The organism is Sphingomonas oligophenolica (genome assembly GCF_039522915.1).
Lineage (GTDB): Bacteria > Pseudomonadota > Alphaproteobacteria > Sphingomonadales > Sphingomonadaceae > Sphingomonas > Sphingomonas oligophenolica.
The window spans coordinates 1-115,343 of record NZ_BAAAEH010000002.1 but is presented as its reverse complement, the minus strand read 5'-3'; the positions used below and the strand labels follow the sequence as shown (position 1 = coordinate 115,343).

Genomic DNA, 115,343 nt, shown 5'->3' with positions numbered 1-115,343 from the left:
CGTGGCATGCGTCGAGCCAGGCGGCGTGATCGTCCGGATAGACGCCGGCCATGCCCATCCGCGCATTCCAGCGGTTCGCGATTCCCGCGAGCCGTGGATAGAGCGCGGTCCGCAGGCCCTGGACCAGGGGCGGCAGCGGATAGCTGTAATAGCGATATTCGCCCCGCCCGAAGCCGTGCCGCGCCATCACCACATGGCTGCGGAACTGCGCGCCAGGGCCATAGCCGGCGGCAAACGCATCGCACTCTGCATCGGCAAGCAGCCCCGGCAACAGCGCGAACCCCGCCGCATCGAGATCGCCACGAACCCGCTCCCAGTCGATCGTCGAAACGCGCGTGAGGGCGGGTTCCGGCCGGCCGGCGTACCGGGTCGTCGCGTCAGCTTCCTGAGTCATGGTCATCGTGTCGGCCTTTGATCGTTCACAGGCGCATCATGGCGGAGCGTGGCAGGCGATTCACCCCACGCCTTGTGGTCAAAAAATCCGGGATGCCGCAAAGACGCGCGCAGCCGATGCTGTCGCGCGCGGCCAGTCCTGCTATTTCGAGCCCGAGGAGGGTCTCCCCGCAGCATGCGCAAGCCACGCACGACCATGGACGGCCCGATCGAGCCGGCACCGCTCGAGCCGGCAGCGCCCGACAGCGCGATCGCCGATGGGGCGCGTGTCCGCGCCATCCTCGTCGCCTCGGCAAGGGCGGGCGAACCGATCAGCTATTCGCACCTGCTCGCCCAGCTCGGCCACCGCTTCACCCGGCCGAAGATGCGCGCGGTGTGCAAGACGCTCGATGCGATCGATTCGGCCGGCGCCGCGGCGGGCGAGCCCGAGCTGGCGGTGCTGCTCGTCCGCGAATCCGACGGATTGCCCGGTCAAGGCTGGTGGGTCGGGGAGCGGGTGATGCGGCTCGGTTATGACGGCCCCTGGACAGGCGCGCCGGCGCTGGCGTTCGTGCGGGCGCTGCAGGAGGAAACCTTCGCCTGGTGGCGGGAGCGCGGCTAGCCGGTATCCGGCTTTGCCCCGGGCTCGCTTCCTAATCCCCCGCGTACAGCGCCCAGGCGCTCGCCAGATCCTGCACGACATGGCCGAGCGATTTATACGCCGTGATCTGCTCGGCCGACTGCCTTCCCGGAATCGTCCCCGCCAGCACCTCACCGATTTCGCCGACGATATGCGTGTCTGCGATCAGGCCGGCTGCCCGCGCGCGCAGGAACTCGGCACCCTGGGCGAGCACGCCTTCGCGGCCGTCGGCAATGAAGCGCGAGCGGACGACCAGATCATTGTCAACCTCGACCGGCCCGGCATGGCTCGATCCGACCAGGTTGAGATGCGTGCCGGGGCGAACCCAGGCGCCCTTCAATATCGGTTCGGCCGCACTGCTCACGGTGCAGATGATATCCGCGCGCGCCACTGCGTCTGGAACCTCGGCCGCCGCCACCGCCGGGATGCCAAGCTCGGTGTTCATCTCGGCGGCAAGCGCCGTCGCCTGTTCGATCCTCCGCCCCCAGATGCTGATCGACCGCAGCCGCCGCACCGTCGCGATCGCCCGGATATGGCTCACCGCCTGCTCGCCGGTGCCGAGGATCGCCAGATCTCCTGCGTCGGGCCGCGCCAGCGCATCGGTCGCGACAGCGCTCGCCGCCGCCGTGCGGATCGCGGTGATCTCGCCGGCATCGACAAGGCAGACCGGCGCACCCGTCTCCGGATCGAACAGCACGACCAGCCCCTGATGCGATGGCCGCCCTTTCGCGGCATTGCCGGCAAAGATGCTGATCAGCTTGGCGCCGAACGGCCCGTCGCTCGCCATCGCCCCCGGCATGATGCCGAACAGCCGCCCCTCGGCGAGGGGGATGATCGACCGCAGATGCTGGAGCGTCTCGCCGCGCGAAAAGGCGATCATCGCCTCGCGGACGATCGGGATGCACTTCTCATAGGTCAGCCGCCGCGCGACTTCGTCCCGATCGATGAACCGCATGATGCCTCCGGCCGGTCAGGCTGCTGGGTTGAAAGGAGGACGGCGAGCACCGCGCGCCGCCACCCCGCCTGCCGGCTACTGCGCCGGCACCACCGGCAGCAGTACCGCGCTCGGCGCGCTGCCGCCACGCTCGATCGAGACGGTCGCCTTCCGGTAGTCGCCGGGCTTGGCCAGGAAGATGTTCGGCACGAAGGTCTGCGGGTTGCGGTCATAGAGCGGGAACAGCGACGACTGCACCTGAACCATGATGCGATGCCCCGGCAGGAATTCATGGTTCACCGCCGGCAGCCTGAACTTGTATTCCTGCACCTTGCCCGCCGGAATCGCGGTCGGGTTCGCAAAGCTGTTGCGATAGCGCCCGCGGAAGATGTCGAGGCTGATCGCCAGCTGATAGCCGCCCATCTTTGGGTTGCTCGCGACCTCGTCCGGGTAAACGTCGATCAGCTTGACGACGAAATCGCCGTCGGTCCCCGTCGTCTTGGCGAAGATATCGGCCATCGGCACGCCCGACACCTTGACCGTCTTCGTCAGCACCGGTGTCTCATAGCTCATCACATCGGTCCGCCCGTCGACCGAGCGCTGGTCCTGCACCAGCCAGTCGCCCCAGCGGCCATCGTCGAAATTCACCGGGCGCGGCAGATGCGGCACCGGGTTGGCGGGATCCGCGACATAGCTGTCGTCACCGCTGGCGGCCTTCCCGAAGCCAAGGCCCTTGTCCGCCTGCAGATAGATCGGCGTCAGCGGCGTGGCGCAGCCGCTCTCGCAGGCGAGCGGCCAGCTGCTGAAATGGTCCCAGTGATTTTCGGCGGTGTTATAGATCGCCGCCGCCGGCAAGGTCACCGCCGGGCCGTCCTTCAGATACTGGTTGAAGAAGGGAAGCACCATGTCCTCGCGATATTGCTGGGCGGTGTCGCCATTCCAGTTGAACGGGCCGAGGCTGCGGCCTTCGCGGTTGATCTGGCTGTGCCGCCACGGTCCCATGACGATGAAATTGTTCGAGGCATGGCCCGCCTTGACCAGCGCCTCATAGCTGTGGATCGCGCCCCACATATCCTCCTGGTCCCACAGCCCCTGCTCCCAGAGCGTCGGCACGTCGGAAGGGCTGGCGGCGAGCTGGGCATCAAGCGCCTGGCCCGACCAGAAACCGTCATAGGCCGGGTGCTGCACCATGCGATTCCAATAGGGAAGCTGGTCGTAGCCGGACTTCTTGGCCCAGTCGCCTGCAGAGATTTTACGGAAATTGTCATAGTCGTCATAGCCGCCCGAAGGCGGCGCCTTGCCGTCGCCCTTGTAGCCGGTCTGGCTGCCGAGCCAGCCGATATTGGTCAGGCGGAACGCGCCGTAATGGAACCAGTCGTCGCCCATCCAGCCATCGACCATCGGGCTTTGCGGCGCCGCCACCTTCAGGGCCGGGTGCGGGTGAAGCAGCGCCATCACCACGGTGAAGCCCTCATAGGAGGAGCCGATCATGCCCACCTTGCCGTTCGACTGGGGCAGGTTCGCCTTGTTCACCAGCCAGTCGATCGTGTCATACGCATCAGTGGTGTGATCGACATTGGTCTGGTTGAGCGGGCCGATCACCGGCCGGGTGACGACATAATCGCCTTCCGAGCCATATTTGCCGCGGATATCCTGATAGACCCGGATATAGCCCGCCTTGACGAACATCTCGTCGCTGAGCGGCAGGGTCGACAGCTCGCTCGAACTGTCCATGCGGTTGGCGCGGCCCTTGGCGTTGTAGGGCGTGCGCGTCAGCACGATCGGCGCGTTGGTCAGCCCCTTGGCATAGACGATGACGGTGTAGAGCTTGGTCCCGTCGCGCATCGGGATCATCACCTCGCGCTTCACATAATCCTGCTCGGCGGTCGGCGGCGTGAACTTGGCCGGGATATCGCCCGCCGGCATTGCCGCCGGCGCCGGTGTTGCGGTGGGTGTCGGCGTCACCTGGGCGAAGGCGACGGTCGACAGAAACGATGCAGCGATGAGCGCGAACCGGAGCCGCATGCGGCAATCCCCTATGTGCTGTCATGCCCCGGACGGGGCGTGAGGTGGAAAAGCGCGCCGGCCGGCGCGCAGCTGAGGGGAGATTAGGCGCGGGTTTTCGCTATCGCAATGAGGCGATCAAGCGCGCGCCGGGCCGGCGCGGCCGGTCAGAAGGGCGTCACCCCGATAAATTTGAGCAAGCCGAGCACCGCCAGCAACAGGGCGATGGCGGCGATGATATTGGCGACATTGATGCTGCTGCGTTCGACCACGACTTTCTCGTCGCTGTTGATGTCGGCCATGATTCAGATCCTTGATGTTCCGTAATGCCAGCCCAACGCGCGGTGGCTTCCGCTGTTCCTGCCCTCCCCCGGGCCCTCGGCTCCGCGCGTGGCAAAGACATCGTCGACGGCGCCGATCGCGTCGTAGTGCAGGTCAGATCCGGTTCAGGGCTGCCGCGTCACGGCAAAGCCAACCCGGGATCGTGGGTCCGCTACCTTCCCGTCGGCGAAGGTAGACTTCTGACAGAAACAAACCCGGGTTACGGGGAGCCGGCGACGGCACCCGTAACCGGGCCAGGCGTTGGCGAATTTTCGAGATGCGTAGTGAGGGAAACCTCATACTGCGTTGATATCTAGCCGATTCCCTCGATGGATATCAGCGCAGGTGCGCTAACCTGGTGCCCGGCCCTTCAACGGTGCCGGGCACCTTTTTTATGGGCCGCGCTGCCGAGGCGCCGCCGCTTCAGTGAAGCGACCGGCTCAACCGGAAGACCACCCAGCCGAAAACGGCGAGCGCCACCAGCATGCCAAGCAGCTTCACCCAGACCATCAGCGCCTCGCGCCCCGGGCCCGACACGGGCGGTTCGGTCGACGGGATCGGATCGTCTGACATCAGCCAGCCTTCGCCGTGCGGCATGGGGTCGGAAAATCGAACATGGTTTCTCCCGGAAAAATCGGCCCGGGGATCGTGGCACGGCCGCGTGGCTTTGGGGAGTCCCGCGATCGCGCGGGCGAACCTTGCGCCACGTCATTGCCTTGCTAAGCTTGGCCAGGGAGGTTCGACATGGCCGACACGTCACCGCCGCTTGCGAGCGCGACCGAGCTCGCTGCGAAAAGCATCTATCGCTTTCCCAATGAGAGCGCCGATTATCGCCGCGCGCGCACTGCCCTGCTCGCCGAGGAGATCGCGCTCAGGCGCCAGATCGAGCGCGTCGCCGAGCATCGCCGCGCCCTGCCGCCGGGCGGCGAAGTGACGAAGGACTATCTGTTCGAGGGCGAGCAGGGCGAGGTCCATTTCGCCGACCTGTTCGGGTCGCATGATACCCTGGTCATCTACAGCTATATGTTCGGGCCGGAGCGCGAGCGTCCCTGCCCCATGTGCACTGCGTTCCTCGGCCCGCTCGACGCCAACGGCGCCGACATCCAGCAGCGCGTCGCGCTCGCGGTGGTGGCGCGCGCGCCGATCGAGCGCCTGCTCGCCTTCAAGCGCGAGCGCGGCTGGCGGCACCTCCCGCTCTATCAGGACAAGACCGGGCAATATGGCCGCGACTATCTCGCCTGGACCGACCAGGGCGACAATCCGGGCTATAATGTCTTCACGAAACGCGACGGCACCATCCGCCATTTCTGGGGCGGCGAAATGAGCGGCCCGACCGCCGACCCCGGCCAGGATCCACGCGGCGCGCCCGAGATGATGCCGTTGTGGAACGTGCTCGACACGACTCCCGCCGGGCGCGACCCGCATTGGTATCCGAGCCTGGATTATGATTGACGATTGAAGGAGCCCTGGTTCCGGACCGCCATCTGCCTGAGCAAACGATCGGCGCATGGGAGCATGTCAGCTGACTCGGCCATTTTGGATGAAGATTTGAATCTTGGCCCCGGACATCCGGCCCCGCGAGAGCGCGGCGTCGATCGGGGAGGCACCGCCCTGCGCATCTCAGCACTACTCATCGAATACAGCCACGATTGTCCTCCAGGGCGAGCCCCGAGATTAATCCATTTCCGACGCAACTCCCGCGAGCGCCCAATTGACCGGCTTCGACGGCCGCGTAACACTTAAGACACGAAGATTAGGCCTTTTTTACGAGTCGGACTCGTTGAAAGCGGGGGGCGAAGCTGCACGTGCAAGCATTGGTCAATTGTGTCCTGCGCACCGCTTGACGTCGGAATCCGGCAGCGGGCCACTTCTGGCCGGGCTGTCCGTGCTGGCCGGAGTCGGCGGCACCGGACGCGCCCATCGGCGATGCGGACGAAAGTGGATCCTAGCGGCGGTGCGGCTTCCTGTTGCCCTTATTGGCAGGAACAAGTGATGTTGGCGTTGAGGGTTGTATGACAGCTGCAGGTGCGACGCTCTTTCGCCAGGAGGCGATTGATTTCAAGGTCGACCGACTTCAGGGCAATGTAAGCCTTGCGACCCCCTTGTCTTGGCAAGTGATCAGCATGTTACTGCTGGGCGCATTGGTTGCCGCGATCGGGTTTCTCGCGATCGGATCCTATGCGCGGGTCGAAACCGCCTCCGGGGTGGTGGCACTCGATACAGGCGTCGCCTCGATCGTGCCGTCCCGCGCCGGCGTCGTACGTTCGCTCACGGTTTCGGAAGGCCAGCACGTCCGGGCAGGTGACGTCCTGATGCGAATCCGCTCAGAGGAAGACATGATCGGCGGTAGCACAGCGCCGGATCGGGTCCGCGACGCGCTTCGCGAGCAGGATACGCGTCTGGCCGCTCAGAATATGCTGACGCTTCGCGCCGCGGCAGCTGATCGGGAGCGGTTGAACGCACTTATCCGCGGGGCGCGGAGTGAAATCGTCAGCCTGGAATCGCAGTGCGAGGACCAGAAGCGTCTCGTCGCCGCGGCGGAAAGCGAGTTCTCTCGCGTGCAGCGCGTGGCCGCCAGCGGCTTTATCAGCCGACGAGACATGGACACGCTCGAGGCGACGGTGCTGGCGCGGCGCCAGCAGTTGGCGCAGCTCGAACAGCTCAAATCGGCAAAATGGGCCGAGCTGATGGAAGCACAACGCTCCATCGCTCAATCGGACGCGACCGCGCAGTCGCAGGTCGCCAACACCCAGTCGAGCCGGGCTGCGCTCGTCCAGCAGATCGCCCAGGCGGATCTCGCCCGGGGCTATAGCCTCACTGCGCCGGTCGACGGCACCGTCACCGCGCTCACCGCGCGAATCGGCCAGCCGGCCAGCGCCGATCAACCGATGCTGATGATCGTTCCGGCCAGGGCACGGTCTCGCGCGGAGCTGTATGTGCCCACCTCGGCAGCTGGCTTTCTCGCACCAGGCCAGCCAGTCCGTATTGCTGTCGATGCCTTTCCCTACGACCGCTTCGGCACGATCCAGGGACGGGTGCACTCAATCTCGAGCGCCGCAGTAACCAAAGCGAGTAGCGGCGGTCCGATCCCTGTGTATCTCGTAACGGCGGATCTTCCGGACCCGTCAGTGACAGCGTTCGGCCGCAAGCAGCCGCTCCTGCCCGGCATGACGCTTACGGCCAGGATCGTCACTGAAAAGCGCAGCCTTCTCGAATGGCTGTTCGAACCGATTTTTGCGGTCCGCAACCGGTGAGTGGCGAGCTTCAGCTCGGCCTGCTGAGCCGCCAGCGCGTTCGCCTCGTTCGACAGACCGAACTGGCCGAATGCGGCCTTGCCTCGCTTGCGATGGTCGCGAATTTCCACGGCATGGATGTAGATCTCGGCACGCTCCGCCGCCGCTTCCGTCCTTCTTTGCGCGGCGCCGCCTTGAAATCACTTATCGCCACCGCCGACCAGATGGGGCTGACGCCGCGTGCGGTGAAGCTGCCGCTCGACCAGTTGCGCAACCTCAACCTGCCGGCGGTGCTCCACTGGGACATGAATCATTATGTCGTGCTGGAAACGGTGCGCGGTGAGAAGGCTCTGGTGCACAACCCGGATGGGCGTTCGCAATGGCTTCGTCTGTCCGAGGTTTCGAATCATTTCACCGGCGTCGCACTCGAATTGCGTCCGGCCGCGGACTTCGAGGCCGAACGCAAGCGGGAGCGGCTGAAGCTGTCCCAGCTCTGGCGACGTATGACCGGTTTGAAACGGGCGTTGGTCCAGACACTCGTTCTCAGCATCGTGCTGCAGGCATTTATCCTGACCTCGCCTTATTACATGCAGGTCGCCGTCGATAGCGCGTTGCCGGCGCTCGATCGCGATTTGATGACCGTGCTCGCCCTCGGCTTCGGGTTGTTCACCTTCATCAACGCGGGCGCTGCGCTATTGCGATCCTTCGTGCTTCTCTCGGCCGGCACTTCGCTGGGCTATGGCATCGCCACGAACCTGGCACGCCGCCTCTTCAGGCTTCCGGTCGCATGGTTCGAGAAACGCCATGTCGGCGACGTGCTGTCCCGCTTCCAGTCGATCGGACCGATCCGGCAGTTCTTGACTGAGGGCGCGGTGGGCTCTGTGCTCGACGGCAGCCTGGCGGTCTTCACCCTCGCGATCATGCTCTTCTACAGCATCCCGCTTACCCTAATCGCGTTGGTCGCATTCGCTGCCTACGCCGTCGTCAGGCTGATTTCCTTCTCGGCGCAACGAGCCGCGCAGGAGGACGTGATCATGGCGTCGGGCAAGGAGCAATCGGTCATGATCGAGTCGCTGCGTGGCATAGTGACGCTGCGGCTGTTCAGCCGTGAATCGGCTCGCCATGCCTTCTGGCAAACGCGATTGACCGATTCGATGAATGCCCAGGTCAACCTTGCACGGATCGGCGCCTGGCAGAATGCCGCAAATACGCTGATCCTCGGCCTGGAAACGATCTTCTCTATCTGGTTTGCGATCCGGCTGGTCATCGCCGGCGGCTTCAGCATCGGGATGGTCTTCGCTTTCATCGCTTACAAAACCCAGTTCCTCCAAAAGGCCGCGTCGTTGATCGACCAGTCGATCGCGTTCCGGATGCTCGGGCTGCATCTCGAGCGGCTCGCGGATATCGCTTTGTCCGATCAGGACGTCAGTTTCACGAACCCGGCGCCCACCGCGGCGAGGACGCTGGCGGGCGCCATCGAGCTTCGCAACATCAGCTTTCGGTACAGCCCGACTGATCCGCTGGTTCTGAAGGGTGCCGATCTGGTCGTAGATCCAGGCGACCATATCGCCATTACGGGGGCAAGTGGCGGTGGAAAGTCCACCCTGATCAAGATCATGCTTGGTATCCTGGAGCCTGACAGCGGTGAGGTCCTGGTTGACGGAAACCCATTGGGCGAATTCGGGCACAAGCAGTTTCACGAACAGGTCGGTGCCGTTCTTCAGGATGACAGCCTCTTCTCCGGTACACTCGCCGACAACATTGCGCTTTTCGATGACGCTCCGGACATGCCGGCGATCATCGAGGCCGCTACGGTATCCGCATTGCACGGCGATATCGCCATGATGCCAATGGGTTACGACACGTTGGTCGGGGACATGGGCTCAACTCTTTCCGGAGGGCAAAAGCAGCGCCTGTTGCTTGCGCGCGCTCTATACCGAAAGCCGAAGATTCTGATCATGGATGAAGGCACCGCCCATCTCGATATGGCGTGTGAACAAGCCATCAATGAAATGATCGCCAAGATGGGCATCACGCGCATCGTCGTGGCTCATCGCCTTGAGACAATCATCTCCGCAAAGAAGGTCTTTGTGATAGAGAAAGGGCAATTGGTTGATATAACCAAAAGTCTGACTGACATTCGCGGCAAAATATCGACTTTATAACCAATTTGGACGAGATAAATTATTGCGTAACCTCATACTATTCGTATTATTTATTTACGACGATTCGCTTTGATTCGTCGTAAATCGCTGAGGTAGTGATATGTACGCACCAACAGTTTTGGATATAAATTTTTCCAACAGTCACGTTATTTCAAACGGCGACGTTAATTTGATTGCGGACCTGACATTCGACGAAATTGACTTTGTCGATGGCGGCATGTCGAACGAGATGAAGCAGGGTCTGGAAATTCTTGGCCTCGGCATTTTGGTGGGAGCCGCGGTCGGACTGGGCGTTGGCGCGGTCTTCGTGGCTGTCGCTCTGGCGGCAAGCTCTTAACTCACAGCATCAAGAGAATAGGAGGTTTACATCATGCAGGACTTGACTTTCGATGAAATCGACAGCGTCAATGGCGGTCTCACCACAGCCGAGAAGATCACCATCTTCGCTGCCGGCGTGGCGATCGGCGTGACCCTTGGTCTTGGCGGCGTTGCGCTTGGCGTCGCGGTTATCGCAAGCCTGGAAGCGGAAAGCTGATAGAAACGAACGAACATTGGACTCGCCCATGGTGCCGCCCAATGTTCGTTCACGCCAGTAAAAATCTGTGGAGTACACATCATGTCAAATCATCATCATTTTGACATCACCTTGCTGCCAATCCTGCTTGTCGCACTCTGCTCTCTCTTGTTTGCATTCAATGCCTTCATTCTGATGCCGATGCTCAACCGGCATGTGAGCAATCGCGAAAAGGCATCCGCACATGGCATCAGAATGAGCTCAGCGACCTATAAGAAATTTACGAACTCCGTCGTAGCGGCCCATCTATTGATAACGATAGTGCTTGTTGGTGTGGTCCTTTATTGGACTCATTGAACCGGAAGTTACAGCGACGCGCTGGTGACGTCATCATTGACGATTGAAGGAGCACTGGTTCCCCGTGGTCATCGCGCCCTGCGCGGGGCAGCCGCCGGCCTGGTCGGCTCGCCAACCGGGGCGTTCCTCGCGATTGAATCGCACCCCGCTCATATCCCGTTCAGCCGGAGCGTGGTACGGACACGCTTCACTCGACCCGGGAGGTTTCGTCATGCGTCGCTTTTCCACGCTCCTCATCGCCGCCACCCTGCTCGGCACCAGCGCCGCGGCCATCGCCGCCACGCCGGACAATAGCAAGAACGAGGCGAAGCTCGCCGCTGCCCTTGCCGGCCGGGTCGCGGGCAAGCCGGTCAATTGCATCAGCCTGAGCACTATCCGCTCGAGCCAGATCATTGACCACACAGCGATCATTTATGAGAGCGGCAGCCAATTGTACGTCAACCGGCCGCGCATCGGCGCCGATTCGCTCGACAGCGACGATATCCTCGTCAGCAAGACCTATGGCTCGGAACTGTGCAGCCTCGACACCATCAACCTGGTCGATCGCGCCTCGCACTTCTCGCACGGCTTTGTCGGCCTTGGCGAGTTCGTGCCCTATACCAAGCCCGCCAAGCACTGATCGTCGCGGCCCCTGTCGCCGGGCTTGATGATCTCGAGGAACTGACGCGCGGCGAGCGCCTCGCCCTCAGCCGCGCTCAGTATCCACATCGAGGACAAGGCCTTTTTCCCTCGTAACGGACGATAGGTCAGCCGCGCCGGCTGGAGCGCGCAGAGCGATTCAGCCAGCACGGTGATGCCGAGCCCGGCCGCCACCAGCCCGAACAGGGTCGAGATCTCGCGGACATCCTGGACGATCACCGGCTCGACCCCGGTTTCGCGCAGCATGTCGAGCAATTGCGTGGCGAAGCTGTTCCGCTGGTCGCGCGCGTAGAAAATCATCCCCTCGCGGTGAAGATCGCTGAACGACAAGCTCTGCTTGCGCGCCAGATGATGGTCGCTGCGCATCGCGACGATCAGCCGCTCGTCGAGGATCCGGGTCGCGGCGATGCCAGGCGGCAGGATCGGCTGGGTCGGGCTGCGCAGGAAGCTGATGTCGAGCTCGCCCGCCGCCAGCGCAGCCACCTGGGCGCCCGCTGACAGTTCGAGCAACTCGATCTTCACCTCGGGATAAAGCTGGCGGAAATCGAAGATCGCCTTCGCCACCTCGGGCACGAACGGCGCCGAGGGGTTGAAGCCGATCGCCAGCTTGCCGAAGTCCCCGCGCGCCGCGCGCTTCGCCACATCGACCGCGCGGTCAGCCTGCGCCAGCGTCGCCCGCGCTTCCTCCAGGAACAGCTTGCCCGGTTCGGTCAGCGCAACCTTGCGGCTGCTGCGCTCGAACAATCGGACTCCAAGCTCCTCCTCGAGCGCGCGGATCTGCTGGCTGAGCGGCGGCTGCGACACGCCGAGGCGGAGCGCAGCGCGGCCGAAATGCAGATCCTCGGCGACGGCGGCGAAATAGCGAAGATGCCTGAGCTCCATGATTGATATGTATTTCGACTTGATCCGGGGTCAAATCATATTGGACGCAGGTGCAGCAAAAGCCCATCTGCCGGCCGACATCCTCTACCGGGGGCACCGGAGACTCAGCCGTGATTGGCATCGTAAAGGTCGCGCTCGCGCGGCCGCTCACCTTCATCGTCATGGCGATCCTCATCGCCGTGGTGGGTGTGCTCGCAGCGGTGCGGACGCCGGTCGACATCTTCCCCGAGATTCGCGTGCCGGTGATCGCCACTGCCTGGCAATATGCCGGCCTGTCGCCCGACGACATGTCCGGCCGGATCATCACCCCCTATGAGCGCGTGCTGACAACGACGGTCAACGATATCGACCATGTCGAAAGCCAGTCGATGCCCGGCATCGGCGTGGTGAAGATCTATTTCCACCCAGGCGCCGATATCCGCACCGCAACCGCCCAGGTCACTTCGATCTCGCAGACGGTGCTGCGCCAGCTTCCCCCGGGCACCACGCCGCCGCTGATCCTCAACTACAACGCCTCGACCGTGCCGATCCTCCAGCTCGCTTTGTCGGGCAAGGGGCTCTCCGAGGGCAAGATGTTCGATTACGCGTCGAACGGCGTACGCCCGACTCTCGTTACCGTGCCCGGCGCCGCGGTCCCCTATCCGTCCGGCGGCCGCCAGCGCCAGATCCAGGTCGACCTCGATCCCCAGGCGCTCCAGTCGAAGGGGCTGTCGGCACAGGATGTCGGCAACGCGATCGCGGCGCAGAACCAGATCAATCCGGCCGGCTTCGCCAAGATCGGCGGCTATCAATATAATGTCCGCCTCAACAATGCGCCCGGCTCGGTCGAGGAACTCAACAATCTGCCGGTCAAGGTGGTGAACGGCGCCACCATCTATATGCGCGACGTCGCCCATGTCCGCGACGGCACCGCGCCGCAGACCAATGTCGTGCATGTCGACGGCTCCCGTTCTGTGGTGATGACCATCCTGAAGAACGGCGCGACCTCGACGCTGGCGATCGTCCAGGGAATCAAGGATGCGCTCCCCATCGCCCAGGCGAGCCTGCCCGACGCGCTGAAGATCGTCCCGATCGGCGATCAGTCGCTGTTCGTGAAGGCCGCGATCGGCGGCGTGGTCAGGGAAGGCGCGATCGCGGCGGCGCTGACCAGCCTGATGATCCTGCTGTTCCTCGGCTCCTGGCGCTCGACCGTGATCATCGCCATCTCGATCCCGCTTGCCATCCTCGCCGCGATCATCGGCCTCGCGGCAACCGGCCAGACGCTCAACATCATGACGCTGGGCGGCCTCAGCCTCGCTGTCGGCATCCTGGTCGACGACGCGACCGTCACGATCGAGAACATCAACTGGCACCTCGAACAGGGCAAGACCGTCATCCAGGCGATCCTCGACGGCGCGGCGCAGATCGTCGCCCCGGCGTTCGTCTCGCTGCTCTGCATCTGCATCGTCTTCGTGCCGATGTTCTTCCTGCCCGGCGTCGCCGGCTTCCTGTTCGTGCCGCTCGCCATCGCCGTCGTGTTCGCGATGATCGCCTCGTTCATCCTCTCGCGCACGCTGGTGCCGACCATGGCGATGTACCTGCTGAAGCCGCATGCGCCGGGCCACCTCCACGAGGCGGGCAATCCCGGCTCGCGCAACCCGCTCGTCATCTTCCAGCGCGGTTTCGAGGCGCGCTTCGAGCGCTTCCGTGGCGGCTATGGCGCGCTGCTCGAACGCGCGCTCGGCGCCGGCCGGCCGTTCGTGATCGGCTTTCTCGGCGTGATGCTCCTCTCGTTGCTGCTGGTGCCGTTCCTCGGCGAGAATTTCTTCCCCTCGGTCGATGCCGGGCAGATCACGCTTCACGTCCGCGCGCCGGTCGGTTCGCGGATCGAGGAAACTTCGGCTCAGTTCGACCGGATCGAGCGCCGCATCCGCCGGATCATCCCGGCGAACGAGCTTGTCTCGGTGGTCGACAATATCGGCCTGCCCGTCAGCTCGATCAACACGACCTACAATAATTCGGGCACGGTCGGCCCGCAGGACGGCGACATCCTGATCCAGCTCACCAAGGATCACGCCCCCACCGCCGACTATGTCCGCAAGATGCGCGAGACCTTGCCCGGCGCCTTTCCCGGCACCAATTTCGCCTTCCTCCCCGCCGACATCACCAGCCAGATCCTGAACTTCGGCGCTCCCGCCCCGATCGATATCCAGATCACCGGCCATGATCAGGCCGCCGACACAGCCTATGCCCAGAAGATCCTGCGCCGCCTCGGCGCCATCCCCGGCGTCGCCGATGCGCGCATCCAGCAATCGGCCCGTTATCCCGAGATGCGCGTTGCGGTCGACCGCAGCCGTCTCGGCCAGCTCGGCCTGACTGAGCGCGACGTGACCAACGGCCTTGCCGGCTCGCTCGCCGGCTCGTCGCAGACCTCGCCGGTCTTCTATCTCAACCCCGAGAACGGCGTCTCCTACGCGGTCGTCGCCCAGACGCCGGAATACAAGGTCGGGTCGATCAGCGATCTGCGGAACATCCCGATCACCGGCACCGGCCAGAATGCGTCGCAGGTGCTCGGCGGCATCGGCACGGTCGTCCGCGGCAATGCGGCGGCGGTGGTGTCGCACTATAATATCCAGCCCGCGGTCGATATCTACGCGACCCCCAATGGCCGCGATCTCGGCGCGGTTGCCGGCGACATCAAGCACGTGCTGGCCGGGCTGAAGGACCAGGCGCCCAAGGGCGTCACGGTTACGCTGCGCGGCCAATATGCGACGATGAACACTGCCTTTTCCGGCCTGTTCTTCGGCCTGATCGGTGCGATCGCGCTGATCTACCTGCTGATCGTCGTCAATTTCCAGAGCTGGCTCGATCCCTTCGTGATCATCACCGCATTGCCCGGCGCGATTGCCGGGATCATCTGGATGCTGTTCGTCACCGGCACGACCCTGTCCGTCCCGGCGCTGACCGGCGCGATCATGTGCATGGGCGTCGCCACCGCCAACTCGATCCTGGTCGTCAGCTTCGCCCGCGAGCGCCTCGCCGAGCATGGCGACGCCATGAAGTCAGCGCTCGAGGCGGGCATGACCCGCTTCCGCCCGGTGCTGATGACAGCGCTCGCCATGATCATCGGCATGCTGCCGATGGCACTCGGCCTCGGCGAAGGCGGCGAGCAGAACGCCCCGCTCGGCCGCGCCGTGATCGGCGGGCTGATCGTCGCCACCATTGCAACCCTGATGTTCGTGCCGGTGATCTTCAGCATCGTCCACCGTCGCGATGCCGGGAAACGCGCGCGCGCCACCGATGGCGCCCCGCTGGAGGAAGCTTATGCTTGAGCCCCGCACCGAGAGTTTCGACGACACGGCACCGCGCTCGTCCAGTCTCAGGACGATCGGCATCGTCGCTGCGGTGATCGCTCTCCTCGTCGTCGCCGGCGGGATCTTCGCGCGCGGCCGCAACGAACGCCAGCTCGCCAGCTGGACCGACGCCCAGGCGACTCCGGTCGTGAATATCATCCACCCGACTGCCGCCGGCGCGAGCGCTGCGCTGACGCTTCCCGGCAATGTCCAGGCCTATAACAGCGCGGCGATCTATGCGCGGACAACGGGCTATATCCGCCGCTGGTTCGTCGATATCGGCGATCCGGTCCGTGCCGGCCAGTTGCTCGCCGTGCTCGACGCGCCCGATGTCGACCAGCAGGTCGCCGCCGCCCGGGCCAATCTCCAGACCGCTCGCGCCAACCGGGCGCTGGCGCAGTCGACGGCGAACCGCTGGACCAATCTCCTTTCCAAGGACGCCGTCTCGAAGCAGGAGACTGACGAGAAGACCGGCGACCTCGCCGCCAAGACCGCCATCGCCAACGCAGCCGAGGCCGATGTCCGCCGGCTCGGCGCGCTGCAGGGCTTCACCAGGCTGATCGCGCCCTTTTCGGGCGTGGTCACCAGCCGCTCGACCCAGATCGGCGCGCTCGTCACCGCGGGCACCACAACCTCAACCCCGCTCTTCACTGTCGCCGATGTCAGCCGGATGCGAGTCTATGTCCGTGTGCCCCAGGCCTATTCGGCTGCCTTTCATACCGGCCTCCACGCGACGCTGACCGTTCCCGAATATCCGGGCCGCAGCTTCGATATCGAGCTTGCCCGCAGCGCCGGCGCGGTCGATCCGCAATCGGGCACCGTGCTGGTCGAGTTCCAGGCGGCCAATGGGGACCGCGCGCTGAAACCCGGCGCCTATGCCCAGGTCAAGCTGCCGCTCGACGGCAACGGCGTTGGGGGCGGCGTCCGCGTGCCGCCGAGCGCGCTGATCGTCGGCTCGAAGGGCACCCAGGTCGCGGTGCTCGGCCCGAACGGCAAGGCGCTGCTCAGGACGGTCACGATCGGCCGCGACGACGGCGACAGCGTCGAGATCAGCGCCGGCCTCGGCCTCGCCGATCGCGTGATCGACAGCCCGCCCGATTCGCTCCAGACCGGCGACCCGGTGCGGGCCGTCAAGCAAGGGGCTGGGCATGCGGCGCGCTAAGGCCGCATTGCTGGCGGCGGTCGCAAGCCTCTCCGCCTGCTCCCTCGCCCCACCCGACACCCTCCCCACAAGCCCGGCCGCGCCCGCCTATAAGGAGCTGGGCAGCTGGCAGCCGGCGCCAACCGCCCCGCAGGCCCCGGGCAAATGGTGGGAACTCTTCCCCGATCCGACGCTTGCCGGCCTCGAAGACAGGATCGAAGCCGGCAACCCGGATCTGGCCGCCGCGGTCGCCCGCTACGACCAGGCTCGCGCCGCGCTCAGCGAGGCAGGCGCTCAGGCGCTCCCCAGCGTCGATGTCGGCGCCAATGCCGAGCGCGCCCGGGTCTCCGCCGGCCGCCCGCTTTCGCCGGGCACGCCCGCCCGGTACACGGACCTGCGGATCGGCGCATCGCTTGCCTATGAGATCGATCTGTTCGGCCGCGTCCGCAATTCGATCCGTGCCAGCGCAGCCGATGCCAAGGCAAGCGCGCAGGATCTCGCCGCCGTGCGCCTCGGCCTCCAGTCGACGCTCGCGAACGACTATTTCCAGATGCGCGGCCTCGATGCCCGCATCACCCTGCTCCGCCAGACGGTCGATGCATATCAGCGCGCCTATGACCTGACCGACACCCGCCACAGCGGCGGCATCGCCTCGGGCATCGATGTCAGCCGCGCCTCGGCCCAACTGTCGAGCGCCAAAGCCGAATTGTCATCGGTCGCCGCCGATCGCGCCGGCTTCGAACACGCTGTCGCCATCCTGGTTGGCGAATCACCCTCCAGTTTCTCGCTTCCGGTCGCCGACAGCCAGATCGCCCCGCCCGCCATTCCCGTCGGCGTGCCGTCGGCGCTGCTCGAACGCCGCCCGGACATCATTGCCTCGGCGAGCCGCGTCGCCGCCGCCAATGCCCGGATCGGCGTCGCCCGCGCCGCCCAATATCCGTCGCTGACGCTCGGGGGCGCGGGCGGTTTCGAAGCCGGCAACAGCTCGATTCTGAGCGCTTCGAACGGCTTCTGGGCGCTCGGGCCCCTGTCAGCCGCGCTCAATATCTTCGACGGCGGCGCGCGGCGCGCCAGGGTCCGCATCAGCCGTGCCCAATATGACGAAGCAGCAGCCACCTACCGCTCGATCGTCCTCACCGCCTTCCGCGAAGTCGAGGACGATCTCGCCCGTGCCCGCTGGCTCGCCATCCAGGAGGCCGACCAGCAGGCAGCCACTACCGCGGCCGAGCGCACCCGCGACCTCGCCCTGATCCGCTACCGTGACGGCGCCTCGGACTATCTCGAGGTGGTAACCGCGCAGACAGCGGCGCTCGATGCCCAGCGCGCGCTGCTCCAGGTGCATACCAGCCGGCTGCAGACCGCGGTGGCGACGGTGCAGGCGATCGGCGGGATTTACTAAGGGCCCGCTGCGATCAAAATCATCGCTGGCGCCAAGGCCTATGGCCCGGCGCTTCGTGAAATTGCGCGACGGGCATTGGACGCCGCAGCCCGTATCCCGCCGGCCGTTCGGCTGAAGATCCAGCGCATAGCTGCCGCCCTGCGCCGGCCGCGCGATCAGCCGGCCGAAATATGGCCTCGGCGTTAACCGTTCGCAGAGGCCCCGCTGCTAAGGGCAGGCGATGTCATCCGGGGCCCTTGCCGTTGAATCGGCACCGTCACAGGCGCGCGAGGGGCGCAACACGGGCATCGACGTGTTCCGCGGCATGCTCGTTCTCCTGGTCATCCTCGGCCATTTCTCCGAGCTCACCCAGCGTCAGAGCTTCGTGACATGGCTTGGCTTCGGCTTCCGCATGCCGCTCTTCATCGGCCTGACCGGCTATCTGTTCAATCTCGAGCAGGCCCGCTCGGCCTCCCTCCCTGCGCTGTTCCGCAAATATTATGGGCGGCTGATCCTGCCCTGGCTGGTCGCCTGCGCCGTCCATCTCACGATCGTCGGGGCGGTCACCTGGCGCACCCCGTTCGACATCCTCTTCAGGCCGCCCTTCCATCTCTGGTTCGTACCGGTGATGATGGCCTTCATCATCACGGCGCGCGGCTGCCGCCTCAGCCCGGGCGAGATGCTCGCGATCACCATTCCGACGAGCATCGCCGCCATGTATTTCTTCGGCGTCGGCTATAATATCGAGCAATATCAGGCCTGGGTGCCTGATCGTCGCTATCTCGTCTACCCGATCTATTTTGCCTTCGGGATGTGGATTGCGCGCCGGAAGTTCGATCCCTCGATGCTTCATGTGCCCCTGCTGCTCGCGCTGATCGGGCTGTTCTGGTGGTGCCGGCTTTACGGTCACCCCTCTCGGGACTCTGAAGTGGCGGCCGAGTTGATCCTGTGCATGCCGCTGATCGCGTTGCTGCCCCGGGTCAGGCGGCGGTTCGTAAACCTTCCGCTGATCGCGAGCATCGGCCGCGACAGCCTGTTCTTCTACCTCTGGCATCCGATCATGTTCGGCCTCTGGGCGAGCGCCGGCTTTTCCGGCCTTAGGCTGCTTGCCCTGGCGATGCTGTCGATCCTCCTGACCGCTGCGATCATCGCCAGGATACCGCGCCTGCGCGACATATTCGGGCTTCGTGCGCCCGATCCGTTCGGCGGCCCGGCACTGGTCAAGCCGCGCTTAGCGCCCGGGGTTGAGCGGGCCGGATGACGAGCACGCTGTCTCAATTGCTCCGCACCACGGCGCTGACCATCGCCTGGCTGATGGTGGCACCGTGCCTTGTCCTTCTGCTCTCGGCGATCGTGCCGGTCATTCCCTGGCTGCGCATCTATGCATCGAGCGTTGTGCCCAATCACACCTCGTGGTTCTTCCTGTGGGCGAATGCGGCGCTGATCGTCGGCCTGCTCGCCAACTCGCTTCAACGGACCCGGATTGCCATTTCCCTGGCCGCGACCTCGGCGATCACCGTGCTGGTGACGGCAGCGGTGATGCTCAACCTTCTCTATGTCGCCGAGAGCAATGGCGCGCAGATCGACCTTGTCCGTGCCTTGTCGTTGCGCGAACTCGACGAGGGCGCCGCGCCCGATGAAAGCCGGGTCTATGCGCGCCCGCAGGGCGAAGCGCTCACGCTCGACATCTACCATCCGCGCAACACCCGGCCCGATACGCTCAGCCCGGTCATGCTCATCGTCCATGGCGGTGGCTTCATCGAAGGCAGCCGCGCTTTCGGCGCGGCCAATCTTCGCTGGTATGCCGATCGGGGATGGACGGTCATCAGCATCGATTATCGGCTGGCGCGGCCGGGCCGCCCGACCTGGAACCTGGCCACGCGCGACGTTCAGTGCGCGCTTGCCTGGACTGCCGCCAACGCAGGCTCGCTCGGCATCGACATCAACCGGCTGACGCTGGGCGGCTCATCCGCGGGCGGCACGCTCGCCATGGCCGCGGCCTATTCGACCGACGCGAGTCCACCCGACCCGAGCTGCGGGCCCCGTCTGCCCCGCGTCACCGCCGTCGTCGTGAAGGTGCCGCTGATCGACGTTGCCGGCTCCTGGCACGAGGGCGGAGAGCTGGGCAACCTGCAGCGTACCTATCTCACCAGCTATCTCGGCGGATCGCCCGAACAATATCCGGATCGCTATGCAGCCGCCGATCTCAGCCGCGCCGTGCGGCCTGGCAACCCCCCGACGCTCATCCTCGGCGGCGCTTCCGATCCGATCGTGGCGCCACAGGGCGCGATCGAGTTCACCCGCCGGGCAAAAGCGGCCGGGCTCGAGGTCAGGCATATCCTGTTTCCCTATTCGGGGCATGATTTCAACACGAGCTTTGACGGCATCACCAACCAGGCACTGCTCCAGATCATCGCTCAATTCGCGAGCGATCACGACGGCGGGCAGATGGCATCGCGAAACGCGGAGACACCTCGGGTCGCAAGCGGCCTTTCCCGGGCGCGGGGCAGCTGATCGCGCGGCTGCGGGTCAGGCAATCTCGTAGACGCCGCCCGCCACCCCAGCCACGAACGCAGCCGGGTCTACCCCCGCCGCCGCCAGGGCAGCGGCCAGCGCGACACGCGGTTCCTCCCGTCCCTCGTCGGTCAGCTGGAAGGTGCCCCAGTGGATCCCGATCGCCCGCTTCGTCCCCGTATCGAGCATGATCCGGACCGCCTCTTCGGGGTTAACATGCTGCGCCGCCATGAACCAGCGCGGCTCATAGGCGCCGATCGGGATCAGCGAGATATCCGGCTCTCCATGGCGCGTGCGAAGATCGCTGAAGATCGCGCCGTCGCCATAACCGGTATCTCCCGCGAACCAGATCATGCCCACGCCCGTGCGGACGACATAGCCGCACCAGAGCACCATCCGCCTGTCTCGCACCCCGCGCGAGGACCAGTGATTGGCGGGCACGAAATGCGCCTCCGCGCCCCGTCCCAGGTCGACGGCGTCGCCCCAGTCCCCGGTTACGATCCGCGCTCCGGGCACCGCTGCCCGCACGATCGCATCATTGCCCAGCGGCATCACGAACAACGGCCGGTGCGCTGCCTGAAGCCGCTTCAGCGTCGCCAGGTCGAGATGGTCGTAATGATTGTGCGACAGCAGCACGACATGGATCGGCGGCAGTGCGCCAAAGACAATGCCCGGCGCCGTCACACGCCTGGGCCCCGCGAAACGCGTCGGGCTCGCCCGGTCCGACCAGACGGGATCAGTCAGCATGTTGAGCCCCGCTGCCTGGATGAGCAGCGTGGCGTGCCCTACCATCGTGATCCGCATTCCATCCACCCGCGCGTCCGGCAAGGCGGCCGTCACCGGCACTGATGGGGGCCAGACCGCCGGCCGCGACCCACGCTTCCAGCGCAGTACCTCGGCCAACGAGCGATCAGTCGCCGGCTGGCCCGGATTGAAGAAGCGCGTTCCGTCGAAATGGTCGCTCGGCGGGCCCTGATAATAGGGATTGATGGTCTTTTTCATGAGTCGAGATCGCCTGGATTGGATCGCGTGTAGAGCGTCCCGGCCGGCCCGGCGTCGGAGTCGATACTGGGCCGCGCCGGGCGGTCATTGCGCGGGCCGACTTCGCCGAGGGTGGTGGTTCCTGCGTTTCGCTCGATCGCCTCGTCACCGAAAAGATCCGGGCGATGCAATTCGAGCTGACCCTCGAAGACTGCGAAGCCGCGATACAGATAGCTCCAGTAGACGCGCCGGCGATCGGCGGTTTCCACGAAGGAATAGCCAGTCAGCGTGGTGCCTGTCCGCGCGATTTCGCCCCAGCGAAGTCGCGTCCGCGCGCGGCCGAGGGTCAGGCCGAACATGCGCGAGGGGCCCTCGATCGTCGCCTCTGTCCACACCACGTCGTGCCAGTGGGTCAGCGACGGCGCCATGAACAAGGCAAGTGCCCCACCGACCGCGAACAGGAGCGATCCGATGGCCACATCGCCAAACCAGATCCCCGTGCACCCGGCAGCCGAGAACAGCACTCCCGAAGCCGTCACGACAGCGGCCGACGCCTTGCCGGGAGTGATCCTGCCGCGGCCGTCACCCTGCTCAGCCGGCTTGCTGCGCCGGCTGAGCCAGCGCGGAATGGTGACGAATGTGACAATGGTGACAATGACCACTGCACTATGCGCAAGGCTCTGCACTGATCTTCCCCATAAGACGGCCCAGCCCACTCCTGCCCTGCCGATCGGAGATGCAGGGGTCAACATTCCATAATTCGCGGCGGGCTGACGCTATTGCCATGACACCCTGCTGAATGGCGGCCCGGACGGCCGATCAGCGGGCCGGGCCTTCGGGTTATCGAAAGCGATACGCGTTCGCCGCCGCTCCGGCTTGAGCGCCGAGCGAGCGATTCAAAATGGCGCCGAACCATGCCATCACGCCGCGCATGACAGCTTCCACCGACATTGCCTCGGGCGCAGCCCTGTCGAAAGTGCCCATCTGCGCCGGCGCCGGGCCTCGCCGTCACGCGTCCCGGCCCTCCCTGTTCTCTCCAACCGCCTCCCTGTTCCTGAATAGCAGGGAGAATGCCAATTATCTATTTGATATAAAGCAAGAATATTTCTATCAAAATAGCCCGGAACGACCGAAAAAAGAAAATCCTCCCTGTTCCTTCCCTGTTATTGCCCGGTAACAGGGAGAGAACGTGGCCGGTGACCATGCGCCTGGGTGCCTATACTGGGGCAATCCTTGGGAAATGCCGCGTTAATCATATGGACATTTCAGCCGTCACCCCACAGGAAAGGGCAGCGGCGAGCCGGAGGGGGCCGTCGCACCGGAAGGGGGGATATGATCATGATGAATTCGCGCTGCCTGCTCGTTCTTACGCTTGGGATGGTCGCGGCCCCGGTGGCTGCCTCCAACTATGTCGTCGTCCGCCGCGAGATCCTGGTCGAGCGCCCCGCCGAGAGCGTGTGGCAGCGGATCGGCAGCTATTGTGCGATCGGCGAGTGGCTCAAGGTCAAATGTACGATCGTTGCCGGCAATGGCGGCGTCGGCACGGTTCGCCAGCTCAACGGCGTCACCATCGAGCCGATGGTCGGCAGCACTGCGCTATCCTATACCTATGCCCAGACCGCGGGGACGATGGCGGCGCTCAATTATCACGGCACGCTCGCCGTCGAGCCGGTCGGCGCACGGCGATCGCGGATCGTCTACACGTTGGTCTACGACGCAGCGTCAATGACCACCGAGCAGCTCCGCAAGGCCCAGTTCGATCGAATCAGCGCCCGCTTCCAGGGCGCGATCGAGACGATGAAGGAACTCGCCGAGGCGCAGAAATAGCGGCAAGCCTCCCTCGCCTCCTGTTCAAAGCGATTTGACCATCGGGGTGCAGCCGACCCCGAGCTTGCGGCATGGCTCTCCGGTCCCTGCATAACCGAGAGCGCGGTAGAAATCGCGGGCGGTCGCCGTGCTGTCCAGCGTGCAGCGCGCATTGCCCTGGAGCCGCGCCACCTCCTCGAGCGCCTGCATCAGCGCCTTGCTCGCGCCCCTGAAGCGGGCGGCCGGCGCCACATAGTTGAGCAGGATCTCGCCGCCGCGCGTAATGCAGGCGGCCGCGACGACCGCGCCGGCATCGACCGCGACGAAGACCGCATTGTCGGGATTGGCGATCCACCGCGCGACATTTTCAGGCGTCTTGTTGGCCAGCCAGGACGCAAGAACCACTGGATCGCCGTGATGATCCGCACCGCACAGCGTGGTGATCGAGTCCCGCACGACGGCGCAGATCGCCGCCGCATCCTGCGGCGCCGCGCGGCGTATTGCGAGGGGAGCGGTTGCTGACCTGGTCGCCATGTCACGGGTCTATCCGCAGCCGGTCAGGTCGTAAACGGGAGCGAATGCTCCCGGACAAGCGAAGGGCGCCGTTCCCGGCGCCCTTCGTCGGAATTACTTCTTCTTCTCGGCCTTGGCGTCCATCGCATCGGCCTTGTTCTCGCCGGCAGCGCGGACTGCATCGGCCTTGTTCTCGACTGCATCCGCCTTGTTGTCGATCTTCGCCTCGACGGCAGCGCCGGCATTGTCCGCCATGTCGTGCATGTTGGCGGCATTGGCATCCATCGCGTCGGCCGTGTTGTCGGCTGCTGCGGCGACGTTTTCCGCGGCCGGTGTTTCGTGCTTGTTGCACGCCGAAAGCGCGAGAACGCCGACACCGGCGAGGAGCAGAAGTTTCTTGGTCATAAGCATCGTCCCCTTGTGCGGAACCCTCGACATCGACAGCACGATCCGAGGCCCGTTTGTGCGAAACCGCCGACCCGTCTGGAAAGATCCATGCGGCCCGCGACCGGCAGCGGTTTCAGGTTACCGGTCACGGGCGACTTTATTCAGCCAAACCGCGGGTTCGGCAAGCCCGAAACACAGCCGCCGGAATCGGGTCGGCCCGTCCCGATAAGCGTCCGCCTATTGAAGATCGCCTGTCGGCACGAGCCCTCTGGGCAATGGCGCCGCTCTCTGATAGCCAGTCGTTCCCTCTTCGTTCCTTGGATTCGTCATCAATGGCCAGACGAGGCGGCAGCGCCGATCTACCCCTTCATGGCGGCCGCGTGCCGCCCTGGCTGGGCGAGCGCATGGCCCGGCTCGGCGCCGTCATGGCCGAGGCGATCGTCCATCATTATGGCCGCGACGAGCTGCTGCGCCGCCTCGCCCACCCCTTCTGGTTCCAGTCGTTCGGCGCTGTGATGGGCATGGACTGGCATTCGTCGGGGATCACGACCAGCGTGATCGGCGCGCTCAAGCGGGGCCTCGCGCCCCTGTCGGGAGAACTCGGCATCCATGTCTGCGGGGGGCGCGGCAGGCAATCGCGCAAGACGCCGGGCGAGCTGGCCGCGATCGGCGACCGCACCGGCCTCGACGGCGCAGGCCTTGCGCGCACCAGCCGCCTCGTCGCCAAGGTCGACAGCGCCGCGGTGCAGGATGGGTTCGGCCTTTATCTCCACGGCTTCATCGTCACCGATGACGGCAATTGGGTCGTCGTCCAGCAAGGCATGAACGAGGCGCTGAAACAGGCGCGCCGCTATCACTGGTCGTCGGAGGGGCTCACCAGCTTCGTCGACGCGCCGCACGCGGCGATCGAGGGGCGCGGCGCGGGCGAGATCGTCAACCTCGCCGATACCCGCGCCGCCGCGTCGCGCGACCGCCAGCTCGACCTGCTGCGCGATCTCGGGCCCGACCGGATCGTCCGCGAGCTCGCCGTGATCGAGGCAAGGCCGGCGGCGGCGCAACCGATGCTGCCGCACCTCGTCCTGCCCGGCCATCACGACGTCCGCCCCGGCGACGTCATGATCCGCCGCCTCCACGGCACGCTCGCCGCCGCGGCCGAGCTGGGGCCGGTCGATTTCCCCGAATTGCTGCTGGTGCCGGGTGTGGGCGCGCGCACCGCCCGCTCGCTGGCGATGGTGGCTGAGGTGATCCATGGGGCGCCCTGCCGCTTCGCCGACCCGGCGCGCTTCTCGCTCGCGCATGGCGGCAAGGATCGTCATCCCTATCCCGTGCCGACCAAAGTCTATGACCGGACAATCGCGGTGATGAAGGCGGCGGTGTCGAGCGCGAAGCTCGGCAACGAGGAGAAGCTCGGCGCGATCCGCCGGCTCGATGCCGAGTCGCGCCGGCTGGAGCGCGAGGCCACCGGCCCGTCGCTCCCCGCCTTCGTCGCCGAGGAGCGGCAGCGCTCGCATGACTATCGCGGCCGGAGCGTGCTCGGCTGGGAGCCGCCGCCCGGAGTCGCAAAAGCCGGCTAGGAAAGCGCGTCAGGCCGGGTGAAGGCACGCCGCGATCGCCTCGATCACGCGCTTGGTTTCTTCGACATCGCGGACCTTCACGCTGTCCACGCCCGCCGCCTTGACCGGATAGTCGTTGCCGCCCGGGAAGATCGCATCGCCGAGGAACAGCATGTCGCCGAGGCCGAGCCCGGTCGCCTCGGCAAGCCGGTGGACGGCATAGCCCTTGTCGACCCCCTTGCGGGTGATGTCGACCGACGAGGAGCCGCCGATGTTGATCGCAAAGCCGGGCAGCGCGGGATCGAGGATCGCCTTCAGCGCCTTGCGCTTGGCCGCGTCCGGGTCCCAATTGCCCTTCACCGACAAGGGCGCCTCCTGGCCGAGCGCCGAGAAGGTGATCTGGCTGCCGCGATCCTCGATCTGCTCACCATAGGTCTTCTCGATCTTGAGGCCGGACTGTTTCACCGCGGCCTGCAGGCTGGCGAGGATCGTCGCCCGCTCCTCGTTCGAGAAGAGATCGGCATAGATCCGCTTCCACGCGCCATCCTCATAGCGGTAGAGCTTGGTGCCGGTGGTCGGCATCACCAGGAAGTTCTCGAGCACCGCCCCCACGGGCAACTGCCCGACGAGCTGCTTCTCGAACTGCGGCCAGTCGCCGCCCGATATCACCGTGACCAGCGCGACCTGAGTCAGCCGGGCGAGCAGACTGCCCATCTCGGCATCGATCGCCTGTTTGCTTTCGGCAAGCGTGCCATCGAGATCGAACGCGATCAGCTTCTTCATGCAAGTCTCCGTTGGGATGCGGTTTCATGGGTCACTTGAAAAACAGGCGCAACCGGCGTAGCGGCCGCGCTCGCCGATTGTTCCAACGACTGACCCGGAAAGGAGTGTTCCCATGCGCATTGCACCCGCAACCAGCCAGACCATTTCCCTATTCCGTCCTGTTCAGGAACAAATTGCATGGGCAAGTCCTGCAAGGGCGAGTTCGCTCGCCTGACCCTCTGCCGCAGCCGAGTGGCTGCGGTCTCACCTGCTTTCCTCGCTCGAGCCGCGTCATCCTCTCGATGGCCTGTACCCAGCGCACTTCCCCTCGTTTCCGGGGAGGTTCGTCATGCGTATTGAAGACGCTCCCATTCGCATCATTGCGTCGGATGCGAGCTGGATCGATCCGGTCGCGGTCGAGCAGCTTCGCCAGACGGCCGCGCTCGAGGGGATCGACGCGATCGTCGGGCTGCCCGACCTCCATGCCGGCCGCGGCATTGCCGTCGGCGCTGCCTTCTGGTCGCGGTCGCATGTCCACCCACATCTCGTCGGCAGCGACATCGGTTGCGGCATGGCCTTGTGGGAGACCGAGACGCCGCTCCGCAAGTTCAGGCTCGACGCCGCCGACCGCAAGCTGCGCGGGCTCGAAGAGCCGTGGGAAGGCGACCACGCCGCGTGCCTGGCCAAAGCCGGCCTGCCTGCGTCGCTGATGGGCGATGCGCTCGGCAGCATCGGCGGCGGCAACCACTTCGCCGAGATGCTCTGCATCGACAGCGTGTGCGACGACGAGGCGTTCGCATCGCTGGGCCTCGATACGGCGCGCGTCCATCTCATGATCCATAGCGGCTCGCGCGGCCTCGGCGCCGCGATCCTCGACGAACAGCTTGCCCGGCGGAATGTGAGCCCGCTGAAGGCAGGCGACGATGCCTGCGCCGCCTATCTTGCCAGGCATGACGAAGCGATCGGCTGGGCAGTGCTGAACCGCGAGATCATCGCGCGGCGCTTCTTCGAGCGGCTGGGGATGAAGGGCCGACGGCTGCTCGACATCTGCCACAACAGCGTGACCGCGGATCGCGGCGGCTGGCTGCATCGCAAGGGCGCAGCGCCCGCCGATCACGGCCCGATCGTCATTCCCGGCTCGCGCGGCGACCTCACCTATCTCGTCCGGCCGAGGCCTGAGCATGCTGAGGAGGCGCTGCAGTCGCTGGCGCATGGCGCAGGCCGAAAATGGAGCCGGAGCGAGGCGCGCGACAAATTGCGGCGTCGCTTCACGGTCGCCGAGCTCGAACGGACCAGGCTCGGCAGCCGCGTGATCTGCGAGGATCGCGAACTGATCTACGAGGAGGCGCCGCAGGCGTACAAGGACATCCGCCAGGTGGTCGCCGATCTCGACCGTGCCGGCCTGATCACGATCGTCGCGGCGCTCCGGCCGCTGATCACCTACAAGACGAGACGGGCATGAGCGAGATCATCCTCCACATCTCCTCCGGCCAGGGACCGGAAGAATGCGCATGGGTCGTCGCCCAGCTCGCCGGCGTCTTCGCCGCGGAAGCAGCGGCCCAGGGGCTGATGTGCGAGCCGGTCGAGCCGGTCACCGGCCCTTGCGCCTCGGCCCTGTTGCGCTTGAGCGGCGACGACGTCCATGCCTTCGTCCAGGCGCGAACGGGCACGATCCGCTGGATCGGCACCAGCCCCTTCCGCCCCTTGCACAGGCGCCGCAACTGGTTCGTGGCGGTGAAGCCGGCCCCCACCGCCGAGGACGCCCTCGACTTCAGCGATGCCGATGTCCGCTATGAAACCCTGCGCGCTTCGGGCCCGGGCGGGCAGCATGTCAACAAGACCGACAGCGCCGTCCGGGCGACTCATGTGCCGACCGGGCTTGCCGCCTTCTCGCAGGACCAGCGCTCGCAATTCGCCAACAAGAAGATCGCCCGGCTGAAGCTCGCGATGCTCTTCGACGAGCGCCGCCACCGGGGCGCGGAAGACGCCAAGCGGGCGCTGTGGAGCCAGAACCACGCGCTCGAACGCGGCAAGGCGGTGCTGACTTACGAGGGAGTGGCGTTCAGAAGCCGGTGACCTGTTGCCGCCTCACGGCACCCGGCGCGCCGTGAGGATGCGGATCGGCGGCGCAAGCATCTGGCCTTTCATCGCTGCCTCCCCCGCGGTGGGCGACGTCGGCGACTCCTCGATCCGCCGCACCACGTCCATGCCGTCGACGACATGGCCGAACGCCGCGAAACCGAGATTGTCGCCGGGCTGGCCGGGCTGCGCGTCGAGCGACGAGAGGTCGCCGATCGCGATGAAGAAATCAGCGGTCGCCGTGCCGGGCTTGTCACGCGCCATCGCGATCGCGCCGTCCGTGTTGCTGAGATGAGTCTGGGTGGTCGGCTCATGGACGACCGGCGGAAACAGGCGTTTGGGATCGTTGCTCAGCCCGCCCTGGATGAGACCGAAGCCCGGCGCGAGCTTCATTGCGCGGTAGAAGACGGTGTTGTCGAAGCGCTTCGCATCGACATAGCGCAGGAAATTGGCGGTCGTGGCCGGCGCCCGCTCCTTTTCGAGCTCGAGGGTGATCGGCCCCTCGCTCGTGGTGAGCACGACGCGCACCGTCGCCGGTTTTGGCGCCTGAATCGCGGGCGCGGGAGGCGGCGGCGCCACAGTCTGCGCCGCGGCGGCGCCAAGACAGGAAAAGAACAGCGCGAGCGGGGCGAATCGTCTGAACATGATGCAAGTCCTAATCGCTCGACTCGCCCGCCGCTATCCCGCACGCCCTTGCCAAGCGAACGCCAGTAAATCCGTCCTGTTTGTCAGTAGGTTGGGGGAGAGCGCCAAGGGCTGCTCGATCCCCCATATTGCTACCGTGCCGTTGCCGGTTTGCTCCGGCATGCTCCACTCCACGAACTATTATTATGTCAGCGCGGGTTGCAACGCACGGTTCATAACCCAAAACGCGGGCAAAAAAAAGGGCCGGCCCACAAGGGACCGGCCTGGAAAGTTTTAGGAGAGGATGCCTGAAAGGCCTGTTCCTTGTGCAGTGCAGCATCTTTTGCTGCAAGTGCGAAATGCGTCATCTGGATTGCGTGTTCTGCAATCGTAACGCCCTCTCGATTGTTGACGCCACGGAAACCGCGCCGTCTCGAGAATCGAGGAGGAAGCCATCATCGCCTGCGCGTCGCCACCCGATTGATATCCTCATTGCCGAGCACCGGTTTCGCATAGCCGTTCAGCGCCACCGCGATCATCGCGCGACCGACATTCTCGGTCGTCGTCACCGCCGCCGGCGCGATCCGTCCAAGCAAACCCGAAATCGGCGCGGTGATCGCATAGGCAGCGCGGTACCAGGCGGTCTTCGACACAATCCCGTTAAGCGGCTGGATGAAGCCGGGACGGAACATGAAGGTCGCGCGAAACGGCATTGCGCTGAGGGCATTCTCGGTCCGTCCCTTCACCCGCGCCCACATGAAACGGCCCCGTTCGCTGGTGTCGGTACCGGCGCCGGTGACATAGACGAAGGTCATGCCGGGGTTCAGCCGCACCAGCAACGCGGCGATGGTTACCGTCAGGTCGTGGGTGATGCGGGTATAGTCCGCCTCGCTCATCCCCACCGCCGACACACCGAGACAGAAGAAGCAGGCGTCGAAACCGCGAAGCCGGTCCTGGACTGCCTGGACGGCGAACAGGTCCGCGAGCACGATCTCCTCGAGCTTCGGATCTTTCCGGCCGGTCGCCGTGCGACCCACGGTGACGACGCGCTCCACCGCGGCATCGCGCAGGCATTCACGCAACACTCCCTGCCCGACCATGCCGGTCGCGCCGAATATCAGCACTTTCATGCGCAGGGAGTAGCAGGGCAGGCACCCCCGCGATAGCGTCGGTCCGACCGAACCGGCTTGACCCGCCGCGTTCCATGAATGACCAGCAACGCCATGAACCAGGGACGATCATTCGGGCCGCTGCAGCTGCGCGACAGGAGCGTCGCGGCCCTGCTCGCGCTCGGCATGCTGCTCGCCGCAGCGTGCACGGCAATCGCTTATTGGCCCGGGCTGATGACCTGGGATGCGGCGCGCCAATATGGCCAGGCGATCGACGGCGATTTCGACGATTGGCATCCGCCGGCGATGGAATGGCTGTGGCGGCAGCTGATCCCGATCCATGACGGCCTGCAGCCGATGCTGATCCTCCAGCTCGCACTTTACTGGGGCGGATTCGCGTTGCTTGCGGGCTGGGCCCTGCGCGAAGGAAGGCGCGGGTTGGCGGCAGCGATCGCCGCCGGTGGGCTGATGCCGCTCGCAATGGCACTGATGGGGGCGGTGCTGAAGGACTGCCTGATGGCTGGCGCGCTGCTGTCGGCGGCCGGCCTGCTGTTCTGGTGCGATGGTGAGGGCCGATGGCAAGCCTGGCTGCTCCGCACGCTCGGAATCGCGCTGCTGCTGTTCGCCGCGACCTTGCGCTTCAATGCCTTCCTTGCCGCCGTTCCCCTGTTCGTCGCATTGCTGCCGGTGGCGTGGCGCAGCAGCTGGAGGCGGATGACAGTCGCCGCCATTGTAGCGACCGCGTTGCTGATGCTCGCGCTGCCGCTCGCCAACCGGGCGATCGGGGCCAAATCGAGCGGGGTCGAGCTGTCGCTGATCATCTTCGATCTCGGCGGCATCACTGAGCAAAGCGGCGTCAACGCCTTCCCGCCGATGGGCGTCGCCGATCCGGTCAAGGCCAACCATGCCTGTTATTCGCCGGTCAAATGGGATCCGTACAGCTTCTGGGTCGATCCGGTCTGCCCGCTCGGCTTCGATCCGATGAAGGCGGCGGTGGAGACGCAGAAGATCAAGCCCTACCGCTTCTGGCTCGGCGCAATCGTCGCGCACCCGATCGCCTATGCAGAACACCGGCTGCGCCATTTCAACATCAACACCCGCTTCCTCGTGCATGACGAAATCGAGCGCCCGGTCCAGGCCGAGTCCGCGCCCAATGACTGGAATTACAAGGTCGCGCCCAACCCGTTGCTCTCGGCGATCGACTGGCTTGCGCTGGCAAGCGCAAAGACTCCGCTCGGCTGGCCGATCGCCTGGATCGCGCTTGCCTCCGGGCTGCTGATGCTGAGCCCTGCCCTGCCCTCGCGCCGCCTGATCGTGCCGATGGCGCTATCGGCGCTGCTCTACGGGCTCGGCTACGGGGTGTTCAGTGTTGCGGCCGAGCTGCGCTATCATCTGTGGACGATGATCGCGGCGCTGATCGCGGCGGTGCTGGCGGCGGGCGATCTGTATGCGATGCCGGCGGTGCCGTGGCGAAAGACCGGCTGGGCGGGCACGCCCCTGATTGCCGTGCTGGTGCTTGCGACCGCGTGGCGGGCCCTGCCGCTCGGCTGAAGAGCGGCGCCGCCGACCCCCTGATACAAGGCGCCCCGTCGGTCATTCATCGAGCGCTGCCATCAGCGGCCAGGACAGCCTTCAGGATGCTTTCCGACCGGCGCTGACCATAGCCATGGCCATAGGCGCTGGAGGTTATCGCGATCACGAGCCGCCGGCTCGGAACGACGTAAATCTTGTTGCCGCCATTGCCCGAGGCGAACGAGACCGGAATCTGTCGGTCGCCCACCGGCTGAACCTTCGCGTACCAGAAATAGCCATAGCCATCGGCATAGGGATCAGTGGCCGATATGTTCACCTTCGGCGCGAGCGCCCGGTGGAGCCAGGCCGCACTGACCAGCTGCCGTCCGTGATGGCGGCCATCGTTGCGGACCAGCTCTCCGATCGCGGCAAGCCCGCGCGCCGTGATCGAGAGATTGCCCTGGCCCTTGGTGTAACCGGCCGAGTCCGATGCCCATTGCCATCGGGTAATGCCGAGAGGGGCAAACAGGGCTGACCGCGCAAAGCTCGCCATCTTCTGGTGAGTTGCCTTGGCTATCACGACCCCCGCTGTGTAGGCAGTGACTGAATTGTAGCGATAGACCGAGCCCGGCGGATCAGCGGCGGGCACCGCCAGCACGAAGGACAAGGGATCGGGCGCTGCGTCCATCTTGTCCTCGTTGCCGGGTGAGGCGGGATCCTCGTCATATGCCGCCAGCCCGGAGCGCATCGTCAGAACATCGTCGAGGGGAACGCTGCCGATCGCGCTGTGCTTCGCCTCGGGCCAATAGGCAGCGACCGGGTCAGTCACGCTCTTGATCGCGCCGCGATCAATCGCGATGCCGAGCAGCAACGAGGTGATGCTCTTTCCGGCCGAGCGTATGTCATGGAGCGAGCGGGCGGTTTCGCCATTATAATATCGTTCGGCGACGATCTTCCCCGCCCGCAGGATCACGACGCCCTTGAGGTCCGGGTGTTCGTCATGATCGCGTTCGACCAGAACGGCTTGCAGCTTCGGGTCAGTGCGGGCCTCGGACGCAGCTGCCGGCAATAGGACGGCCATGGCGGCCAGGCAGAAACGTTCAAACACCATGTCGGTCGATCCTGTGGCGGAGGGCGGAAGCGGGAGCCGTAACTGAATTGATCGATGGACGCACTCGCAAGCTTGGACGGGCAGCGGCCGGATTATGGACCAGTACAATCAATGCCATGATGACCCGCCGCCTCCCTCCCAGCCGCAATGGCTCGTACGAACCTGAGCGACGACACGACCGCACCCCGGTGCGACGCCTTCATTCAGCCTTGACTTTTGCTACGATAATCGTACTATCCATCCGATGTCAACCGCATTGTCACACCAGCACATCGTAATCGAACTCGTCCGCGATGCGGCGTTTTCGACGCATCTGGCCGGGAAGATAGCGGACGCGGTCATCGCGGCCCGTTGGGGCCGTCGGCCACGACGCTATGCCGACTATCTCGCCACCGCCCGGATCAGGCAATCCGGCGCCGGTTTCGCGAGTCCGTTACTGGCCGTCACTGACGAGCAGCTTGCGCGAGCCGATGCAGACATCGGCTGGCGCCTCGATCCCGCCGGTCGCGCGGCGGCAAAAGCGGCGCGTGATGCTGAATTCGGCGCGGCGCCTTTCCGGCTGACCGCCTATGGGATCGAACGCTTTTGTCGGGAAAGTTGACCGGTTCGACAGGACCATATCGTCAACGCATCGAAATTCGGCGGGTCGAGGCCTGACATCTCCCATGCCGCTCCCCATGTGCCGCGCTTCTGGCAAGGAGAAAGAATATGGCGAGCAAGGTCTGGTTTATCACAGGCACCTCCAAGGGTTTCGGGCGGATCTGGGCTGAAGCGGCCCTGGCGCGAGGCGACAAGGTCGCGGCGACGGCCCGGGATATCAAAACCCTCCAGCCGCTTGTCGATCACTATGGCGAGAACGTGCTGCCGCTGACCCTCAACGTCGACGACAAGGCCGCCGTCGACGCCGCGGTCGCGCAGACCATCGCCCGGTTCGGCCGAATCGACGTGGCGATCAACAATGCCGGCTACGGCCTGTTCGGGACGATCGAGGAGGTCAGCGAAGCCGAGGCCAGGGCGCAAATGGAAACCAACTTCTTCGGTGCATTATGGGTCACCAAGGCAGTCCTGCCGCAGATGCGCGCTCAGGGCTCCGGGCGGATCATCCAGGTTTCCTCGATCGGCGGGGTCAACGCCTTCGCGACGATCGGCCTCTACCACGCCTCCAAATGGGCGCTCGAGGGGTTCAGCCAGTCGCTCGCCGCCGAGGTCGCGCCCTTCGGTATCAAGGTCACGCTGGTCGAACCGGCCGGCTATGCGACTGACTGGAGCGGCCCGTCGGCCAAGCAGGCCAGGCCGATCGAAGCCTATAGCGAGGCCCGCGCGGCGCGCGCTGCCTTCCGTAGTGCCGCAATCCCCGGCGACCCAGAGGCCAGCGGCCCCGCGATCCTGAAGGTCGTGGATGCGGAAGAGCCGCCGCTGCGGATTTTCTTCGGCACAGCCGGCCTGCCGATGACCAAGGCGGAATATGCAAGCCGGATCGAAACCTGGGAGAAGTGGAATGACATATCGGTCGAAGCCCAGGGCAATCTTGCGGCCGCGTCCACGGGCTGAGGGTCACGCGGGGGCTTTTCAAGAGCAAGGCCCGGGGCGAATTGAAGAAAGGTCGGCGGGCCCGGCACCTGCTGAAATGAAGAATCCCTGGCTGGCGGATGCGTCGGCCACGGATGCCGGTGTGGTGTCTGTCCAGTCGCACTATCCGACTGGACCGCTTGGTGAATGGCATCGGCGTCGCGCCGATCAGGCATTGGCCGGAACCTGAAACTGATCGAGGCGCCAATAGGCGCCGCGGCGCGCCATCAGCGCGTCATGGCTGCCCTGCTCGATCACGTTGCCATTCTCCATATAGACGATGAGATCGGCATCGCGGATCGTCGAGAGCCGGTGGGCGATCACGAAGCTGGTCCGCCCGGATCGCAGCAGCGCCATCGCGCGCTGCACCAGGATTTCAGTACGGGTGTCGACCGAGCTCGTCGCCTCGTCGAGGATGAGCACCACCGGCCTCGCAATGAAGGCACGGGCGATGGTCAGCAACTGGCGCTGGCCGAGGCTGAGGCCGCTGCCATTCTCGTCGAGCACCGTGTCATAGCCTTGCGGCAATACGTGCACGAAATCGTCGACATGGCAGGCGCGCGCCGCCTCGAGGATTTCCGCTTCGGTCGCGTCCGCCTTGCCATAGGCGATGTTGTCGCGGATCGTCCCGCCGAACAGCCAGGCATCCTGCAGCACCATGCCGAAATGGCGGCGCAATCCCTCGCGCGCCATTGTCCGCGTGTCGATGCCGTCGAAGCGGATCGTCCCGCCGTCGATCTCGTAGAAGCGCATCAGCAGGTTGACGAGCGTCGTCTTGCCCGCACCGGTGGGGCCGACGATCGCGACCGTCTGGCCGGGCAGCGCCTCGAGGCTGACGTCCTCGAACAATGGCCGCGCAGGATCATAGCGGAAACGGACATGCTCGAAGGCGACATGGCCCAGCGGCTTCGCTGCATCGACAGGCTGTCGGGGTTCGGGGCTCATTTCCGGCGCATCGAGTAGTTCGAAGATGCGCTCGGCCGACGCCGCCGCCGACTGCACGATCGCCGCCATGCCGGAGATCTGCGACACCGGCTGGTTCAGCTGGCGCACATATTGGATGAAGGCCTGGAGCGCGCCCATCGTCATCGCACCGCTGGCGACGCGCAGCGCGCCACCGATCACCACCGCGATATAGGCGAGATTGCCGATACACAGGATCGCCGGCTGGATCACGCCGGAGAGGAACTGGGCGCCTAACGCATTGTCGCTCAACCCGCGATTGCTCTTCTCGAACGCGTCGCGGGCGCGCTGCCGATGGCCGAACACCTTCACTAGGCTGTGGCCGGTATAATTCTCCTCGACTTCGCCGTTGAGCACGCCGGTCCAGCGCCATTGTTCGACGAAAAGCGGCTGCGAGCGCATCGCGAGCAGTCGCGCCAATCCATAGGAAAGGCTGAGGCTGACGACCGCGGCGAGCGCCAACAGCGGCGACAGCAAAAGCATCATCGCGATCACGCCGATCAGGTGAAGCAGCGACAGCAACAGCTGGCTCAGCAGCTGCTGCAGGCTCTGGGTCACATTGTCGATATCGTTGGTGACCCGGCTCAGCACTTCACCGTGCGGCTGGCGATCGAACCAGGGAAGCGGAAGCCGGGCAAGCTTGTCCTCCGCCTGGCGCCGCATCTCGCGGCTGAGATTCTGGACGAGCCCGTTGATCAGCCAGGCCTGCATCCAGTTGAGCACCGCCGCCACCGCCTGGAGCGCGCCGACCAGCAGCAGGAGTTGCCCGAGCGCGCCGAAGTCGATTGCGCGCGACGCGCTCACCGCCCCGATCACCAGGTCGGTCGCACGCCCGAGCAGCCAGGGTCCGAGCGTGCTCAGCGTGACGCTGCCGAGGGTGAACGAGAGCGCGAGCACGATCTGCAGCCGGTTCGCGCTGAGCATGGCACCGAGGCGCCGGAGCGTGGCGCCGGCATTGCGCGGCTTGCCGACAGCGATCGGCATCGGCCCGCCGCGCCCGGGCGGCGTCATGCGCGGGCCGGTGACGGGCGCCGGGCCCTGTGCGCGGGAGAGATCGGCGGCGCTCACGCCGCGACCTCGCTGCCGCGCTGCGATTCGACGATCTCGCGATATTCGGCCGATGTCTCCAGCAGCTGGTCGTGCGTCCCCGAGCCGACGATCTCGCCCTTGTCGAGGACGAGGATCCGGTTCGCGTGGCGGAGCGCATTGACGCGCTGGCCGACGATCAGCACGGCGGCGCCGGGGCCAAGGTCGCTGGCCAGCGCGGCCCGCAGGTGTGCGTCGGTTGCGTAATCGAGCGCCGAGCTGCTGTCATCGAACAGGTAGATTGCCGGGCGACGGACGATCGCGCGCGCGATGGTGAGCCGCTGGCGCTGGCCGCCCGAGAAATTGTCGCCACCCTGCGCCACCGGTGCAGCAAGGCCGAGCGACAATTCGGCGACGAAATCCTTCGCCTGCGCGACCTCGAGCGCATGCCAGAGCTGCTCGTCGCTTGCATCGGGCTGGCCGTAGCGCAGATTGTCGGCGATCGTGCCCGAGAACAGGAACGGCTCCTGCGGGACCAGGCCGATCAGGCTCCACAAACTGTCGAGCGGCAGCGCGCACACATCCACCCCCGCCACCAGCACGCTTCCCGATGTCGCGTCGAACAGGCGGGGGATGAGGTTGACCAACGTGCTCTTGCCCGAGCCGGTGCCGCCGATCACCGCCACTGTCTCGCCGGGTGCGATGTTGAAGCTGACATTACGTACGACCGGCTGGGTGGCGCCGGGATAGGAGAAGTAAACGTCGCGGAACTCGACCTCGCCGCGCGTGTGGGCCGTGGCTGGAAGGGCGACCGGCTGTTCCGGCTCGGCGACCGACGATGTGGTCGCCAGCACCTCGGCGATCCGCCGCCCGCTCACCAGCGCACGCGGCGCGATCGCGAACAGCAACGACGCGATCATCACCGAGATGAGGATCTGGATGATATAGGTGAGGAAAGCGACGAGCGAGCCCACCTGCATCTCGCCCAGCGCGATACGGTGGGCGGCAAACCAGACCATCGCGACGCTCGAAAGCTGCATCACCATGCTCGCGGCGGGGAGCTGGAGCGCCATCAGCCGGCCGACACGCAGGGTCGTGTCGGTCAGCCCGTCTTTGGCTTCGGCGAACCGCGCGCGCTCGCGCGTATCCCGCACGAAGGCGCGGATGACGCGCAGCCCGGTGATCTGCTCGCGCAATATCTGGTTGAGGCGGTCGATCTGGCCCTGCATGCGCGAGAATAAGGGAATGGTCAGCGCAGTGATGATGCCGATGATCAGCGCAAGCAGCGGCACGCTGACGAGCAGCAGGAGCGAGAGCTGGGCATCCTGCCGCACCGCCATCACGATCCCGCCGATCGCCATGATCGGCGCGGTCATCACGATCGTCAGGATCATCACCAGCACGGCCTGGAGTTGCTGGACGTCGTTGGTCGTGCGCGTGATCAGCGTCGAGGTGCCGAAGCGGCGCATCTCCTTCAGCGAAAAGAGCTGCACGCGCGCGTAAACGGCCGAGCGCAGGTCGCGCCCGATCCCGATCGCGATCCGCGCGCCAAGCCAGGCCGTGCCGATCGAAAACAGGATCTGGCAGACCGCGACGACCAGCATGATCAGGATCATGTGTAAGATGTGCTGGATATCGTTCCGAAGGACCCCCCGGTCGATCACGTCAGCGCTCAGGGTCGGCAGCGTGAGCGCCGCGATCGCCTGGCCCGCCTGGCAGGCCAGCAGGAGAAAAAGTGCCGGCAGATGCGGGGCCAGAAGCGTGCGCCAGAGGGGCCGCCCCGAAATATCGGGCTTATCCATGCCGAAAGAAAACGGGCAGCATCAGTCGGTTTGTCACATCAGTTTCGCCGCCACCCTTCGGTGCCGGCCGGGTGGTGCTATCAGGTGACCCATAGCCCGACCAGCCTCGATTGGCCCATCCGTAGCATTCCCAATGCCTGGCCCTGTTGGACCGCGGTAGCGACCTTCGGATCGCGGCTTTTCGAGGAGCATGACAATGGCATCCACACCCAATGCTCACCGGGTGGCCCTGGTAACCGGCGGCACGACCGGCATCGGCGCCGCCATCTGCCGCGCCTTCCATCAGGCCGGCTACGCCGTCGCGGCGACCTATACGCATGACGACGCGCGCGCCGACGCCTTTTCGAAGGCGAGCGGCATCGCGGCCTTCAAATGGTCGGTCGCCGACTATCAGGCTTGTGTCGACGGTATCGCCCGGGTGACGGCCGCGCTCGGCCCGGTCGACATTCTCGCCAACAATGCCGGCATCACCCGCGATGCGAGTCTGGCAAAGATGCAGCCGGAGCAATGGCGCGAGGTGATCGACGTCAATCTGAGCGGGTGCTTCAACATGGCGCATGCCGTGTTCGCCGGCATGCGCGCGCGCAAATGGGGGCGGATCGTCAATATCAGCTCGATCAACGGCCAGGCTGGCCAGTTCGGCCAGACCAACTATTCAGCGGCGAAGGCCGGCATCCTGGGCTTCACCAAGGCGCTCGCGCTCGAGGGCGCGCGTGATGGGGTGACGGTCAACGCCGTCGCGCCCGGTTATACCGACACCGACATGGTTCGCGCGGTACCCGCCGATGTCCTGGCCAAAATCGTTGCCCGCATTCCCGTGGGCCGGCTCGCTCGGCCTGAGGAAATCGCGCGCTGCGTCGCCTTTCTCTGCGCCGAGGAGGCCAGCTACATCACAGGCGCGACGCTCTCGGTGAACGGGGGCCAATATATGGCCTGACGGCCCTCACCGTTCAGGCCTGAAGGACATAGCTTCCCGGTGCCGGTTCGATCACCGGATAACCCTTGTCAGGTGCCGCGACCGGCGGCGGCGCGACCGGTTCGCCCGACCGTGCCGCCAGCCACGCGCCCCATTCGAGCCACCAGCTGCCCTCCCGGCGCGCGGCTTGCTGTTCCCAGCGCACCGGATCGAGATAAGGGCCGTCGGCCTCGCGCGTCAGCACGCGATAGCTGCGATGCGGATGGCCGGGCGGGGACACGACCCCAGCATTATGTCCGCCCGAGGTCAGTACGGAGGTGATCTCGCTGTCGGTCAAGAGGTGGAGCTTGTGCACTGAATGCCAGGGCGCGACATGATCGGTCTCGGTGCCGAGCGCGAAGATCGGCAGATGCAGGTCCGACAGGGTCACCGGCCGCCCGTCCACCGGGAAGCGGCCCTCGGCGAGATCGTCGTTCAGGAACAGGCGGCGCAGATATTCACTGTGCATCGCATAGGGCATGCGCGTCCCGTCGGCGTTCCATGCCATCAGGTCGTTCATCGGCGGGCGCCTGCCCATCAGATACTCGCCGATCAGCCGCGACCAGATCAGGTCGTTGGAGCGGAGCAACTCGAACGTGCCGGCCATCTGCCAGGTGTCGAGATAGCCGCGCGTCCACATCATGTCCTCGAGGAACTCGACCTGCGAGGGATCGACGAACAGGCCGAGTTCCCCGGGCTCGCTGAACTCGGTCTGCGCCGCGAAGAGGCTGAGGCTGGCGAGCCGCGCATCGCCGTCGCGCGCCATCGCCGCCGCCGCGATCGCGAGCAACGTGCCGCCCAGGCAATAGCCGACGCCGTGCACCCTGGCCGCGCCGGTGATTGCCTGTACCGCGTCGAGCGCGGCCATCGGGCCCAGCCGGCGATAGGCATCCATGCCCATGTCGCGCAGCGATCCGTCCGGATTGCGCCATGAGATCATGAAAACATCATAGCCCTGGCTGACGAGCCATTTGACCAGCGAGTTCTCGGGTGACAGATCGAGGATATAATATTTCATGATCCAGGCCGGTACGATCAGGATCGGCTCGGGCCGCACCTTTTCCGTCGTCGGTGCATAATGGATCAGTTCGATCAGCTCGTTGCGCAACACGACCTGGCCCGGCGTGACCGCCACCTGTTCGCCCGGCCGGAACGCCTCGGCGCCGACGGGAGGATTGTGGCGAAGGGCCCGTTCGAGATCCTCGCGCAGCAGCTGCGCGCCTTCGACGAGGCAGGCGCCGCCAGTCTCCACGATCCGCCGCTGGATCACCGGATTGGTCAGGATCGCGTTGGAGGGGGCGAGCATGTCGAGGATCTGGCGTCCGACGAAATTGACCACCCGTTCGTGATGCGGATCGATACCCGGCACATCGCGCGTCGCTGCGTCCCACCATTGCTGGCAGAGCAGGAAGCCCTGCTGCCACAGCGCATAGGGCAGGTCGCGCCAGGCAGGGTCGTCCCAGCGATGGTCCTGCGGCAGCGGCGCGATGACCGGATCGGCGGGCGACCAGGGCCGGCTGCCGGCAGCGAACCGGGCCAGGCGCATCTCCTTGCGGCCCGCCTTCATCGCCAGGTGCGCCTGCTTGCCGGGTGCGAAGGCGAGATGGCTCACCCAGTCGAACCAGGCCGATGCCAGTGCCGTCGGGGAAACACCCCGGGTCAATTGCGCCACCATCGCAACAGCGAGGCGATCGGCCAGCGTGGCTGTTTCCTCGAAGGGGTCAGGTGCTTCCGAAATGGCAGATGGGAGTGGTTCCATGAATCGTTCTCGTCCGGGAAAGGCCTGCCGCGTTGCGCCTACCTGCCGGTCTGAAAGAGCGCACCCAATTCGCAAAGCTACGTAGGCGTGCCAGCTGAGCGGGCTGGCGGATTGTCGCGGCGGTAACATGTGGCGTCGAAAGCGACGACGCTCGCAGGGACGGTCCGCCTGACCGCTACTTCCGCTGCCGCGGTCGCGGTGCGCCATGCGCGCTTGCCCCGGGCAGGAAGCCCAGCTCGAGAAGGTTGGCAACGCGCGCATCACGCGCCGCGGCGGTGCGGGCACCGAGCACGATCACCACGATCCGCCTGCCCTGTCGCTTGGCCGATGCCGCAAGATTATAGCCTGCATCGACTGTATAGCCGGTCTTGATTCCATCGACCCCCGGGACTTTGCCGAGCAGGTGATTGTGGTTCAGCATGAGGCGACTCTGCCACCTCACCGTGCGGGTACTGAAATAATCGTAATAGCCCGGATAGCGTCGGATCAAGGCCATCGACAGCGTCGCCATGTCGCGCGCGGTGGTGCGGTTTCCGCGGTTCTTCAATCCTGTGGCATTGGCGAAACGGGTGTCACGCATGCCGAGCTGCCCCGCGCCGGCGTTCATTTGCTGCACGAAGCGCTTTTCGCTGCCGGCCAGCGCCTCGGCCAATGCGACGGTCACGTCGTTCGCGGAGTCGACCGCAATGATGCGCAGGGCATCTCCGGCCGGCAGCGACTTGCCGGCCGCGATACCGAGGCGCGACGGTGGCTGGCGCGCCGCGCCGTGCGAAATCGGAATCGCGGTGGTCGGCGTTATCCGCCCGTCATGCAGTGCCTCGAAGGCGAGAAACATCGTCATCATCTTGGTGAGCGACGCCGGCGCTCGGATCCGGTCCGGTGCATCGGCGTACAGGGTAGCACCGGTATAGGCATTCACGACCAGGGCAGAGACGTGCGGCGCGGGGTGGCGCACGGCGACGTGCCGCGCGGAGCGGTGTCGCGCCTCGGCCTTCGGCGCGGCCAACCCGACCAGGACCGCCGCCGATGCCGCCAACAACAGTATCTTGCGCACCAGCACCACCCAATCCCCTTCAGACCCTCCCGGCGGGCCGGACCGCAGGCATGTGCGTCCTGGAGCAGTGATGGCGAACGCCCGACGAACCTGCGATGAACGGCGTCACTCGAGAGGAAGGATTTGCGCCTGGATGTCCGAGAGATGAGCGTCCGCGCGAGTCAGGCGGCGCCCACGCGCCGCCGCCCGGCCGGCGTCTCGAAGCGCCCCTCAGCTTCGGCGATATAGTCGCGGGTAAGCGGTACCGCCTCGCGGCTGCGAGAAAGCTGGAGCTGGAAGACCATCAGCCGCCCGTTGCGAAAGCCGGTTTCGGCCGAGGCGAGATAGAATTCCCACATCCGGCAGAACCGCTCGCCCATCAGCGCCGCCGCTTCGCCGCGCCGCGCCTGGAAACGCTCCCACCAGCAGCGCAGCGTCTCGGCATAATGAAGCCGCAGCACCTCGACGTCGGTGATCCACAACCCGGCGCGCTCGGCAGCGGGCATCACATCGGACAGCGCGGGGATATAACCGCCGGGGAAAATGTAGCGGTCCATCCATCGGTCCTTGCTGGCGCGCGGATCCGATGCTCCGATCGCCGAACCGATCGAGTGGATCAGCCCGACGCCGTCTTCCTCGAGCAACCCGGCAACCTTCGAGAAATAGGCGTCGAGATGGTGCCGGCCGACATGTTCGAGCATGCCGACCGAGACGATCCGGTCATAGCGTTCCTGTTCGTCGCGATAGTCGCGCAGCACGAACTGCGCCTTGTCGGCGACATGACGGCGCTGAGCGCGGGCATTGGCGCTGGCAAGCTGCTCGGCCGAAAGGGTCAAACCCGTCACCGACGCGCCTGTCTCTTCGACGATCGTCGTCGCCAGCGCACCCCAGCCGCAGCCGATGTCGAGCACGCGCTTGTCCGGACCGAGGAGCAGCTTGGCCATGATGTGCTGCATCTTCGCCTGCTGGGCCTCTTCCAGGCTTTCCGATCCCGTGCGGAAATAGGCACAGGAATAAAGGTGGTCCCTGTCGAGGAACAGATCGTAGAGCTCGGGCGGAAGGTCGTAATGATGCTCGACGTTCCGCCGCGCCCGACGCCGGCCGTTGGCCGGCGTCAGCCTCTCCCCCAGCCTCAGCAACGTCGGAATCACCCAGCTCGAGCGGGTCCGGTGCACGGATTCGAGACCGGTCGTCGCCACCAGCAGGAAGTCCCGAACATCGCCCTGCTCCACCGTCAGGCTGCCGTCCATATAGGCCTCGCCGGTGGCGAGCATCGGGTCGAGCGCAAGCCTGATCGGTAACAAGCGATCATGCAGCCGGATCACGACCTTGGGCCCTGATCCGCCCGGCCCGAAGCGACTGCGGCCGCCACGCGCGTCGATGATCGTCAGTTCGCCAACTCGGATCAGGTCCGGAAGGAGGGCACCGAGGAGCGGAAGACTTGCTCGAGACTGGTCCTTGCCTGGCATCGCGCACCTCTAAACACGCAGCTCGGTTTGTGGTTTCCGACGGCCGGCCGATGTTGGCGTTCGATATCGCTGCACACATCCACCGCGTCTCTAGGTAGATTCACAGAGCCGTCGCCGCGCTGGCGAACGTGCCCGAGAGGATCGAGGCATGCCCGATCGCGCAGGCGAATTCGGCTCCCCATCGCGGCCGCTTCCGTAAATCTACCGATAGAGCGCCCCCGACTCCGGCCATAGAATCCCCCTGCACGACTGAGGAGGCTGAGATGACCGAAGACGCTCCGCCCGAACCCGCTGCTCGCTTCGACTCGATGTTGCCCGGCTCGACTGCGCTCCCCGCGATGCAGATGTGGCAGGGGTGGCTCAAGCTCGGCACTGCCTGGTGGAACGGCATGATCAGCGTCTGGTGGCCGGAGCATCCGTTCCACCAGGCGCCGGTCCATCAGGATCCGCACGGCCAGGTGATCGCGCCCGAGCCGGCAAAAACAAAGAGGGAACCCGCCCCGCTCGCCTGACGACTCATTCGAATCTTGCCATCAAAACCGCCCTTCAGGGCATCATTGGAGACGAAGCAATGAACGACATGGTCACGACTTCCGCCAAGGTGCAGCCCGCCGCGACCGGGCGCAGCCTTTTGCGCCCTTCCACCGAGCCGCTGGGCTGGCTCCGCTCCGAGATCGACCGTTTGTTCGAGGATTTTGGCGTGCCTGTGCGCAGCGCCTTCGATTTTGGCATGCGCTCGCTTGTCCCGATGCCGGCGCTCGAAATGGTCGATGACGATGATGCCTATCGCCTCACCGCCGAGCTCCCCGGCCTTTCCGAGAAGGATGTGGAGATCAAGGTCGCTGACGGCGTGCTTACCTTTTCCGGCGAGAAGAAGGAGACATCCGAGCGCAAGGAAAAGGACTTCATGCTCAGCGAGCGCCGCTACGGTGCGTTCGAGCGCCAGATCGCGCTTCCCAAGGATGTCGATCCCGACGCGATCAAGGCGCAGGTCAAGGACGGCGTGCTGACCGTGACGCTCGCCAAGGACAAGAAAGCCGAAGCGAAGGTCCGCAAGATCCAGGTCCAAAAGGCCTGATGACGCCGGCGCCTGATGAAAGCGCGCGCTGGCGGGCAGGTTGATCCCGGTTCAGCGGCGAACGATTCCATCGGCCTGTCCTGCCCTCATCCGTCAGGTCCGGCGGCGTGTCCTGGCATTCAGTCAGGCGGACGTCGGGCCTGCCGGCACGGAGCCTGATTGAACTGCCCCCTCCGGACCAGGGCACCACCCGGGTTAGGAACGCGATGAGGACCCTGATGACCGACCAGACACTTGGGCGCTTCCCGCGCGGCTGGGTCGTCCTCCTCGCCGCTACAGGCCTCGCTTCCGGCGCGGTCGGCGGCACGGCTGCCGTCTGGCTGGGCTTGGCGCATTCGGCAGGACATGAAGTCGAGCGCACGGCGGTTCAAACCGATATGGTGCCGGTCAGCAGGCTGACCCTCGCCCCGCTGGTCGGGCGTGTCGCGCCCGCGGTAGTGAACATCGCCGTTTTACAGGCGTCGCCATATGCTGAGAATCCACTGCTGCGCGATCCATATTACAGACTCTTCCTCGGCGTGCCCGACGAGGCGCTCGCGCCGCGGATCTCTGCCGGCTCGGGCTTCGTCGTCGACGCCGCGCGCGGACTCGTCCTCACCAACCATCACCTTGTCGAGAATGCGCGCGCCATTGCCGTTGGCGTGGGGGACCGTCAGGTTGACGCGGAATTGCTCGGCAGCGATCCACGCACTGACCTCGCAGTCCTGCGCATTCCCGCGCATGGCCTGAAGCAGCTGCCGCTGGGCGATTCGGACAACAGCAGGGTAGGCGATTATGTCGTGGCGATCGGCAATCCGTTCGGCGTGGGGCAGACCGTCACGGCCGGCATCGTAAGCGCGCTTCGCGCGCCTTCCAGGACCGGTATCGGCTACCTCCAGACCGACGCGCCGATCAACCCGGGCAATTCGGGCGGTCCGTTGATCAACATGCGCGGCGAGGCAATCGGCGTGAACAGCGCGATCATCGCACCAGGTGGTGGCAGTGTCGGCATCGGGCTGGCGGTCCCGTCACGCGTCGCGCGCGCCGTCGTCGAGCGGGTCGCTGGCGTCCGCGTGCCGGCCGCCGGCGAGACCAAGTAGAGACCCCTCCCCTCCGGAGCCCACCTTCTTCGCTTGAAGCGTAGTGCGGGAAATCTGGATCGCGAGATTGGAGGGCGGGCAGGTCGCAATCGGACTCGGGTTGCTTATTCCAAGTCCTTGCCGACCTATCGTGTAGCGCTGAAAATCCCACCCCCCTCACGTGGGAGAGGTGTGGTCAAGGCCCAAAATTCGACCCCGATGACAGAAGCGTGCCTGCCGATCCCAACGAAAGTGCGCCGGTAAGCAGGCATGGAGTTGGAGCGGCACAACGACTATGCCCGCACAGCCTATTTCTCGCGTCGGAGGCGTTGTGGAGCGAACCTATCACGGCTCTTGCCATTGCAAAGCCATCACTTTCACCGCCACGTTCAATCCGTCTGACGGCACAGGTAAATGTAACTGCAGGCTGTGCTGGAAGCAACGAATGTGGAAGACAGACAAAGTCAGCAGCGACAATTTCGTTTTGCGCTCAGAGTCCGGAGCGCTGAGTGGGTTCGTCAGTAAGCATGGAGGCACTCACCATTTCTGCACTCGCTGCGGGATTTCCACGCACACCCATATTGTTCGCCCGGAGGCTGGCGATGACTACGTGATGATACAGGTGGCAGCTTTCGACGATCTGCCGGTCGAGGAGCTGCTGGCCGCGCCGCTCCGTATCGTTGACGGCTACCACGACAAATGGACCAGCACTCCCGATGAGATCAGGCACCTATAGGTTCAAGATTGTGGCAGATGACGGTTTTCTAGACGCGGATGTTCGAGCCGACCTCGGCGATCCGGCGTGGGTCGGGATCGCAAGCGGGCGAAACGCACCATCGAAATGATGCGCGGCATGATGTCCGCCCCATGACCTGACGCGCGCCTTTCCTGCTCCCTGATCTGCAATCCAGGTCTGAGCCGTCTTCATGGCCAGGCGAGCATGTCACCAGCCCCCGGCGATAGCGACGTGACCAGCCATGTCGATCGACTGAGTTCCATCGAAAAGAAGATCGCTGAAATCGTCGTCTGAATAGGCGCATCGTCGATCATATCAATCACGTCCATGTGAGCTCCACTATTGTCGCCGATGTTCGAGACGAACCCCGGCTCGATTTCACCTAGTCGACTGTTTGCGATCATCGCTGCGCGATGGCTTCGCGAGGAACGGCATTCTCAGCACGATGCTCCGGGGCAGGTCAGCAGGCATCCCCAGAGCCTGAGCGGACCCGCCCGCGAGTCCAGCCTCGCCGCCGTTTGCCGCTGTTTTTCCGCTGTTATCCGCGATTTTTTATTTTCGCCGCTGTTATGTTGGATTTTTCGTTTAATTTCCTCGATCATTATCAACGGCTTACCAGAAATCCCGCTGTTATTGAAGAACAGCGGAATAACAGCGGGGGAACAGCGACGATAACAGCGGCGGAACAGCGGGGGTCAGCGGGAACAGCGGACCGGTTCGAATGGCGGCGCCGCCGTCTTGAAAAAACGGTCATGTCAAAGAGCAGGGCGGAACCGGGACAGCATCCCGCCCGCTCGCGCTCCTGCCGCAATCTCTCCCAGGATTGAATCGAACCGATTATCGATCGCCGGATCAGGCTTCACGCGTACCGTTCCAGCCGACCGTCGCGCACCATCGTGTCCAAGCGACGAAACCTTCGGTTTACGGCACTAGCCGCGCTTCGCCGCGAGATAGTCGGCGCCGCCGCCCAGGGTCACGAGGCGCCCGGCTTCGGCATCGGGGATATCGATACCCAGCCGCTGACTGAGCGCCACCACCAGGTTGAAAATGTCCATCGAATCGAGATCGAGCGCCTCGCGCAAATCCTGGTCGTCGGCGACACCGCTTGCGTCCGCCTCGGGGGCGATGTTGCCGATCTCCTCGACAATGATCGCGCGCAGTTCGTCTCGGGTCATAATGCCTCCGGCCTGGCGAGCAGTTCCTCAATGCGCTCGAGCAACAACGCACCGCGGTGGCCGTCGCTTGCACGATGGTCCGCAGAGAGCGTCGCCGACAGAACCGGGCGGACCGCCACCTCCTCGCCGACCGGCCATGGCCGGGGAAGTACCGCGCCGAACCCGAGGATCGCGACCTGCGGCGGGTAGATGATCGGGAACATGGTTTCGATCCCGCGCTCGCCCAGGCTCGATACCGTCACTGTCGCGTCCGCAATCTCGGATGAGCGGAAACCGCCGCGCCGGACCCGCCCGACCAGGTCGCGCATCTTCACCATCAACTCCGCGACGGTGAGCCGGTCGGTGTCGTGGATCGCCGGCGCGGCGAGGCCACCGCCCCGGATCGCGATCGCCACACCGACATGGATCGCCGTGCTGGGCTTGAACCCGTCCTCGCCGTGGAAACCGTTGAACTCGGGAAAGTCGCGCATCGCAAGGGCGACCGCCTTGACCAGATAGGTGCCGAACAGCAGGCGGTCCGCCGGCGCCCGCTCGGCATTGTAGCGCGCGAGCGCCTGCTGGGCCGCAGTAACCTCGAAGCTGTGCGCGAGGTAATAGTGCGGGATCTCGCGCTTCGACCGGGCCATCGCGGCCGCGATCGCACGGCGCATTTGCGAGAGGTCGAGACCATGGCGGGGTGCAGGGCCCTTGCGCTCCCCCGCGCGCACCACATCTGCGCGAATGATCGCGCCTTGGGGCCCGCCCCCATCGACCGTAGCAAGGTCCAGCCCCAGCTCAGCCGCAAGCTTGCGCGCCGCCGGCGACGCACGGACGCCGACGTGCACGGCAAGCGGCGTCACGGGCATGGGTTGGGCGATCGGAACGGGCGTTGGAGCGGGGGACGGTTCAGCGGTCGCGGCGGGCTCGGCCACAGCCTCGCCCGCAGTCGCAACGGTCGCGAGCGGCGTCCCCACGGGCACCTTCGTCCCTTGCGCCACCAGCAGCTTCCCGATCCGGCCGTCTTCGAAAATCTCGACTTCGATCGCGCCCTTGTCCGTCTCGACGACCGCGACGATGTCGCCGCGATGCACCTCGTCGCCGGGCTGCTTCAGCCATTCGACAAGGATGCCTGCCTCCATGTCCGCGCCGAGCGAGGGCATGTTGAAGGTCGCCACGGCTCAGCGTCCAAGGATCTGGTGGGCGGCGGCGACGACGCGCTCGACATTGGGCAGCGCGGCATCCTCGAGGTGCTTGGCATAGGGAATGGGCACTTCAGCCGCGCAAACCCGTCCGAGCGGGGCATCGAGCTCCCAGAAGGCGCCTTCGACGATGCGGGCCATCACTTCGGCGGAAAGCCCGCCCGAACGCCACCCCTCGTCCACGATGACGGCGCGCCGCGTCTTCGCGACCGTCGCGAGGATCGCCTCCTCATCCAGGGGCCGGAGCACACGCAGATCGAGCACCTCCGCGGAGATGCCGTCCTTCGCGAGCCGCTCGGCCGCCTCGAGCGTCTTCCATAGCGATCCGCCATAGGTGATGAGGCTGAGATCGCTGCCCTCGCGGCGCACCGCAGCATGATCGATGTCCACCGCGAGCGCTTCGTCGATGTCCGCGGTCGCATTATAGAGCAGCGCATTCTCGAAGATGAGCACCGGGTCGGGATCCGCAAGCGCGGTCGCGAGCATGCTGCGGGCGTCCTGGACCGTTCCCGGCGCCAGCACGCGGATGCCCGGAATATGCGCGTACCAGCCTTCCAGGCTGTGCGAGTGCTGGGCTCCAAGCTGGCGCCCGCCGCCGGTCGCCATGCGGATCACAACCGGCACATGGAACTGCCCGCCCGACATGTGCCGGATCGTCGCTGCATTGTTCATGATCTGGTCGAGCGACAGCAGCGAGAAATTACAGGTCATCACTTCCACGATCGGCCGCATGCCTCCCATCGCCGCCCCGATCCCGGCGCCGGTGAAGGCGCTTTCGGACAGCGGCGTATCCCGAATCCGCTCGGGCCCGAACTCATCAAGCAGGCCTTTGCTGACGGCGTAGCACCCGCCATAGCGCCCGACGTCCTCGCCCATCAGGAAAACGCGCGGATCGCGCCGCATCGCCTCGCTGATCGCGGCGCGCATGGCGTCGCGGTAGCTCATCTCGGTCATCGCCGTGCCTCCGCGCCCGCATGCTTCAGGAGATCGGCGACCGGCTCCCAGGTGCCGGCCTCGGCGAAGGCGACCGCGGCGCCGACTTCGCGCGCGACCTCTGCCTCGATCGCGGCCACATCCCCGGCGTGAACCTCGCCCGCCGCGATCGCCCAGTCGCGAAAGCGCGAGATCGGATCGCGCTCCTGCCACAAGGCGACCTCGGCCTTGTCGCGGTAGAGCTGCGGGTCGAACATCGAATGCGCGCGAAAACGATAGGTGCGGCACTCGAGGAAATAGGGCTTGCCCGCGCGCACTGCCGCCACGCCGCGACGTGCCGCTGCCTCGACCTCGACGACGTTCATCCCGTCGACCGCCTCGGAGTCGATGCGATAGCCCTGGGCCTTCAAATGGACGTCGGTCTCGGCCTCTGAGCGGTCGAGCGCGGTTCCCATCGCATAGAGATTGTTTTCGCAGATGAAGAGAACCGGGAGCTGCCAGAGGGCCGCGAGGTTCAGGCACTCATGAAACTCGCCTTCCGCGACCGCGCCTTCACCGAAGAAGCAGGCAGTCACGTTGGCGCGGACCGACATCTTGTCGGCAAGCGCGAGCCCGATCGCAATCGGCAGCCCGCCGCCGACGATCGCATTGCCGCCGTAGAAGTGCGTGGTGGCATCGAACAGGTGCATCGACCCCCCACGCCCGCCGCTGCACCCCTGCTGCTTGCCGTACATCTCGGCCATGATCGCGTTGGCGGAAACGCCGCGCACCAGCGCGTGCCCATGCTCGCGATAGGTGGCGACCACGGCATCGTCGGGGGCGAGCGCCTCCATCACACCGACGGCGATTGCCTCCTCGCCGATATAGAGGTGCAGGAACCCGCGGATTTTCTCCAGCGTGTAGAGCTCGGCACATTTCTCCTCGAAGCGGCGGATTCGCAGCATCTGCCTGAGCAGCTCGAGACAATGCGCGCGATCGAGCTGCACCTTGTCGCCCATGGCGCTCACGCGACCGTCTCCAGCGTCGAGAGATCACCCTCGGGCAGCCCGAGTTCGCGCGCCCTGAGCAATCGCCGCATGATCTTGCCCGAGCGCGTGCGCGGAAGCTCGGGTCGGATTTCGATCTGACGCGGCGCGATCGCCGCGCCGAGGCGCTTGCGGGCGTGGCCGAGAAGATCCTTGCGGAGCGTCTCGGATGGCTCGACGCCGTGCTTCAAGGTCACGAACGCCTTGACGACCTCACCGGCGCGCTCGTCGGGAACGCCGATCACGGCGGCTTCGGCGACGGCAGCATGCTCCATGAGCACGCTCTCGACTTCGAAGGGCCCGATCAGATGCCCCGAGGACTTGATCACATCATCGGCGCGCCCGACAAACCAATAATAGCCGTCGGCGTCGCGCATCGCGAGATCGCCGGTCAGATACCAGCCGCCCTTGAAGCACGCCGCGTAGCGCGCCTCCTCGTGAAGATAGCCGCGGAACATCGCCGGCCAGCCCGGCCGCAGCGCGAGCTGACCGACCGTCATCGGCGTTTCGACAAGAGCCACTTCCTCTCCGTCGACCGTCACGATCGCCGCCTCGACGCCGGGGAGCGGCTTGCCCATGGAGCCCGGCTTGACGTCGAGCGCGGCGAAATTGGCGATCATGATGCCGCCGGTCTCGGTCTGCCACCAATTGTCGTGGAACGGCCGGCCGAACACGTCCTGGCTCCACAGCACCGCCTCGGCGTTGAGTGGTTCGCCGACGCTTGCCATGAAGCGCAGCCGCGAGAGATCGTGACGGCCGGCGAGCTCGGCTCCCGCCTTGATGAGAAGGCGGATCGCCGTGGGCGCGGTGTACCAGACGGTCACCCGCTCGCGCTCGAGTATTTCGTACCAGCGTTCTGCGTCGAAATCGGCCTCGTCGATCACCATCGTCACGCCATTGGTGAGCGGCGCGATGATGCCGTAAGATGTGCCCGTCACCCAACCCGGATCGGCGGTACACCAGAATATATCGTCGTCGTGAAGGTCGAGCACCAGCCGGCCAGTGGCGTGATGCGCCACCACCGCCTCATGGACATGGATTGCTCCCTTGGGCCGGCCGGTGGTGCCGCTGGTGAAATGGAGCAGCGCCATGTCCTCCGGGCGTGTCGCGACGAGCTCGAAGGCCGGCTCGGTCAGCGCCAGCGTCGCGGCAAGATCGATTGTACCGTCGATGCCCGCGCCATCGACAATCAGGACGTGCCGCAAGCTGGGTAGTTCGGCCCGCCACGGCGCGACCTTCTTCGCGTAATCGGCGGCCGTCGTGATCAATATGTCGGCCTCGCCGATCGTCATGCGCGCGCGCACCGGCTCGGGACCGAAAGCTGAATAGAGCGGGCTGAACACCCCGCCCGCCTTGAGGGCGCCAAGGGCGGCGACATAGAGTTCGGGCACACGGCCAAGCAGTGCGAACACGCGCGCACCACGGCCATGGCCCAAATCGGAGAGGAGGCGTGCGAACCGGTCGGTATGAGCCTTGAGGTCGGCATAGCTGTAGCTGCGCCGATCGCCGGTCTTGGCAAGCCAGCGGAGCGCCTCGCGTCCGCCGCGGCCGTGCGCCACGTGACGATCTATCGCCTCGTGCGCGATGTTGAGACACCCGCCGGGCAGCCCGTCGAGCCAGCGTCGATAGACCTCCCAGCCGAGCGTCAGGCGGGCCGTCTCGTGGGGCAGGTTCGCGGCAGCACGGTCCGCCGCGGACTTGCGGATCGTCCTGGAAGCCGCCCGCGACTCTTCCAAGCCCATACCGAATCTGGCTGAAGCAACGGCGGTCTTGGCTCGATCGGACATGTTCGCGCGCTCTCCTGGCGTTCCGGCAACCCCCTTCCGGCGTGCGCCTGCGCGGCGTAACCAGGGAATTGCCCAACTCGTGTTCACGACCGCAAGCCGACCTGCGGTGAGGCTGGCCGGTCCCGCGGGCCGGCCAGGCCTCTCGGCGGCTCAGGCGAAGACGATGTCGTCCTCCACCTTGGTCACGCCGGGTGCTGCCCAGGCGGCCTGTTCGGCAACGCGGCGTTCGTTCCAGCCATGTACTTCACCGCTGAGCTTGACCGTATGGCCGCTCACGGTCACATCGATCCCGCTCGCGTCGATCGCGCTCGATCGCTTGATCGCGGCCATGATGCGTTCGCGAACGTCGCTCGGCGAGGGCTCGGCGCGCACCTCGATCCGGTTGTTGATACCCTTCACCCCGGTGATCTTGCCGGCTGCGGCCTGAGCGGCTTTCTTCTGGTAGTTCCAGTCGACTTCGCCGCTGAGCGTGACCCAGCCATGCTCGACACGCACCTGAATCCTGTCGTCGGGAACGCTCACGTCCCAACGAAAGACCTGGACGATGCGCTCCGCGATTTCGGGATCGGATGTCTTGGGGTCGTTCGCCAAGCGAACCTCGATTTCCTCGGCGATCGCCCTGACGCCCTTGACGCGCGCCGCCGCGTGCTCGGCGGCGATCTTCTGCATATAGTTGGGCACAAAGCCGGTAAGCGTGATCACGCCGCTTTTCGCCGTCACGCCGATATGGGCATGGTCGACCTGGGGTTCGAATTCCAGTTCATCGAGAACGTCGCGTTGCAGTTCGCTGTCGGTCTTCATCGCAATTCTCCACACCTCATCTGGGCAGCTGCCCGGGAGTCCTTATCGGGACGCGAGAACATTCTCCGACAGCCCCCGGCCGCCTATCCGTTTATATCCGGAGGCGAGCAGGACAGTCGCGCTACGCCGGGGCCGTCGGTGGTTTCCAAGGGAAGGAGGCGATCGAGCACCGCGCGTACCTCGGCCGTCACGGCGGGGTGGCTTATCACCAGATCGGGGAGCGCGGTTCCGGGACCATTATAGGCGAGCGCCTCACCCGAAAGCCGACTGGTGTCGAGCCCAGCGGCGCGCGCAAGCGCGACCGGAGCGCAGCTGTCCCACTGGAAAAGGCTGCCGTAATGAACATAGACCTGACCCACGCCCTCGAGGAGCGCGGAAACCTTCACGCCGACCGACCCCATCGGCACGATGTCGGCATTCAGGGCCGCCGCGATCCTTCCGATCCCGGCAGGCGGATGCGACCGGCTGACCAGGAGCCGCAACCGCCCGGAGCTCGGGGGAAGCGTCGGCGGGCGATCCGAGCGCCACAGGGCATTCCGCGCCGGGACCGCAACCGCGCCGATTTCGGCCACGCCACCCACAGCCAGGCCGACCTGAACGGCCCAATCGTCCCGGCCATCGCAATATTCGCGCGTGCCATCGAGCGGGTCGATGATCCAGACGCGCCTCCGGCCGAGCCGCATTGGGTCGTCGCTACTTTCTTCGGAGAGGATCGCATCCTCGGGCCGATGGGTGCGGAGCGCCTCGAGAATCACCTGGTTCGAGAGTCTGTCCGCGGCTCCGCCCTTTGCGGCACCCGCCCATAGTTCGCTCGCCGCGAGCACCTGAAGCACTCGCCCGGCGGTATCGGCGATGAGCGCAGCGAGATTCTCATCATCCATCGCGAGCGTTGTCGGGACGGGCAGACCGCCCGGGAATCCGGATAAGTCCCAATGGCGGAAGATTTTGGTGACCATCATCGTGGCGCTGGTCCCGTCGCCGGATTGCGGGCCTCTTCCGCCAAGGAGATGGTGATGACCAAGGCCCCGGACATGATCCTTTTCGGACTCGAGACGAGCCGGACCTTCGCTGAGGCCGTGGCGTCGCATCTCGGCCGATCGCTTGCCGCGCACGAAGAGCGTGATTTCGAATATGGCGAGCACAAGACCCGCCCGCTGGTCGAAGTGGGCGGACGCGATGTGTTCGTCATCCAGAACCTCAATGGCGACCCCGCACAATCGGCCAACGACAAGCTGGTCCGCCTGCTGTTCTTCATCGGCGCGCTCAAGGATGCGGGCGCCACGCGCGTAACCGCCGTCTCGCCCTATCTGGCGTTCAGCCGGAAGGACCGCCGCACCAAGCCGCGCGATCCGGTGAATTCGCGCTATGTCGCCGCATTGTTCGAGGCGATGCGGACCGATTGCATCGTCACGTGCGAAGCGCACAATGTCAGCGCCTTCGAGAATGCGTTCCGGTCGTGCCGCCCCGAGCATGTGCCGACCCCCGACCTCTTCGTCGAGGATCTCGCGTCCCGCCTAGGCAACGGGCCGGTCGCCGTGGTTTCCCCCGACGCCGGCGGCGCCAAGCGCGCAGAGCTTTTCCGTACGCGCCTGGAGCGGCGGCTCGGCCGTGCCGCTGGCAAGGCGATCCTCGACAAGCACCGCAGCATGGGAGTCGTGTCGGGCACGCTCTTCGCCGGCGATGTCGCGGGGCGCACCGCGATCATCGTCGACGACCTGATCAGCAGCGGCACGACGATCGTCCGGGCGACCCACGCCTGCCGCAATGCCGGCGCCGAGCGGGTGATCGCTGTGGCGGCGCATGGCGTGTTCACCGGGGGCGCCCCTGCCCTGTTCGGCGCCGAGGGTCCGGACGAAGTCGTCGTCACCGACACGATCCCCCCGGCGGGCCTGCCGGAGCAGGCGCGCGCGAAGCTGCGGCTGGTGAGCGCCGCAAGCCTGATCGGCAATGTGATCGCCCGTCTCCACGCGGGAGAGCCGGTCAGCGATCTCCTGCCATATGATTGAATGATCACGCCAATCTAGGTGATATCCACGATAGGACCTGCCGGCCAGGCATCCTAACCCGGGCGCTCGCAATGGAGGCCTGGCAATGAATCGACAGCGGATGCGGAGCGGGTCCATTGACCGGCGTACGGTGGTGTTCGCCGGACTCGCGGCGTCGCTCGGCGCGATCGCTCCGATTCGGGCGCTCGCGGCACGCGTGCCGGGCGCGATTCCGATCCTCGCCTATCATCGCTTCGACCCGGCAATAGCCGGACCGACAACCATCACCGTCCGGACGTTCGAGACGCAGCTGAGTCAGCTTGCCGAAACCGGGTATCGAGTCACCGGACTGCGCGACGCGGCGGCGGCGTTGCGACGACCCGGCGCGGGCGCGCCGTCGCAGGCGGTCATCACGGTCGATGACGGTCACCGCTCGGTCTACACGGTGCTCTTCCCGCTCATCCGCAAGCACCGCGTGCCGGTGACGCTGTTCATCTACCCGTCCGCGATATCGAATGCGGACTATGCGATGACATGGGACCAGCTTCGCGAAATAGCGGCATCGGGCCTGGTCGAGGTGCAGTCGCATACTTATTGGCACCCGAATTTCAACGCTGAACGCCGGCGTCGATCTCCAACGGACTATCGTGCTTTCGTCGACGACCAGTTGCAGCGATCCAAGGCCGTGATCGAGGCGCGGCTGCGGAACCGGGTCGATATGCTCGCCTGGCCCTTCGGGATCGTCGATGCCGAACTCGAGGCCGCCGCGCGCAAGGCCGGTTACACGGTCGCGCTCGCTTATGAGGGCGGGCCGGCGGCGCCCGGCGCTGACCTGCTCGCCTTGCCGCGCATTCCCGTCAGCGACGCCGACCGGGGCGCGCGGTTCGACAGGTTGATCGGCGTAACGCGGCCGGCGGTCCGGCCATGAGGCGGCTGCTGCGTGCTGCGATCGCCGCGCTCGGTCTCGCCCTGCTTGCGCCCGGCGCATCGGCGCAGGCCATCGATCTCGACGGCCGGCTGGTCGATGCGACAACCGGCGCCGCGGTCGCCGACGGCATCGTCACGGTCGGTGGGCGCGAGACGCGGATCGGCGCCAATGGCGGGTTTCACGTGCGCGGGGCGCCTGGGCAGATCCTGGTGCGAGCGCTGGGTTATCGGCGGATCTCCATGTCAGCCGCCGACCTGGCCGGCGCCCACGGCGTGGTGAGGCTCGCCCCGATCACGCCGAAGGGCCTGTACCTGACGGTCTATGGCGTTGGTTCGCAAAAGCTGCTGGGCGGGGCGATGGCGATTGTGGCGGCCGGCGGGGCAAATGCCCTGGTCATCGACCTCAAGGGCGATCGCGGCACCATTCCCTATCCGAGCGCGGTTCCGCTCGCCACCACCGCCGGCGCGCGCAAGCTGACGACAATCCCCGATCTGGCCGCGCTGGTGCAGCGCCTGCACGGCGGGGGCATCTACGTCATCGCCCGGATCGTGGTGTTCAAGGACAATCCGCTGGCCGAGGCGCGCCCCGACCTGGCGATCCGCCGCGGCAAGGCGCTGTTTCGCGACCGCGAGGGCCTCGCCTGGGCCGACCCGTTCCAGGCGGACGTGCGGACCTACAATATCGATCTCGCCGTCGAGGCCGCGGCGGCAGGAGTCGATGAAATCCAGTTCGACTATCTCCGCTTTCCCGATTCCTCGGCAAGACTTACGCTCGCCCAGCCTTCGACCCAGGCCAATCGGGTCGCGGCGATCGCGGGCTTCCTCGCCGAGGCGCGACAGCGGCTGGTGCCCTATAATGTGTTCACCGCCGCCGATATCTTCGGCTATGTCTGCTGGAACCTCGACGATACCGGGATCGGTCAGCGCCTGGAGGACATAGCGCCACAGGTCGATTATCTCTCGCCCATGCTGTACCCTTCGGGATATCGGTTCGGGATACCGGGCATCAGGAACCCTGTCGCCAACAGCTATGCGATCGTCCACGGTTCGCTCGTCGAAGCACAGCGCCGCCTCGGCGGTTCGTCAAAGCGCTTCCGCCCGTGGCTGCAGGCGTTTAAGGACTATGCCTTCGATCACAGGTCCTTCGACGCGGACGAGGTCGCGCTCCAGATCCGCGCTACGCAGGACTTCGGTTCCGATGGGTGGATGCTGTGGAACGCAAACAATGTCTATGCCGACGCCGGGCTGGTCCGAAAGGAGCCGAAGCGCTGAGACACTTTGCCGTCACGGCCCTCCTCGTTCTCGCATGCGCTGGCGTGCCGGCGGCCGCACCGGCGCAACGGTCCGACGGCTTTGCCGCCTTCGACGCGACCGCGCAGGCGGAAATCGAATCCGGCAGGATCCCGGGCGCGGTGATCCTGTATGGCGAGAACGGTAAGGTCGCCTATCGCGAGACCCTGGGCTCGCGGGAAGTTGCGCCCGAGCGCGTCGCGCTCACCCCGGACACGATCTTCGATATCGCCTCGCTGACCAAGGTGGTGGCGACGACCACCGCCGTGATGCAGCTCGTCGAGGCCGGCCGGCTGGACCTCGACTCGCCCGTCGCCCGATATTGGCCGGCCTTTGCGCAGAACGGCAAGGCGGCGGTGACGGTGCGACAGCTGCTGACACATTCGTCAGGGCTGCCGGCCGACCTCGATCTCGTGACCCGCTGGGACGGTGAGGCGGAGGGCCTGGCGCGCGCGGCGGCAAGCGGCCTTGTAAAACCGCCCGGAACGCAATTCCTGTATAGCGACGTGAACTTCATCGTTCTCGGCGAGCTCGTCCATCGCATCAGCGGCGAGCCGCTCGATCGCTATGCCCAGGCGCACATCTTCGCGCCGCTCGGGATGGCGGATACCGGCTTCAGGCCGCCCGCGGCGAGATTGGAACGGATCGCCGCGACTGACCGCGAGGATGGGCGGATGCGGCAGGGCGAGGTCCAGGACCCCACCGCGTTCCGGATGGGTGGTATCGCCGGGCATGCGGGGCTGTTCTCCACGGCCGATGACCTCGCACGATTTGCCGAAATGCTCACCAAGGGCGGCACGCTCGACGGCGCCCGCATCCTCAGGCCGGAAACGGTCGCGCAGATGACAAGGGGCATGACCTTGCCCGGCGGCGCGCGACGCGGCCTTGGCTGGGATGTATCCTCTGCCTATTCGGCGGGGATGGATCGGGCCTTTGGACCAGATAGCTATGGTCACACCGGCTATACCGGCTGCCTGCTCTGGATCGATCCGGACACAAGCAGCTTTCTGATCGTCCTCACCAGCCGCCTTCACCCCGACGGCCGGGGCAACGTGATGCCGCTTCGCCACGCCTTCGCGCGCCTCATCGCCGAGCGGCGGGGCGCCGTCGCGATCGCAAGCACGCGCAACTAGCCGCGGGGCGGATCACCCGACGGCGACGGTCTGAATGCGAGGTCGAGATATTCGGCGGCCTGTCGCGGCCAGCGTTCGGGAGTTCGCGGCCTGGCGTCGCGCAGATGCTCGATCGACAGGCTCGCCCGCATGCACGCGCGATAGCAGCGGTAGAAGGCCAGCAGCGCCGGGGGCGGATCGTCGTCGAGCCGGATCCTCAATGATGCAACCAGCTGCGGCCCCACCCAGGAGGCGCCGAGCCGTTCGCATTCGAGCCCGAGGAAAACGGCTTCATCGAATGGATCGACCCAGCGCAGCCGCGCGTCGAACTCGAGACGATCGAGCAGCATCAATGGCGGCCCGACAAAGACATGTTCGGGCCTGAGATCGCCGTGCCCATCGATGATCCGTCGTCCCGCGGCGCGCTCCGCCAGCGACACCTCGACCTCAGCGAGCAAGCGATGAAGCCGGGCGAGCGCCTCCGTGACGGTTCGCTCAGCAAGCGCGGCAGTGAAATCCCGAAGGGAGGCCTCGACGCGTGCGATCGCCTGCACCCACCATTCCAGATGCTCGGCGGCGGTAAGGCGTATCCGACGCGAGCCAGTGTAGAACCTTGCCAATAGCTCGGCGAGCCCGGCGATATCCTCCGGCCCGGCCGCGCCGCTGGCGATCCGCGCACTGAGCAGAAGGGAATCGTCCAGCCGGGTCATCACCAGCAGCCACTCGACGGGCTCTCCCGCGCCGCCGATCGCGAGCCCGCCGTCGCACCGGCGCACCACCGCGACGACGTCGCGATACACGCCGGGCGCGAGCGCCTGGTTCAGCCGCAGCTCGCGCTCGCAGTTCCGCCGCCGCGCCTCGAGCGTCGTGAAATCGACAAATCTAAGCCGTTGCGGCTTCTTCATCTTGTAGACGCGGTCACCGACGAGGAACACCAGCGACATGTGCGTTTCGACTGTCTCCACTTCAGCTGGAGCAGGATAGGAGCATGGCTTCTGAAGGAACGCGACGATTTCGGCGAACGCGCCGTCGCTCCTGGAGCTATCGGTCGCGATGGTCATGGCGTGCCGCTCCCTTTCCTCCGGCCGCCGGCACGCTCGCAAGGCTGCGCCAGGGAGGGTGCGCCCCGCGCTTCGCATGACCGCTAATGACCCCCTCCGCTCGACAGCGCGCAGAACACGCCAGTATCGCCACCCTCGAGGATGATCGGGGCCGCGAGCACCTCCATCTCACAAGGACCGGCATGACCATGGACCTCGCCGAAGCGGCCAAGCACCGGCTCTCCATAATCGAGGACGAGCGTGAACAGGCGCCGCAGCCGGGCCGCGATCCGGAGCTGAGTCGCTGCAGACAGACGATGCTCAGCCGGTGACAGCCCGAGGCATCTGGCCGCTTCTTCGCCAACCTGGGACAGCGCAAAATCCGTACGCCCGGCAAGTGCACTGGCAAGGAAGCTGCCGGCACGGACCGCCGCGTTCGCATCTCCGCGCAGGTCGCGCGCCTGCGGCGTGAGTTCGGTCCCGCGCCGCTCATGCCATGTCGCCAGCGCCTCCGCGACGACACTATCATGCGGCTCGGGCGCCATGTCGATCAGCTGGAACATCTGCCTGAGGGGGCCGGGTGTACGCGCGAGTTCAGCCATCGTCTCCTCCTGTCGGAATAGTGATCATGTGCCGCGCGCGTCCAGTTCGGCGGCGAGCCGGCGGCCGCCGACAAAAGAACCAGAAGACCGCACCCCCGTGCATCCCGGACAGGGCATAGGCATCGAGCATCGTGAACTGAAGATCCGTCGCAGACAGGCCCGGCCAATCGGGAGCAGCGTTTCGAGCCACGCATTGGTCGGCCGAACCGCCTGGCCGAAGGCGCCGCGTTCGCTGGTGGTCACGACGTCCTCCTCCGACGCGCAGCGCCTCTGTTCACGGTCGAGACCCTCCAAGACTAGGCCGATCGCAGCGCGCAATCTCTACGGATGATTACGGACGCGGCCCGGAGCAGACATCGCTCTGCCAAGTGATCTTCAGCGCATCGCCGGAGCTTCCCTCGCGGACGGGTTTGGCCCGCCGCAAGCCGTCTACGCTTCCGGCCGTTCCCGCGGGCTTTTCTCATTAACATTTGCGCGAAGCGAAGATGCCCGGATGAGCTTCGCCGAGTATCCGCACGCCGCGCGCTTCGAGACGAACGACGCGCCCGGCCGAACTGAAATCGGCACTGCCTCCCATCCGTCGCTATGGAAAAGGAGCGCCCGGCCGCCGCGCGCGCCGTCACGCTGGCGCAAAGCCATGTGGTGACTAGTTCACCCTGACATGCTCGGGATGAAGATATCGAGAGTCGAAGCCCGAAATGGCCTTGAGCCGCTCGATATCGGGAATCAGCAGCTCTTTTTTCTGGAGCGCGATCAGCCCTTCCTTGCGAAGCCGGCTGATGACCCGGCCGATATGCACAGGCGTCAGCCCTAGAGTATCCGCAATTTCGCGCTGGGTTAAAGGGAGGCTGAACGCGTTGCCATGGACCAGGCCGACATTGTTCATGCGCTCGTACATCCCGCACATGAGATGGCCAGCGCGCTTGAACGCGCTCCGGCGGCCCATGTTGACGATCCACGCCCGCAAGACGCCCTCATCGACCAGGGTCGCCCACCACAGGGCCTGGAGGAGCTCCGGTAATTGCCGCGTCAGCAAATTGACTGTCGCTTTCGGGATGTAGGCGATCTTGGCCGGGCCGAGCGCCGCGATACTGTGGTCCATCTGCTCGAGGACCAGGACATGGAGGTCGCAGAAATCCCCCGGGATCAGATAGGCGGTTATCTGCCGCGCGCCATTGGGCAGGATATTGTAGCGGATCGCCCAACCCTCGACGACCAGATGGAGGTGTTCAGGCCTGTCCCCTTCCCGGAGGATGTCCTGCCCGGCGCGAATGATACGCGGGCGATCACACAGGCTCTCGAGGACCTCGCGCTCGCCGGCGGTAAGGTCGGCAACGCGCTCCAGTTTTCTCGTGAGCGCATTCGCCATGAGCGCAACCTTTTCTGTCGTGTTGAACGACTAGCCGTCTGGTCGCTTGAAGGCAATGTGCGGGGTCGATCAGAGCTCGCCAGGGGCCCGTTTGCGGCCGCCTGTTAATCCGGAACAAGATCGACATTCCAACATAAGTTGTCGAAGCGATCCATTCACCAACTAGGTGAATTAACAGAGGTTTGTTTCGGGCGCCCTCATGGTCCGCAGGCCCCGCGTTTCGACCGCCATCGAGGAACCTGATGCTCACCGCCTCGCCGCTGATACCTATGCTCAGGAAGCTCGAATATTGGGCAACCTTGGCTGAGGCCGACCGCGAGGCGTTGCTCACATTGCCCTACATATTGAAGACCATCGAGCCCAAGGGCATGATCGTGCGGGAAGGCGACCAGACGACGCATGCGTGCGTCATCCGCTCCGGCTTCGTTTATCGGCACAAGGTCGTGGCGAACGGCGCGAGACAGATCGTCTCGCTCCACATGTCCGGCGATCTCGTCGACCTTCAGAACGCGCTACTGCACACGGCCGATCATTACGTCCAGGCCTTGACCCGCTCGGAACTCGCAATGGTGCCACGCGCGGCGATACGACGGATCGCGGCTGACCGCCCCGCTATCGGTGAGGCGATGTGGCATGACACCCTGGTGGACGGTTCGATCTTCCGGGAATGGATTGCGAATGTCGGGCGCCGCGACGCGCGCACGCGGCTCGCACATCTCCTGTGCGAGTTCGCCTTGCGGCTCGCCGCAGCCGGGATCGGCGAGGAGAACGGTTACGAGTTGCCGATGACGCAGGAGCAACTTGGTGATTGCACCGGCCTGACGCCCGTTCATGTCAACCGCATGCTGAAGTCTCTGAGCGACGACGGGCTGATCCACCGATCGAAGCGGGCCGTGGCGATTGCGGATTGGCAGGGCTTGCTCATCGCCGGCGATTTTCAAAGCGGCTACCTGCACCTCCCGGATGAGAAGGTGGCGATGATGCGGTGAACGCCTTGCGCGCATCTCCACCGCCATTGTTTCAATCTCGCGCGCATCGGCTCCATCGCAAGGTGACACGAGGTCGACACCAGTGCGGCAGCCTCGCTCCGTGTTTCCGGCAGCCGATTGCGGGAGGCTTGCCTTTGGCCAAGTCGATGATCGGGCGGGATCCGACATCCTCGCAACGGAAACCCGGCGAGCGGAAAACCTGCTTCGAAAGCCGGATCAGTCGTGGTCATCACGTATTACCAAGGCATGGCTGCCGGCATAGGTCGAAGCACCAGGGGCGAAAGATGGGCGACACACGACATGCCGATTTTGGGAAAACTTGGATTGAACCGGCCGGAAGATGCCCCCGCCAATCCGTCCGCGATGAAGGCGTCGCAAAAGCCGCCTGAAAAGCGGCGCATGCCCGGGTGGTTCTGGATTGCGTTCGTCATCGGGTGGCTAGGACTCCAGCTGTTGTTCAGCGGCGTGGCGACGGCGCCCCTCGCCTATAGCGACTTCCTGGCGCGCCTCCGCGCCGGCCAAGTGCAGGAGATCAAGGTGTCGGCGACGGCGATCAGCGGCACGCTCAAGACGCCGGACAAGGATGGTCGAACGCAGTTCGTGACCGACCGCGTCGATCCGCAGATCGCCAGCCAGCTCGATCAATATCATGTCCGCTTCAGCGGTGACCCCGGCAGCGGGTGGCTCGGCACGATCGCCTCCTGGGTTGCCCCGGTTCTCGTATGGCTCGGTGTCTGGTGGTTCATGCTGCGCGGACTGGGGACGCAGGGCACCACCGGGTTGCTCTCCATAGGGAAGAGCCGGGTGAAGCTCTATGTCGAAACCGACACCGGTGTGAAGTTCGACGATGTGGCTGGTGTCGAGGAGGCAAAGGCGGAGCTCCGCGAGGTCGTCGCGTTCCTCAAGGACCCGGTCAGCTACGGGCGGCTTGGAGCCCATATGCCCAAGGGCGTGCTGCTGGTCGGCCCGCCGGGCACCGGCAAGACACTCCTCGCCAAGGCGGTCGCCGGCGAGGCGGGGGTGCCCTTCTTCTCGATCTCCGGCTCGGAATTTGTCGAGATGTTCGTCGGCGTCGGTGCCGCCCGGGTGCGTGACCTGTTCGAACAGGCACGCCAGCATGCGCCGTGCATCATCTTCATCGACGAGCTTGACGCGCTCGGCTCGGCCCGCGGGCTTTCCATCACTGGCGGGCATGACGAAAAGGAACAGACGCTCGATCAGTTGCTCGCCGAAATGGACGGGTTCGACACGCGCAGCGGGGTCGTCATTCTTGCGGCGACCAACCGCCCAGAGATCCTCGACCCGGCATTGCTGCGCGCCGGCCGTTTCGATCGGCACGTCCAGGTGGACAGGCCGGATCGCAACGGGCGCACGGCGATCCTGAAGGTGCATCTGCGAGCGATCACCTGCGCCGCAGATGTTGACCCCGACAAGGTCGCGGCGCTGACGCCGGGCTTTACTGGTGCCGATCTCGCCAACCTGGTCAACGAGGCCGCGCTCCATGCCACACGCCGCAATGCCGACATGGTTTCGATGGCGGACTTCACGGCCGGCATCGAGCGGATCGTCGCGGGGCTCGAGCAACACAGTCGATTGATGAACCCGAAGGAGCGCCGTGCGGTCGCGTGGCATGAGATGGGCCACGCACTGGTCGCGGCGACGCTGCCGGGCGCCGACCCGGTGCACAAGGTTTCGATCATCCCGCACGGCATGGGCGCGCTCGGCTACACGATGCAGCGGCCGGTCGAGGACAGGTTCCTGCTCGGGCGGGAGGAACTGCGCGACCGCCTGGCGGTGTTGCTGGGCGGGCGGGCAGCGGAACTCGCGGCCGGGGGAGATATCTCGACCGGCGCCGCGGACGATCTCGCCAAGGCGACCGACATGGCACGTAACATGGTGCTGCGGTACGGCATGTCGGAGAAGCTGGGGCAGGTCGTGTATGAAGACGAAACACGGCCCTTTCTCGACGAGGGGAATCAGCCGCGGCGCGCGAACACGCGCGACTTTAGCGAGGCGACGGCGGCCCTGATTGACGATGAAGTGCGCTCCCTGGTCGAAGCAGCTTTCCAAAGGGCGCGAACCATTCTCGGCGAGCGCCGGGCGATTCTGGAGCGAGGCGCCCAATTGCTGATCGAGCACGAGACGCTCGACGAGGCGGATCTGAAGCGCCTGCTCGAAGACACCGTCCCTGCCGGATCATCGGCGGGATGACCTCCGATCGGCGCGAGTCCTGCCTGAGAGGCCCGCGGCCTCGGCCGGCATGTTTTCGCACAGCACCTTCACCAGGATCGAGAACCAGCCTGATTGTCCGAATCATTTTCCCTGCCCGCTGGCGCAGGCGACGATACGGGTGCGGCGCCCTGAATGGCGTACAGGGCGTCCTGGCCTGATGGTGCCCCGGTGCCCGATCGGCCCAAGCCTATCTGTCCCTACCCCCCACCTCGAAGCTGATCGAGTTCTGGATCTCGACCGTCGCCGGCCCCAGCGACATTGGGCAGCGGACTCCAGGCATGGCGGCGACATCGAACAGCTCAGTGATATGGCCCTCCAGCCGTATCCATTCGACGATATCACCCGAGGCGAGATTAACGACGAGGATGCCGCACCACGACTCGGCGTCACGGGCCTTCATCTCGCCGTCCAGCAACAGACCGTTGAAGGCACCGTTGCGCGGCTTCGACACCGTGACGATGGCATGGCCATCATGGATCGAGAGCCCGCGCAGGAAGCCGGGACAGAAGGCGATATCTGTCTTGGCGCCGCTCATCGGATCGATGCTGATGATCCGCCCGCGGCCGCTGTCGAGCGCATACAATGTGCCTCCGACCACACGCGGCGAATGTGGCATCGAAAGCTGGTCAGTGACGATGCGGTTGGTCTCGACCTCGATCAGCACCCCTCCTTCGTGGCGGCGCTCCCGCCAGCCGGCGATGACGTCGGAGCGGCTGACGGCAGTCACGAAGCGCGGCTTGCCCTTGTCCATCGCCAGACCGTTCAGATGACAGCGATCCTCCGGCGCGAGCTTCGAGATGAAGGGTGGTTTCCAGACGAGCCTGAAGCTGTGCGTCAGGTCGAGTGTGCTCAGGCAGCTATATTTGGTGTTGACGAAGACCACCCTGCCCTCGTCGTCGATCCCGACTTCATGAATATCGACATCCCCGGTGGTCTGGGCGTTGCGGGGCACCAGCACTGCGTCGAACGCCTGGTTGGCGAGCTCACCCGGCCGCAGCATGTTCTCGAGACGCCAGAGCTGGAAGAGCGAGCCGAGGTAAAGCCGCCCCGGCATCCAGCACAACCCCATCGCCCGCTGGAAATTCTGCTGGTTGAACGAGACGGTACCATTTGGATGCGAACCGACCAGGAAGAGCTGCCCGGTCTGGTACGAGGTAAAGGCAAGGCTGGTATCGTGACTGCGCAGCCAGGCGTTGAAGCCACGCGACACGGTAATGCTGGTGGTGCCCGGCGTTGCGGCAATGGGTTCCTGCCCGGGCGCGAAGGCCTGGCCGGTCGTTGGGTGTCCAGTCGGATAGGCGCTCGCGCCTGTGGAGCTTTGCTCGGTCATCATATCTCGCATTTCGATCGATGCGGGGAAGGCGGCAGCGCCTCCCCCGCCCCACATGGTCAGAGTTTGAAGGAAAGGCCGACGCGACCGCCACCGCCGCTCGCCCCGCCGCCGAAGTCGGTTTCGCCCTCGAAAAAGCCGGACACGCGGCCTGCCGTGAACAGGTTCACGCCGAGCGCGGCATGGCCATAATCGCTCGGCCGCATGCCGGAAACGTGCTGGCCGGTGCCGCCGGACAGGAAATCGAGGCCAGCCTCGCCCTTGAACTCATGTACATAATTGGCCCGCAGATAGAACACCGCCTTGCCGCCACCAGCCATGTCGAGCGCGCCGCCGATCCGTCCGCCGAGCTTCCCGCGCAGGCCGTTACGGCTGTCGAAGTCGATCGTCTGACCAAGCGCGTGGAGATCGCTGATTGCGGTCGCGACATAAGAGAGCGAAACGGTCGGCTCGACATAGAATCGGTCGGTGCCCAGGCGTGCGCCGGCCTGGAGCGCAGCGCCATAGCTGTCGCCGCTCAGCCGGTCCCTGTACCCGAGCGTCGCGTTGCGCGCTCTGATCCAGTCATGCCCGTATTGGCCGAGCAGGTTGGCGAAGAACGGTCCAGCCAGGAAGCTCGCATAGGCGCCGAGTTCAACCGAGTCCGACTGAGTCCGGTCAGCGCTGTCCCGCCCGTTGAGGTGGGACGAGAGGTAGCTGCCGGTCACGCCAAACAGCAGCCCGCCTGTTTCCGTCGTTTTGCCGGCGAGATCGAGCCCGACCTGGCCGCCATAATAATCCTGGCGGTAGCCGGTTGCGATGCTGGTCCCGTCGAGCGATCGCGTCCCGTCCTGATTGGTGACTCCGGCATAGATCTGGCCCCAGAGTCGCTGGCCGAAGCCGTCGCCATCCACGAGACGCGCATCGCGCTTCTCGCTGATATGCGCATCCCACGCATCCTCGGCACGGAGCCAGGTTGCCTGTGCCGCACGGGGGATGTTGAGCGTGCGGTACACCGGCGCGCCCGCCGCGGCGGTCAAGCCGTACGCACCGGCCACGGCGTCATAGCGTATGCCATAATGCAGCAGGCCGATATCGGGATTGGTGATGGAGAAGGCATCCGCAGCACTGCCCGTGCCGCCCTTCACCACCGTGACCGGTGACGCGAACAGATGCAGGTCGTTCTCGGCGATATTGAGGATGATGCCGGTGTGGCCGGTCGCGGCCCCTGCCACCTCGAGCCGGTCGGCCGTTGCGCCGTCGAGGTCGACCGCCAGCGATGAACTGCCCGAGCCGACAAAGCTGCCCGACAATTTCAATACGTCGCCGGCCATGCCGTTGCGGAAGTCGATCAGGCCGCTCTGGTTCGTGAACGTGGCGAGATTGGCGAAGGCGATTGTTCCCGCCTTGACTCCCGGCGCAACGAATAGCGTCCCGCTATTGACGAAACTGTCGCCGCCCCCACCGAAATCGCTGTCCTTCGTCGCGACGAACACGCCGCTGTTGTTGAGCACATCGGCACCCGCGCCCAGTTTGACGGCGCCAAGTATCCTGCCGCTGTTGTTGACGGTGATCCGGCTGCTGGCATGGCCGTAATAGTCGAGCCCGGCGGTCGCTTCGATCGCGAAGCCGTCGCCGGCGGTCGCGATGGTACCGGCATTGTTGATCGTGCCCGTCGCGCCGTAGAGATCGATCAGGATCCCGTCGCCGGAGCCGCCATAGACCGGATCGCGATGGCCTCCCCCGATCACGCTCGCGCCCTTGCCGATCGTGATGACGCTGTCGCCGAAGAAGGTTGAAGCGAGAATCGCGGTATCGCCGCTTGAGACCGCCGAGCCGGTGACCGTGATGGCCTGGCTGTACGCTCCAAGGGTGCGGGCGTAGATCGCGACACCGCCACTATGGATATTGCCCGCCTTGATGGCGAGATCGCCGAATGTCACCGAGGCGATACCCGCCGAACTGGTGCCCGTGGTCGTGATGCTATCGACATCGACGCTGGTGCTGCCCCCGAACGCATAATTGACCGCAACCACGCCATTGCTGTGCGCACCAGTGGTCGAGATCGTGTTCGCCACGACCCTCACCGTCGGGAGGGCGGTATCCGCCAGGGCCCCTGTCCTGTCGTTTCGTCCGGTGCGGTCGCGCCCGGCGATGATGCCGGCCGAGTAAGCGCCCGTCGTGCTGATCGAGGTGATGTCGACGCCGTCAGCGAAGGAGATCGCGCGGATTCCCTCGGCAAAGCTTCCGCTGGTGCTGATCGCGCCGCTGTTGGTGATCGTCGAATGGCCGGTGCTACTGATCGCATAGAGCCCGCGCGCGAACCGGCCCTCAGTCTTGACCGATCCGCTATTGTTGATCGTCAGGTCCGCCGAACCAAAGGCAAGCACGCCATAACTGTTCGCACCCGTCGTGTTGATGGCGCCGGTGGTGGTGATGTCGACGGTTCCAAAGGAACTGAACGCCCGGACGCCCGAGGAGAAATCGCCCCTGGTCGAGACATCTCCCGCGGTTACGGTCGCCGCCCCGCCGATCGCGGCGGCGTAAATGCCGGTTGCGAGGTCGCCTGCGGTTGAAACCGGGCCATTCGCCGCAATCGTCACGTTCGGCCCCACGGCATAGATGCCGCTCGCCGCGTCGCCGAGCGTCGAGACCGGGCCTGCCTTGATGTTCACCGTCTGACTGCCGCCATTCTGATAGCCGGTGTCGATTGCATAGATACCGGTCGATTTGGCACCGACCGTCGAGACGCTGCCGACATCGATCGTGATGTTGCCCGGCTCCTGCCCGGTGTTGAAGGACGCCGACGCGACCGCGGTGACGCCTTCCGCCCAATAGCCGGTGCTGATGATGTTGCCGGCGGTGATATCGACATTGCCATGGCCGATCGCCCTGATCCCCTGGCCGAGCTGCGTGCCGGCGTCCTCGGTGCCCGAATGCGTCGTGACGTTGCCGACATTGATCGTGACATTGTCGCCGGCGAGCGCGACGATGCCGGCCCCGTTGGTGACAATCGTACCGGCGGTCACGGTCGCATCGCCGTGATCGCCATAGCCGGCGCGTACGTCGATGCCGGTGCCGACGCCGCCGGTGACGGTGCCGGCGTCGACGGTGACGCTCCCGCTATAGCTGGCGGCACGGATACCGTGCCCGAGGAAACCGCTGGTATCGACGCTGCCGGCCTTGATCGACACGTCGCCCGAGGCGGTGAGCGCGTAAATGGCGTAGCTGTGGTCACCCTTGGTGGCGACCGAGCCGACGTCGATCGTGACCGGACCGTTGCCATAGGCATGGATACCGTCCGCCCCGGCGCCGATGGTCGTCACGCTCCCTGCGGTGATGCTGGTGCTCTGCGTCGCGGCGGTATCGATGGCGTTGGCGCCGTCGCCGCTCGTCGCGACGGTACCGACATTGATCGTGACGTTACCGCCATAGACATTGCCGTCGGCGTCGACGCCGTTCCCTGCCGCAACCGCAATGCCGGCGGCATGGGTGCCCGATGTTGTGATCGTCTGCCCGGTCACATCGACATCGCCGCCCTGAGCGCCGGCGAGGATGCCGCTCGCGTCGGTACCCCTGGTCGTGACTGAGCCGACATCTATGGCGATCTTGTGGCCGGTGCCGTCATAGCTGCCCACCTGGACGTTCAGGCCGTTGGCATCGTCGCCGAGCGTGGCGAGATCCCCGACACGGATGGTGGCGTCGCCATTGGCGATATAGGCGTTGATGCCGTTGCTCCCCGCGCCGCCGGTCGTAATCGCGCCGCTGTCGATCGACAGGTTGCCACCCTGCAGGATTGCAAGAATGCCCGCCGAATGAACCCCGGTGGTCGTGATTCCGTCATGCACGGTGAAGCTCTGGTTCGAGGAGAAACCGTTGGTGATGATGCCCGAGCTGTGGTCACCCGCCGTCGCGATCGACTGGATGTCAGCCGTGACGTTGCCATAATTGTCGCTGAGCGCGATGCCGCTTGCGTCGCGGCCAAGCGCGACCGCGCCCTTCGTCACGACGTTGCCGGCGGTCAGGTTGATGTCGCCCTCGTTGGTGGTGATGATGATCCCGCGCGCACGCTGGCCCTCGATCGTTGCGTCGCCGACATTGGCGTTCACGGTGCCGCCCGTCAGCACGACAAGCCCGGCGCCGAGATCACCCCTGGTCGTGATCGAGCCTGCATCGACCGTCACGACATGGCTGGCGCCCTGATAGGCGTTTGAGCCGCCGACATAGATGCCGGCCGATCCGGCACCGTCGGTGCTGATCGAGCCCACCTTGATCGTGGTCGCGCCATATTGGCTGTAGTTCACCGCGTTGATCGCGTTCGAATGGTCGCCATGCGTCGCGACCGAATCGGCGGTCACGTCGATAGCGCCATAGACGCTGGTTGCCGCGATACCCGCGGCGCTGCCGCCTTTCGTCTCGACGGTGCCGGCCTTGACCGAGATATCGCCGAGCCCGCCTGCATAGATGCCCCAGGATGCATCGCCGCTGGTCGCGACGTGGTCGACGGTGACGCTGGTCTTGCCGGTCGCGTAGTTGATCGCATCGATGCCGTCCGATGCCTTGCCGCTGGTCGTCACCGTGCCGGCGGTGACGGTGATGTCGCGATCGGCCTGGCCATTGTCATGGACGCGGTTCGAGATCGCGTAGATCCCTGCAGAATAGTCGCCCTTGGTGCTGACCGTTCCGGCCCGCACCGTCACCGCGGCGCCGACCGCCATGATGCCGCCGGCATCGCTGTCGTGACCCGTACCGGCGCCGCTGGTGGTGACGGTATCGGCAATCACGGTGGTGGTGCCGCCCGAATAAGCCACGATTCCGCGCCCCGCATCGCCGCTGGTGGCGACGGTGCCGGCCTTGACGGTCGCGTCGTGCTCATAGCTCCAGGCGTTGATGCCGTCGGAGCCATAGCCGCTTGTCCTGACGCTGCCCGCGTCGATGCTGATCGCGCCGTGATAGGCGGCGGCATTGATGCCCGTCGAGGCGAGCCCGCTGGTTGAAACGCTGTCGGCGGTGATGGTGATCCCACCGGTTGCGCCGCCGAGATTGGTGTTGGCGTAGATGCCGTCGGCACGGTAGCCGCTGGTCGCGACGGCCCCGGCCTTGATCGTCATGTCGCCATAGCCGATGGCGTGGACCCCGTCGGCGCGTGAACCCGAGGTCGTGATGTGATCTGCGGTAATGGCCGTTGTACCGGTCGCAAAGGTGTCCGCGCCATGCGCATAATCATCCGTTGTGGTGACCGTGCCGGCGTCGACGGTGACGTCGGTCCCGGACACCAGGCTGGCGCGCGCCGCGGCGGGAACCAGCGTCGGATCGAGCAGGGGCACCGCGGCAGCGCTCGTGCGCTGGGTTGCGACGCCCGTCACGGTAATGCCGGCTGCGGCATTGCCGCGCGCGCGTCGCACCGGACCGGTGTCGCGCCGAACGGTCAGGTCGAGTGGCAAAATGGGTGCGTGCGCACCACTGCGGGTCCCCTGCGGCGGCAGCGCAATCGCGCTGAGCGTCAGCAGCGGCGCCGGGGCTGCCCGGGCGGGAGCGGCACCGACCAGCAGCGCGGCGGCGGTCGTCGTCAGGCATGTTCCGAAGCGAAGCCGTTGCAACGATCGACCTGAACCCGAACCCTGGCCGATGGCGAACCCATTTTTCCACATGAAGCTGATCCCCGTTTGCTTGGAGGGCTGCATCGCGTTCGGACACGCCCCTTCTGGCCCTTCGACGCCGGGCTGCGCGGAAAACCGTAAAACGGTCGATCAGAATGTGTGGCGGAACCCCAGGCGGATGCTGCGCGGGCGGAGCGGCGTCATCTGGTGGTCGTCATAGCTGAAGGTGGGCGTGCCAAATGCGAAGCTGTTGGCAGCTGAATCGAACAGATTGTCGACGTCGATCGAAATGGTGCTGCTGCTGACACTGAAATCGACGCCCCCGGACGCAAGCCAGTACCCGCCCTGCCCCAGCATCGAGGTTATACTATCGCTGCCCAGGACTGAGCGGCCTACATGGTTGAGCGATGCCCCTGCCGAGATCCGATGTCGGTCATCAATTGCACGGCTATAGGCAACCGAGGCCGCGAGCGTGTCGCGCGCGACGTTCGGAAGCGAGGTGCGGATCACTTGATCGAGCGTGGCGTCACGGCCTGTCACCGTTCCGCCCGCAAGCGTGGCGGCCAACTTGACCTCCCACGCATCATCGGGCTTCCAACGCATGCTTGCACTCAGGGAGCGGACTTCGCCGTCGCCAATATTCCGGGTCTCGGGCAGGCCGTTCGCCGAGAGGATATCCGCCTGGATGTTTCGCCACCGGCTGATCGCGCCCGAAAATTGGGCCGACAGGCGCGCACGGCCATGCGCCGCCAGCCGAAGCCCGACCTCGAGGCTGTCGATCCGATCGGCGTCATACTCCTCGATGATCCCGCTCGCGGTCTGCCCACCCGGGCGATAGCCTTCGCTGAAGCGTCCAAAGGCGAGCCATGCCGGGGTCGGCGACCAGCCCAGCGCGAGTGAGGGTACCGCGAAAAATTCATGCCGGACGCCACTGAAATGCGGCTCGCTCCCTCCGGGAATCTTGGCAGCGTCACCGCTTTTTTCTTCTGCGCCGCTTGCGAGGCCGACAAGCCGAACCGAGGTCAGGCGACCGCCCGCCGTCAGCGAGAGGCGGCTGCCGAGATGGGCGGTCAATTCACCGAAAAGGGCGATTTCGGTAAGCCCATTATGCGCTCGCCCGAGCGAGCGTTCGAACCCGTCGAGCAGGCTGGTTCGGATCTGTTCGGTCCGGCTGTCGAGCACGGACAGTCCGGCTGTCCAGCCGAGCACCGCGCCCTTGCGGCTCGACAGACGCGCCTCCTCCGATACGAGCCGGATCGCGTCGCTCTGGTGATAAAGGGCGGCCGCGTTGCCGTCATTCGGCAGGAAGGACTGGCGCAGATTCTGGTCGACGATGTCGGTGGTCGAGGTCAGGTCGACGCCGCCAATCCGTCCCGAGACGGTAAGATAGCCGGTGCGGAAAAAATCGGACGATGGCTCTGCCGCGATGCTCGACCGCGTCAGCGGCGGCAGGCCGCGCTCGGCATATTGAGCGTCGCGATTGCGAATGTCCTGGACGATGGCGCCGAGGTCGATCAGCCAATCTGCCTCGAGCGGCACCCGCAGAGCGACGCGTCCACCGAGAGTATCGGACCGGTTGACGTCGGTGCGGCCCCTGCCCGCATCGTCGATATAGCCGCCGTCACGCGCGACATAGCCGACCAGTCGCATCGCCGCGGCTCCGCCGAACAGCGGCAGGTTGACGACCCCGCCCGCATCGCCGCCCGCAGTGCCGTGCGCGATCACCGTACCGCCGAGCCAGACATCGCCCGATCGCGTCGTAGCATCCGGCGGCCGCGGTGCGATGCGGATCAGACCAGCTATCGACCCTGCGCCATAAAGCGTACCCTGCGGGCCTTCGAGGATTTCGACGCGATCCACATCGTACAGGCGCAGATTGGGGTCTGGCGCATTGTAGGTCAGCCTGACGTCGTTGACATAGAGACCGACCAGCGCAGCGCTCGATCCATTGAAACTGCTGTCGGCGATACCGCGCAGGAACAGCTTGTCGCGACCTGGTCCGAGATGGGTCGACTGGACGCCCGGTGCGAGGCGCGCGATCGCGCTGGTATCCGGCGTGCCGCCAAAGCGGGTGAGCGCCGGTCCCTCGATCACCGTGATGCTGGCGGGATAGGCCGAGAGCAGAACGACATGCTTGCTGGCGGTCACGACAATATCGGCGGGTATCGGAACGGAAGGTGGCGGCCGTGAGCGTCGGCCGGTCTGCACCGCTCGCCGCGCCACAATCCGCCAGCTTGTCGGGGTAACCCTTATCGCTTGCGCCGGCGTCTTTTCGAAAAGGCGCGTCAGCACCTCGTCCACGGATGCGTCCAGGTGAAGCGAGGGGCCTCGCGCGGCGAGTAGCGCCGGTGTCGTTGCTATGATCGTGACCCCTGCCTGGGCGGAAATCCGCGCGACGCTCGTCGCCAGAGGCGCGGCCGGCAGATCGAAGCGATAGCGCGGCGCGGCATCGGCCGCGGTTGCACTCAGAAACGCCGCGCCACAGCTGATGACAACGCCGCTAGTCAGGCTTCGCACGAACGCGGCCACTCCAGATCCAGCCGTCAGCGCGACGGTCGACCGATATTCCCAATAGCGGCCCGAGTCCCTCCAACGCCCCGTCTTTATCCGCGCCAAGGACAATGCTGCCCGATACCCGGCGGCCGGCGACATCCTGCGTCACGACGATATGGGCGCCGCTCGCGCGGTGAAGCCGCGACGCCAGTTGCGCAAGCGGGAGATCGACGAAATCGATCTGCCCGTTCCGCCAGCCGCCGATGTTCCGAATGTCCTGCTCGGCTCGCCCGATGGTGCCGCCGTTCTCGCCTACCGTCACGGTCTGGCCAGCGGTCACGGTAACCGAGCCTGCCACCGTCGTAACCCGCACCGCGCCTTGCGCCACGCCAAGGTGCATGACCTCTCCGTCGCGCTCGATATCGAATCGTGTTCCGATGTCCTCCACGAGCGCGTTGCCGGCATGGAGTTCGAAGGGTCGATGGGGATCATGCTCGACCGTGAACATTGCCTCTCCGCGGTCGATCCGGGCGAAGCGGGGATTTTTTCTGTCGAGGGTGACGCTGGTGTCTCCGTTCAGGTCCACCCGCACAGCACCCGCCAGAACGATGGAATGGCGCCCGCCGGGCTCCGTCGATACGGTGTAGAGCGCCTGCGCTGACTCACTTCGATACAGGAGAGATCCGCCGATCGCTGCGACCACGCTGGCGGCCAGTGCAAGCGGCAGCCAGCGCCGAGGCAGCCGCGCCGCCGCCGGGAATGCCGTAACGACGGGCGGAAGCACGGTCGAGGTGACCTCCTGCCGCATCGCGCGCGCGGCGTCGTCCGCGCCGATCGTCGCCTGGTCGTATAGCACGGCATGATGCGGATCGGCGGCGAGCCAGTCCGCAAGCGCTTCCCAATCGTCGAACGCAGCGTCCTGAGCGCGGATCGCCCAATCGACCGCCTCGTACCTCGCCGTCGCCTTGGCGCCGCTCATCGCTCTCTCCTCGTCCGTTTGACGCCGGGCCGTGGATCATTCCTCATCGAAACGCTCGCGAAGCGACAGGAGCGCGTCATAGACTCTGCGCAAATCCTTCTCCACCGTACTGACGCTGACGCCGAGTTCCTGCGCGATCCCCCGCTGATCCATTCCGTCGATGCGATAATGCCGGAAAATCCGCGCCGCCCTGTCTCCGACACTTTTCAGCACGGCATCGGCCGCGTCGAGCCTTTCGCGCGCGATCAGCGTGCGCTCGGCGATCGGTTGCACCACCGTCTCGCTGAGCTGTTCATGGATATAGCCCCAATCGCTATCGCGGGTTCGGCCGCGCGCGGCACCACGCCGTCCGTCCAGCACGAGCCGGTCGGCCATTCGATAGAGATAAGCGAGCGGACGGTCGATCGGCGTATCCACCGCCTGTGCCTTGAGCCACAATTCGTGGAGAATGTCCTCGACGCCGTCTTCGCCGCATCGAAGACGAAGAAACCGGGCGAGTTGGGCCCGGTGCGCCATGAACGCGGCAATGAGATCGCTTTCTCTCACATCGAAGCTCGCGTTCTCCACCGCTCGAAAGTTCCCCAATCGCAAGCGAGGGAGCGCGTCTACGCGGGTAAGGCCGAATCTGACAAGTTGGTTGGGGTCGCGACGAGTCGCAAATTCACTCCATTATAATCCGTGCGTTACGCCCTGCCGTGTCATCGTGCGAAGACGGCTTGGGTCGGTGAAACGGAGCGATATTCGTAGCGCCTCGATTTCGCGCCACTTTTTGTGAGGAGGAAGAAAAGCCCTCCGGAATCCGCAAGCGCGAAGTTTTTCTCGCCCGCTTTGGCGCTTTTCGCTTCTGCAACGGTCAGAGTCACCGATACCCCCAAATCGGAGTCCGATGTCATCAGGGATATCTCAGCTTCGCTGAGAACTGGTGATTTCCCTTGAGAAGACATGGTCGAACAGAGCCCAGTATACCTTTGTTATAAAAGGGCATTCTGGTACCATATGAAGAGATGAAAGGTAGCTGTGGTGGGCCCGGCACCTACTCAAATGAAGAATTATGTATTGAAAAACGAAAGGAAATTTCCTCCGTTTTTCGGCGATACCCCCAACGATACCCCCAAGTTCTTGGGGCGTTGGCGGCGATTTTTCCCTACCGAATTCGCAACCTAATTGCCACCTTCTCACTCCTCTTTTTTCGGGAGTAGCGGCTCGCTTGGCACGCCGGATACTGTCAACGCCACTTTCGCAAAGAAGGCGAACGACCCAGAAAACGACGTTGAGAGCGTTGAGGCGGGTACACGGAACTGGACGACCATTCATGTTCGAATGCACGAAGCGGATCCGATCCCGTCGTGGTCGCTCCTTCAGCCCGACGAGTATTCTGGTCACGCAACCCAAGCTGCTGCCAACATTCGAGTGCCTCGATCTCGCTTTGCGGGGGTGGTAGCGATGATCCACTGAGCGATCGAGCGCCGTCATCACCTGTTCACCTCGGTGGGCCGATGAGAACCGCCCATTGGAGATGAAATATGCCGATCCTCGCAATACTGCTGCTCGCGGAGCCTTCCCCGCCACTGCCGCCCTGTCGGGTGGATCAGCTTCGCGTGTCGCTCGACGGCCGCGATGGAGACTTTAACGGGATGTCGCATTCGGGAACCGAGTTCTCGATCCGCAATATCGGTAAAGATTGCATGGTGGCGGCGTTGCCAAAAGTGCAGCTCCGCGATGCGAACAACCGCATACTACCGGCCCTGCGGCAGGTGCCCCGCGAGATGCATCCCGGCCCGGTCATGATGCCGGTACGGCTCGCCGCCGGCCACCGCGCGGCGGCAGAGATTCGCTGGGTTGCCGATCCGGTCTTTCCCCGCAATCAAAGCGTACGCGCTGCCAGGATCAGCGTGAAGATCGGTGCGGGAACGCTCGAAGCACCGTTGGCGGCAACCCTCTACGGCGCGGTCGGGAAGCCCGTCACGTTCGAGCAGACCCCGCTGCGAGCAATGGAGGGCATGGCCGCGGGCTGACCGTGCGCGTAAAAAGCTGAAAATCTGGGGTTAGACCATCGTTGATATTCCGAGCCTTACGCGGGCGCTAACCGCGCCTGAAGAGCGGACGGAGGCTGGGTTTGCACCTTCGCGATTCAGGGCAGGCTGTTCGTATCGTATCTTTGGTCCGGGCACATCGCCGTAGCGATGACCCAATCTCTGCCTCACGCGGAGCAATCTGAGCTTCTTGAGCGGACACTCGTGAATGTCATCGCCTCGCCGACAATAGTGCTTCAAATGTCGGCGTGACAATCCATTGTGGTCGGTTGCGATGCCGACGGGTCAATCATGCAACAACAATGCGACAGGAGGTAGATGGTGGCTACCTGAGGTCCCCTTCGAACGTCATCGCACGAAGCCGGTGCTGCGACGACATGCGTCGCCCGCACCGGGCGACGTTGTCATATCCAACGCCGGTGCGAGAGTGGGTCGCGTGGGCGTCGTTGCTGACTTCGCCATCAGCGCCGGGTTTCGCGAGCGCCTTTCAAGGCAGGACCGGGTATCAATCAGACACAATCCCTTGCCTCGACACCTTGGAAAGAGCAGGTCGGAGCATATCGCAGGAGCAAGTCATGACCGTTAAAATCGTCGCCTTCGTCACCGTCAAGCCCGGCGCGGACGACGCATTCATTGCGGCGGCTCGCATCTGCGTGGCAGCATCGCGTGCCGAATCCGGCGTGCTCCATTATGATCTGTGGCGCGAGACCGACGGTGATCGGCGGTTCGTTTTCAATGAACTCTACACCGATGACGCCGCCGTGCGGGCGCACATGGCGTCCGACCATTTCAAGGCGTTCGGCCTGGCGGCTCGCGACCTCGCAGCCGCCCGGCCCGAAATCATCGCGACGCAGCCCGTCGACGTCGCTGACTGACCGCACGTAAGACGAACAACTAAACCTGCCCTCATTATAGCGGGACCGATCTGACCCAAAATGCGACATCCAGCGGTGCTGTCGCGATCCCCACCTTCAGACATCTGTTCATCTCGGTAAAACGCGCGTGAAGCCGCCGCCGAAGCGGGCGGGAGACGGTAGAAAATGGGACAAAACCGTCGTTCCCGGCTCCTACTGGGATGGCAGTTTTCGATGTGAGCGGACGCTCAGCTTTGCATGGATACATCGTAGATCAACCAAGGGCGGACGGGTCCTGCAAAGCCTTCCGGGATTCAACGTGTCGCGGCGCAAGCGAAGCTGCCAGTCAGCTCTTCCGAATGATCCCAAAGCCGACGTGCAACGTCTTCGCCCAGCGCTTGCGCCGGGACCTTTGCTGCGACCGGATAGCCGCGCGTCTCGCCGAGCGCGTGCGGACCATAATAGCTCCGGGCGTCGCATCGAGCGCCGTCGCTGCATAGAGTGTGGGCAGAGCACCCTGCGCTGCGGGCTGAAACAGGAACCAGAGGAAGCTGCGCGTCAGGCCAGCCGCGCTCCAGCGACCGGGTGCGTTATGCAAAAGGTCGGTGCGCGAGATCCCCGGATGCGCGACGATACTGGTCAGGTTCCAGCCACCGGCGATGCTGCGCCGCTGCAACTCCAAGCCAAACATCAGACAGGCCAGCTTCGACTGACCATAGACCGGCATCGGCACATAGCTCTGCTCGGCATTGAGGTCGTCGAAGTTGATGACACCGCTCCGCGCGGCAACACTCGATAGCGTCACGACCGTCGGCCGATCACCGCGTCGGAGCAGCGGCAGCAGTTCGCCGGTCAGCGCGAAATGACCGAGATAGTTGGTGCCGAACTGCAGCTCGAACCCGTCCTCCGTTTCCTGACGCTGCGGAGGCGCCATGACCCCCGCATTGTTGACAAGGAGATCAAGCGAAGTCCGCGCACTTCGCAAGCGTGCTCCGAACGCTGCCACCGAGGCGAGACTGGCAAGATCGAGCGGAAATCGCCCGTAGCGGAATCGCCATAGACCGGTCGTTTACTCGGGCGATCAGAAAAGTGGTCGCGCAGCTTATCGACTGACGCGCCAGACTATGTTGCCGACATCATCCGCCACCAAGAGGGCGCCAGTCCTATCGATGGTCACGCCGACCGGCCGCCCCTGCGCATGGCCGTTGGCGTCGAGAAATCCGGTCAACACATCGGCGGGCTTGCCGCCCTTGAGCGGCTGGCCGTTGGTTCCGAACGGTATAAAGACCACCTTGTAGCCCGACGCGGGTACCCGGTTCCAGGAGCCGTGCTCCCCGACGAAGGCGCCATTGGCGAAGGCCGGACCCAGCCGCGCCTCCGCCGCGAAGGTCAGCCCCAATGCCGCCGTATGCGGCCCGAGCGCGAAATCCGGCCGCGTCAAACGGGCGCGAAGCGCGGGATTGGCGGGCGTCACCCGCAGATCCTGATGCCCGCCCCAATAATACCAGGGCCATCCGAAATGCTCGCCGGCCTCCAAGTGGGTCATGTAGTCGGGAGCGAGGTCCGACCCCAACATGTCGCGCTCGTTCACCGTCGTCCAAAGCTGGCCGGAATGGGGCTCGAACGCCAGTCCGTTGGGGTTTCGCAGCCCCTCCGCGTAGATCGAGAAGGTCTTTGCCCGGGGATCGACCTTCCACACGGCCGCGCGATGAAATTCGGCCGCGATCCCGTTTTCGGCGATGTTGGTGGATGATCCGACGGTCACGAACAAGGATTTTCCGTCCGGGGCGACAATCACGTTGCGGGCCCAGTGGCCGCCCGGCGGCAGCTTCACCACGACTTCGGGCTTCGCGGTTATGTGGACGCGCCCGACGGAAAACGGCACCCGCACCAGCGCATCGCTATCCCCGATGTAGAGGTAGCCACCGAGCAGGGCCATGCCGAACGGCGAGTTCAGACCGGCGATCAGCGTGCTTCGGTATTCCGCGACGCCGTCCTGATCGGCGTCACGCAACAGCGTGATCCGGTTCGGCGACGGGACGTCAGCGCCGGCCTTCTTCATCGTCTGATCCGCTACCCAATCTTTGATCGAGCCGCTGTCCTTTTCAGGCGGCGCATTCGTCTCCGCCACGAGCACATCGCCATTCGGCAGGCGGTAGAGCCAGCGCGGATGGACGAGCCCCGTCGCATAGGCATTGACCCGCAGCCCGGCCGCGGGAGTCGGCATGGCACCGGGCGCCCATCCCTTGGCGGCGGCCACACGCATCGTTGGAAACCATTGCGGCCGGGGAGGCGTGATTGCCGGATTGGCGCCGCTCACCGCCTCGACACTCAGGCGCGCCTCGTCCGGGATGCTGAACCAGAGGATCGCACCCGCGATCGCAGCCACCAAAAGACCGAACGTTATGAGGAGGTGTCTGCGCATTGCCGTTTCGCCGATGTCACTGTTGCAAATGGTGGCCTGCTCAGCCGCCAGTGCCGGTCGCGAGCGGGAGTTGCAGTTGCGATCCCGCCCGGCCGACACGGATCGTCCAATGCTGGCCCTCCAGCGACGGGCTATCGAAATGCGCCCTGTCCGTCCCCGCGATTACCAGACGGATCCGGGATCCCCTGGCGAATACATGGGAGGTTGGTTGGAGCCGGATCGCCAGTTTGATACGGCGGTTGGCCGTATCGGTCAGCTGATCCGCCGCCAGGTCCGAATGCGTCGGTAAAGTGCTTGCGTAGCCGACGGGTCCGATCGCGCTGTGGGATGCCCGGAGCACGCCTTCGGTCACGTAGAAAGCAGCCCCTGATGGCTTAACTTCCTCAAGGTAGACAAAATAGTCCGCATCCGCGGTGGTATTTTTCAGGTCCAGCGTCACGACGGGATGGCCTGTCACGCTGGCCGGCGACGTCAGCGCCTGTCCCGTGAACGCCAGAAGCTGCCGGTCGACGGTAGCGCGGTCGCCATAATAGACCGGCGCGCCGCCAAGCGTGGTGTTCCAGCGCGTATTGTCGCCCGTCTGCGCGTCGGCGGTCGGCACATAGTCGATCGTGCCTGCCCCGGCGCAAGGTCGGGTCTCCAACGTCCTGGTCGGGCTGAAGCACAATGTCATGGTCTTGGTCGGCTGTGGCCAGGTCGACGACGATTGCCATGTGTCGATGCCGGAGGTGAACCACCGCACTCGAGGCTCCCGTTCATATCCGTTGTCCATGCCCGCGACATAATGATCGAAGAAGCGCAACACTTCGGCATCGGCATCGAAGTTGGCAGGCATTGGGCCGGTCACACTGGGCGCGTAAAAGGCCCGGACGCCGTGGTTAGCCGACGGGATGACGAGCCACTGCTGGCGCGACGTGGTGTTGCGGAAACGCTCGATCGCCGCATTGGCATAGCCCGAGTCGTACCAGCCCGCGATGGCCAGCAGCGGGGTCTGGAGCTCGTCGATCGATCGGCGATATCTGGCGGGGTCCGGCCACGCTGCCGCCCCGGACGCCCAGGCGTCGTCCCTGAACTTCACCGCCCGGAGCTCAGCCGCGCTATCGAGATTGTGCTGGTGCTCGCCGATGGCAGCCGCCACCTGCTTGCCATCCTCGTCGCCATCGACGGGACAAGGCCCGTGCCATCCGAGCTGTGCCAGCACGGGGATGGCCTCGGGATGCCCCGCGTCGAGCGCCTTGTTGAACGCGCCCCAGCCGCCGATGAAGAACTTGTTCCTGGCACCGCCGGGGAAATCGAGATCGGCGTAGAAATCATAGCCCCCGGATATCGGCGCGACCGCCTTCACCTTTGGGTTATGGTTGCGAAGAAGCATTTCCGATGTCGTTCCGACATAGGAAATGCCGTCCGCGCCGACGCTGCCGTTCGACCAGGGCTGCGCCGCGATCCAGTCGACAAGGCGGGAGCCATCTTCCACCTCCGGATCCGAAAATTCGGCAGGTCGCGTGCCGTAGGATGCGCCTGTACCGCGCACATCCGCGACGATCACGGCATAGCCGCGCAAGGCGAAGAAGGCATAATGCGGCGCGACGATCTTGCAGCTTTTCACAGGATCGGCACCGATCGCCTGCGAACGATAGTAGCGCGTCTGCTCCAGGATTGCGGGCAATCGTGGGCCGGTCGCATAACCTTCGGGAAGATAGATATCGACGGCCAGCCGGGTGCCGTCCGGCATGGCCACATAGGTTGAGCGCTTCAAGACGCTCGCGGCCGTCGCCGGTCGCACCGCCCGGCTGATCGATGGCGGCGCGTCGGGCGCCGGTGCCTGCGCGCGTGCAGCCTGATTGCCCATGGCGGCGATCCCGAGCGCGACCATCCCGCCGCATGCGAACAGATTAGACCTGAGGGTGAATGACATGGGTACCTTCGTTCATGGGCTGGTTCCCGCCGGTTTCGGCAAAGAAGGCGGCGGCCAGACGGCCGGGGCGCCCAATCGGTTCAGCAGAGCGTGATCAGAATCCGACGCGGCCGGTGATGCCGATCGTGCGGGGCCGGATGCGGTAGGCAACCTGCGGCAGCGCCAGCACCGGGCCGACCATAAACGTGGGCGCAGCCGATCTCGCGCCATCACTATCGAGGAGATTGCGGCCAAAGATGCTGATTTCGACATTCTTGTGGATGATGCCCGCGCGCAGATCGAGCGTGGCATAATCGCCGAACCGAATGCCCTGCGATGCGAAATCGGTATAGGATGGTCCGATATATTGCCCGCTGGCGCGGACATAAGCGGCGTCACCCTTGCGGCTGAAGTTGAGTTGCGCGTAGGCGGCGCCCTGCGTGCGCGGCGACGCTGGCAGGCGATCGCCATCCTTGGCGCCGATGAGGCCCGTGGTCCGGACCAGGGTGGGGGCATCCTCGGTCAGCGCCGCATTGCTCAGCGCCATCGAACCCCCGACATCCAGCCAGGAAAGCGGCTTCGCGGCTACTTCCAGCTCCATGCCATAGATTCGGGCGCTACCGGCATTGCCCGTATAGTTGATATTGTTGGAGAGCAGGGAGACCTGCAGATTTTTCCAGTCGATGTAATAGCCGGCGCCGTTCAGTTGCAGCCGGCCGCCGAGCAGGCTCGCTTTGATACCGGCTTCATAATTCCACAGGCTGTCCGATCCGTAGGAGGTCGGAATTCCGGGCCCGCCGAGGCCGGCGGTCAGATTGGCGCCACCAATGCGATACCCCCGGGATGCCTGCGCATAGAGCGATACATGGCTGGTGGGGTGATACATCACCGCAAAACGGGGGTCGTAAGACGTCTGCCGTTGCGGGATCTGCAGCGTAAGGAAGGTCGGGCCGCCGGTCAGAAGAATGCCGTTCGATACGCTGGTGATGTCGAGCTTGGTGCTGGACACGCGAAGCCCGGCCGTCAGATCCAGGCGGTGTGCGATCGTATAGGTCACCTCACCGAAACCGGCGATTTCCTGCTGCCGGCCGGTGCTGCGCAGGTTGGTGAGATTATCGGTGCCCAGGAAAGGTACCAGCCCGGGTGCAGAGATCGTCTGGCCGCCGCCGGTGTTGGCGCGAAGATAGAAGCCACCCACCGTCCACCGTAACGGCCCGCCGCCCTTGGAGCTAAGCCGCAATTCCTGCGTGTAGATGTTGGCGGCGTTGAAGGTTCTTGCCGGCGTGACATGGTCCACGATCGGAAGGCCGAAGATCGCGGCGACGGCATCGGTGTAGAAACCGCCATCATCGATGCTGTCGACCGTTCTGCGGATATAGGTCGACGACGAAAACAGCGACACCGCGCCGAAATCATAGCGAAGGCCGAGGTTTGCGAGCGTGCTCTTCGCGGTATTGCTATTGGACGCCCGCTCGGTCGTAACCTGGCCGTCGATGCCTGCGGGCTGCGCATAGAGGCTGTCCCCCAGCGCATAGTCGCGGCTGTTCTGGTAGGCGCCGGTCAGCGATATGGAGAATTCTTCGGTCGGCTTCGCGGCCAGGGCAATCCGCCCGCCATAGGTCTTGTTGCGGTTGGCGTCCCTCTGGCCGGTGCGGATGTTATCCACCCACCCCCCTTCGTTGAACCCGTATCCGACAGCGCGAATCGCCACGCGATCCGAAACGAGCGGCACGTTCACCACCGCATCGCCCCATTGCGAGCCCGCGCCGTCCTTGGTCGAGGCAACGGTGCCTTCGACCGATCCCGAAAATTTGGTCATGTCGGGCTTGTTGGTGATGTAGCGGACGGCGCCGCTCAGCGAGCCGGAGCCGAACAGTGTTCCCTGCGGGCCGCGCAGCACCTCGACACGCTCGATATCCACGATGCGCAGATTGGTGGTGGTCAATCCGGCGGTGGCGGGATCGACGGGTATGTCATCGAACAGCACTGCGACGGTGGGCTGCTTGAGATTGAGCGACGTGTCCGTAGTCACGCCACGGATCGTCAGATTGGTGTTGTTGCCGCCGCCTGCGCCCGGATTAATGAGGCCGGGCGTATTGGCGACGATGTCTTCCAACTGGGTGGCGCCGCGCCGGCGGAGCTGCGCTCCAGTCTCGGCGGTGATGCTTGCGGGCACGTCGATCAGGCGCTGGCGGCTCTTGTTGGCGGTAACGATGATGTCGCCCGGTACGGCGACAGGATCGCTGGCGCCGCTTGGCCCGGCAACCGGATCGGCCGAAGCGAGGGCGTTCTCCGCCGGCGCGACGACCGCGCCATCCGATAAGGACGAGGCCGAAGCGGCGCGAACGATCGCGATCGCTCCGCTCCTGTCCCGCCACGCGACGAAGCCGCTTTTGTCGAGGATCGCGCCAAGTGCCGCCTGCGCCGAGGCGGTCCCGCGAAAACCTTCTGAGCGGATGCCACGAATTTGATCGGTCTTGTAGATGATCGGCAGGCCGGACTGCCGGCTGAACATATCGAGGGCCGATTTCAGGCTTCCCGCGGCGATGTTGAAGGAACGGTCCTGCGCATGCACCGGCGCGGCCACCGCGACGATGCACAGGCTGGATGCCAAAAGTACCGGAAAGCCGATGGTCCGCATGTATCTGTCCCCCTTATCGGCGCCTGCTCTGCGCAGCCCGCCGGAAGTGGAGACAGCCGGCTGTCGTAAAAATGTAATGCTCAGCCAGAAATTTTTACGGTGGACGCCGTTTCCTCGACCTTGAGCCCATAGGCATTGCGCAGCAGCCGCACGAAAGCATCGGGATCGGACGCCGGAAACGTACCGCCGATGCGGATGGCCGCCGCTTCCGGATCGGTGATCACCATTTTCCTGACATTGTATCGATTGAATTCGGCCGCCGCGTCGGACAGGCTTGTCTGATCGAAATCGAGCATGCCGCTCCGCCAGGCCAGGGTGCTCTCGACGCTCTCCTCCGATCGCGTCGTCACGAGCGTCGCCGGGCCGCGGGCGAGCGCAATGTCGCCCCCCACGATCACCGCCGAACGCACGGTATGATTGTCGGCCACCTGATCGACGCGGACGCGCCCCTCAAGCACGGCGACCGTAACCGCGTCGCCCTCACGGCGGACCGAGAATTTCGTACCAAGCACGGTGACCTGGCGATCGCCTGCGTGAACGACGAAGGGCAGGCCATTCAGATGCGCCACTTCGAAGAACGCCTCGCCCTTGTCGACCCACACTTCCCGCTTTCGGGCCGTGACCGTCGCTCTCACCGATGTGGCGGTGTTGAGCTGGACATGGCTGCCATCGGAGAAGTCGACCATCTTCCTGCCGCCGATCGGCGTCGCGTAAGCGGCCGCCACGGATGAGGGGTTCGGCCGGAAGATCGGCTGCCATGCGGTGTAGGCAATGCCGATGAGAACGACGATGGAGGCGGCGATGGCCGCCGGAAGCCAGCCGGGGCGGCCCCAACGATAGCCGCGGTCGTTAGCCGGCCCGCGTTGCTTGCCGCCCAGCGCTCCGATGCGATCAGCCTCTTTCCAGCTATACTTCAGGCGCCAGTAGGCGGCCTTGTTACCATCGGCCTCGGCCAGCCAGGCTTCGAATGACGCCTGGTCGTTCGCATCCCAGTCGCCATCCTCCTGCGCGATAATCCACTGCGCCGCTCGATCGGATGCCTGTTCCGCGCGGCTCACGACTCGTCACCCTTGCTGCGGCTGCGGGCAAACCGCTGGCGAACGATTTTCCCCGGCCCGCCAAGCATGTGATCCGCCAAAGCTCTCATCCCCATCATCACCTGATGGCTCACCGCATCCTTGCCAATCCCCAGCCTGTCGGCGGTTTCCTGGACATTGAGCCCCTCGATCTTGCGCAACTTGACGATTTCGCGGACCCGCGGGCTGAGCTTTTCAAGCCCTACCTGGAACTGGCGCAGCGCCTCACGGCTATCGAGATGACGATGGGTTTCGTAGATATCGACGGCGCGATCGACCGTTTCCAGATCCGCGACCAGATCGAACGAAACGATCCGCGCGCGCTTCGCCTGGTTGATCAGATGATTGCGCGCGATCGTGAACAGATAGGGGCGGGTCGCCAATGGCAGGCAGGTTCGGGCGCTCCCGATCGCCAGTTCATAAACGTCGTGCCTCAGATCGATCACGTCGTCTGCAACTCTCCAGTTGCGCTGGATGAAGCGCGTCAGGGATCCTTCGAGAGGTAGCACCTCTCGACAGAACCAGTCTTCGATGGCCTTGTCGTCGATCATGATCGCGGTTCGGTTTGCCCCCTACTGCCAGATGTGTCCTTGCGGTAGACAATCGGCGCGCGGAAAAGTGTAATTCTCTCCGTAGCCCGCAGCCGATATTTTTGAAGGCACGGTTTATCCCGGTCCACCGGTCCCAGCCCGGTGGAAAGGCCCCTTGGGCGGACACAATTAGCACGCGAGATTTACTTTAGGCGCCACGCAGTGCAGCAGCTAGCGATGCGGCCGAGCAGATCGGTTGTGCGCGGCGTCGCGCGATGTCGCGGAAACGACATGTCGGTTCTTCGAGAAGCTTGAGCGACCCGGCTCGTGGTCGTCCAGACCGACCGGCAAAACCAGCGATGGACCGGGTTAAATGTACTTCCTCGGGCCGCCGCCGCTCCGAGCGGATGCCCACACAATACTGATGAGCGGTAGCCGGACCATCAACTCAGGATCGATCGATGACCGGTCCCTCTCTTTGTAGAAGGGGCGCGGAGCGGTCATCGCACGACCAGTCAACTGAAGGGCGGTCCCGACCAATTATCGACCTTCGGGGCGAGCCCGCCCCACCCCGGCTGCTGATCGACAGGATCGCCCCTGCGGTGCATCAAGGGCTCGCCACGAGGCTGATTTAGACGATGATCGCGCGCGTATCGAAGGCCGTGCGGAAAAGCCCTTCATGCACGTCAAGATCGGGATCATAGCAGCAACGGCGTACCAGATGGATCTGATAGTCCGCATCGCTGGCCCAACTTATGCTGGATAGAACCACGCCGCTGCTCGTTATCCCAGCCATCACCAAGGTATCGATACCCTGGACTTGCAGATCAGCATGCAGCGACGTGCCAAAAAAGACGTTGACGCGGGGACATGCATAGAGCCGATCATCCGGAAGAATCGCCAATCCGGCCGCTGGCTGTGGGTCGCGAAACCGGCCTGTGGTCGTGAGATTGGTGACCAGCCGGTTGCGATCGCTTGCCGCCTCGTAATCCACGCCAAGCGCGAAGTTTGCGAAGATGACGGGACGCCCTGTGGGCCGCCAAGAGGCGATCAACAGATTGGCCTGATCCAATAGCGGTGGCTGGCGCTCCGCGAACAGGAGATCGAAGACATCGGCCTGGAAGTGCATTAGGATAAGTGCGGCCCGGCCCACTTCAATGTCGTCAATTTTCATCATATAAAAATCGTCCATAAAAGCGGGTGCGACGCATCCATCGTCACACCCGCTCACTGCTTATCGGAATACGACTTTCAACTCGGCTCCATATGTCCGCGGCAATGCTGGTGTCAGGGCCTGGATGAATGGCAGGAGGACGATCGACTCGGCATTGTAGCGCTTGTCGAAGATGTTTTTGCCAAAGAAGGACAGCGTCCATCTGTCGGAACCGACGTTGATGCGTGCGTCGACGAGATCCACCGCCGACCGCCGCGATCCAGGCGTATTCGCGATATCGAACCACTGTGGACCCACGCGTTGGTAATCCACTCGGATACTCCCCCGCAGCGTATCGCTGAGCGTCGCGTCATACTGCGCGCCAAGATTTACGGTGTATTCGGGCACATTCGGCAGCCGATTTCCTTGCGCGGTCGGGTCGCTCGGAAAGCTTTTGATTTTGCCGTCCGTCAGACCACCAGCAATGAAAAATGTGAACGGCTTAAACCGGATCGTGCTGTCGAATTCGATACCCTGAATATTCGACTTGGCGATCGGATTGATCGTTTGCAGTGTCGCTGCCGGAATGAACTGAAACTGCTGCAGGTTACTCACCCGGCTTCGGAAAGCGGCGACATTCAATTGCACGCGACGATCGAGGAAGCTGGTTTTGAAACCGACTTCCAGCGCTCTATTGACCTGTTTTCCGTACTCGCTGGGGACGCTGTTGTTGGTGAGCGTAGCGGTTTGCGCCGGGTTAAACCCGCCGCTGACGAAGCCCTGCCCGTAGTCGATGTACAGATTGAGGTTGTTTAGGGGCTTATAGCTGATGGTCAGCTTCGGCTCGACACCTTCATATGTTTGTCTGCGGACACTCCCACTAAACGTCGAAAAGGCCGGCGGTGAAATGTTGGTCTGCTCTCGTTGCTCCCGATCGTACCGAATGGCGCCAGCGAGATTTAGCGTTTCCGTGATCGGAACATTCACCTGCGCGAAGGCGGCATAGACATTGTAGATATATTTATCGTTGACGATGGCCAAGGTCGGATTGACGCTGCCGGCGGGGAATGGGCCTACTCCATCAGTTACGATACCGTTGCCCGTGTCCTGACCGGTCGTGGTACTGTCGTTCCGATTGATATGGGCGTAGTAGCCGCCGACGATGTAGCTGAAGCCCTTTACTGGTTTTGACGTATATTTCAGTTCCAGAGTTGAAGTCGTGGTCTTGAACGCCGCGCGTTGTGTGGTGTCGGCAACAGGAGTGTAGGGAAAGCCGTCTGCCACAATATGCTCATAAACATAAGTGTGCGCCGGGGTAAGCACGAGGTTGCCTGGCCCGACGTCATAGTCAACAACGGCGCTCATCCCATATTTGTTCTGCACGTCTCGACCGATGACGTTGGAGAGAAACGGAATGCTCGTATCGTCGGTGTTGAGTACCCCGATCTGAGTCACGTAATTTACCCCGGCCCCTTCGAATCGCGAAACATTGCCGCGGATGCTTACGGTAAGATTCTGCGTTGGCGTGAGATCGAGCCTCGCGCGGGCACCCCGCTCGAAGAGCGGATCAACGTTGCGCTTTGTCGTCGCGTTATAGAAGAAGCCGTCGTTGGAGCGCTGATATGCACCGACCCGGAGATACGCTTTGTCTACAGCGATCGGGATATTGAGCGACGCCGTGGCCTTAAATGCATCTGCGTTGCCATATCCTGCGCTGGCCGTGGCCTGAAAGAAGTCGGTCGGCGGCTTAGTGCGAATGACTATGGCTCCGCCAATCGCATTGCGGCCGTAAAGCGCCCCTTGCGGACCCTTCAGCACCTCGATCTGGTCAATATCGAACAACTCTTGATTGAGCTCCTCGGCCGAGGCGAGCTGAACTCCATCGACGATGACAGCCACAATCGAGTCGGCTGAGCGCGCCTGGGCAAGACCACGGACTGTCACGAAGGCTTCTCCGGCACGATCGACTTGGCTGATCGTGATGTTCGGGATCGATCTCACAAAATCTGACGGTCGGCTTATGCCCCCTTTCTCGATCGTCTCCGATGTCAGCACCGATACGGTGGCCGGCGTATCGAGGAGCGACGCATTACGCCTGGTCGCTGTCACTACGATGTCACCGATGGGCTGATCAGCTGAGCCTGCAGCCCCGGTTTGCTCTACGGGCGCCGAAGTCGCAGCCGATGGCCCTGCCTTTTGGGCCTGGGCCGGAAATCCATAAATCTGCGAGATGACAACCGCCAACGCGGTTCCTGATGCACGTGCATAGAATCTGGTTTGTGTATTCATCGACTTTCCCCTTTTGGTAGTTACTTGAACACTGAGTCATCACTCATCAGATTTTGGATTTTATTTCAGATGATTTAGGATCAGATCGCGCGCGGCCGCTCGGTGTTTGGCCAAAATGACCGGTACGCTGCCACGAGAAGCGCAACAGCGGGGACAGTGGCAAGCAGCGAAACAAGCATGGCTAGCCGCAGTGCGGATGCCGGCGACGCGCCGCCATTTGTCATCGCTTCGCTGATCGCGCCGATCACATACGGGCCGAGCGCAGTCCCCAGGAAAACCTGACAGACGATATAGGCAGCCGATGCCGTGGCCCGATTGCGCGGCGGGGCAAGGCTGTTCACATTGGCTGCGCCCGGCGCGACATACATCGCGGAGAAAAAGTTGAACGGTATCGTCATCAAGTACGCCGCGTTCTTGCCCGGAAGCAACACGATCGCCACCATCGCTGCGGTAGCGACCGATACCGCAACCGCAGCTACGACCAAGCGGCTACGCTCTCCGTGACGCTCAACCATATGGTCGGTTATGGCACCCCCGATGGTTACCCCAAGAAAGCCCATCGTCGCGTAAGACAGGCCGAGGACAAGGCCAACCTCCGAGGTCGAAGCCCCGTGGATGCGTTGGAAGAAAACAGCCAGCCAGGCGAGCGCCCCGGCAGTGAGAAAAAAGCAGCCCGAAAAACCAAGGCTTCCAAGCACCAGCGGTCGACAAGAGAATATGGCGTGGAACGCTTCGGGATCGCGGTGCTTCAAATTCTGGCACCAGGTCGTGAAGACATAGATACCATAGCCGAGCGTTCCCCACTGAGAAGCGCCGCCAAGCAAGGCGATAATCAACATTGCGCCGAGTCCAATGCACAATGCCGCCGCAACATTCGTGATTGCCGCGCGGCGACCGCCAGCCCGCCAGACCAGGATTAGACCGCTCAAGGGAAGCAGGGCCGCCAACTCGGCCCCTATCGCGTGAAAGGGACGTGGGTGCGGTTCTACCGTCACACCATCCGCCGCGCCGCGCCGCGGTTCGCGCAGGCTGAAAACCCATGCAGCAAGGGCAAGTCCTGGCAAACCGACCAGGATGAAGGCAGCCTGCCACGCCCTGAGCCCGAACGGCGCCATCTCAGGCAAGGGGAAAGCCTGCTTCCAGTTGTCCAGAACAACGCCACCGACGATCAAGCCGAGTCCAGCGCCGACGAAAATGCCACTGGAATATATCGCCAGCGCTGTGGTTCGCAGACGCTTGGGAAAATAGTCGTAGAGGAGCGAGTACACGGCCGGCGACGCGCTCGCTTCTCCAACGCCAACCAACATGCGACAGGAAGCGAGTGATATGAAGCTGCTGGCAAAACCGGACAAGGTCGTCATCAGGCTCCACAATGTAAGCCCTGCCGAAACCAAACGGGTCCGGTTTATTAAATCGGCGGCCCGGCCCAGTGGAATCCCAAATACAGCATAAAAAACAGCAAACGATGTGCCGAGCAGAAAGCCCATCGCGCCGTCGCCGATCCCTAAATCATGTTTGATATCTTCGGCGAGAATCGACAAAACCTGACGATCCAGGAAGTTGAAAACATAGACCAGCATAAGGACAAAAAGAACGTAGTTGCGATAGCGGGTGCTGCGCTCCCCGTCTCCGCCCGGCGTGGTCAGACTCATGTCATTTGTCTCCGGCAAGCCGGGCAGCGCCGCTGCCCGGCTCTACCAACTAGAAGCTGAAGCCTGCGGTAACGCCATAGGTCCGCGGTGCCCCGATGTAGACTGAGCGGAACGTTCCGATATCGACACCGGTCGTGGCATAAAGGGTGTTGGTGAGGTTCTTGGCGAAAATCGAGAGTTTGTATTTCTTATCGGCGGTCGTAAAACCGATGCTGGCGTTCAGCAGGCCATAACCCGAGAGGAAATAGGTGTTCGTCTCATTAAGGGCCCGGCTGTCAGTATGATCATAAGCGACATTTAGGGATGCCGTGCCGGCGCTGCCGACGGCAGTCTCATAGCTTCCAGTAAGGGAGTATGTCCATTTAGGTACGCGAGTTAGTTTCAACTGAGCGGCGAGTACCGGATCAGGTATGCCGTCACCTGTTAGATCGAGGCCGTTATAGGAGTTATACTTTGCGTCGGTGTAGGCCAGCGTACCGCCGAGCGACAGGCCGCGGACTGGAACGATGGTCAGCTCACCTTCAACGCCCTGGATGCGGGCGCTGGCCGCGTTTATCACCCGCTGCTGGGCCTGCGGGGTCAAGACCTGCCGCTGCAGATTCGTAAAGTCGTTGCGGTAGAGCGAGACGTTCGCGCGCACATGGCGGTCAAACAGTTGCGACTTGATTCCGATCTCGTAGGCATCGACGTTTTCGGGATCATACGGCCCCGCCAGACCGACCGAGTTGCGAAGGTTGTAGCCGCCCGACCGGAAGCCGCGGGTATAGGAGCCGTAGATCGTCAGATCCTTGGTCGGCTGCCATTTCACGCCAGCTTTGGGCGTGAAATCACGCCAGGTATGTCCGTCATCGGTGCCATAGTTGCACGTCGAGAAGGTCAGCGAACATTGGCCGAAGTTTGCGACCTGCGCATGCTTGTGCTCGATGGTGTACCGGCCTCCCAAGGTTAGTGTGAGGTTCTGCGCAAATCGCCAGTCAGCTTGTGCGAAGATGCCTCCAGCCGTGTGATCCTCGATACCGCGGCCAGCGCTGCTGCTACCGCCTGTGGCGATGTTGGCATTGCTCGCTGTCGTTCGATTCTCTTGGTACTCCATATGCTGACTGAAAATGTTGCCGCCGAAAGTCAGGTCGATGGCGTCGCCGATCTGACCCGCGTACAGGAGCTCGCCAGTCACCTGATGCTGCCGCAGCCCGGTCGGGCTGTTAAACTGGAACAACGGCGCGGTGGTACCGTCAATTTCGGTCTGGTCATCGACCTTGAGAGTACGGTAGCTCGCCGTTGCCGTTATCTTCCCGGTGCCGACATCGAGCACGCCTTCGCCGATCACCTGACGCCATTCGGTCCTTGTGCGTGAGTAAAGATTCTCGGTCAGATCAAAATCGCCGGTTGGAACCGCCGGCGTGAGGTTTGCGGACGGCTTGATTAACAGGTTTTTTGTGGGCGTTCCCCGGTCGATTTCGTTACCAAGCTCGGCAATGAGGGTCGCAGTGAATGTGCTGGAAGGCTTCCATTCGAGGATCGGCTTAACGATTAGGGCATTGCTTTTGCCGATCCGGTCTGACGGGCTTGCTGCATTGCTGAAGTAGCCATCATGACTGTTGTACATAACCGCCAACTTGGCATTCAAGGTATCCTGGATGAGCGGACCTTCGATCGAGATGCGGCCGTCTGCTTCCTTGAAAGATCCGAACTGTGCCTCACCGCGCACAGCGAACTCGCCGGTGGGACGCTTGCTGCGAACGAGCACCGCACCGCCGGTCACATTCCGGCCGAAGAGAGTGCCCTGTGGTCCGCGCAGGATCTCGACGGATTCGACGTCGAAGAGATCCGTCAACGCACCGATATTCACACCTAGGTACATACCATCGACGAACACGCCGACGGTAGGATCGTCCGATGGGTTGGTCGTGTTGATACCGACGCCGCGGACGTAGAAATTTGCGGCAGCCGGGAAGGTGCCGTTTGACTCAAGCCGGGCACCCGGCGTCAGGCGGCCGACATCGCTCAACGTCACAGCGTGCTGTGCTTCAAGCTGTGCACCTGAAAAGGCCGACACCGAGACGGCGACGCTCTGCAGCGTCTCCGCGCGGCTTTTGCGGTTCGCAGTAACGACGATATCGCTTAGGCCATCGCTTTGCGCGGCTGTCGCTGCCGCCGGAACTGCGGGCGCCGCCTCACCGGGTGCCGTCTGCGCGGTGGCGGTCTGCGCCGTCAGTGCGGCCGCCATGGCGACGCTGCCAAGCTGAAACTTTCGCATGCTAACATTAGCCATCTGTCGTCCCCTTTTTATAATTGCGTTTACTTGAACTCCGACTCATCACTCACACTTACACGTGCGGCAGGACCGCCCGCGTTTGGTATCGTCTCGCTTTACGTGGGCGCGCAGCGCACCGATTTGGCGGCGATCGCCCCGGCAAGCCGGAAGTGCAGTTCGGTCGCGCTGACACCCTGCGCTTGCGCCGCCTCGCCGAGAGTGAGGCAGGACTCGCCCTGCTTGCCGATCAGAAAGACCTCGTCGCCTATCGTCGCTTCCGGCACACTGGACAGATCAACGATCGAGTGCAGGAGCGTTCGCGCGATAACCGGCGCTCGCCGTCCATGGATTATCACCTCGCCGAGGCCGCCCCTGACCGAAAGCCCGTCATGCCAACCGAGCGGGAAGACGCCGGTTGCGCCGCCTGCGGGCAAACGGACTTGATTGCCATAGCCGATCGTCACAGATCGGGCGTTGGCGACGCGGTTAATCTGAATGATCTGGCTGGAAATGGCGGCGATGACGGGGCGAAAACGAGCCTGATCCACCGGCGAATCGACGATCCCGTACAAGAGACGACCGGGATCAACCGCATTGTAGGGGAGATGCGGTCGGCGAAGAAGGGTATGTGTGCTCGCCACCATGGTATCGAACCCTGGCGGGACGCGCTGTCGCAGCCGTTCGATCGCTCGATCAAATGCGGCGAGGCCACTATCAAGCATCAGGTCGTCGCCTTGCCCGAAGTGTGTGTACACCCCGGCCAAAGCGATTTTGTCCTGGGTGCAGTATAGATCGAGCACGCTGTCCAACGCGACGGCATCCAGCCCAAAGCGGCCAAAGCCGCAATCCAGTTCCACGTATATCTGCGCCGAAAGGCCACTCTCGATGAGCGCTTCCATCGCCTCGACGCTGTTAACGGAAATGATAATCCCCTGGCTGGCCAAATCGGGCAGCAGTCCAGGCGGGCAAGCCGTAAAGAGCAGGATCGGCACCAGCGGCTGCATCGCCGTGGCGCGAAGCGCTTCATCGGGCGTGCCGACGCAAAATCCGTCGACCCCGGCTGAAATGCCTAGAGCAACGGCGCGTTCGAGACCGAGGCCATAGCCATCGCCTTTGATAACCTGGAGCAGACGCACCGGCGATCCAACCAACCGGCGCGTTTCCAACACGTTGCTGCGAAACGCCGCAACATCGAGCGTGAGCCGATTACCGCGTCCGTCGCCAATGACGGGGCAATCTTCCACCACCCCAATTTTGTTCGACAAGGACGCGGCTGCGTTCATACGGCAAGCTTCAGTGAGCCGTTTGACTCGGCGAAGAGACGTTGCTGGCTGTCTTGCAATGTTTCGTCGGGAATATCCGTGGCGCGTAACGCGACGGTTGCCTCGACATCCACCGATCGTTCGTCCGCAGCGAGAACGACCCCGTAGACGTCACGCGCGAGGGAGGCGGTGATACGACCGTCGAGGACGTCGCCGAGCACGGCATCGCTTTCCCTTTCGCGCGGATCGCCATAACCGCCGCCGCCTGCGGCGATATGAACGAGCTGCATGCCCTTCGAGACGGTAATCGTCTCCATCGGCATGACGGGAAGAAGCCGTTCCGCACCTTGATGGCCCAGATATGTCATCGAAGGGCTTCCGGGGAGGCCTCCAGCCGCGCCTGCGGGAAGATGATCGCGTCGATCGGAGCGCAGATTTAGTGTCCCCTCGTCCGCTGTCAGTTCATAGGCACGAATGGTAGCAAGTCCGCCGCGATGCTTCCCGCCGCCGCCGCTATTGGTGGCAAAGCCGTAGCGCAGGATCTTCAGCGGGAGCCGCGCCTCGATCAGTTCGATCGGCTGGTTGGAAAGGTTGGCGCCAGGACTCGATATGCCCTCCACCCCATCGAGCGACGCGCGGCCGCCCCAGGTACCGAGAATGCCATCTGTAATCAGCCACGCCTTGCCGCCGTCCCAGCCGCTGAATGAGACGACCGAAGGACCGCCCTCACCAAGGGCCGGAATGCGGCTGCCGGGAACTTTCGCCAGGGCGCCGAACAGCGTGTCGAGCATGCGATATGCAATGACGCCGCGCGCGGCACAGGCTGCCGGCAGGGTCGGGTTTACGATCGTCCCGAGTGGCGCGACGATCTTGATCGGGCGCATATAGCCCGCAAAGTTTGGGATATCCGCCCCAATGGCGCAGCGGATCGCGGTGAGCGCGACCGAATTGGTGATCGGAATGGGCCCGTTAATCGCACCCTTTACCTGCGGGCTGGTGCCGGTCCAGTCGACCACCACATCGCCCCCCGAGATAGTGATTTTGACCTTGAAGCGAATGGGATCGGGGTTCTCGCCGAGCCCGTCGACAAAATCCTCATGCTCGTAGACGCCGTCTGGCATCCGACCGATCTCTTGTCGCATGAGCCGCTCGGCATAAGCGTGGAGTTCCGCGAGATACCCCCTAAACGCCGTGCTCCCATATTTGCCGACGAGCTGGATCATGCCTCGCTCGCATGCCTCGACCGACGCGATCTGTGCCGAGAGGTCGCCACGCAATTCGACCGGCGTGCGGGAGTTCGCTTCCAGAAACGCCGTCACGGTTGGGTTGATCTTGCCCGCTTCGAACAGTTTCACGACGGGAATGCGCAGGCCTTCCTGGAAGATCTCGGTCGCCTGCAGGCCCATGCTGCCGGGTGCGATGCCCCCAAGATCCGAATGATGGACCACGGTTGCGGCAAATGCCTCGAGCGCACCGTCCAGGTAGATCGGCTTGATCAGGAACACATCAGGCAGATGCATGCCGCCGCCGCCATATGGATCGTTCACAAGGAACGCATCGCCAGGCACCATGCCGTCCGAATGATTTGCGACAATGTTGCGCATCACATCGGGGAAAGAACCCAGATGGACCGGATTGGTCAGTCCCTGAGCGATTATATCGCCGCTGAGGTCACAAATGGCGGATGAGTAATCCATAGAGTCACGCACAATCGGCGAATAAGCGCTGCGCAGGATAACGAGGGCCATCTCGTCGGCGAGCGAACTCAGCGCATTCTTGACGATTTCCAGGGTGATGGGATCGGAGGTGGTGGTCATCTCAAATATCCAACTCGACGACGATATTGCCAAAACGGTCGATGGTCGCGGTGCCGCCCGGCGGAATGACGAGCGTCGAATCATACTCCTCGACGATCATCGGGCCTTTCCGATGCTGTCCGACGAGATGGCCACGTCGAATTACCGGGACGTCCACCTGCCCCAGCCCCTCGAAGGTAGCTTTTCGCGTGGAGACGGGATCGGTGCACACAACAACCGACCAGGGATCGGCGCCCTCCGCTTCTTCGTTCGCGACCCTGACCTTGATCCGCCGGCTTACCAGCTCAACCGGATTGGTTGGCACGGCATGGCCGTAGGTGCGTTTGTGCTCGGCGTTGAAATTGTCGAGCGCGAGCGGGATAGCCGGCCGGTCGTCCGCGCTGGCGGGGGTCGGGACGGTAAGCTCGTATGCCTGCCCCTCGTAGCGAAGGTCCGAATAGCGCTCCAGCACAAGCGCTTCACGGTCGTACCCTTCGGCTTCGAGCGCGGCGAAAACGCGCGCTTCGAGTTGTAGGAAACCCTGTTCGAACCGTTCGTCCGTCTCGTTGGTGAGCGATCCGAAATCGGCCGCGGTGAATTCATGCTCTATCGACGAGAAGAGCAAACCGACCGCGCTGAAGACGCCCGGGCTCGGCGGCACGATGACCGTCTTCATCCCCATCGTCTTGGCGATTTCGATCGCAATCATCGGACCGTTTCCACCAAAGGCGAAAAGCGCGAATTCGCGAGGGTCGCGGCCGCGATAGGTCGACACCGCCTTGACCGCGCGCGACATCGTCGCCGTTGCGATCGCCTGAATGCCGAGCGCCGCCTCTTCGGGACTGCGCCCGATCTGCCGGGCTACGGTCGCGTCGAGTGCGTCGCGCGCCTTCCGCGCGTTGATCTTGACGGCGCCCCCGGCGATCGCGACCGGACTGAGATAGCCCAATGTCACGAAGGCATCGGTCAAGGTCGGCGTCTCATTGCCCTTGTCGTAGCAAACCGGCCCAGGCACGGACCCCGCGCTCTCCGGCCCGACCGTCAGCAAACCGCCGCTGTCGAAGCCGACGAGGCTGCCCCCCCCTGCGCCGATCTCCGACACATCGATAAAGGGCAATTTGACCGCATGGCCGCCGCCCTTCACCAGTTTGCTCGAGACATTGATGCCTGCGCCGACCTCATATTCAGTCGTGCGCGCTGGCTCTCCGGCCTCAATGATGGCCGCCTTTGCCGTTGTCCCGCCCATATCGACCGTTATGACGTCCCGGTAGCCGGCCAGCCGCGCCATATGGGCGCCAGCGATCACGCCCGCTGCCGGGCCGGATTCGATGATATAAGCCGGCTTTTGTATCGCTGCCTCGGCAGTCATCAGGCCGCCAGCGCTGTGCATGATGCGTACCGGGCATTTGATCCCCATCGAACGCAACCGTCCTGTCAGCGCGCCGAGATAACTTCGAACGATGGGACCAAGATACGCATTCACGACAGTCGTACTGGTCCGCTCATACTCGCGGATCTCGGGTAACACGTCGCACGAACAGCTAATGTAGATTTCGGCCGGCAGGATTTCCGCCAGCCGCTCCCGTACCGCAATCTCGTGGGCCGGATTGACGTAGCTGTGGAGCAGGCAAACGGCGACCGCTTCGATCTTGTCGCGCAGGATCGCCCCAACGATCCCGTCGAGCTCCGCCAGGTTAAGCTGCGTGTCGATCGCCCCATTGGCCCGCATACGCGCGGACAGTTCGAAGCGATGGCGGCGCAGCGCGAGCGGCGTTGGCTTGGAATAACCGAGATCGTAGAGACGCGGCACCCGAAGCCGGGCGATTTCGAGAACGTCGCGGAAACCGCGTGTCGTGATGAGCGCCGTCCGCGCCCCCTTTCCCTCGAGGATCGTATTCGTCGCCACAGTCGTCGCATGGACCAGTTCGGTGACCTGGCCCGGAGTCCCGCCGATTTCGTGCAGGAGCGCTTCAAGGCCCTCAGCAATGCCGCGTGAATAGTCGTCGGGCGTAGATGACTGCTTGCGCTTGAAGAGCGCGCCCGTTGAGGAAACGAGTACAATGTCCGTGAACGTGCCACCGATGTCGGCGCCGGCTCTGAAGGTTATTTCCCGCGCTTCGTTTCGCATCCCCGTCACCAAATAGCCCCTCAAGTCTGTGAGCCGTGAGTCACGGCTCACGCTTGGTTGCAGAAAAATGACTGTCTGGCAATCAACTTTTGAGAGCGAGGTCTAGGTTCGCCCGGACGGCCGCGGACTCATCCCCAGCGCCTGGCGAACGAACACCTCATATGCGGCGATCGCTTCCTCCCGCTCCGCTGACTTGTTAGGGTGGTTGAAAACGATCGTTCGGCGGATAGAAGAGAGCATATGGCTAACATACTTTAGGTGATGTCGCTCTATTCCCGTGAACTCGCCCCTTTCAAAAGCGGCGGTCAGCGCGACGATATACCTATCAAAGCGACGGTCTGAAAACTTTTTCCATGTATCCGGAGTCTCCACTTCCGAATCGCGCAGGATGGTTATGAAGAATGGATATTTCTGTTGAAATTTAAAATATCTGTCCAAAGCACAATGTTCGAATTCCAAATAGGTTTTCGTTTTTTCTAGTTCTTTCTCTGAAAAATTCTCAAAGCGATCCAGAACCCATAGAATTACATTCTCCAGGATAGCTTCTCTTGTTTCGAAGAATTTGTAGCAGTGGCCAATAGAGATGTCAGCTTCTTCCGCGATTCGCGCGATAGAAGCTGCCTTATATCCTTTGCGACCAATGACCCTCGATGCCGCGAGCATCAAATTATCGCGCGCCTTCTTATCATCCAGATTTGCCCGCGAGTGCGTGTTTGCCACAAAGATGCCTTCTCAGTTTGCTGAACAGCGTAGGTCAACGATGAGTCGTGATTCATGGCGGCTCAGCGAGGCACAATCAAGGAGCATGGCTATCGACGAGCCGAGGCGGGCACGCCGCTCGACGCGATCCTGGAACAGATGGGATTCGCCGCGAACTGATCGGCCCAACGTCGAACAGGCACACTTCTCAAGCCATCATCGGAGGTCATGAACGAGCACAGCTGGGGTGTGCGCCAGACTAGAACTGCGACGGCGGTCCCCAACACGTAAACCAAGACCGGCATCGGTCTGGCCACGCTGGATTTCTCGCACTGGCTGACGGACGCCAATGCGCTCTGGAAACCGACGACCTTTCACTGATTGGAAGCTGACACTCGTTCAATCGTCGGTCGCTATGACGGCGGCGAGGGTGCCTTTGCTTCGCAATCGATCACACCGGTACGTTCGTTGTGACCTTTACCTGCTTAAGCGCGAAACTTGAGTTGACCGACGCCACGCCCGGGAGATGGAGCAACACCTTTTTGAGGAAGCGTTCATAGTGCTCGATGCTGCGCACGACGATGCGCATCAGATAATCGCTTTCACCGCTCATGGAAAAGCATTCGAGGATCTCAGGATGCACGCGGACGGCTTCTTCGAACGCCTCGAGATTGTCCTCGTCGTGGCGGCCGATCCGGAGGTGTGCGAACACGTCGACCGAAAAGCCGAGCTTGTGCGCATCGAGGAGCAGCGCGCGCCGTACGATCACCCCCGATGCTTCAAGCTGCTTCACACGACGCCAGCAGGGGGTTTGTGACAGGCCAACTTGGTCAGCCAGTTCGGTCATCGTGGTCGCCGGCTTGGCCTGGAGCAGCCGCAGGATCTTCAGGTCGGTATCATCCATTTCAAAGCCCACTTTTAGATTGGAGGGTCGATAATTGGCCGCGTTCTGAATTGGTATCCTAATTGGATGCCGTAAGTGAGCAGACAAAGCAATTTCGTTTCAGAGAAATCGTGCGATCATACAGCGAAGTTGGAGGGATCGTACGATGGCACGACAGCAAGGATTAGCGCTCCACATCCCGACGCCCGCAGCGCGTCCAGGTGAGACTGCGAGTTTCGACCATGTGCCCCTGAGCCCGGCAGGGATGATCCGCCGGCCAACGATCGACGCTGCTGAGTCCGATCTCCGCGACCTTCCCTATGCGCTAATCCGTGTCCTTGATGACGATGGCGACGCGGTCGGCCCGTGGAATCCCGAACTCGACAACGAAACCCTGCTCAAGGGTCTGCGCGCGATGGTGCAGACGCGGCTGTTCGAAGACCGGCTCTTCCGCGCCCACCGGCAAGGCAAGACCAGCTTCTTCATGAAATCGACCGGTGAAGAGGCGATCGGCGTCGCGCAGGCAATGGTGTTGCGACCGGGCGACATGTGCTTCCCGACCTACCGCGTCCAGGGCTGGCTGATCGCGCGGGATTATCCGATGGTCGACATGATCAACCAGATCTATTCGAACGCGAAGGATCCGCTGAAGGGCCGCCAGCTGCCGATCCTCTATTCGGCGCGCTACTATGGCTTCTACTCCCTCTCCGGGAATGTCGGCAGCCGCTTCGGCCACGCCGTCGGATGGGCGATGGCATCGGCCTTCAAGAATGATGACAAGATAGCGCTTGGTTATATCGGTGAGGGCACGACGGCGGAGGGCGACTTCCACGAGGCGCTGACTTTCGCCAGCGTCTATCGCGCGCCTGTCCTGCTCGTCATCACCAACAACCAATGGGCGATCTCGAGCTTCTCCGGCATCGCCGGCGCGGAACAGACTACCTTTGCCGCCAAGGCGCTGGCCTATGGCATTCCTGGCCTGCGCGTCGATGGCAATGACTTTCTCGCCGTCTGGGCGGCGACAGAGTGGGCGGCGGATCGCGCGCGCGCCAATCTGGGTGCGACACTGATTGAGCTGGTGACCTATCGCGCGTCCGGCCATTCGACGAGCGACGACCCCACCAAATATCGCCCCGCCGACGAGGCGGCGCACTGGCCGCTGGGTGACCCGATCGAACGGCTGAAGGCGCATCTGGTGAAGCGCGGTTGCTGGTCCGATGAGCGCCACACGCAGATGGAAGCGGAGCTCACCGATCGCCTGCGCGAGGCACAGCGCGAGGCGGAAGCCGTCGGCACGCTCGGCAAGTCCAAGCCGCCGGTCTCGGAGATGTTCGAGGGCGTGTTCAAGGAGCCCGACTGGCGCGTGATCGAGCAGCGCGCCGAGCTGGGCTGCTGAGCGATGGCGACGATGAACATGATCCAGGCGCTGAATTCCGCGCTCGACACGGTCCTGACCAACGATCCCGATACGCTTATCTTCGGCGAGGATGTTGGCTTTTTCGGCGGTGTCTTCCGCGTCACCGACGGGCTGCAGGCCAAGCATGGGCTGACCCGCTGCTTCGACGCTCCGATCAGCGAGGGTGGCATCATCGCCACCGCAATCGGCATGGGCGCGTACGGCTTACGGCCGATCCCCGAGATCCAGTTCGCCGATTACATCCTACCCGCCTTTGATCAGCTTGTGTCCGAGGCCGCCCGGCTGCGCTATCGATCGAACGGCGAGTTCCAAGCGCCAATCACCGTACGCTCACCCTATGGCGGGGGGATATTCGGCGGGCAAACCCACAGCCAGAGCCCCGAGGCGATCTTCGCGCATATCACCGGACTGAAGACGGTGATCCCGTCCAACCCCTACGACGCCAAGGGGCTGCTGATCGCATCGATTGAATGCGACGATCCGGTCATCTTCCTCGAGCCCAAGCGGCTCTATAACGGCCCGTTCGACGGCCGCCATGACCAGGCGCTAAAGACTTGGGCGGGGCACCCGGCTGCCGAGGTGCCCGAGGGCCATTATACGGTGCCGCTGGGCAAGGCGGCGATCGCGCGCGCGGGTAGCCAGGCGACCGTGCTCGCCTACGGCACGATGGTGCATGTTGCGCTCGCCGGGATAGCAGAGAGCGGCGTCGATGCGGAACTGATCGATCTTCGCTCGATCGTGCCGCTCGATATCGACACGATCGTCGCCTCGGTAAAGAAGACCGGACGTTGCGTTATCCTGCACGAGGCCTCCCGCTTCGGAGGCTTCGGCGGAGAATTGTCGGCGCTGGTGCAGGAGCGCTGCTTTTGGGAACTCAAGAGCGCGGTCCAGCGCGTGGCTGGGTGGGACACGCCTTACCCGCATGCTTTCGAATGGGATTATTTCCCCGGCCCCGCGCGGCTCGCGGCGGCCCTTGCCCGCGCCATGGAGGATTGAGCATGGGCCTGTTTCAGTTTCGTCTGCCCGATATCGGCGAAGGCGTCGCCGAGGCCGAGATCACTGTCTGGCACGTGAAGGTCGGGGATGTGGTGAAGGAGGACCAGAGCCTCGTCGACGTGATGACCGACAAGGCGACCGTCGACATGACCTCGCCCGTCGACGGCGTGATCAAGGCGATCCATGGCGAGGTCGGCGCCATGGTGCCGGTCGGGTCTGTCATCGTTGAATTCGAGGTTGAAAGCGCCAGTGGGGAAGGTCCGGTCGCCGCGTCCCTGCCCTCGCCAGCCGAACCCGAAGCGCAACATAGAGTTGTGCCCCAGACCATCGCTGCGGCCCCGGCAGCTCAAGCGGCCGTCGCTCCGCGCGAAGCGTCGATTGATCGACCAGTTCCTGCCGCTTCGCCCTCCACCCGCCGGCGCGCCAAGCAGGCCGGCATCGACCTTCGCGACATTCCAAGCGAATTGGGCGACGGGCGGATCACGTCGCATGATCTCGATGCCTATCTGGCGCACCAGTCTGGCGCTGGCGCGGACACGCGGCTCATTGCGCGAACCGGGATCAGCGAGACACGCATTATCGGCCTGCGCCGAAGGATCGCCGAGAAGATGCAGGATGCCAAGCGCCGCATCCCGCATATTGCCTATATCGAGGAGGTTGATGTCACTGAGCTCGAGGCGCTCCGGCAGGATCTGAATGCGCACAAGGCGCCGGAACAACCCAAGCTCACGCTATTGCCTTTCTTCATTCGTGCACTGGTCCGCGCGCTACCCGACTTCCCCCAGATCAATGCGCGGTATGATGACGATGCGGGCGTGCTCCACGCGCACGAGGGCGTGCATGTCGGGATCGCCACGCAAACGCCCGGCGGACTCATGGTCCCTGTCGTTCGCCATGCCGAGAGCCGCGACATATGGGCGCTTGCGATCGAGCTTGCGCGTCTCGCCACGGCCGCGCGCGACGGCACCGCGAGCCGCGAAGAGCTGTCGGGCTCCACGATCACCATAACCTCGCTGGGGCCGCTCGGCGGTATCGCGACCACGCCGGTGATCAACCATCCCGAAGTTGCCATCATCGGACCAAACAAGATCGTCGAACGGCCGATCGTCGATGGCAGCTTCATCACCGTGCGCAAGATGATGAACCTGAGTTCATCCTTCGATCATCGCATCGTCGATGGCTACGACGCCGCGCTGTTCGTGCAGCGACTGAAGCGGCTCATCGAACACCCCGCCCTCATTTTCATGCCCTGATCCCGGAAGACAAAAAAGCGATGTCACTTGCCTTTCAAATCATGCCCAACTGCACGCCGTTAGCGGCGGACGAGCGGGCTCGAATGTTGGCGGATCCAGTCTTCGGTCGCGTGTTCACCGATCATATGGTGACGGTCACCTGGACCGAGGGTCAGGGTTGGCACAGCGCCGCGGTCGGACCGCGTAAACCGTTCCAGCTCGATCCCGCCTGCGCGGTCCTGCATTACGCCCAGGAGATATTCGAGGGCATGAAGGCCTACCGCCTCGACGATGGCGGCGTCGGCCTGTTCCGGCCTGAACAGAATGCCCGGCGTTTCAACACGTCTGCGAAGCGCATGGCGATGCCAACCATGCCCGAGGAACTGTTCCTCGACGCGGTCGAGGCGTTGGTAAAGATCGACGAGGCGTGGATCCCGACCGGAGAGGGCAGCCTCTATCTGCGTCCCTTCATGTTCGCGTCCGAGACCTTCCTGGGCGTGAAGCCGGCCAGCGAGTTCATCTTCTGCGTGATCGCGTGTCCCGTCGGCGCCTACTTCAAGGGCGGTAAGAAGGCGGTGTCGTTGTGGGTCTCCGATCACCTCAACCGCGCCGGTCCCGGCGGCACGGGCGCGGCTAAATGCGGCGGCAATTATGCAGCGAGCCTGATGGCGCAGGCCGAGGCCTATGAGCATGGCTGCGACCAGGTGGTGTTCCTCGACGCGGTCGAGCATCGCTGGGTCGATGAACTCGGCGGGATGAACATCTTCTTCCTGTTCGACGATGGACGGATGATCACGCCACCGCTTTCCGGCACGATCCTGCCCGGCATCACCCGCGCCTCGATCATCGAGCTGGCAAAGGCGCGCGGCGTCGATGTCCGCGAAAAGCCCTATGCGGTCGATCAGTGGCGGGCGGACGCGCAGAGCGGCAAGCTGCGTGAGGTGTTCGCCTGCGGCACGGCGGCCGTGGTCACCCCGATCGGCCTGGTAAAAAGCACCTCCGGCGACTGGGTGATCGGCAATGGCGACGGCGGCTCGGTCACCGACGCGATCAAGGCCGACCTGGTCGGCATCCAGCGAGGACGGATCGAAGGCCCAGCCGGATGGGCGCGCCGTGTCCCACTTCATTGAGCGCGAACGGAATTACCTATGTCGATGAATCTTGATTTTCAGCTTGGTGAGAATGCGGACATGATCCGCGACACCACGCAACGCTTCGCCACCGACCGGATCGTTCCGCTGGCCGCACGGATCGACGCCGAGGACAGCTTCCCGCGCGAGCTGTGGCCGGAGATGGGCGCGCTCGGCCTGCACGGCATCACCGTCGAGGAGGAATATGGCGGGCTTGGCCTCGGTTATCTCGAACATGTCGTTGCCTGCGAGGAGGTGAGCCGCGCCTCGGCCTCGATAGGCCTTAGCTATGGCGCGCACTCCAACCTCTGCGTCAACCAGATCCGGCGCTGGGGCTCGCCTGCGCAGAAGGCCAAATATCTGCCGAGGCTGGTGTCGGGCGAGCATGTCGGTAGCCTCGCCATGTCCGAGGTCGGTGCCGGGTCGGACGTGGTGAGCATGAAGCTGCGCGCCGACAAGGTGGACGGTGGCTACAGACTCAACGGCTCCAAATTCTGGATCACCAACGCACCCTATGCCGATACGCTGGTCGTCTATGCCAAGACATCGCCTGACGCCGGATCGAAAGGCATCACCGCCTTCCTGATCGAGAAGGATTTTGCCGGTTTCTCGATCGGCCAGAAGATCGACAAGATGGGCATGCGTGGCAGCCCAACGGCGGAATTGGTGTTCGACGACTGCTTCGTCCCCGATGAGCAGATCATGGGGCCGCTCGACGGCGGCGTGAAGGTGCTGATGTCGGGCCTCGATTACGAGCGGGTCGTGCTCTCGGGCATCCAACTCGGTATCATGCAGGCCTGCCTCGACGTCGTCCTCCCCTATGTGCGCGAGCGCAAGCAGTTCGGGCAGGCGATCGGCACCTTCCAGCTGATGCAGGCCAAGGTCGCGGATATGGCAGTCGCGCTCAACTCGTCGCGGGCCTATGTCTATGCGGTGGCGAAGGCGTGCGATGCCGGCAGGACGAACCGCCATGATGCCGCCGGCGCGATCCTGCTCGCGTCCGAGAATGCGGTGAAGGTGGCGAACGAGGCGGTCCAGGCATTGGGTGGTGCCGGCTACACCAAAGACTGGCCCGTCGAACGCTATCTGCGCGACGCCAAGCTGCTCGACATCGGCGCCGGCACCAACGAGGTGCGCCGGATGCTGATCGGGCGGGAGCTCATTGGCGCATGACGGTGATTTCCACGCTCGCCGATCCCGCCTCGGCAGGATTCGCCGCGAATGCCGCGCACAATGACGGCTTGGCGGCGGAGCTGCGCGACAAAGTGGCGACCGCCGCGCTTGGTGGATCGGCGGCTCATCGCGAACGGCATGTTTCGCGCGGCAAGCTGTTGCCACGGGATCGCATCCATCGCCTGCTCGATACGGGATCGCCCTTTCTCGAGGTCTGCGCGCTGGCGGCGAACGGCATGTATGACAACCAAGCCCCCGGCGCCGGCGTGATCGCAGGTATCGGCCGCGTCTCGGGCCGCGAGTGCATGATCCTTGCCAACGATCCGACGGTGAAGGGCGGCGCCTATTTCCCGATGACGGTGAAAAAGCATCTGCGCGCCCAGGAGATCGCCCGCGAGAACCGTTTGCCCTGCCTCTATCTGGTCGACAGCGGCGGTGCCAACCTGCCGCACCAGGCCGAGGTCTTCCCCGATCGCGATCATTTCGGGCGGATCTTCTACAATCAGGCGCAGATGTCGTCCGAGGGCATTCCCCAGATCGCCTGCGTGATGGGTAGCTGCACCGCCGGCGGCGCCTATGTGCCGGCGATGTCGGACGAGACGGTGATCGTGCGCAACCAGGGCACGATTTTCCTCGCCGGGCCGCCGCTGGTGAAGGCGGCAACGGGCGAGGAGATCTCGGCCGAAGAGCTGGGCGGCGCCGAGACGCACGGCCGCAAGTCCGGCGTCGTCGATCATGTGGCAGAGAATGACGAACACGCGCTGCTCATCGTCCGCGACATCGTTGCCACGCTCAATCGGCCAAAGACGGTGGATATCGAAATCGCCGAGCCGCGTCCGCCGAGGCTGGACCCGAACGACCTGTACGGCATCGTCCCGAATGACGTCCGCGCCCCCTATGATGTCCATGAAGTCATCGGCCGGATCGTCGACGGATCGGACTTCCAGGAGTTCAAGGCGTTGTACGGCGCCACGCTCGTCTGCGGGTTCGCGCGGATCTGGGGCATGCCGGTCGCGATCATCGCCAACAATGGCGTGCTGTTCAGCGAAAGCGCGTTGAAGGGCGCCCATTTCATCGAACTGGCCTGCCAGCGTCGCATTCCGTTGCTGTTCCTCCAGAACATCTCGGGCTTCATGGTCGGCGGAAAATATGAGGCGGAAGGGATCGCCAAGAACGGGGCCAAGCTCGTCACCGCCGTCGCCACCGCCAGCGTGCCGAAGATCACCGTGCTGATCGGTGGCAGCTTCGGCGCGGGCAACTACGGCATGTGCGGCCGCGCCTATAGCCCACGCTTTCTGTTCACCTGGCCCAACGCGCGGATCAGCGTCATGGGGGGCGAGCAGGCCGCCTCCGTGCTCGCGACCGTCCACCGGGATGCCGACAGCTGGACGCCGGAGCAGGCTGAAGCCTTCAAGGCACCCATCCGCCAGAAATATGAGGATGAGGGTAACCCCTATTACGCCACCGCCCGCCTGTGGGACGACGGCATCATCGATCCCGCCCAGACCCGCGACGTGCTGGGCCTCGCCTTTTCCGCCACGCTGAACGCGCCGATCCCCGAGCGCGCGCAGTTCGGCGTGTTCCGGATGTGATGGCGATGCGTACCAACTGGACCCGCGCCGAGATCGCCGAGCTGTTCGACCTGCCCTTCCTGGATCTGGTGGCGCGGGCGCATGACGTGCATGTTCGCTTCCATCCCGAGAATGAAGTCCAGCTCTCCACCCTGCTGTCGATCAAGACCGGCGGCTGTGTCGAGGATTGCGGCTATTGCAGCCAGTCAGCCTCGGCGCGCACCGGGCTCAAGGCTGGGAAGCTGATGGATGCGGACGCCGTGGTCGCGGCAGCAGCAGAAGCCAAAGCAGCGGGATCGGGGCGCTTCTGCATGGGGGCCGCGTGGCGCTCACCGAAGGAGCGGGACATGCCGGCGCTGCTGGACATGGTATCGCGCGTGAAAGCGCTCGGCCTGGAGACCTGCATGACACTCGGCATGCTGGAGGGCGATCAGGCGGCGCGGCTCGCCGATGCCGGGCTCGATTACTACAACCACAATATCGACACTTCGCCAGAGAATTACCCCAACGTCATCACCACGCGTACCTTCCAGAATCGGCTCGACACGCTGGAACGGGTTCGCGCGGCGGGAATGAACGTCTGTTGCGGCGGCATCTTGGGAATGGGTGAGACGCGTGAGGATCGCGTTGGCTTCATTCATTCATTGGCGACGCTACCCGAGCATCCGCAGAGCGTTCCGCTCAACGCGCTGGTGCCGATCCCGGGGACGGTCCTGGGTGAAATGCTCAAGGACCTGCCGTCCGCGAGGATCGACGACATCGAGTTCATCCGCACCGTCGCGGTGGCGCGGATCATCATGCCGCTAAGCATGGTGCGCCTGTCAGCGGGGCGCGAGAGCATGCCCGACAGCACGCAGGCGCTGTGCTTCATGGCAGGCGCGAACTCGATCTTCACGGGCGATCAGTTGCTGACGACGGCCAATGCCGGCGGCGGTGCCGATGAGGCGCTGTTTAACAAACTCGGCCTCAAGCCAATGGTGGGCGAAGATGCTCTGACGATGGAAGCCGAAGACATCATTATGGGGATCGCCTGATGCTTAGTTCCCTGCTCATCGCCAATCGAGGCGAGATCGCGCGGCGGATCATCCGTACCGCGCGCGCCCTCGGCATCCGCACAATCGCGGTGCATAGCGATGTCGATGCCGCCATGCCCTTCGTGCGCGAGGCGGACGAGGCGGTGTGCATCGGCACCGCGCTCGCGAGGGACAGCTACCTGCGCCAGGACCGGATCCTGGAGGCCGCGATAGCGACCGGGGCAGAGGCGATCCACCCGGGCTATGGCTTCCTCTCCGAGAATGCCGAGTTTGCGGAAGCCGTGCAGGCCGCCGGCCTGGTGTGGGTCGGTGCGCCGCCCGCCAGCATCCGCGCGATGGGGCTGAAGGATGCCGCCAAGGAGCGGATGATCGCGGCGGGCGTGCCGGTGACGCCGGGCTATCTGGGCGCGGATCAATCCCCCGCCCGGCTCCAGAGCGAAGCGGACGCAATCGGCTATCCGGTGCTGATCAAGGCGGTCGCGGGCGGCGGCGGCAAGGGCATGCGCAAGGTTGACGAAGCGCACGCCTTCGCTGAATCCTTGGAGAGCTGCCGGCGCGAGGCCGCGTCATCGTTCGGCGACGATCGCGTGTTGATCGAGAAATATATCCTCTCACCGCGGCATATCGAGGTGCAGATATTCGGCGACACCCATGGCAACGCCGTCCACCTGTTCGAGCGCGACTGTTCGCTGCAGCGCCGACACCAGAAGGTGATCGAGGAGGCCCCTGCCCCCGGCATGGACGTGGCCACGCGGGAGGCGATCTGCGCGGCGGCGGTGAAGGCGGCAAAGGCAGTCGATTATATCGGCGCCGGCACGATCGAGTTCATTGCCGACGCGTCCGAAGGGCTACGCGCCGACCGCATCTGGTTCATGGAGATGAATACCCGTCTCCAGGTCGAGCATCCGGTGACCGAGGCGATCACCGGCCAGGATCTGGTCGAGTGGCAGTTGCGCGTCGCCTCCGGCGAGCCGCTGCCGAAGCGCCAGGACGAACTGTCGATCACCGGCTGGGCGATGGAGGCGCGCCTCTACGCCGAAAACCCGGTGAGCGGTTTCCTGCCCTCGACCGGCCCGCTGGAGCGGCTGCGCTTTCCGCCAGGCGTCCGTATCGATAGCGGCGTCGACGAGGGTGGCGAGGTCACTCCCTTTTACGATCCGATGATCGCCAAGCTGATCGTCCACGCGCCCACACGCGCCGCCGCTGCGGGCAAGCTCGGCGATGCCGCGGGCGGCACCGAGGTGTGGCCGGTGAAGACCAACGCCGCCTTTCTGGCGCGCGCCGCCCGACATCCCGATTTCGTGGCGGCACGGATCGACACAGGCTTCATCGAGCGGCACATTGATGCGTTGGCTCCCCCGCCCGAGCCTTCTGCCAGCGTCCTGACCAGCGCCGTCGGTGCGATTCTTCCTCCGGCTTCCCACGATCCATGGACCGGGTTGACCGGCTTCCGCGCCAATGCGGCACCCGATCTGCGCGCAGAAGTGACCGTGGGCGGCCAGGTGCATCTCGTCACGCTGGCCACGCCCGTTCCGACCAGCATCGCCGCGCTCGACGGCGGTAGCGTGCTGTTTGCCGATGGCGAGGCGTGGCCGTTCTCCCGGCCGCGTGCCGACGATATCGTGCGTGGCGATGCCCTATCCGATGGGATGATCGTCGCGCCAATGCCCGGCAGGATCATCTCGGTAGCGGTTTCGCCGGGCGATCCCGTGACCAAAGGACAGCGGTTGCTGGTCCTGGAGGCGATGAAGATGGAGCAGGGCCTCGTCGCACCATTCGATGGCATTGTGGCGGAGATCAGAGCCGTGGATAGCGCCCAGGTGTCCGAAGGCGCGTTGCTCGTGCGCATCGAGAAGGACGCCTGACGTGGCCGGACGCTTCTTCGATGAATGGGCGATTGGCGATCACATCGTCCACGAGACTCGCCGCACCGTCACTGAGACCGACAATCTGCTATTTTCGACGATGACCCACAATCCACAGCCGCTCCACCTCGACGTCGAGGCGGCGAAGGCAAGCGAGTTCGGCCAGATTCTCGTCAACGGCACTTTCACTTTCGCGCTGATGATCGGTCTTTCGGTGGGCGAGACGACGCTCGGTACGCTCGTCGCAAATCTCGGCTACGACCGGCTTGTTCATCCAAAGCCTGTGTTCATCGGCGACACGATGCGGGCGGAAAGCGAGGTTTCCGATCTGAAAGATAGCAGGTCGCGGCCAGACGCGGGCATCGTCACCTTCTCACATCGCCTTATCAATCAGCGTGACGAGATCGTTTGCCAGTGCTTGCGCAGCGCCCTGCTGAATCGAGCCCCGAAATGACGCTGCGCTCTTTGCTGTTCGTGCCCCCGGCGATCGCCCCGAGCGTTTCGAGAAGGCGGCCGCCAGCGACGGCCAAAGTCGGCCCCCAAAACGCTAGGCGGCGCCTGCGAAGATAGTCGTGAAGCCCACACCCAAAGCAGCGCCGGTCGCCGCCGGAACGTGATCCCCGCGCCTCAGCGCTAAGGTTGCATCAACTCCGTCACCATGAAGTTCGCGAAGTGCCCACCATCCGCCCCGACGGTCGCCTCGGTCGGCGTCACCAAGGACAAGAACGGCAAGTACCCCTAAGCGGCACGTCGGCGGGGAGGCGGGAGTGACGGTAAGCAGAGCGACGCAACTTTGCTCGCCCTGCGCCTCATGGGGTTGATCGCGTGGACATCGCAACGGTCGAATGCCCGAAGATATCGTCGATATAGTCTATATATATGTCGGGCGCGGTACCGACGATCTTCCGGATTGGTGACGTGATCTACGCGGTCCTCGCGGTCCGCTGTCTCTTAATCAGCGGGTCCTTGGTTCGAGCCCAAGTGCGTCCACCAAAATCTTTAACAAGCTCAATGATTTCTTCAGGAGTCGCTGAGGCCAGCAAATGCCTTCCCGTAGCTGGTTCACATCCTGGGCTACATCTGGGCTCCATTTTTGCCGAGGTTCAGTGCGGTCACTTGTTCTGAGTCCACACCCTTCCAGCCCTGGCGGCAAGGTGAGAGGCCACGCTGTTCACGTACACCCTTTGTCGGCAAGCGACCGGACTATGGTAGACGCCGACCGCCTTCCAATAGTCCTTGGTGGCGGCGAGCGCCGACAGGAAGACCCAGCGGGCCGCATCAACGTTGAAGCAAACATCGTGCTGCAACCACCAACGCACCTGAGCGGGACGGCGACCGGTCACGGCGGCAATGCGCGATGCCCACCAACTATTGACCTGTAGCGGTCCGAGGTCCTCGGTACCGTTGGCATTCCGCACAGCCACACCGACGGAGCCCCCTTCCTGATCCCGCAGCGCCCAAAGTGTTTTCGCAAGCCATGGGCGACCGGCCGCGGCTCGCTCGATACAGTCGCCAATCAGCGCCTCGCGCTGCTGTTCCATCGAGCCTCGCGGACCTGCCGCCGCGCGCGTCGCGGTCAGCGAGACGAGACATAAGGCAGTCAGGATGGCGCGAACGAGCGACACGGTCATCGCTCCTGCCGGTCGGAGCGCGGCGTTGAAGGCGAGTGGGGCCCTCGAGCCTGGCCTTGTCCAGCAGAGTGCTCAGCTTGCCCCGCTTTGAGGACCGCGCCGCGATAGCGATCGATCGTCTCTGCAAAAGTTTGGGCGCGCGCCGCGAACCGACTCGCCAGTGACTCAAGGGGATCATGGGGCGACAGTTTGGATGCTTCGGCCAAGCGCGCCTTGCGCTCCGCACGTTCCTCCCTGGTCTGGGACCGACGCAGCTCAAGCCGGTCGCCATGGCGACGCTCTCGCGTGGCGCGTGCATCCCTATCCAGTCGGCCAAGGCCCTCGAGCGCGGAGGTCTTCTCGCCGGATCGGCGGGTCAACCGCTCTACAAGACGCTTCTCATCCTCTGTCCACAATTTGACGCCGAACCGAGCACGCGTGATTGCGGTATAATAGTTCTGACCGGTCACCAGTGGCGAGTTGACCGGCGCCAGAACATAGGCCCGCGCATAGGTCTTGGACTGAGCCGAATAGACCGTTTCGACATAACCATGATCCCAGGTCCGGTGGACCGCCAAGTCCACATCCTGCGTCTTCCCCTTGTCCCACCTGATCGTCGCGACGGTGCCGGCAAGCATCTCGACCGTCCCCCGCTCGGCGTTTTTCAGGTCCAGACCATGATCGACGAGGCGCCACTGGATGCGATCCCCTTGCGCCAGGTCACGCTCCTCGCTCTTGAACACATTGACCTGCGAAGCCCGGCCGACACGCGGATCCCACCGGATCGTCCGGCCATGCTCGTCGACGAGGCGGACAATCTGCCGACCACGCGAGTCCCGCCCGGTCCCGACCACGCGATACTCGGTATCGCGAGCAATCCCGAGCCCGGTATTGTCGCGGGAGAATTTGACGACCTGCCCGCCGGAATAGAAGCGTGCGAACCTTTTCTCCTGGTCGCTCATCCCTGAGGGCGCGAGCACCGACAGCCTGATGTCCTCCGCGGCGATCGCCCCTTCGACCTTGAGGGCATCGCGAACACGCGCATTGACGATCAGCCGGGTCGCGTTCTCAAGCACGAGGATATTGGTCGTCGTGCGATTCTCGGGTTTGAGGCGCGTCCATTCATCGACGAGCTGCTTTGCGAGGGCACCGGCGTCGCTGCCGCTGACAACCTTGTCGAGATTGGCGAGCGACGCCGCATAGTCTCCGGAGCGGGCCTGTGTAACCGCAGCCTTCATCGCCTTGGTTTCCTGGCGAACTGATTCAGTCAGCTCCGCAGTCGGCAGGCCGAGGCGCTGTAGCAACCAGAAGGCCTTGCCCTGCTCGATCGCGCCGGTCTGCTTGTTATCCCCCAGCAGGATCAACCTCGCACCGGTCACACGGCTGATCTCCAGCACCCGCAACGCCTGCAGGTTACCGAGCTGCCCGGCCTCGTCGAGCACCAGCACATCGGTGTCCGTCAGCCCCCTCCCGCCCCCCGCAACCAGACCCGCGACGGTCCTGGACTCGATCCCGGCGGTCTGGCCCAGATTGGCCGCCGCCGACGAGGTCGGGGCCAGCGCGATGAACCGCGTCCCACCGTCGGCAGCGGCAACCAGGGAGCGAACGAGCGTCGACTTGCCGGCGCCGGCGACCCCGTGGACGCCGAGCACGCGGTCCGGCGAGCTGCCGATATGATGCAGTGCCTTCTCCTGCGCCGGGTTCAGGCCGGCGATCGCCAGCACCGCTCTAAGCTGTTCCTCCGTCGCGACGGGCGGTGCGTCGTTCAAGGCGATCGAGAGATGCTCGGAGAGCGCGATTTCGAGGCGGGCAGTTCGCCGCGTCGTTCGGCCCCGGCTGAGAGTTTCGTCACCTGTCTGCTCGCGTGTCACCAGCAGCCGCAGGCGCGCTTCATGCGCTTCGGCGAGGGGGCGGACGTCGGCGAGCCGGACCTCGCCAACATGAGAGGCGAGGCCCAACCGGAGCATTCGCCCGAGATTGTTGACCGCCTCGCCGGTCTCGGCCTGGCGGATGCCGAACAACATCGCCCGCCCGGTGACGGCAGGATGTGCGGTCAGGTCGCGTTCGCCACTCTCGTCCGCCGCGGCACGGACGATGACCAGGCCGGGGACGTACTCGGCCGCGCGCGCCGACCATCTGGCCTGGAGCTCCTCGATTCCGACCTTCTCCTTTGGCCCCCTCGTTTCGTAGAATGAGCGTCGGCGGGCTGCCTGCCCCTCCAACCCGTGATCTCGTGCATGGGCCTCGATCTGTTCGGCGCGCCGGGACATTGCCTGGATCAAGGTGCCCGGGACGCCCTTGATCTCGAACAGGCCGGTGCGCGGGTCGGATTCGATCTCATAGCCGACCTCCCGCAGGCGGTGCGCCAGATCGTTCCTGTAGACCTGCCCCGCCACCATCTGCTCGGCATACATCGCGCGAGTCTCGAGGCTGGTCATCACGCTGCCCGGGTCGCGATTGGTGATGTTCATGACCACGACATGGGTGTGGAGATGCGGGTCGAGTTCGCGCGAGGCATGCTCGGTGAAGCGCGCGAAGATCAGGCTGTTGATTTCCGCTGAGAGTTGACCCGGGATTTTCATCGAGAAGTGACCCGGGTGGATATGGTG

General features: G+C 64.3%; 99 protein-coding genes (1 of these 99 running past the window's edge). 45 read left to right on the top strand and 54 right to left on the bottom strand.

Translation table 11 applies throughout. The features are described from left to right. Positions 1 to 394, bottom strand: partial view of a 2OG-Fe(II) oxygenase gene (locus ABD050_RS00815; RefSeq protein ID WP_343887423.1) — the 5' portion only. Its footprint begins 359 nt before the window's first position; 394 of the gene's 753 nt are visible here — the first part of the coding sequence; it begins with the start codon at positions 392 to 394; the stop codon falls past the left edge of the window. A gap of 174 nt (positions 395 to 568) precedes the next feature. Between ABD050_RS00815 and ABD050_RS00810 the strand changes: the two genes are divergently transcribed. Next, on the top strand, positions 569 to 994 hold the full coding sequence (locus tag ABD050_RS00810; RefSeq protein ID WP_343887211.1) for a ribose-phosphate pyrophosphokinase: 426 nt from the start codon (positions 569 to 571) through the stop codon (positions 992 to 994). A 31-nt stretch (positions 995 to 1,025) separates the two neighbouring features. On the opposite strand, the gene ABD050_RS00805 is transcribed toward ABD050_RS00810, so the two are convergent. The 4 genes from ABD050_RS00805 to ABD050_RS00790 all read right to left on the bottom strand — a co-directional run bounded on the left by ABD050_RS00805 (position 1,026) and on the right by ABD050_RS00790 (position 4,844). After that, a complete protein-coding gene (locus ABD050_RS00805) occupies positions 1,026 to 1,967 on the bottom strand; it encodes an ornithine cyclodeaminase family protein (protein WP_343887210.1) in 942 nt (313 codons plus the stop codon). Positions 1,968 to 2,042: 75 nt separating this feature from the next. Next, entirely contained in the window at positions 2,043 to 3,971 is a 1,929-nt protein-coding gene (locus ABD050_RS00800) for a CocE/NonD family hydrolase (protein ID WP_343887209.1), read from the bottom strand. A gap of 146 nt (positions 3,972 to 4,117) precedes the next feature. Continuing rightward, positions 4,118 to 4,252 carry a hypothetical protein gene (locus tag ABD050_RS00795; RefSeq protein WP_343887208.1) on the bottom strand — a complete coding sequence of 45 codons (135 nt, stop codon included), beginning with the start codon at positions 4,250 to 4,252 and terminating at the stop codon, positions 4,118 to 4,120. 442 nt (positions 4,253 to 4,694) lie between these two features. Further along, positions 4,695 to 4,844, bottom strand: a complete 150-nt coding sequence (locus tag ABD050_RS00790; protein ID WP_343887207.1) for a hypothetical protein — start codon at positions 4,842 to 4,844, stop codon at positions 4,695 to 4,697. A gap of 171 nt (positions 4,845 to 5,015) precedes the next feature. On the opposite strand from ABD050_RS00790, the gene ABD050_RS00785 reads away from it, so the two are divergent. From ABD050_RS00785 to ABD050_RS00755, 7 genes are all read left to right on the top strand, one after another. Next, positions 5,016 to 5,723 carry a DUF899 family protein gene (locus tag ABD050_RS00785; RefSeq protein WP_343887205.1) on the top strand — a complete coding sequence of 236 codons (708 nt, stop codon included), beginning with the start codon at positions 5,016 to 5,018 and terminating at the stop codon, positions 5,721 to 5,723. A gap of 671 nt (positions 5,724 to 6,394) precedes the next feature. Continuing rightward, a complete protein-coding gene (locus ABD050_RS00780; RefSeq protein WP_343887422.1) occupies positions 6,395 to 7,525 on the top strand; it encodes an HlyD family secretion protein in 1,131 nt (376 codons plus the stop codon). Beyond that, positions 7,486 to 9,669 carry a peptidase domain-containing ABC transporter gene (locus ABD050_RS00775; RefSeq protein ID WP_343887203.1) on the top strand — a complete coding sequence of 728 codons (2,184 nt, stop codon included), beginning with the start codon at positions 7,486 to 7,488 and terminating at the stop codon, positions 9,667 to 9,669. The genes ABD050_RS00780 and ABD050_RS00775 overlap by 40 nt, the downstream gene beginning before the upstream one ends. Positions 9,670 to 9,769: 100 nt before the next feature. Next, positions 9,770 to 10,006, top strand: coding sequence for a hypothetical protein (locus tag ABD050_RS00770; RefSeq protein ID WP_343887202.1), 237 nt, complete (start codon positions 9,770 to 9,772; stop codon positions 10,004 to 10,006). A 33-nt stretch (positions 10,007 to 10,039) separates the two neighbouring features. Continuing rightward, complete coding sequence (locus tag ABD050_RS00765; protein ID WP_343887201.1) at positions 10,040 to 10,204, top strand: hypothetical protein; 165 nt, start codon at positions 10,040 to 10,042, stop codon at positions 10,202 to 10,204. Between the two features lie 81 nt (positions 10,205 to 10,285). After that, a complete protein-coding gene (locus tag ABD050_RS00760) occupies positions 10,286 to 10,540 on the top strand; it encodes a hypothetical protein (RefSeq protein WP_343887200.1) in 255 nt (84 codons plus the stop codon). A gap of 211 nt (positions 10,541 to 10,751) precedes the next feature. Beyond that, positions 10,752 to 11,159 (top strand): hypothetical protein, encoded by a 408-nt coding sequence (locus ABD050_RS00755; RefSeq protein ID WP_343887198.1) that lies wholly within the window; start codon positions 10,752 to 10,754, stop codon positions 11,157 to 11,159. Here the strand turns inward: ABD050_RS00755 and ABD050_RS00750 are convergent. Then, complete coding sequence (locus ABD050_RS00750; RefSeq protein ID WP_343887197.1) at positions 11,135 to 12,061, bottom strand: LysR substrate-binding domain-containing protein; 927 nt, start codon at positions 12,059 to 12,061, stop codon at positions 11,135 to 11,137. The two genes, ABD050_RS00755 and ABD050_RS00750, sit on opposite strands and share 25 nt — an antisense overlap. Before the next feature lie 110 nt (positions 12,062 to 12,171). On the opposite strand from ABD050_RS00750, the gene ABD050_RS00745 reads away from it, so the two are divergent. From ABD050_RS00745 to ABD050_RS00725, 5 genes are all read left to right on the top strand, one after another. Continuing rightward, positions 12,172 to 15,372, top strand: coding sequence for an efflux RND transporter permease subunit (locus ABD050_RS00745; protein ID WP_343887196.1), 3,201 nt, complete (start codon positions 12,172 to 12,174; stop codon positions 15,370 to 15,372). Then, the gene (locus ABD050_RS00740; protein ID WP_343887195.1) at positions 15,365 to 16,555 is read left to right on the top strand and encodes an efflux RND transporter periplasmic adaptor subunit; all 1,191 of its coding nucleotides are present in this window, start codon (positions 15,365 to 15,367) and stop codon (positions 16,553 to 16,555) included. Before ABD050_RS00745 ends, ABD050_RS00740 begins: the two co-directional genes overlap by 8 nt. Beyond that, positions 16,542 to 17,933, top strand: coding sequence for an efflux transporter outer membrane subunit (locus ABD050_RS00735; RefSeq protein WP_343887194.1), 1,392 nt, complete (start codon positions 16,542 to 16,544; stop codon positions 17,931 to 17,933). The genes ABD050_RS00740 and ABD050_RS00735 overlap by 14 nt, the downstream gene beginning before the upstream one ends. A gap of 220 nt (positions 17,934 to 18,153) precedes the next feature. Beyond that, complete coding sequence (locus ABD050_RS00730; protein ID WP_343887193.1) at positions 18,154 to 19,173, top strand: acyltransferase family protein; 1,020 nt, start codon at positions 18,154 to 18,156, stop codon at positions 19,171 to 19,173. Beyond that, positions 19,170 to 20,426, top strand: coding sequence for an alpha/beta hydrolase (locus ABD050_RS00725; protein WP_343887192.1), 1,257 nt, complete (start codon positions 19,170 to 19,172; stop codon positions 20,424 to 20,426). Before ABD050_RS00730 ends, ABD050_RS00725 begins: the two co-directional genes overlap by 4 nt. A gap of 15 nt (positions 20,427 to 20,441) precedes the next feature. On the opposite strand, the gene ABD050_RS00720 is transcribed toward ABD050_RS00725, so the two are convergent. Together ABD050_RS00720 and ABD050_RS00715 are read right to left on the bottom strand one after the other, a co-directional pair. Next, on the bottom strand, positions 20,442 to 21,428 hold the full coding sequence (locus tag ABD050_RS00720) for an MBL fold metallo-hydrolase (RefSeq protein ID WP_343887191.1): 987 nt from the start codon (positions 21,426 to 21,428) through the stop codon (positions 20,442 to 20,444). Beyond that, the gene (locus tag ABD050_RS00715; RefSeq protein ID WP_343887190.1) at positions 21,425 to 22,093 is read right to left on the bottom strand and encodes a hypothetical protein; all 669 of its coding nucleotides are present in this window, start codon (positions 22,091 to 22,093) and stop codon (positions 21,425 to 21,427) included. The genes ABD050_RS00720 and ABD050_RS00715 overlap by 4 nt, the downstream gene beginning before the upstream one ends. A 215-nt stretch (positions 22,094 to 22,308) precedes the next feature. Here ABD050_RS00715 and ABD050_RS00710 point away from each other — a divergent pair, with 215 nt between their 5' ends. Both ABD050_RS00710 and ABD050_RS00705 read left to right on the top strand, forming a co-directional pair. Next, positions 22,309 to 22,584, top strand: coding sequence for a hypothetical protein (locus ABD050_RS00710; RefSeq protein WP_343887189.1), 276 nt, complete (start codon positions 22,309 to 22,311; stop codon positions 22,582 to 22,584). A 161-nt stretch (positions 22,585 to 22,745) separates the two neighbouring features. Beyond that, positions 22,746 to 23,234: an SRPBCC family protein gene (locus ABD050_RS00705; protein ID WP_343887188.1), complete on the top strand. Its 489-nt coding sequence runs from the start codon at positions 22,746 to 22,748 to the stop codon at positions 23,232 to 23,234. 24 nt (positions 23,235 to 23,258) lie between these two features. Here the strand turns inward: ABD050_RS00705 and ABD050_RS00700 are convergent, their stop codons facing one another. Both ABD050_RS00700 and ABD050_RS00695 read right to left on the bottom strand, forming a co-directional pair. Next, on the bottom strand, positions 23,259 to 23,747 hold the full coding sequence (locus tag ABD050_RS00700) for a GNAT family N-acetyltransferase (protein ID WP_343887187.1): 489 nt from the start codon (positions 23,745 to 23,747) through the stop codon (positions 23,259 to 23,261). 93 nt (positions 23,748 to 23,840) lie between these two features. After that, positions 23,841 to 24,131, bottom strand: coding sequence for a hypothetical protein (locus ABD050_RS00695; protein ID WP_343887186.1), 291 nt, complete (start codon positions 24,129 to 24,131; stop codon positions 23,841 to 23,843). Positions 24,132 to 24,445: 314 nt separating this feature from the next. On the opposite strand from ABD050_RS00695, the gene ABD050_RS00690 reads away from it, so the two are divergent. Beyond that, the gene (locus ABD050_RS00690; RefSeq protein ID WP_343887185.1) at positions 24,446 to 25,687 is read left to right on the top strand and encodes a DUF763 domain-containing protein; all 1,242 of its coding nucleotides are present in this window, start codon (positions 24,446 to 24,448) and stop codon (positions 25,685 to 25,687) included. Positions 25,688 to 25,696: 9 nt separating this feature from the next. On the opposite strand, the gene ABD050_RS00685 is transcribed toward ABD050_RS00690, so the two are convergent. Further along, positions 25,697 to 26,449, bottom strand: a complete 753-nt coding sequence (locus ABD050_RS00685) for an HAD-IIB family hydrolase (protein ID WP_343887184.1) — start codon at positions 26,447 to 26,449, stop codon at positions 25,697 to 25,699. A 328-nt stretch (positions 26,450 to 26,777) separates the two neighbouring features. Between ABD050_RS00685 and ABD050_RS00680 the strand changes: the two genes are divergently transcribed. Both ABD050_RS00680 and prfH read left to right on the top strand, forming a co-directional pair. Continuing rightward, a complete protein-coding gene (locus ABD050_RS00680) occupies positions 26,778 to 27,890 on the top strand; it encodes an RNA ligase RtcB family protein (protein WP_343887183.1) in 1,113 nt (370 codons plus the stop codon). Beyond that, complete coding sequence (gene prfH, locus ABD050_RS00675; protein ID WP_343887182.1) at positions 27,887 to 28,504, top strand: peptide chain release factor H; 618 nt, start codon at positions 27,887 to 27,889, stop codon at positions 28,502 to 28,504. Before ABD050_RS00680 ends, prfH begins: the two co-directional genes overlap by 4 nt. Positions 28,505 to 28,516: 12 nt before the next feature. Here prfH and ABD050_RS00670 read toward each other — a convergent pair whose 3' ends face one another. Together ABD050_RS00670 and ABD050_RS00665 are read right to left on the bottom strand one after the other, a co-directional pair. After that, entirely contained in the window at positions 28,517 to 29,152 is a 636-nt protein-coding gene (locus ABD050_RS00670; RefSeq protein WP_343887181.1) for a peptidylprolyl isomerase, read from the bottom strand. Between the two features lie 434 nt (positions 29,153 to 29,586). After that, on the bottom strand, positions 29,587 to 30,261 hold the full coding sequence (locus ABD050_RS00665) for an NAD(P)H-binding protein (RefSeq protein ID WP_343887180.1): 675 nt from the start codon (positions 30,259 to 30,261) through the stop codon (positions 29,587 to 29,589). A gap of 78 nt (positions 30,262 to 30,339) precedes the next feature. Between ABD050_RS00665 and ABD050_RS00660 the strand changes: the two genes are divergently transcribed. Then, positions 30,340 to 31,791, top strand: coding sequence for a hypothetical protein (locus ABD050_RS00660; RefSeq protein WP_343887179.1), 1,452 nt, complete (start codon positions 30,340 to 30,342; stop codon positions 31,789 to 31,791). A gap of 46 nt (positions 31,792 to 31,837) precedes the next feature. Here the strand turns inward: ABD050_RS00660 and ABD050_RS00655 are convergent, their stop codons facing one another. Beyond that, complete coding sequence (locus ABD050_RS00655) at positions 31,838 to 32,863, bottom strand: serine hydrolase domain-containing protein (RefSeq protein ID WP_343887178.1); 1,026 nt, start codon at positions 32,861 to 32,863, stop codon at positions 31,838 to 31,840. 244 nt (positions 32,864 to 33,107) lie between these two features. Here ABD050_RS00655 and ABD050_RS00650 point away from each other — a divergent pair, with 244 nt between their 5' ends. Together ABD050_RS00650 and ABD050_RS00645 are read left to right on the top strand one after the other, a co-directional pair. Beyond that, complete coding sequence (locus tag ABD050_RS00650; RefSeq protein ID WP_343887177.1) at positions 33,108 to 33,464, top strand: hypothetical protein; 357 nt, start codon at positions 33,108 to 33,110, stop codon at positions 33,462 to 33,464. A gap of 107 nt (positions 33,465 to 33,571) precedes the next feature. After that, entirely contained in the window at positions 33,572 to 34,414 is an 843-nt protein-coding gene (locus ABD050_RS00645; RefSeq protein ID WP_343887176.1) for an SDR family NAD(P)-dependent oxidoreductase, read from the top strand. A gap of 186 nt (positions 34,415 to 34,600) precedes the next feature. On the opposite strand, the gene ABD050_RS00640 is transcribed toward ABD050_RS00645, so the two are convergent. Both ABD050_RS00640 and ABD050_RS00635 read right to left on the bottom strand, forming a co-directional pair. After that, complete coding sequence (locus tag ABD050_RS00640) at positions 34,601 to 36,463, bottom strand: ABC transporter ATP-binding protein (RefSeq protein ID WP_343887175.1); 1,863 nt, start codon at positions 36,461 to 36,463, stop codon at positions 34,601 to 34,603. Further along, on the bottom strand, positions 36,460 to 38,223 hold the full coding sequence (locus tag ABD050_RS00635) for an ABC transporter ATP-binding protein (RefSeq protein WP_343887174.1): 1,764 nt from the start codon (positions 38,221 to 38,223) through the stop codon (positions 36,460 to 36,462). Before ABD050_RS00635 ends, ABD050_RS00640 begins: the two co-directional genes overlap by 4 nt. Positions 38,224 to 38,419: 196 nt before the next feature. Here ABD050_RS00635 and phbB point away from each other — a divergent pair, with 196 nt between their 5' ends. Further along, positions 38,420 to 39,160, top strand: a complete 741-nt coding sequence (gene phbB, locus ABD050_RS00630) for an acetoacetyl-CoA reductase (RefSeq protein WP_343887173.1) — start codon at positions 38,420 to 38,422, stop codon at positions 39,158 to 39,160. Between the two features lie 13 nt (positions 39,161 to 39,173). Here the strand turns inward: phbB and ABD050_RS00625 are convergent, their stop codons facing one another. The 3 genes from ABD050_RS00625 to ABD050_RS00615 form a co-directional block, all read right to left on the bottom strand. Continuing rightward, positions 39,174 to 40,937, bottom strand: a complete 1,764-nt coding sequence (locus ABD050_RS00625) for a PHA/PHB synthase family protein (RefSeq protein WP_343887172.1) — start codon at positions 40,935 to 40,937, stop codon at positions 39,174 to 39,176. Positions 40,938 to 41,112: 175 nt separating this feature from the next. Then, positions 41,113 to 42,000 (bottom strand): D-alanyl-D-alanine carboxypeptidase family protein, encoded by an 888-nt coding sequence (locus ABD050_RS00620; RefSeq protein WP_343887171.1) that lies wholly within the window; start codon positions 41,998 to 42,000, stop codon positions 41,113 to 41,115. A 152-nt stretch (positions 42,001 to 42,152) separates the two neighbouring features. Next, positions 42,153 to 43,439 carry a class I SAM-dependent methyltransferase gene (locus ABD050_RS00615; RefSeq protein WP_343887170.1) on the bottom strand — a complete coding sequence of 429 codons (1,287 nt, stop codon included), beginning with the start codon at positions 43,437 to 43,439 and terminating at the stop codon, positions 42,153 to 42,155. Between the two features lie 263 nt (positions 43,440 to 43,702). Here ABD050_RS00615 and ABD050_RS00610 point away from each other — a divergent pair, with 263 nt between their 5' ends. From ABD050_RS00610 to ABD050_RS00595, 4 genes are all read left to right on the top strand, one after another. Further along, positions 43,703 to 43,951, top strand: coding sequence for a hypothetical protein (locus tag ABD050_RS00610; RefSeq protein WP_343887169.1), 249 nt, complete (start codon positions 43,703 to 43,705; stop codon positions 43,949 to 43,951). A gap of 59 nt (positions 43,952 to 44,010) precedes the next feature. Beyond that, the gene (locus ABD050_RS00605; protein WP_343887168.1) at positions 44,011 to 44,517 is read left to right on the top strand and encodes an Hsp20/alpha crystallin family protein; all 507 of its coding nucleotides are present in this window, start codon (positions 44,011 to 44,013) and stop codon (positions 44,515 to 44,517) included. A 218-nt stretch (positions 44,518 to 44,735) separates the two neighbouring features. Then, positions 44,736 to 45,596 carry a trypsin-like peptidase domain-containing protein gene (locus ABD050_RS00600; protein WP_343887167.1) on the top strand — a complete coding sequence of 287 codons (861 nt, stop codon included), beginning with the start codon at positions 44,736 to 44,738 and terminating at the stop codon, positions 45,594 to 45,596. Between the two features lie 274 nt (positions 45,597 to 45,870). After that, on the top strand, positions 45,871 to 46,311 hold the full coding sequence (locus ABD050_RS00595) for a GFA family protein (protein ID WP_486387569.1): 441 nt from the start codon (positions 45,871 to 45,873) through the stop codon (positions 46,309 to 46,311). 188 nt (positions 46,312 to 46,499) lie between these two features. On the opposite strand, the gene ABD050_RS00590 is transcribed toward ABD050_RS00595, so the two are convergent. Then, positions 46,500 to 46,640, bottom strand: coding sequence for a hypothetical protein (locus tag ABD050_RS00590; protein WP_343887165.1), 141 nt, complete (start codon positions 46,638 to 46,640; stop codon positions 46,500 to 46,502). A gap of 22 nt (positions 46,641 to 46,662) precedes the next feature. On the opposite strand from ABD050_RS00590, the gene ABD050_RS00585 reads away from it, so the two are divergent. Continuing rightward, positions 46,663 to 46,986 carry a hypothetical protein gene (locus ABD050_RS00585; protein ID WP_343887164.1) on the top strand — a complete coding sequence of 108 codons (324 nt, stop codon included), beginning with the start codon at positions 46,663 to 46,665 and terminating at the stop codon, positions 46,984 to 46,986. 254 nt (positions 46,987 to 47,240) lie between these two features. Here ABD050_RS00585 and ABD050_RS00580 read toward each other — a convergent pair whose 3' ends face one another. From ABD050_RS00580 to ABD050_RS00550, 7 genes are all read right to left on the bottom strand, one after another. Then, positions 47,241 to 47,486 (bottom strand): acyl carrier protein, encoded by a 246-nt coding sequence (locus ABD050_RS00580; RefSeq protein WP_343887163.1) that lies wholly within the window; start codon positions 47,484 to 47,486, stop codon positions 47,241 to 47,243. Then, positions 47,483 to 48,640, bottom strand: coding sequence for a dihydrolipoamide acetyltransferase family protein (locus tag ABD050_RS00575; protein WP_343887162.1), 1,158 nt, complete (start codon positions 48,638 to 48,640; stop codon positions 47,483 to 47,485). The genes ABD050_RS00580 and ABD050_RS00575 overlap by 4 nt, the downstream gene beginning before the upstream one ends. 3 nt (positions 48,641 to 48,643) lie before the next feature. Beyond that, a complete protein-coding gene (locus tag ABD050_RS00570) occupies positions 48,644 to 49,618 on the bottom strand; it encodes an alpha-ketoacid dehydrogenase subunit beta (protein ID WP_343887161.1) in 975 nt (324 codons plus the stop codon). Further along, positions 49,615 to 50,595: a pyruvate dehydrogenase (acetyl-transferring) E1 component subunit alpha gene (pdhA, locus tag ABD050_RS00565; RefSeq protein WP_343887421.1), complete on the bottom strand. Its 981-nt coding sequence runs from the start codon at positions 50,593 to 50,595 to the stop codon at positions 49,615 to 49,617. Before pdhA ends, ABD050_RS00570 begins: the two co-directional genes overlap by 4 nt. A 5-nt stretch (positions 50,596 to 50,600) precedes the next feature. Then, positions 50,601 to 52,409, bottom strand: coding sequence for an acetate--CoA ligase (acsA, locus tag ABD050_RS00560; RefSeq protein ID WP_343887160.1), 1,809 nt, complete (start codon positions 52,407 to 52,409; stop codon positions 50,601 to 50,603). A gap of 150 nt (positions 52,410 to 52,559) precedes the next feature. Next, positions 52,560 to 53,210, bottom strand: coding sequence for a BON domain-containing protein (locus tag ABD050_RS00555; RefSeq protein ID WP_343887159.1), 651 nt, complete (start codon positions 53,208 to 53,210; stop codon positions 52,560 to 52,562). A gap of 83 nt (positions 53,211 to 53,293) precedes the next feature. Beyond that, positions 53,294 to 54,091: a 3'(2'),5'-bisphosphate nucleotidase CysQ gene (locus ABD050_RS00550; RefSeq protein WP_343887158.1), complete on the bottom strand. Its 798-nt coding sequence runs from the start codon at positions 54,089 to 54,091 to the stop codon at positions 53,294 to 53,296. 132 nt (positions 54,092 to 54,223) lie between these two features. Between ABD050_RS00550 and ABD050_RS00545 the strand changes: the two genes are divergently transcribed. The 4 genes from ABD050_RS00545 to ABD050_RS00530 all read left to right on the top strand — a co-directional run bounded on the left by ABD050_RS00545 (position 54,224) and on the right by ABD050_RS00530 (position 58,545). Then, entirely contained in the window at positions 54,224 to 55,216 is a 993-nt protein-coding gene (locus ABD050_RS00545) for a ribose-phosphate diphosphokinase (RefSeq protein ID WP_343887157.1), read from the top strand. Positions 55,217 to 55,316: 100 nt separating this feature from the next. Next, positions 55,317 to 56,123: a polysaccharide deacetylase family protein gene (locus ABD050_RS00540; RefSeq protein ID WP_343887156.1), complete on the top strand. Its 807-nt coding sequence runs from the start codon at positions 55,317 to 55,319 to the stop codon at positions 56,121 to 56,123. Beyond that, entirely contained in the window at positions 56,120 to 57,394 is a 1,275-nt protein-coding gene (locus ABD050_RS00535) for a putative glycoside hydrolase (protein WP_343887155.1), read from the top strand. Before ABD050_RS00540 ends, ABD050_RS00535 begins: the two co-directional genes overlap by 4 nt. A gap of 44 nt (positions 57,395 to 57,438) precedes the next feature. Continuing rightward, on the top strand, positions 57,439 to 58,545 hold the full coding sequence (locus ABD050_RS00530; RefSeq protein ID WP_343887154.1) for a serine hydrolase domain-containing protein: 1,107 nt from the start codon (positions 57,439 to 57,441) through the stop codon (positions 58,543 to 58,545). Here the strand turns inward: ABD050_RS00530 and ABD050_RS00525 are convergent. The 3 genes from ABD050_RS00525 to ABD050_RS00515 form a co-directional block, all read right to left on the bottom strand. After that, complete coding sequence (locus ABD050_RS00525; protein ID WP_343887153.1) at positions 58,542 to 59,585, bottom strand: hypothetical protein; 1,044 nt, start codon at positions 59,583 to 59,585, stop codon at positions 58,542 to 58,544. The genes ABD050_RS00530 and ABD050_RS00525 overlap by 4 nt on opposite strands. Positions 59,586 to 59,668: 83 nt before the next feature. Next, positions 59,669 to 60,166 carry a hypothetical protein gene (locus ABD050_RS00520; RefSeq protein ID WP_343887152.1) on the bottom strand — a complete coding sequence of 166 codons (498 nt, stop codon included), beginning with the start codon at positions 60,164 to 60,166 and terminating at the stop codon, positions 59,669 to 59,671. A gap of 24 nt (positions 60,167 to 60,190) precedes the next feature. Next, a complete protein-coding gene (locus tag ABD050_RS00515) occupies positions 60,191 to 60,409 on the bottom strand; it encodes a hypothetical protein (protein WP_343887151.1) in 219 nt (72 codons plus the stop codon). Positions 60,410 to 60,659: 250 nt separating this feature from the next. Between ABD050_RS00515 and ABD050_RS00510 the strand changes: the two genes are divergently transcribed. Beyond that, the gene (locus ABD050_RS00510) at positions 60,660 to 60,812 is read left to right on the top strand and encodes a hypothetical protein (protein ID WP_343887150.1); all 153 of its coding nucleotides are present in this window, start codon (positions 60,660 to 60,662) and stop codon (positions 60,810 to 60,812) included. On the opposite strand, the gene ABD050_RS00505 is transcribed toward ABD050_RS00510, so the two are convergent. Next, positions 60,813 to 61,535 (bottom strand): Crp/Fnr family transcriptional regulator, encoded by a 723-nt coding sequence (locus ABD050_RS00505; protein ID WP_343887149.1) that lies wholly within the window; start codon positions 61,533 to 61,535, stop codon positions 60,813 to 60,815. 242 nt (positions 61,536 to 61,777) lie between these two features. Here ABD050_RS00505 and ABD050_RS00500 point away from each other — a divergent pair, with 242 nt between their 5' ends. Then, positions 61,778 to 62,524, top strand: a complete 747-nt coding sequence (locus ABD050_RS00500; RefSeq protein ID WP_343887148.1) for a Crp/Fnr family transcriptional regulator — start codon at positions 61,778 to 61,780, stop codon at positions 62,522 to 62,524. Between the two features lie 324 nt (positions 62,525 to 62,848). Beyond that, on the top strand, positions 62,849 to 64,735 hold the full coding sequence (ftsH, locus tag ABD050_RS00495; RefSeq protein WP_343887147.1) for an ATP-dependent zinc metalloprotease FtsH: 1,887 nt from the start codon (positions 62,849 to 62,851) through the stop codon (positions 64,733 to 64,735). 208 nt (positions 64,736 to 64,943) lie between these two features. On the opposite strand, the gene ABD050_RS00490 is transcribed toward ftsH, so the two are convergent. From ABD050_RS00490 to ABD050_RS00465, 6 genes are all read right to left on the bottom strand, one after another. After that, positions 64,944 to 66,086, bottom strand: coding sequence for a TIGR03032 family protein (locus tag ABD050_RS00490; protein ID WP_343887146.1), 1,143 nt, complete (start codon positions 66,084 to 66,086; stop codon positions 64,944 to 64,946). Positions 66,087 to 66,145: 59 nt separating this feature from the next. Further along, complete coding sequence (locus ABD050_RS00485; protein ID WP_343887145.1) at positions 66,146 to 71,665, bottom strand: hypothetical protein; 5,520 nt, start codon at positions 71,663 to 71,665, stop codon at positions 66,146 to 66,148. A 150-nt stretch (positions 71,666 to 71,815) separates the two neighbouring features. After that, positions 71,816 to 74,182 carry a TonB-dependent receptor gene (locus ABD050_RS00480; RefSeq protein ID WP_343887144.1) on the bottom strand — a complete coding sequence of 789 codons (2,367 nt, stop codon included), beginning with the start codon at positions 74,180 to 74,182 and terminating at the stop codon, positions 71,816 to 71,818. Then, positions 74,166 to 75,137, bottom strand: coding sequence for a FecR family protein (locus ABD050_RS00475; protein ID WP_343887143.1), 972 nt, complete (start codon positions 75,135 to 75,137; stop codon positions 74,166 to 74,168). Before ABD050_RS00475 ends, ABD050_RS00480 begins: the two co-directional genes overlap by 17 nt. A gap of 36 nt (positions 75,138 to 75,173) precedes the next feature. Next, positions 75,174 to 75,704, bottom strand: coding sequence for an RNA polymerase sigma factor (locus ABD050_RS00470; RefSeq protein ID WP_343887142.1), 531 nt, complete (start codon positions 75,702 to 75,704; stop codon positions 75,174 to 75,176). Positions 75,705 to 75,835: 131 nt separating this feature from the next. Next, a complete protein-coding gene (locus ABD050_RS00465) occupies positions 75,836 to 76,000 on the bottom strand; it encodes a hypothetical protein (RefSeq protein WP_343887141.1) in 165 nt (54 codons plus the stop codon). A gap of 660 nt (positions 76,001 to 76,660) precedes the next feature. On the opposite strand from ABD050_RS00465, the gene ABD050_RS00460 reads away from it, so the two are divergent. Both ABD050_RS00460 and ABD050_RS00455 read left to right on the top strand, forming a co-directional pair. Then, positions 76,661 to 77,152 carry a DUF4232 domain-containing protein gene (locus ABD050_RS00460; RefSeq protein ID WP_343887140.1) on the top strand — a complete coding sequence of 164 codons (492 nt, stop codon included), beginning with the start codon at positions 76,661 to 76,663 and terminating at the stop codon, positions 77,150 to 77,152. Positions 77,153 to 77,745: 593 nt separating this feature from the next. Beyond that, positions 77,746 to 78,045 (top strand): putative quinol monooxygenase, encoded by a 300-nt coding sequence (locus tag ABD050_RS00455; protein ID WP_343887139.1) that lies wholly within the window; start codon positions 77,746 to 77,748, stop codon positions 78,043 to 78,045. Between the two features lie 325 nt (positions 78,046 to 78,370). Here ABD050_RS00455 and ABD050_RS00450 read toward each other — a convergent pair whose 3' ends face one another. The 15 genes from ABD050_RS00450 to ABD050_RS00380 form a co-directional block, all read right to left on the bottom strand. Beyond that, entirely contained in the window at positions 78,371 to 79,030 is a 660-nt protein-coding gene (locus tag ABD050_RS00450) for an SDR family NAD(P)-dependent oxidoreductase (protein ID WP_343887138.1), read from the bottom strand. Positions 79,031 to 79,126: 96 nt separating this feature from the next. After that, positions 79,127 to 80,449 carry a PQQ-dependent sugar dehydrogenase gene (locus tag ABD050_RS00445; RefSeq protein WP_343887137.1) on the bottom strand — a complete coding sequence of 441 codons (1,323 nt, stop codon included), beginning with the start codon at positions 80,447 to 80,449 and terminating at the stop codon, positions 79,127 to 79,129. 40 nt (positions 80,450 to 80,489) lie between these two features. Continuing rightward, the gene (locus ABD050_RS00440) at positions 80,490 to 82,364 is read right to left on the bottom strand and encodes a CocE/NonD family hydrolase (RefSeq protein ID WP_343887136.1); all 1,875 of its coding nucleotides are present in this window, start codon (positions 82,362 to 82,364) and stop codon (positions 80,490 to 80,492) included. A gap of 94 nt (positions 82,365 to 82,458) precedes the next feature. Further along, complete coding sequence (locus tag ABD050_RS00435; RefSeq protein WP_343887135.1) at positions 82,459 to 84,984, bottom strand: TonB-dependent receptor; 2,526 nt, start codon at positions 84,982 to 84,984, stop codon at positions 82,459 to 82,461. A gap of 80 nt (positions 84,985 to 85,064) precedes the next feature. Continuing rightward, positions 85,065 to 86,042, bottom strand: a complete 978-nt coding sequence (locus ABD050_RS00430; protein ID WP_343887134.1) for a FecR family protein — start codon at positions 86,040 to 86,042, stop codon at positions 85,065 to 85,067. Beyond that, positions 86,039 to 86,611 (bottom strand): RNA polymerase sigma factor, encoded by a 573-nt coding sequence (locus ABD050_RS00425; protein ID WP_343887133.1) that lies wholly within the window; start codon positions 86,609 to 86,611, stop codon positions 86,039 to 86,041. The genes ABD050_RS00430 and ABD050_RS00425 overlap by 4 nt, the downstream gene beginning before the upstream one ends. 610 nt (positions 86,612 to 87,221) lie before the next feature. After that, complete coding sequence (locus ABD050_RS00420) at positions 87,222 to 87,782, bottom strand: cysteine hydrolase family protein (RefSeq protein WP_343887132.1); 561 nt, start codon at positions 87,780 to 87,782, stop codon at positions 87,222 to 87,224. Positions 87,783 to 87,824: 42 nt separating this feature from the next. Then, a complete protein-coding gene (locus tag ABD050_RS00415) occupies positions 87,825 to 90,032 on the bottom strand; it encodes a TonB-dependent receptor (RefSeq protein ID WP_343887131.1) in 2,208 nt (735 codons plus the stop codon). Positions 90,033 to 90,112: 80 nt separating this feature from the next. Beyond that, positions 90,113 to 91,684, bottom strand: a complete 1,572-nt coding sequence (locus ABD050_RS00410) for a spinster family MFS transporter (RefSeq protein WP_343887130.1) — start codon at positions 91,682 to 91,684, stop codon at positions 90,113 to 90,115. A gap of 49 nt (positions 91,685 to 91,733) precedes the next feature. Next, entirely contained in the window at positions 91,734 to 93,941 is a 2,208-nt protein-coding gene (locus ABD050_RS00405; RefSeq protein WP_343887129.1) for a TonB-dependent receptor, read from the bottom strand. A gap of 113 nt (positions 93,942 to 94,054) precedes the next feature. Next, on the bottom strand, positions 94,055 to 95,221 hold the full coding sequence (locus tag ABD050_RS00400) for an alanine racemase (RefSeq protein WP_343887128.1): 1,167 nt from the start codon (positions 95,219 to 95,221) through the stop codon (positions 94,055 to 94,057). Then, complete coding sequence (locus ABD050_RS00395) at positions 95,218 to 97,017, bottom strand: hydantoinase B/oxoprolinase family protein (RefSeq protein ID WP_343887127.1); 1,800 nt, start codon at positions 97,015 to 97,017, stop codon at positions 95,218 to 95,220. Before ABD050_RS00395 ends, ABD050_RS00400 begins: the two co-directional genes overlap by 4 nt. A gap of 1 nt (position 97,018) precedes the next feature. Further along, a complete protein-coding gene (locus ABD050_RS00390) occupies positions 97,019 to 99,124 on the bottom strand; it encodes a hydantoinase/oxoprolinase family protein (RefSeq protein ID WP_343887419.1) in 2,106 nt (701 codons plus the stop codon). 102 nt (positions 99,125 to 99,226) lie between these two features. Then, entirely contained in the window at positions 99,227 to 99,844 is a 618-nt protein-coding gene (locus tag ABD050_RS00385) for a TetR/AcrR family transcriptional regulator (RefSeq protein WP_343887126.1), read from the bottom strand. Between the two features lie 430 nt (positions 99,845 to 100,274). Further along, complete coding sequence (locus ABD050_RS00380; RefSeq protein WP_343887125.1) at positions 100,275 to 100,727, bottom strand: Lrp/AsnC family transcriptional regulator; 453 nt, start codon at positions 100,725 to 100,727, stop codon at positions 100,275 to 100,277. A gap of 145 nt (positions 100,728 to 100,872) precedes the next feature. Here ABD050_RS00380 and ABD050_RS00375 point away from each other — a divergent pair, with 145 nt between their 5' ends. The 9 genes from ABD050_RS00375 to ABD050_RS00335 are packed head-to-tail and all read left to right on the top strand — an operon-like array spanning position 100,873 to position 111,578. Then, positions 100,873 to 102,102, top strand: coding sequence for a thiamine pyrophosphate-dependent enzyme (locus tag ABD050_RS00375; RefSeq protein WP_343887124.1), 1,230 nt, complete (start codon positions 100,873 to 100,875; stop codon positions 102,100 to 102,102). 12 nt (positions 102,103 to 102,114) lie between these two features. Further along, positions 102,115 to 103,119, top strand: a complete 1,005-nt coding sequence (locus ABD050_RS00370; protein ID WP_343887418.1) for an alpha-ketoacid dehydrogenase subunit beta — start codon at positions 102,115 to 102,117, stop codon at positions 103,117 to 103,119. 2 nt (positions 103,120 to 103,121) lie between these two features. Then, positions 103,122 to 104,372: a dihydrolipoamide acetyltransferase family protein gene (locus tag ABD050_RS00365; protein WP_343887123.1), complete on the top strand. Its 1,251-nt coding sequence runs from the start codon at positions 103,122 to 103,124 to the stop codon at positions 104,370 to 104,372. A 20-nt stretch (positions 104,373 to 104,392) separates the two neighbouring features. Next, positions 104,393 to 105,481, top strand: coding sequence for a branched-chain amino acid aminotransferase (locus tag ABD050_RS00360; protein ID WP_343887122.1), 1,089 nt, complete (start codon positions 104,393 to 104,395; stop codon positions 105,479 to 105,481). Between the two features lie 18 nt (positions 105,482 to 105,499). Continuing rightward, the gene (locus ABD050_RS00355) at positions 105,500 to 106,654 is read left to right on the top strand and encodes an isovaleryl-CoA dehydrogenase (RefSeq protein ID WP_343887121.1); all 1,155 of its coding nucleotides are present in this window, start codon (positions 105,500 to 105,502) and stop codon (positions 106,652 to 106,654) included. Then, complete coding sequence (locus ABD050_RS00350; protein WP_343887120.1) at positions 106,651 to 108,246, top strand: carboxyl transferase domain-containing protein; 1,596 nt, start codon at positions 106,651 to 106,653, stop codon at positions 108,244 to 108,246. The genes ABD050_RS00355 and ABD050_RS00350 overlap by 4 nt, the downstream gene beginning before the upstream one ends. Before the next feature lie 5 nt (positions 108,247 to 108,251). Beyond that, the gene (bioB, locus tag ABD050_RS00345) at positions 108,252 to 109,259 is read left to right on the top strand and encodes a biotin synthase BioB (RefSeq protein WP_343887417.1); all 1,008 of its coding nucleotides are present in this window, start codon (positions 108,252 to 108,254) and stop codon (positions 109,257 to 109,259) included. Beyond that, a complete protein-coding gene (locus ABD050_RS00340) occupies positions 109,259 to 111,124 on the top strand; it encodes an acetyl/propionyl/methylcrotonyl-CoA carboxylase subunit alpha (protein WP_343887119.1) in 1,866 nt (621 codons plus the stop codon). Before bioB ends, ABD050_RS00340 begins: the two co-directional genes overlap by 1 nt. Before the next feature lies 1 nt (position 111,125). Continuing rightward, positions 111,126 to 111,578 (top strand): MaoC family dehydratase, encoded by a 453-nt coding sequence (locus ABD050_RS00335; RefSeq protein WP_343887118.1) that lies wholly within the window; start codon positions 111,126 to 111,128, stop codon positions 111,576 to 111,578. Positions 111,579 to 112,236: 658 nt separating this feature from the next. On the opposite strand, the gene ABD050_RS00330 is transcribed toward ABD050_RS00335, so the two are convergent. Then, a complete protein-coding gene (locus tag ABD050_RS00330) occupies positions 112,237 to 112,755 on the bottom strand; it encodes a lytic transglycosylase domain-containing protein (protein ID WP_343887117.1) in 519 nt (172 codons plus the stop codon). Further along, positions 112,752 to 115,343: MobF family relaxase (gene mobF / locus ABD050_RS00325; protein ID WP_343887116.1), on the bottom strand; the 2,592-nt coding region annotated here is incomplete at its 5' end. The genes mobF and ABD050_RS00330, both read right to left, overlap by 4 nt.

Coding starts and splice junctions, on each gene's coding strand:
- ABD050_RS00810 (WP_343887211.1), top strand. CDS start 569: ATGCGCAAGCCACGCACGACCATGGACGGCCCGATCGAGCCGGCACCG.
- ABD050_RS00805 (WP_343887210.1), bottom strand. CDS start 1,967: ATGCGGTTCATCGATCGGGACGAAGTCGCGCGGCGGCTGACCTATGAG.
- ABD050_RS00800 (WP_343887209.1), bottom strand. CDS start 3,971: ATGCGGCTCCGGTTCGCGCTCATCGCTGCATCGTTTCTGTCGACCGTC.
- ABD050_RS00795 (WP_343887208.1), bottom strand. CDS start 4,252: ATGGCCGACATCAACAGCGACGAGAAAGTCGTGGTCGAACGCAGCAGC.
- ABD050_RS00790 (WP_343887207.1), bottom strand. CDS start 4,844: ATGTCAGACGATCCGATCCCGTCGACCGAACCGCCCGTGTCGGGCCCG.
- ABD050_RS00785 (WP_343887205.1), top strand. CDS start 5,016: ATGGCCGACACGTCACCGCCGCTTGCGAGCGCGACCGAGCTCGCTGCG.
- ABD050_RS00780 (WP_343887422.1), top strand. CDS start 6,395: ATGTTACTGCTGGGCGCATTGGTTGCCGCGATCGGGTTTCTCGCGATC.
- ABD050_RS00775 (WP_343887203.1), top strand. CDS start 7,486: ATGGCTGTTCGAACCGATTTTTGCGGTCCGCAACCGGTGAGTGGCGAG.
- ABD050_RS00770 (WP_343887202.1), top strand. CDS start 9,770: ATGTACGCACCAACAGTTTTGGATATAAATTTTTCCAACAGTCACGTT.
- ABD050_RS00765 (WP_343887201.1), top strand. CDS start 10,040: ATGCAGGACTTGACTTTCGATGAAATCGACAGCGTCAATGGCGGTCTC.
- ABD050_RS00760 (WP_343887200.1), top strand. CDS start 10,286: ATGTCAAATCATCATCATTTTGACATCACCTTGCTGCCAATCCTGCTT.
- ABD050_RS00755 (WP_343887198.1), top strand. CDS start 10,752: ATGCGTCGCTTTTCCACGCTCCTCATCGCCGCCACCCTGCTCGGCACC.
- ABD050_RS00750 (WP_343887197.1), bottom strand. CDS start 12,061: ATGGAGCTCAGGCATCTTCGCTATTTCGCCGCCGTCGCCGAGGATCTG.
- ABD050_RS00740 (WP_343887195.1), top strand. CDS start 15,365: ATGCTTGAGCCCCGCACCGAGAGTTTCGACGACACGGCACCGCGCTCG.
- ABD050_RS00735 (WP_343887194.1), top strand. CDS start 16,542: ATGCGGCGCGCTAAGGCCGCATTGCTGGCGGCGGTCGCAAGCCTCTCC.
- ABD050_RS00730 (WP_343887193.1), top strand. CDS start 18,154: ATGTCATCCGGGGCCCTTGCCGTTGAATCGGCACCGTCACAGGCGCGC.
- ABD050_RS00725 (WP_343887192.1), top strand. CDS start 19,170: ATGACGAGCACGCTGTCTCAATTGCTCCGCACCACGGCGCTGACCATC.
- ABD050_RS00720 (WP_343887191.1), bottom strand. CDS start 21,428: ATGAAAAAGACCATCAATCCCTATTATCAGGGCCCGCCGAGCGACCAT.
- ABD050_RS00710 (WP_343887189.1), top strand. CDS start 22,309: ATGGCGCCGAACCATGCCATCACGCCGCGCATGACAGCTTCCACCGAC.
- ABD050_RS00705 (WP_343887188.1), top strand. CDS start 22,746: ATGATGAATTCGCGCTGCCTGCTCGTTCTTACGCTTGGGATGGTCGCG.
- ABD050_RS00700 (WP_343887187.1), bottom strand. CDS start 23,747: ATGGCGACCAGGTCAGCAACCGCTCCCCTCGCAATACGCCGCGCGGCG.
- ABD050_RS00695 (WP_343887186.1), bottom strand. CDS start 24,131: ATGACCAAGAAACTTCTGCTCCTCGCCGGTGTCGGCGTTCTCGCGCTT.
- ABD050_RS00690 (WP_343887185.1), top strand. CDS start 24,446: ATGGCCAGACGAGGCGGCAGCGCCGATCTACCCCTTCATGGCGGCCGC.
- ABD050_RS00685 (WP_343887184.1), bottom strand. CDS start 26,449: ATGAAGAAGCTGATCGCGTTCGATCTCGATGGCACGCTTGCCGAAAGC.
- ABD050_RS00680 (WP_343887183.1), top strand. CDS start 26,778: ATGCGTATTGAAGACGCTCCCATTCGCATCATTGCGTCGGATGCGAGC.
- prfH (WP_343887182.1), top strand. CDS start 27,887: ATGAGCGAGATCATCCTCCACATCTCCTCCGGCCAGGGACCGGAAGAA.
- ABD050_RS00670 (WP_343887181.1), bottom strand. CDS start 29,152: ATGTTCAGACGATTCGCCCCGCTCGCGCTGTTCTTTTCCTGTCTTGGC.
- ABD050_RS00665 (WP_343887180.1), bottom strand. CDS start 30,261: ATGAAAGTGCTGATATTCGGCGCGACCGGCATGGTCGGGCAGGGAGTG.
- ABD050_RS00660 (WP_343887179.1), top strand. CDS start 30,340: ATGACCAGCAACGCCATGAACCAGGGACGATCATTCGGGCCGCTGCAG.
- ABD050_RS00655 (WP_343887178.1), bottom strand. CDS start 32,863: ATGGTGTTTGAACGTTTCTGCCTGGCCGCCATGGCCGTCCTATTGCCG.
- ABD050_RS00650 (WP_343887177.1), top strand. CDS start 33,108: ATGTCAACCGCATTGTCACACCAGCACATCGTAATCGAACTCGTCCGC.
- ABD050_RS00645 (WP_343887176.1), top strand. CDS start 33,572: ATGGCGAGCAAGGTCTGGTTTATCACAGGCACCTCCAAGGGTTTCGGG.
- ABD050_RS00635 (WP_343887174.1), bottom strand. CDS start 38,223: ATGGATAAGCCCGATATTTCGGGGCGGCCCCTCTGGCGCACGCTTCTG.
- phbB (WP_343887173.1), top strand. CDS start 38,420: ATGGCATCCACACCCAATGCTCACCGGGTGGCCCTGGTAACCGGCGGC.
- ABD050_RS00625 (WP_343887172.1), bottom strand. CDS start 40,937: ATGGAACCACTCCCATCTGCCATTTCGGAAGCACCTGACCCCTTCGAG.
- ABD050_RS00615 (WP_343887170.1), bottom strand. CDS start 43,439: ATGCCAGGCAAGGACCAGTCTCGAGCAAGTCTTCCGCTCCTCGGTGCC.
- ABD050_RS00610 (WP_343887169.1), top strand. CDS start 43,703: ATGACCGAAGACGCTCCGCCCGAACCCGCTGCTCGCTTCGACTCGATG.
- ABD050_RS00605 (WP_343887168.1), top strand. CDS start 44,011: ATGAACGACATGGTCACGACTTCCGCCAAGGTGCAGCCCGCCGCGACC.
- ABD050_RS00600 (WP_343887167.1), top strand. CDS start 44,736: ATGACCGACCAGACACTTGGGCGCTTCCCGCGCGGCTGGGTCGTCCTC.
- ABD050_RS00595 (WP_486387569.1), top strand. CDS start 45,871: ATGCCCGCACAGCCTATTTCTCGCGTCGGAGGCGTTGTGGAGCGAACC.
- ABD050_RS00590 (WP_343887165.1), bottom strand. CDS start 46,640: ATGGACGTGATTGATATGATCGACGATGCGCCTATTCAGACGACGATT.
- ABD050_RS00585 (WP_343887164.1), top strand. CDS start 46,663: ATGTTCGAGACGAACCCCGGCTCGATTTCACCTAGTCGACTGTTTGCG.
- ABD050_RS00580 (WP_343887163.1), bottom strand. CDS start 47,486: ATGACCCGAGACGAACTGCGCGCGATCATTGTCGAGGAGATCGGCAAC.
- ABD050_RS00570 (WP_343887161.1), bottom strand. CDS start 49,618: ATGACCGAGATGAGCTACCGCGACGCCATGCGCGCCGCGATCAGCGAG.
- pdhA (WP_343887421.1), bottom strand. CDS start 50,595: ATGGGCGACAAGGTGCAGCTCGATCGCGCGCATTGTCTCGAGCTGCTC.
- acsA (WP_343887160.1), bottom strand. CDS start 52,409: ATGTCCGATCGAGCCAAGACCGCCGTTGCTTCAGCCAGATTCGGTATG.
- ABD050_RS00555 (WP_343887159.1), bottom strand. CDS start 53,210: ATGAAGACCGACAGCGAACTGCAACGCGACGTTCTCGATGAACTGGAA.
- ABD050_RS00550 (WP_343887158.1), bottom strand. CDS start 54,091: ATGGATGATGAGAATCTCGCTGCGCTCATCGCCGATACCGCCGGGCGA.
- ABD050_RS00545 (WP_343887157.1), top strand. CDS start 54,224: ATGACCAAGGCCCCGGACATGATCCTTTTCGGACTCGAGACGAGCCGG.
- ABD050_RS00540 (WP_343887156.1), top strand. CDS start 55,317: ATGCGGAGCGGGTCCATTGACCGGCGTACGGTGGTGTTCGCCGGACTC.
- ABD050_RS00535 (WP_343887155.1), top strand. CDS start 56,120: ATGAGGCGGCTGCTGCGTGCTGCGATCGCCGCGCTCGGTCTCGCCCTG.
- ABD050_RS00525 (WP_343887153.1), bottom strand. CDS start 59,585: ATGACCATCGCGACCGATAGCTCCAGGAGCGACGGCGCGTTCGCCGAA.
- ABD050_RS00520 (WP_343887152.1), bottom strand. CDS start 60,166: ATGGCTGAACTCGCGCGTACACCCGGCCCCCTCAGGCAGATGTTCCAG.
- ABD050_RS00510 (WP_343887150.1), top strand. CDS start 60,660: ATGAGCTTCGCCGAGTATCCGCACGCCGCGCGCTTCGAGACGAACGAC.
- ABD050_RS00505 (WP_343887149.1), bottom strand. CDS start 61,535: ATGGCGAATGCGCTCACGAGAAAACTGGAGCGCGTTGCCGACCTTACC.
- ABD050_RS00500 (WP_343887148.1), top strand. CDS start 61,778: ATGCTCACCGCCTCGCCGCTGATACCTATGCTCAGGAAGCTCGAATAT.
- ABD050_RS00490 (WP_343887146.1), bottom strand. CDS start 66,086: ATGACCGAGCAAAGCTCCACAGGCGCGAGCGCCTATCCGACTGGACAC.
- ABD050_RS00475 (WP_343887143.1), bottom strand. CDS start 75,137: ATGAGCGGCGCCAAGGCGACGGCGAGGTACGAGGCGGTCGATTGGGCG.
- ABD050_RS00460 (WP_343887140.1), top strand. CDS start 76,661: ATGCCGATCCTCGCAATACTGCTGCTCGCGGAGCCTTCCCCGCCACTG.
- ABD050_RS00455 (WP_343887139.1), top strand. CDS start 77,746: ATGACCGTTAAAATCGTCGCCTTCGTCACCGTCAAGCCCGGCGCGGAC.
- ABD050_RS00445 (WP_343887137.1), bottom strand. CDS start 80,449: ATGCGCAGACACCTCCTCATAACGTTCGGTCTTTTGGTGGCTGCGATC.
- ABD050_RS00440 (WP_343887136.1), bottom strand. CDS start 82,364: ATGTCATTCACCCTCAGGTCTAATCTGTTCGCATGCGGCGGGATGGTC.
- ABD050_RS00435 (WP_343887135.1), bottom strand. CDS start 84,984: ATGCGGACCATCGGCTTTCCGGTACTTTTGGCATCCAGCCTGTGCATC.
- ABD050_RS00425 (WP_343887133.1), bottom strand. CDS start 86,611: ATGATCGACGACAAGGCCATCGAAGACTGGTTCTGTCGAGAGGTGCTA.
- ABD050_RS00420 (WP_343887132.1), bottom strand. CDS start 87,782: ATGGACGATTTTTATATGATGAAAATTGACGACATTGAAGTGGGCCGG.
- ABD050_RS00415 (WP_343887131.1), bottom strand. CDS start 90,032: ATGAATACACAAACCAGATTCTATGCACGTGCATCAGGAACCGCGTTG.
- ABD050_RS00410 (WP_343887130.1), bottom strand. CDS start 91,684: ATGAGTCTGACCACGCCGGGCGGAGACGGGGAGCGCAGCACCCGCTAT.
- ABD050_RS00405 (WP_343887129.1), bottom strand. CDS start 93,941: ATGCGAAAGTTTCAGCTTGGCAGCGTCGCCATGGCGGCCGCACTGACG.
- ABD050_RS00400 (WP_343887128.1), bottom strand. CDS start 95,221: ATGAACGCAGCCGCGTCCTTGTCGAACAAAATTGGGGTGGTGGAAGAT.
- ABD050_RS00395 (WP_343887127.1), bottom strand. CDS start 97,017: ATGACCACCACCTCCGATCCCATCACCCTGGAAATCGTCAAGAATGCG.
- ABD050_RS00390 (WP_343887419.1), bottom strand. CDS start 99,124: ATGCGAAACGAAGCGCGGGAAATAACCTTCAGAGCCGGCGCCGACATC.
- ABD050_RS00380 (WP_343887125.1), bottom strand. CDS start 100,727: ATGGATGATACCGACCTGAAGATCCTGCGGCTGCTCCAGGCCAAGCCG.
- ABD050_RS00375 (WP_343887124.1), top strand. CDS start 100,873: ATGGCACGACAGCAAGGATTAGCGCTCCACATCCCGACGCCCGCAGCG.
- ABD050_RS00370 (WP_343887418.1), top strand. CDS start 102,115: ATGAACATGATCCAGGCGCTGAATTCCGCGCTCGACACGGTCCTGACC.
- ABD050_RS00365 (WP_343887123.1), top strand. CDS start 103,122: ATGGGCCTGTTTCAGTTTCGTCTGCCCGATATCGGCGAAGGCGTCGCC.
- ABD050_RS00360 (WP_343887122.1), top strand. CDS start 104,393: ATGTCACTTGCCTTTCAAATCATGCCCAACTGCACGCCGTTAGCGGCG.
- ABD050_RS00355 (WP_343887121.1), top strand. CDS start 105,500: ATGTCGATGAATCTTGATTTTCAGCTTGGTGAGAATGCGGACATGATC.
- ABD050_RS00350 (WP_343887120.1), top strand. CDS start 106,651: ATGACGGTGATTTCCACGCTCGCCGATCCCGCCTCGGCAGGATTCGCC.
- bioB (WP_343887417.1), top strand. CDS start 108,252: ATGCGTACCAACTGGACCCGCGCCGAGATCGCCGAGCTGTTCGACCTG.
- ABD050_RS00340 (WP_343887119.1), top strand. CDS start 109,259: ATGCTTAGTTCCCTGCTCATCGCCAATCGAGGCGAGATCGCGCGGCGG.
- ABD050_RS00330 (WP_343887117.1), bottom strand. CDS start 112,755: ATGACCGTGTCGCTCGTTCGCGCCATCCTGACTGCCTTATGTCTCGTC.